Origin of the sequence: Streptomyces sp. NPDC021562 (genome assembly GCF_040640875.1) — a bacterium.
GTDB lineage: Bacteria > Actinomycetota > Actinomycetes > Streptomycetales > Streptomycetaceae > Streptomyces.
The window spans coordinates 57,672-172,466 of the sequence record NZ_JBFACN010000008.1 but is presented as its reverse complement, the minus strand read 5'-3'; the positions used below and the strand labels follow the sequence as shown (position 1 = coordinate 172,466).

Genomic DNA, 114,795 nt, shown 5'->3' with positions numbered 1-114,795 from the left:
AGGTGCCGCAGACATTCTTCGATGCTCTGGCGGTACGCGCCTGGTGCGGTCACGCGCTCGGGGCGCTCGGCCGGGCGCGCGAGGAGATCGACGCGATCAACGTCTACCCGGTGGCCGACGGCGACACCGGCACCAACCTGTACCTGACGGTCGAGTCGGCCACCGGCGCGGTGGAGGCCGTCTTCGCCGGCTACGAGCTGGGCGAGGAGGTCCCGACCCTGGCGGACGCCGCCCACGCGATGGCCCACGGGGCCCTCATAGGCGCGCGCGGCAACTCCGGCACGATCCTGGCGCAGCTGCTGCGCGGCATGGCCCAGGTGCTCACCGAGGGTGACGCGACTCACATCGACGGCGAGGGGCTCCGGCTCGCCCTGCGGCACGCCGCCGACTCCGCCCGGCAGGCCGTCGCCCATCCCGTGGAGGGCACGGTGCTGTCGGTCGCGGCCGCCGCCGCGGCCGCCGCCGACGGGGCCGGGGGCGACTGCGGGACGGTCGCGCGGGCCGCCTACGAGGGCGCGTGCAAGGCGCTCGCGGCGACCCCGGGACAACTGGCCGTCCTGGAGCGTGCCGGGGTGGTGGACGCCGGCGGGCGGGGCCTGGTCGCGGTCCTGGGGGCGCTGGTGGAGGCGTTCACGGGGGAGACCCCGGCACCTTTCGACGGGCGGGCGCCCGGGACGGGTCAGGTCCACGCGCGCGTCGACCCCGTCTCCGACGTGAGGGCCGGCACCTGCGCCGAGGCCGCCGCCGGACCCGCCTTCGAGGTCGTCTACCTGCTGGAGGCCGAGGAGGCCGCCGTGGACCGGCTGCGGACCCGGCTCGACGCCCTCGGCGACTCCCTGGTGGTGGTCGGCGGCGACGGCCTGTGGCACGTCCATGTGCACGTCGACGACGCCGGTGCCGCCGTGGAGGCGGGCGTCGAGGCGGGACGGCCGCACCGGATCAGGATCACCCACTTCGCCGCCGGGGACGCGCACGCCGGCGGGGAGCGGACGCCGCGCGAGCGGGTGCAGCGGGCCGTGGTCGCCGTCGTACCGGGGGAGGGGCTGGCCGCGCTGTACGGCGAGGCCGGTGCCACCGTCGTCCTCGCGCGGCCCGGGGAGCCGCCCGCCAGCGGGGAGCTGGTGGACGCCGTTCGGCGGGCCCACGCGCGTGAGGTCGTGCTGCTGCCCAACGACAGCGACCTGCGGCACACCGCCGCCGCGGCGGCCGAGCAGGCCCGCGCGGAGGGCATCCGGGTCGCCCTCATCCCGACCCGCTCGGCGGTCCAGGGCCTCGCCGCGCTCGCGGTGCACCAGCCGGACCGCCGCTTCGACGAGGACGTCGTCCAGATGACCTCGGCCGCCGGCGCCACCAGGTACGCCGAGGTCGTGGTCGCCGAGCGCCAGTCCTGGACGATGGCCGGCATCTGCCAGGCCGGGGACGTGCTGGGGCTCGTCGACGGCGACGTGGCGGTGATCGGCTCGGACGTCACGGCCACCGCCGAGACCGTCCTGGACCGCATGCTCCAGGCCGGCGGCGAACTGGTCACCCTCGTCCTCGGCGACCAGGCGCCCGAGGGCGTCGCCGACCGCCTGCGGGCGCGCGTGCGCGAGGCGTACCTCGCGGTCGACACGGTGGTCTACGACGGCGGCCGGCAGGGGGCCCCGCTCCTCATCGGCGTCGAGTGAGCCCCGGCCCCCCTCACTGCTCCGTGGGCTCCAGCAGCTGCCGGGCCTCCGCCTGCCGGGCCCGGACCGTCTCGTCGGCCGGGTCGGCGCCCTCGTAGGCGGCCAGCACCGCACGCGCGCGTGCCGCCGCGTCCGCCGGCCGGCCAAGGTCCGCCTCCAGCCAGCCCGCGGCGAGTTCCGCACCGGTACGGCTGTGCAGCGCGTCCGCGCCGAGCCCGCCGAACACCGATATGGCCGCCGCCATCTCCGCGAGCGCCGCCTCGAACGCCTCCTGGATCGCCGCGTCCTCGGCGTCCTCGGGCGCGGAACGGGCCAGCAGGTCGCCGAACTGCCGGTGTGTCTGGCCCAGTTCACCCGCCAGCCGGTCCGCCGCGGCAGGGTCGTCGGCGGATTCCAGCGCCTGCCGGCACTCCCGCACCGCGTCCGCCATCAGCTGCCGCGCGCCCGCCGGGCCCGCCTCCGTGCGCAACGCCAGCCAGGCGCGGGCGCGCAGCGAGCGGACCAGGAAGTGCACGTTGCCCATCGCCCGCCACAGCTCGCCCGCACGCCGGTAGGCCTGGTCGGCCTCGGCCGGCAGGCCCGCGTGGCCGAGCGACTCGGCGGCCAGGTGGGCGAGCGTGGCGTGGTCGTGCTGCTCGGGCCAGTGCCGGGCGATCTCGGCCGCCTGGAGCCGCCGTTCGGCGGCCTCGCGGTGCTCGCCCAGCTCGCTCAGGCAGTCCCCGAGCCACCACTGCGTCTGGACCACCGCGCCGTCCCCGTGCGTCTCGGCCCGCAGGTCCGCCAGTGCCGACTCCAGCACCTCGGCGGCCTCCGCGAACCGCCCCTGCCGCAGCAGGAAGCCGCCCAGCTGGTGCCGGGCCCAGGCACCCAGCGTGCCGCTCTCCCCGGCCTCGTCGGCCCAGTGCGCGGCCTGCAGGGCGTGGTCGGCGGCCTCCTCCGCCGCACCCCGCCCGCCGACCACCTCGGCGAGCTGGAGGTGCAGCTGCGCCCGCCCGACCGGCTCCACGTAGGGCCCGCCGTGCTCCAGGGCCGAGCGCAGCGCCCGCTCCGCCTCGGCCGGGTCGCCCTGCTCATGGGCGAGCGCGGCCACCCGCACCTCGTACTCGACCGCGAACCACGGCAGCCCGGCGCCCGCGAACTGCGCCGACGCCTGCCGGAACAGCTCGGCCGCCCGCTCCCCGTCCCCGGCGTGCTCGGCGAGTTCGGCGAGCATCGCCCGCCCCTCGGCCGCCCGGGACACCAGCCGTACGTCGGCGCCGCCGCGTCCGCCGACCAGCGCCAGCAGCTCCCGTACCGCCCGCTCGGCCGCCGCGGAGCCCGTCGACCGCTCGTGCACCTGCCGCATCAGGATCCGCGCCCGGCTCATCAGCACCGACGCCGTCTGCCGTACCCCCGTCGCGTCCTGCGCGTACAGCGCGAGGATCCGGTCGTACGGCTCGTCGATCCCGGCCAGCGCCTCGTCCAGCTCCCCGGACAGGGCCCGTACGTACGCGGCACGCGCGCGTGCCGCGATCGCCTCGCCCTCGTCGCCCGCCTCCGCGTACAGCTCGGCCGCCCGCTCGAACAGGGCGACGCCCTCCGGGCCGCGCCCCATCGCCGTGTGGTCGGTGATCTCGGCGCGGACGTACGTGTCCACCTCGGTCTCCTCGGCGGCCCGCGCGACCGCCGCCCACGCCTCCAGGGCGTGCGGCTGGAGCGTGTCCGACAGCCGGCGTGCCTCGGCCAGCAGCGCCGGCAGCCCCGGCGGGGTCACCGGGGCCGCCGGGGCCACCGGGACGGCCGGTGCCACCGCCCCGGCGGGCGCCGTGCGGACCGCCCGCACCCCCAGCGGCAGCCGGTCCGCCAACGGCCGCTGCGCCATCCGCTCACGCAACCGGTCGCCCACGGAGGAGGTGCCGTTGCGGGCGTCGAACCGCGCGGCCAGCTCCAGCGCCTCCCCGCGCGCGTGCGCGGCGAGTTCCCCGGCGGTCCAGGCGCGCCCGGCGGGCCCCGGCACCCGCTGCCCCTCGAGGCCCAGCTCGGTCAGCCGGTCCATCAGCAGCGCCACCACCGCCAGGAAGTCCATCCGGCTGCGCGGCTGACCGGTGTCCGTGAAGTAGGCGGGACGTTCCGCCAGCAGCTCCAGACCGCGCGCCTCGTTGCCGGTCAGCGCGCAGAACTCCACATGGTCGGCGTAGGCGCCCCGCATGCTCTCCATGGGGCGCACCAGCCGGAACCCGCGCAGGTGGTGGGCGCGGGCCTCGTCGAACCTGCCCAGCCGCAGCAGCGGGAGCAGCGAGGAGGCGAGCACGGTGTGCGGCTCGTGGGCGCAGCTGTACTCGCCCTCCAGGACCGGGCGCCACAGCTCCATGGCCTCCTCGTCCCGGCCGCTGCGCAGCTGCCAGGCGCCCTGCCCGTGCAGCTCGCAGGCATGGCAGTCGGCCATCCGGTCCCGGTCCGCCGCCAGCCAGGCGGCGTACGCCCGCTCGGCGCGCGGGAGGTCACCGATGTGTCCGGCGACGCTGAACTCCGCACTGCGCACCGCCCGTTCCGAGTGCCCGGCGATCCGGTAGCGGTGCTCCATCTCGCCCAGCCACTTCTCGATCGAGGCGAGCGGGACGTGCGGCTGGTCGAGCATGCCGGCCGTCATCCACTTGAAGACCCAGTGCAGCGAATGCGTCTCGTACTCGTCGAAGTCCCCGGGCCGCTCGTCCCACATCCGCAGCAGCCGCGCGAACGGGACGAACATCTTGTCCTTCTCGGAGCTGTAGTTGTAGACCTTCAGCTGGTGCCCGAGCGCCTCGATCACGGCGAGCGGGATGTTCAGCCTCTCCGCCTCCGCCAGCAGCTGCTCCGCGCGCGCGTTGCGGGCGGGCCCCTCCGGCTCCTCGGAGTTCTCCGCCATCGCCCGGCGCAGCGAGTCGAAGTCGGTGATCCCGGCGATGTCGCCCATCAGCGGTCGCCCTCCCCGTGAGTGGCCCATTCCAGGAGGCCGATGAACGAGCGGTTGATCAACGCCGAGTCGGCCGGCCGCAGCGGACGCTGGGCCATCAGCAGCGCCTGGCCGTAGAGCGACTCGGTCGCGGTGCCGATCAGCTCCGGGTCCTTCAGCGAACTGATCCGCCGGATCAGCGGGTTGAGGTGGTTCAGCACCAGACGGGCGCGGGGCGCGCTGCCGCGCAGCGAACCCAGGATGCCCGCCCACAGGTCGTCGGCCTGCTCCTCGGCGTCGGCGCGGGCCTGCTCGTGGCGGGCGGCGCGGTCGTCGAGGTGCAGGGCGGGCACCGACAGCGGGTGGAAGGCGCGCAGCACGATGTCGCACTGCATCGGGTCGAGCTTGGCCCGCGCCACCGCCAGGAACCCGGCGAGCGCCAGTTCCTCCGCCGGTTCCACCGCGTCCAGGTGCGCCGTCACGGTGTCCGCGTCCAGCTCGGCGACCACGGTCCCGGGACGCACCGAGGGAAGCGCCTCCACCAGCTCGCTGTCGTACGTGTAACCGCCGTTGACCACCCCCACGCCCTGCGCGGAGGCGATCGGCGCGACCTGCCGGTACTCCTCGACCGTCCGCGTGAAGTGCACCACCGGGTGCCGCTGCGCGAACTCCTCCAGGGACAGCTGCCCGTCGGTGGTCTCGAAGGGCAGCCACGGCAGCATCGTGCGCAGCATCTCCGGGTCGTGCCGGGCCAGCGACTTCACACCCAGGTGGTGGACGGACAGGAAGGCGGACAGCCGCCCCGGATCGCCGGCCGCGAGACCGGTCAGCCAGGACCGGATCCGCTCGCCGAGCGCCTCCCGCACGGCGGCCAGCGTCTCGTCCTCGTACAGCGACTCGCGCGAGGCGGTGGGCCGCAGACTGTCCGTGTCCAGGACGCAGCGCACGAAGAACGCCCAGTCCGGCAGCAGCTGTTCGGCCCGCTCGGTGAGCAGCATGCCCTTCAGGTGCACCCGGTGCGTGGCCCGCTGGGCGGGGCTCACCGCCGACGGCAGCACGTAGGCCACGCCCCGGATCCCGGCCAGCGGCACGTCCAGCGCGATCGAGTCCAGCGGAGTGAACCCGAACAGCTCGTGGCAGTGCCGGGCCAGCGCCACCCGGCGGGTCGCGGGGGAGGGGTACGGCCGGTCCCAGGGCGCGGGCAGGTCGGTGACCGCCTCCTCGCCCACCCGGACGTCGTAGGGCAGCAGCGAGCCGAAGTCCCGCGCCAGCTGGAGCACCCGCCGCTCGGCCAGCCACTCCGCCGCGCCCGCCCGCGCCACCAGGTGCACGGTGGTGCCGGGCTCCGGCCGTGCCTCGGGCGGCAGCGTCCGCACGGTGTACGACCCGTCCTCGCGCGCCGTCCACTCCACGGGCGGCGCGTCCGGTGTACGGGCACTGCGGCTGACCACCCGGATCCGCTCGGCGACCACGAAACAGGCGAGCAGGCCGATGCCGAACTGGCCCAGGAAGTCGGAGCGGGCCTCCTGCAGCCCGTCGCTCCGCTTGGAGCTGCGCCCGATGGTCGCCAGCAGGCTGTGCACGTCCGACTCGGTGAGCCCGACGCCGCTGTCCTCCACCCGAAGGGCACTGCCGTCGGCGTACAGCCGCACCCGTGCCGGGGCGTCGGGCTGCTCGGCCCGTCTGGCGGTGATCGCGTCCACCGCGTTCTGCAGCAGCTCGCGCAGGTAGACCTTGGGGCTGGAGTACAGGTGATGGGAGAGCAGGTCCACCAGACCACGCAGGTCGACCTGGAACGTATGAGGTGACTGTGATGCCTGGGATGACTGTGAGGTCTGGGAATCCATCGTCGCTGCGCCGGAGGGGGGAAGACGCGGTCGGCGCGGGGTCGGGCGGTCCCTGATGGGGCGGTGACCGCGGAAGGATGGCCGGAGCGCGCCATCCTATGTCTCGAAACGACCGGCTGACCAGGAGTTTCCCGAACCGTATCCGGCGTTGTCAGTGGCGTGGTGTGCAATGGATCTCGTGCCCGCACTGGAAGAACCCCTGAAACAACCGCTGAAGTCAGTGCTCGGCCCCGCCACCGCGAAGGTGATGGCCGAGCACCTCGGCCTGCACACCGTCGGCGACCTGCTGCACCACTACCCCCGCAGATACGAGGAGCGCGGCCAGCTCACCCACCTCGCCGACCTGCCCATGGACGAGCACGTGACGGTGGTCGCCATGGTCGCCGACGCCCGGCTGCACTCGTTCGCCTCCGCCAAGGCGCCCCGCGGCAAGGGCCAGCGCCTGGAGGTCACGATCACCGACGGCAGCGGCCGGCTCCAACTGGTCTTCTTCGGCAACGGCGTGCACAAACCCCACAAGGAACTCCTGCCGGGCACCCGCGCGATGTTCGCCGGCAAGGTCTCGGTCTTCAACCGTCGGCTCCAACTGGCCCACCCGGCCTACGAGCTGCTGCGCGGCGACGACCCGGACGAGTCCGTGGAGACCTGGGCGGGCGCCCTGATCCCGCTCTACCCCGCCACCGCCAAACTGGAGTCCTGGAAGATCGGCAAGGCGGTCCAGACGGTCCTGCCCAGCGCCCAGGAGGCCCTGGACCCGCTGCCGCCGTCCCTTCGCGAGGGCCGCGGTCTGGTCCCCCTTCCCGAGGCCCTGCTCAAGATCCACCGTCCGGGCACCAAGGCGGACGTCGCCCAGGCCCGCGACCGCCTCAAATGGGACGAGGCCTTCGTCCTCCAGGTGGCCCTGGCCCGCCGCCGCCACACCGACGCCCAGCTCCCGGCGGTGGCCCGCAGGCCGTCCCCCGACGGCCTCCTCACGGCCTTCGACGACCGCCTCCCCTTCACGCTCACGGACGGCCAGCGGAAGGTCTCCCGGGAGATCTTCGACGACCTGGCCACGGAGCACCCGATGCACCGGCTGCTGCAGGGCGAGGTGGGCTCGGGCAAGACCCTGGTGGCGCTCCGCGCGATGCTCGCGGTCGTCGACGCGGGCGGCCAGGCCGCCATGCTCGCGCCCACCGAGGTCCTGGCCCAGCAGCACCACCGCTCGGTCACCGAGATGATGGGCGAGCTGGCCGAGGGCGGCATGCTGGGCGGCGCGGACCACGCCACCAAGGTCGTCCTCCTCACCGGCTCGATGGGCACGGCGGCCCGCCGGCAGGCGATGCTGGACCTCGTCACGGGCGAGGCGGGCATCGTGATCGGCACGCACGCGCTGATCGAGGACAAGGTCCAGTTCCACGACCTCGGCCTGGTCGTGGTCGACGAACAGCACCGCTTCGGCGTCGAGCAGCGCGACGCCCTGCGCGGCAAGGGCAAGCAGCCGCCCCACCTGCTCGTCATGACCGCGACCCCCATTCCCCGCACGGTCGCGATGACGGTCTTCGGCGACCTGGAGACCTCGGTCCTCGACCAACTCCCGGCCGGCCGCTCCCCGATCGCCTCCCACGTGGTCCCCGCCGCCGACAAGCCCCACTTCCTGGCCCGCGCCTGGGAACGGGTCAGGGAGGAGGTCGGCAACGGCCACCAGGCGTACGTCGTCTGCCCCCGCATCGGCGACGACATCGACGAGGCCGCCCCCGGGAAGGCGAAGAAGTCCGCCGAGGACGAGGCGGAGAAACGCCCGCCGCTGGCCGTCCTGGAGGTGGCCGACCAGCTGGCCAAGGGCCCGCTGCACGGCCTGAGGGTGGAGGTCCTGCACGGCCGCATGCACCCCGACGACAAGGACGCCGTGATGCGCCGCTTCGCGGCGGGCGAGACCGACGTCCTGGTCGCCACCACGGTCATCGAGGTCGGCGTGAACGTCCCCAACGCCACCGCCATGGTGATCATGGACGCCGACCGCTTCGGCGTCTCCCAGCTCCACCAGCTGCGCGGCCGCGTCGGCCGCGGCTCCGCCCCCGGCCTCTGCCTCCTGGTCACGGAGATGCCCGAGGCGAGCCCGGCCCGCCAGCGCCTCACGGCGGTCGCCGCCACCCTGGACGGCTTCGAGCTGTCGCGGATCGACCTGGAACAGCGCAGGGAGGGCGACGTCCTGGGCCAGGCCCAGTCGGGCGCCCGCTCCAGCCTCCGCGTCCTGGCGGTCATCGAGGACGAGGAGATCATCGCGCAGGCACGGGAGGAGGCGACGGCCCTGGTGGCCCGAGACCCGGAGCTGACCGGCCTGCCCGGTCTACGAACGGCCTTGGACGCCCTCTTGGACGAGGAGAGAGAGCAGTACCTGGAAAAGGGCTGATGGACAACGCCCCTGAAAGGGGCGCGGGGAACTGCGCGACCAGCCCCCACGCACCCGCAGCCGCTGTCGCACACCAGGCACCCACCCCCATGGGCCTGCCAGACTGATCCGTAAAGCCGCCCTCGAAGAAGGACCCCCCATGACCCGCGTGATCGCCGGCCAGGCAGGCGGACGGCGCCTCTCCGTGCCGCCCGGCACCGGCACCCGCCCCACCTCCGACCGCGCACGCGAGGGCCTCTTCTCCACCTGGCAGTCCCTGCTCGGCGGTCCCCTGGACGGGGAACGCGTCCTCGACCTCTACGCGGGTTCGGGCGCCGTAGGACTGGAGGCGCTCTCCCGGGGCGCCGGCCACGCCCTCCTCGTGGAGGCCGACGCGAGAGCCGCCCGGGTGGTACGAGAAAACGTAAAGAATCTGGGCCTGCCCGGCGCCGAGGTCAGGGCGGGCAAAGCGGAGCAGATCATCCAGCACCCGGCTCCCGCGCAGCCGTACGACATCGTCTTCCTCGACCCCCCGTACGCCGTCACCGACGACGATCTTCGGGAGATTCTCCTCACACTCCACTCGGAGGGCTGGCTCGCGCCCGACGCCCTCGTCACCGTGGAGCGCAGCACCAGAGGCGGCACATTCGGCTGGCCGGACGGCTTCGAGGCCCTGAGGTCCCGTCGCTACGGCGAGGGAACGTTTTGGTACGGTCGCGCCGCCTCTACGTGCGAAGACGCACGATGACCGGACCGGAGAGCGAGGGATCACTAGTGCGCCGCGCCGTCTGTCCCGGGTCGTTCGACCCGATCACCAACGGACACCTCGACATCATTGCCCGTGCGTCCCGCCTCTACGACGAGGTCTACGTCGCGGTGATGATCAACAAGTCCAAGAAGGGCCTGTTCGGGGTCGACGAGCGGATCGACCTGATCCGCACGGTCACCGCCGACTACGGGAACGTCCGGGTCGAGGCCTTCCACGGCCTCCTCGTCGACTTCTGCAAGCAGCGCGAGATCCCCGCCATCGTCAAGGGCCTGCGCGCGGTCAGCGACTTCGACTACGAACTCCAGATGGCCCAGATGAACAACGGCCTGTCGGGCGTCGAGACCCTCTTCGTGCCCACCAACCCCACCTACAGCTTCCTGTCCTCCTCGCTGGTCAAGGAGGTCGCCCAGTGGGGCGGCGACGTCTCGCACCTGGTCCCGCCGGCCGTTCTCGAAGCCCTCAACAAGCGTCTCGACAGGGACTGATGGGGCTACAGTCGTCCCGTCCGTCTCCAACCCAGCTGTAGAGAGTGGCGAGCACAGGTGGACGTGCAGAAGAAGCTCGACGAGATCGTGGCCTCGGTCTCGGGTGCCCGGTCCATGCCCATGTCGGCGTCGTGCGTGGTCAACCGCGCCGAACTGCTCGCGATGCTGGAAGAGCTGCGCCAGGCGCTGCCCGGCTCCCTCGCGCAGGCCCAGGAGCTGATCGGCGACCGTGACCAGATGGTCGAGCAGGCCCGGATCGAGGCCGAGCGGATCATCGAGACCGCGCACGCCGAGCGCGGTTCGCTGATCGCCGACACCGAGGTGGCCCGCCGCTCCCAGGCCGAGGCCGACCGGATCCTCGCCGAGGCCCGCCAGGAGGCCGAGGAGGTCCGCGCCGAGGCCGACGACTACGTCGACTCCAAGCTCGCCAACTTCGAGGTCGTCCTGACCAAGACCCTCGGCTCGGTCGGCCGCGGCCGGGAGAAGCTGCTCGGCACCGGACCCGGCCTCGACGAGCAGGGCTACGAGGACGAGGACGCCCCCGAGCGCAGTCACGACCCCGAGACCCTGCGCCGGGACGCCGACGCCTACGTCGACAGCAAGCTGGGCGCCTTCGAGGCGGTCCTCGCCAAGACGCTGGAGGCGGTCGGCAAGGGCCGCGCCAAGCTGCACGGCCGGATCGCCACCGACGCCCTGGGCGCCCTGGCCGACGACAACACGACCTTCCAGCACTCCAGCGACGCGGACTACCTCGCCGACCTGGCGGCCCTCGCCGACCAGGACGCGCAGACGGCGAAGGCGGCCCAGGCCGAGCAGTCCGGCGCCGCCCCGCAGCAGCCGTCGTACGACCAGCAGCCGGTGGCGCAGGACCCGTACGGCTACCCGCAGCAGCAGCCCGCCTACGCCCAGCAGGACGCGTACGGCTACCAGCAGGACCCCTACGGCTACCAGCAGGCCGACCCCTACGCCGCCGCCTACCAGGGCTACGACACCGGCCAGCAGCCCGTCTACGATCCCCAGCAGCAGCAGCAGCAGCAGCAGCAGCCGGCCGACCAGCACCAGGCGCACCAGGCGTACGCCCTCGACGAGACCAGCCTCTTCGACACCGGCATGATCACGCCGGACCAGCTGCGGGCCTACGAGCAGGGGCGGGGCCTGTAGGAGACGGCCGGATTGGGCCGACAGCGAAAGGTCCAGTATCCTGGCTCTTCGGTCGCGTCTACGTCCGCGATCAACGCTGCCCGGAGTCTTCTCCGGACGGCCTCCCCGGAACTCGAAGATCGAAAGCAGGAATGGCTCCTCACGCGCGCCTCGACCACCGCAACCCGTTCGTGTTCGACACACACGAGCTGGGTCGGCGTCCCGGTGCGCTGCAGCGCCTGACCCGCACGGTCGACGCTCCCGAGGACTTCGGGATCAAGGGGGTCATCGGAGTGCCGCAGGGCGCCCCGGTGGAACTCGAACTCCGGCTCGAGTCGGTCATGGAAGGTGTGCTCGTCACAGGCACCGCCCGTGCACAGGCCGAGGGGGAGTGCGTAAGGTGTCTGGAGCCGGTCGAGCAGGAGCTCGAAGCGGACTTCCAGGAACTGTTCTCGTACCCTGACGCCGACGACCGGGGCCGTGTGATCGCGGAACCGGGCGACGACGCCGAGGACGACGAGGACAGGTTCTTCATCGAGGACGGCCTGTTCGACCTCGAACCCGTGCTGCGTGATGCGGTGGTGCTCGCACTGCCGATGCAGCCGGTGTGCCAGGACGACTGCCTGGGCCTGTGCTCCGAGTGCGGAGCCCGGCTCACGGACGACCCGGACCACCACCATGACGCCGTCGACATCCGTTGGGCGGCTTTGCAGGGACTCGCCGGTTCCATGAAGGACGGCGAGAAGGACGAGATGAGCGGCGCTGACGCGGAAGCGGGCGTCGACGAGAAGCAGGAGAAGTAGCCGTGGCTGTTCCGAAGCGGAAGATGTCGCGCAGCAACACGCGCCACCGCCGGTCGCAGTGGAAGGCTGCGGTCCCCACCCTGGTTGCGTGCGAGCGCTGCCACGAGCCCAAGCAGCAGCACATCGCGTGCCCGTCGTGCGGCACCTACAACAAGCGCCAGGTCCTCGAAGTCTGAGCGGCCAGGTGAGAGGCACTGTGTCCAGTCCCAAGAAGGGCGAAGAGCCCAAGGCGGACCCGTCCGCCAAGAAGAAAGCGGACAGCACGGCCTCGTCCCACACGCTTCTGGAAGGGCGGCTCGGCTACAAGCTCGAGTCCGCCCTTCTGGTGCGTGCACTGACCCACCGTTCCTACGCGTACGAGAACGGCGGCCTGCCGACGAACGAGCGGCTGGAGTTCCTCGGTGACTCCGTCCTCGGTCTCGTCGTCACGGACACGCTGTACAACACCCACCCCGACCTGCCCGAGGGCCAGCTGGCCAAGCTCCGGGCCGCGGTGGTGAACTCGCGTGCGCTCGCGGAGGTGGGCCGCGGTCTCGACCTGGGCTCCTTCATCCGGCTCGGCCGCGGTGAAGAGGGCACGGGCGGCCGGGACAAGGCGTCCATCCTCGCCGACACCCTGGAAGCGGTGATCGGCGCGGTCTATCTCGACCAGGGCCTCGACTCGGCGTCCGAGCTGGTGCACCGGCTCTTCGACCCGCTGATCGAGAAGTCCTCGAACCTCGGAGCCGGCCTGGACTGGAAGACCAGTCTCCAGGAGCTCACCGCGACGGAGGGCCTCGGCGTGCCCGAGTACCTGGTCACGGAGACCGGCCCCGACCACGAGAAGACCTTCACTGCTGCCGCCCGCGTCGGAGGCGTCTCGTACGGCACCGGCACCGGCCGCAGCAAGAAGGAGGCGGAGCAGCAGGCCGCCGAGTCCGCCTGGCGCGCGATCCGCGCCGCGGCGGACGAGCGCGCCAAGGCCGCGGCGGCCGAGCAGGCCGCCAGGGCCGAGGCCGAGGAGGACGACGGTCCGTCGTCCGCCGCCTCCGCCTGACGAACAGCACAGTCCGAGCGCCCGCCCCGGCACCAGAGGGGGCGGGCGCTCGGAGTCTTCCACGGTCCTGCAACGGGAGCCCCGATGCCCGAACTGCCCGAGGTCGAGGTCGTACGGCGCGGCCTGGAACGGTGGGTCGCCCACCGGGTCGTAGCCGAGGCCGAGGTCCTGCACCCGCGTGCCGTACGACGGCACCTCGCTGGTGCCGACGACTTCACGCACCGGCTGAAGGGGCACCGCGTCGGCACCCCGAGCCGGCGCGGCAAGTACCTGTGGCTGCCCCTGGAGGACACGAACCAGTCGGTCCTCGCGCACCTCGGCATGAGCGGTCAGCTGCTGGTGCAGCAGCACGAGGCACCGGACGAGAAACACCTCAGGATCCGCGTCAGATTCGCCGACGGCCTCGGTACCGAACTCCGCTTCGTCGACCAACGCACCTTCGGCGGCCTGTCGTTGCACGACAACACCCTCGACGGGCTGCCCGACGTCATCGCGCACATCGCCCGCGACCCCCTCGACCCGCTGTTCGACGACGAGGCCTTCCACCAGGCGCTGCGCCGGAAGCGGTCCACCATCAAACGGGCCCTGCTGGACCAGTCGTTGATCAGCGGAGTCGGCAACATCTACGCGGACGAGGCGCTTTGGCGCGCCCGTCTGCACTACGAACGCCCGACCGCCGGCTTCACCCGCCCCCGCACCGCCGAACTCCTCGGCCACGTCCGGGACGTGATGAACGCGGCCCTCGCGGTCGGCGGCACCAGCTTCGACAGCCTCTACGTCAACGTGAACGGTGAGTCGGGGTACTTCGACCGTTCGCTGGACGCCTACGGCAGGGAGGGGCTGCCCTGCCGGCGGTGCGGCACGCCGATGCGCAGGCGGCCCTGGATGAACCGGTCCAGCTACTTCTGCCCGACGTGTCAGCGGGCGCCGCGCGTCTCGTCGTAGCGCTCGCGGGCGGCCAGCACCTCGTCCATCCGGCTCTCCACGAAGTGCACGACGGAGAGCAGGCGTTCGGCGACCTCGCGGCCGAGCGGGGTGAGTTCGTAGTCGACGCGCGGCGGGTTGGTCGGCTGGGCCTCGCGGTGCACCAGGCCGTCGCGCTCCAGGGCCTGGAGCGTCTGGGAGAGCATCTTCTCGCTGACGCCGTCGACCCGGCGGCGCAGTTCGTTGAACCGGAACGATCCCTCGTGCAGCGCGCTGAGCGTGAGCGCACCCCAGCGGCCCATGGCGTGTTCGAGGGTGGTGCGCGAGGGGCAGGCCCGAGCGAAGACGTCGTACGGAGCGGGCGTCTCCTCGGCGCGGTCCTGGGTGATGGTCATGGACCAAGGGTACGGGAGCACAGCGCTAACCGGCAGGGTGCGCTAACCAGGGGTTAGCGCACCCTGCCGGTCAGTACCCGAAGTCCTGCGTCCACCACGGGCCGCCCGCACCGAAGTGCACGCCGACCCCGAGGGTCTTGAAGTCGCAGTTCAGGATGTTGGCCCGGTGGCCCTCGCTGTTCATCCAGGCGTCCATGACGTCCTGGGCGGTGGCCTGGCCGCGGGCTATGTTCTCGCCGCCGAGGTTGGATATGCCGGCCGCCGCCGCCCGGTCCCACGGCGTCTTGCCGTCCGGGTCGGTGTGGTCGAAGAAGTTCCGGGCGGCCATGTCCGCGCTGAAGGACTCGGCCAGGCCGGTCAGCGACGAGTTCGCGGACAGGGGGCTGCAGCCGACCTTGGTCCGCTCCTCGTTCACCAGCTTCAGCACCTCGGCCTCGGCGGCGGCCGCCTCGGAGACGGTGATCGGCGCGGCGGTCCTCACCGGCGTCTTGCTCGCCGTCCTGGACGGGGTGGCCGCCGGCTTCCTCGTGGACGGCGTGGCGCTGGGCGTCGGTGTGCCGGTCGCCGTCCTCGTCGGGGTGGGCGACGCGGCGGCGGACTTCGAGGGGGACGGCGACGCCGACGCCGAGGCCGACGAGGACGCGGGCGAGGACGTGGTCGGCGTGGTGGAGCGCTGGGTGCCCCGGCCGGTCGAGGAGCCGGTGCCGCGGCTCTCCGCGCTGCCGGAGGTGCCGCCCTGCTCGGTGGCCGTGTTGCTGGGCGCGCCGTCCGCCTGCACCCGGTCGCCGCCCGTGGTGCTGCTGGTGCCGCCGAGCTTGTAGTTCTCCAGGCCGGGCACCACACCGGTGGCGACCGCGACGGTGCCGATGGCGACGGCGGCCGAGACCCCGAGCAGACCGGTGGCCACCGGCCGCCCGCCCCGCTTCCTGCGCCGGTGCCCGCTGCCCGAGGGGGAGCCCCCGGCCGGTGCGAACTCCTCCACGGAGAAGACGGCGGTGTCCGTGACGCGGGCGTAGTCGTCGTCCGTCGCGTACAGGTAGTTCGCGCTGCGCTGGTTCGCCTGGGCGTAGTCGTCCTGGTGCAGGTAGGCCGCGGTGCCGGTGCCGAAGCGCAGCCCCGCGTACGAGTCCTGCGGGTCGCGGCCGTCCGGGTACGGGCCGTTGTTCTCCGTGATCCCCGTGGCGCGGCCCGTGGCGGCGCGGCCGGCGGCGGAGCGTCGGTGGCGTCCCATGTCCTTGCCTTCTTCCCTCGTCCTCGCGGTCGGGGTCGACCAGGGGCCGATGTGGCCAAAGACTCCTTCTGGTCAACCAGACTCACTCGATCGAGTGAGTTTCATATGAGATTCATTGGAGGGGGACGGTACCCCATGGCGCTGAGGGAGGAAGTGTCCCGAGCGACATCGGCCGGTTAGGTTGCACCCATGAGCGAGGATGTACGACTGGTCGCCTGGGTCCGTGGACGCGTGCAGGGCGTGGGATTCCGCTGGTTCACGCGCGCCAAGGCGCTGGAGATCGGCGGGCTGAGTGGTTTTGCTCTCAATTTGGGCGACGGCCGCGTGCAGGTGGTCGCCGAGGGTCCCCGGGCGGGGTGCGAAGGTCTGCTCGGCTGGCTCCGGGGCGATGACACGCCCGGGAGGGTCGACGGTGTCACCGAGATCTGGGACACACCCCGCGGCGGCTACGACGGCTTCGCCATCCGCTGACCGCTCGCACCGAAGCGCCGCAGCCGGCAGCGGGGCGCACGGTCACCGGCAGGTGCCCCGGGCAGGAATGACCTGGTGGTTGCCAAGAACCGCGCGCCGTGGGAGGCTCCGCTCAGACAACTGATCGCCACGCCCTGAGGGCCCCGCAGGAGTCGCAGCGCCGCCCGTCAGGGCCGCGTGCCCCCGGGTTCGCCCCCCAATACAGGGCGTGATCGTGTTGACCGTCAAACTTTTTGGTGAGACGCTGAAAGCCCCGCGCACCTTAGCTGTTTGGCATGGCGCAACAGTCGAGTAACACTCGTATGTGTCAAGCACCGCGGGTGCGATCCCTCACGACCCACACCGCTTCGGTCGGTCACTCAGTGTGGAGGACCATCCATCATGGCAAAGGCGCTTCTCGGTTACGTCGGCGGCTCCGACCCGCGACTCCTCGCCGAGATGCGACGGCTCCAGCAGCGTGTCCAGGACCTCGAATCCGAACTCGGCCGGATCCAGGCCGAGAACGACGCGCTGACGGCTGCCGCTTCTCACGACAGGATCATGGAGAGCATCGACGCAAACCAGGCGGAGCCTGCGCTCACCTGATCGCTGTATCGCTCCACAACAGCACACACGGCGATCGGGCAGCCCTTTCAACCGCTCTCATTGTCAAGATTTGCAAGGGACGCCCCCGGCGTCCCTTCTTTCTTGCCGCCCCAGTCTTCCAGCCCCGCGCATCCTTTCACCGTCTTTAACGTCTGGTGTGCCCTGCATGTTCATGCGTGAAACCGCGGGGTTGCGAGGCTTCGTGGAGTGGGGTAGCGGCGGCGGGTAGAGTCCAGCGGCGTGCACCTCAAGGCCCTGACCCTGCGCGGGTTCAAGTCGTTCGCCTCTGCGACCACGCTCCGGTTCGAGCCGGGGATCACGTGCGTCGTCGGTCCGAACGGCTCGGGCAAGTCCAACGTCGTCGACGCGCTCACCTGGGTGATGGGCGAGCACAGCGCCAAGTCCCTGCGCGGCGGCAAGATGGAGGACGTCATCTTCGCCGGCACCACCGGGCGCCCGCCGCTGGGCCGCGCCGAGGTGTCCCTGACCATCGACAACTCCGACGGTGCCCTGCCCATCGAGTACGCCGAGGTCACCATCACGCGGATCATGTTCCGCAACGGCGGCAGCGAATACCAGATCAACGGCGACACCTGCCGTCTCCTCGACATCCAGGAACTCCTCTCGGACTCCGGCATCGGCCGCGAGATGCACGTCATCGTCGGCCAGGGCCAGCTCGACTCCGTCCTGCACGCCGACCCGATGGGCCGCCGGGCCTTCATCGAGGAGGCGGCCGGCGTCCTCAAGCACCGCAAGCGCAAGGAGAAGGCGCTGCGGAAGTTGGACGCGATGGGCGCCAACCTCGCCCGCGTCCAGGACCTGACCGACGAGCTCCGCCGCCAGCTCAAGCCGTTGGGCCGGCAGGCGGCGGTGGCCCGACGGGCCGCCGTCATCCAGGCCGACCTCCGGGACGCCCGGCTCCGCCTGCTCGCCGACGACCTCGTCCGGCTCCGCAACGCCCTCCAGGCCGAGATCGCCGACGAGGCCGCCCTCAAGGAACGCAAGGAGACGGCCGAGCAGGAGCTGAGGAAGGCCCTCCAGCGCGAGGCACTCCTGGAGGACGAGGTGCGCCGGCTCAGCCCGCGCCTCCAGCGGGCCCAGCAGACCTGGTACGAACTCTCCCAGCTCGCCGAACGCGTCCGCGGCACGATCTCGCTGGCCGACGCGCGGGTGAAGAGCGCCACCTCCGCACCCCCCGAGGAACGGCGCGGCCGCGACCCCGAGGACCTGGAGCGCGAGGCCCACCGCGTCCGGGAACAGGAGGCCGAACTGGAGGCCGCTCTGGAAGCGGCCCAGCACGCCCTGGACGACACGGTCGCGCACCGGGCCGAGCTGGAGCGCGAGCTGGCCGTCGAGGAACGGCGGCTCAAGGACGTCGCCCGCGCCATCGCCGACCGCCGGGAGAACCTGGCCCGGCTGAACGGCCAGGCGGGTGCGGCCCGGTCCCGCGCCGCGGCGGCCCAGGCCGAGATCGACCGCCTGGCCGCCGCCCGCGACGAGGCCCAGGACCGGGCGGTCACCGCACAGGAGGAGTACGAGGCACTCAAGGCCGAGGTCGACGGCCTCGACGCCGGCGACCACGAACTGGCAGAGCGGCACGAGACCGCGAAACACCGGCTCGCCGAGGCCGAGGCGGCCCTGACGGCGGCCCGCGAGGCGGCCACCGCGGCGGAACGGTGGCGCGCCGCGACCCAGGCCCGCCACGAGGCACTGGCACTGGGCCTGCGGCGCAAGGACGGCACCGGCATACTGCTGGACGCACGGGACCGGCTCACGGGCCTCCTGGGCCCGGCGGCGGAGCTGCTCACGGTGACCCCGGGCCACGAGGTCGCCCTGGCGGCGGCCTTCGGCGCCGCCGCGGACGCCGTCGCCGTGACGACCCCGGCCGCGGCGGCCGACGCGATCCGCCTGCTGCGCAAGCAGGACGGGGGACGGGCGGCCCTGCTGCTGGCGGGAGATTCCGTGCCCCAAAGGGGCGCGGGGAACTGCGCGACCAGCCCCCAGGCACCCGCACCCGACGTACGACCTCTCCCTGAACCCCCAACCGGCGCCTTGGCCGCCACCCTCGTCCGCGGCCCCGCCGACCTCATGCCCGCCGTACGGCGGCTGCTCAGGAACATCGTCGTCGTCGACACCCTCGAAGACGCCGAGGACCTCGTCCACCGCCGCCCCGATCTCACCGCCGTCACCGCCGAGGGCGACCTCCTCGGCACCCACTTCGCGCACGGCGGCTCCGCGGGCGCCCCCAGCCTCCTCGAAGTACAGGCCTCCGTCGACGAGGCCGCGGCCGAACTGGAAGAGCTCGCCGTCCGCTGCGCCGCGCTCTCCGAGGCACAGCAGGCCGCGCACGACCGCCGCAGGGAGTGCGCCGCGCTCGTCGAGGACCTGGCCGAGCGGCGCCGCGCCGCCGACCGCGAGAAGTCGGCCGTCGCCCAGCAGCTCGGAAGGCTCGCCGGACAGGCACGCGGCGCGGCAGGCGAGGCCGAGCGGTCCACGGCCGCCGCCGCCCGCGCCCAGGAGGCCCTCGACAAGGCCCTCGAAGAGGCCGAGGTACTGGCCGAGCGGCTGGCCGTCGCCGAGGAGACGCCGGTGGCGGAAGAGCCGGACACCTCGGCGCGGGACCGGCTCGCCGCCGACGGCGCCAACGCCCGGCAGACCGAGATGGAGGCCCGTCTCCAGGTCCGTACCCACGAGGAACGGGTCAAGGGCCTGGCGGGACGCGCCGACTCCCTCGACCGTGCGGCCCGCGCGGAACGCGAGGCCCGCGCGCGTGCCGAACAGCGCCGGGCCCGGCTGCGCCACGAGGCCGCGGTCGCGGAGGCCGTCGCCACCGGCGCCCGCCAGCTGCTCGCGCACGTCGAGGTCTCGGTCGCCCGCGCGGAGCGCGAGCGGGCCGCCGCCGAGGCCGCGAAGGCGCAGCGGGAGCAGGACCTGGCCGCCGCGCGCGGCACCGGCCGCGATCTCAAGGCGGAACTCGACAAACTCACGGATTCAGTTCACCGGGGCGAGGTACTAGGAGCAGAGAAGCGGCTGCGTATCGAGCAGCTGGAGACCAGGGCGCTGGAGGAACTCGGTGTGGAACCGGCGGGGCTCGTCGCGGAGTACGGTCCGCACCAGCTCGTGCCGCCCTCGCCCCCCGCCGAGGGCGAGGTGCTGCCGGAGGACCCCGAGCACCCGCGCAACCAGCCGAAGCCCTTCCACCGGGCGGAACAGGAGCGCCGGCTCAAGGCGGCCGAACGCGCCTACCAGCAGCTCGGCAAGGTGAACCCGCTCGCGCTGGAGGAGTTCGCCGCGCTCGAGGAACGGCACAAGTTCCTCAGCGAGCAGCTGGAGGACCTGAAGAAGACCCGCGCCGACCTGCTGCAGGTCGTGAAGGAGGTCGACGAGCGGGTCGAGCAGGTCTTCACGGAGGCGTTCCGGGACACGGCCAGGGAGTTCGAGGGCGTCTTCAGCCGTCTCTTCCCGGGCGGCGAGGGACGGCTCGTGCTGACCGACCCCGACAACATGCTCACCACGGGCGTGGACGTCGAGGCCCGCCCGCCGGGCAAGAAGGTCAAGCGGCTGTCCCTGCTGTCGGGCGGTGAGCGCTCGCTGACCGCCGTGGGGATGCTGGTGTCGATCTTCAAGGCGCGCCCCAGCCCGTTCTACGTCATGGACGAGGTCGAGGCGGCCCTGGACGACACCAACCTCCAGCGGCTGATCCGCATCATGCAGGAGCTCCAGGAGTCCTCCCAGCTGATCGTGATCACGCACCAGAAGCGCACCATGGAGGTGGCCGACGCGCTGTACGGCGTCTCCATGCAGGGCGACGGTGTGTCGAAGGTCATCAGCCAGCGGCTGCGCTGACCTGCGTCGGCCGGGGCCCCTTCACTTTCCCTTCAAGAACTGAACGTATTCCCTGAATCTGCCTCCGACAACGTCACACCGACCGCCCTATTGACTTCGATACTTGAAGGCATAGTCTCTGCAACGTTACTTTTACCTTCAGGTGTGAGCGGCGTGGACCTGTGCGCCACTTGACCTGAGAGGGCTCGCCCCCACCCCGGCAGCGTTGCCGGTGGCCCGAGGAGTTTCTTGTGACCAGCACTGCGCAGGCACCCCAGTCAGGAGCCGGTACGGCTCACCCCGATCATCTCGGGCATGTCATCTTCATCGCGGCGGCGGCCGCGATGGGCGGGTTCCTCTTCGGCTACGACAGTTCCGTCATCAACGGCGCCGTCGAGGCGATCCGGAGCCGTTACGACATCGGGTCCGCGGCCCTCGCCCAGGTGATCGCCATCGCCCTGATCGGTTGTGCGATCGGTGCCGCGACCGCCGGCCGGATAGCCGACCGCATCGGCCGCATCCGGTGCATGCAGATCGCGGCCGTGCTGTTCACGATCAGCGCCGTCGGTTCGGCGCTGCCGTTCGCCCTGTGGGACCTCGCCTTCTGGCGGATCGTCGGCGGTTTCGCCATCGGCATGGCCTCCGTCATCGGCCCCGCCTACATCGCCGAGGTCGCCCCGCCCGCCTACCGCGGCCGGCTCGGCTCCTTCCAGCAGGCCGCGATCGTCGTCGGCATCGCCATCTCGCAGCTGGTCAACTGGGGTCTGCTCAACGCCGCCGGCGGCGACCAGCGCGGCAAGCTGATGGGTCTCGAGGCCTGGCAGGTCATGCTCGGCGTCATGGTGATCCCGGCCGTGCTCTACGGCCTGCTCTCCTTCGCGATCCCCGAGTCCCCGCGCTTCCTGCTCTCCGTCGGCAAGCGGGAGCGCGCCCGCGCGATCCTCGAGGAGGTCGAGGGCAAGAACGCGGACCTGGACGCCCGTGTCGCCGAGATCGAGCACGCGATGAAGAGCGAGCACAAGTCCACGTTCAAGGACCTGCTCGGCGGCTCGTTCTTCTTCAAGCCGATCGTCTGGATCGGCATCGGCCTCTCGGTCTTCCAGCAGTTCGTCGGCATCAACGTCGCGTTCTACTACTCCTCCACCCTGTGGCAGTCGGTGGGCGTCGACCCGACGGACTCGTTCTTCTACTCCTTCACGACGTCGATCATCAACATCATCGGCACCGTGATCGCGATGATCTTCGTGGACCGCATCGGCCGCAAGCCGCTGGCGCTCATCGGCTCCGTCGGCATGGTGATCGGCCTCGGCCTGGAGGCCTGGGCGTTCTCCCACCACCTGGTCGACGGCAAGCTCCCGGCCACGCAGGGCTGGATCGCCCTGATCGCCGCGCACGTCTTCGTCCTCTTCTTCGCCCTGTCCTGGGGTGTGGTGGTCTGGGTCTTCCTCGGTGAGATGTTCCCGAACCGGATCCGCGCCGCCGCGCTGGGCGTGGCCGCCTCCGCGCAGTGGATCGCCAACTGGGCCATCACCGCGAGCTTCCCGTCGCTGGCCGACTGGAACCTCTCCGCGACCTACGTGATCTACACGGTCTTCGCGGCCCTCTCCATCCCGTTCGTCCTCAAGTTCGTCAAGGAGACGAAGGGCAAGTCCCTGGAGGAGATGGGCTGACCGCCCCCCGACTCGGGGAGAAGGGCCAAGTCCCCGCTGCCCCTATCCTCGTATCCCCCGTCGCCCCCGCCCGGTCACTGCCCGGGCGGGGGCGACGGCCGTTTTCCGTGCGGTGCCCGCCGCTCCCGGCGCGGCCGTGCCCCCTACGCGGACAGGGCCGGAAGCACTGTCTCGGTGAACAGCCGCAGGCTTCGCCAGCCCTCTTCCAAGGGCATGCCGCCCGCCAGCGGATGCAGCACCAGGTTGTCCAGGCCCGCCGCCACGCACTGCTCCGGAGTGAGGATGCGGTAGACGCCCTCCGCACGGAGTTCCGCCACCGTCGTCGCCGCCGAGCGCACCGCCGAGCGGATGTCCCCGGACTGCCAGGACGCGTAGGTGCGGGCCTCGTGCAGGAAGTGCTCCCCGTACCGCGCCCACGCCCGGTCCGGGTCCTCGGCGATGTGCAGGAGCGGTGTCTCGGCCGTCGGCATCATCGTCCAGCCCTCGGCGCCGTACTCGGTGAGCTTCTCCTTGTAGTACGCCTCCAGCTCCGGCAGGTGCGCGCTCGGGAAGAAGGGCAGGCCGAGCCGGGCCGCGCGGCGGGCGGCGGCCTTGGAGGAGCCGCCGACCAGCAGCAGGGGGTGCGGGTCGGTGAAGGGGCGCGGGGTGACCCGTACCGTACGGCCCCGGTACTCGAACTCCTCGCCGGTCCAGGCCCGCAGCACCGTCTCCAGCACCTCGTCCTGGATCCGCCCCCGGCGCTTCCAGTCCACGTCGAACAGGGCGTACTCCTCGGGCCGGTAGCCGATGCCGGCCACCGTCACCAGCCGCCCGCCGCTGAGCAGGTCGAGCACCGCGATGTCCTCCGCCAGCCGCAGCGGGTCGTGCAGCGGGCCGATCACCGCCGACACGGTCACCGCGATGGAGCGCGTGGCCCCGAACACCGCGCCCGCGAACGTGAACGGTGACGGCAGCCAGTTGTCGTCGACCCCGTGGTGTTCCTCGGTCTGCACCGTGGTGACGCCGTGTTCGTCGGCGTACGCGGCCATCTCCACGGCCGTCCGGTAACGGGCGCCCAGGGACGCGGCGTCGGCCCCGGGGTCGACGAGGTTGAAGCGAACGACCGAGACGGGCATGGGAGTTCCCCTTCACCTTGGCCGGGCTGGTGGTGCGGGGACAGTAGCTGACGCTACGTCAGACAGCCAGAGGCGCGGACTGCCCGGCCGAAGCCGGCACCACCGCCGGCTTCGGCAGCAGCGCGTACAGCAGGCCCGAGACGAGGATCGTCGCGACCCACCCGAGGCCGTACCGCCCGACGGGGTTGTCCGACGCGAGCGGGCCGGTGAACCACGCGGAGGAGGTGAACAGGAGGCCGGTCGCCAGGCCCAGCGCCCAGGCCGTGACGGCGGCGGGGGAGAAGCCCGCCCGGTACCAGTAGGCGCTGCTCGGCGTGGTGTCGAGCAGCGCGGTCGCGTCGTACTCCCGGCGGCGCAGCATGTCCATGCCGAACACGCCGACCCACGCCGAGAAGGCGACGGCCAGCAGCGACAGGAAGGCGACGAACGAGCCCATGAAGGAGGTCGCCGCCAGCATCAGGACGCCGCCGAGGACCAGCGAGATCACCGCGTTCACGGAGACCGCCCAGTGCCGGGGCAGGCGGAAGCCGAGGGTCTGCGCGGTGAAACCCGCCGAGTACATCGACATGGCGTTGATCAGCAGCATCCCCACCAGGGCGATGAGGAGGTAGGGCACCGCGAGCCAGAGCGGCAGGGCCGCGCCCAGGAAGGAGACCGGGTCGGTCGCCTTGGCGAGGTCCGGCGTGGACGACGCCATCACGGCCCCCATCAGGACCATCGGGAGGACGACGATCCCGGCGCCGCCGACCGTGTTGCGTACGATCGCCGCCGAGGACGCCGTACCCGGCAGGTACCGGGTGAAGTCCGGGGCGGCCGGCGCCCAGCTCATCCCGCCCGCCGCGATCAGCCCGACCCCGGTGACCATCGCCGCGGTCGGCCCCGCGCCCCGCCCGAGCACCCCGGCCCAGTCCGTCCGCACGACCAGATGGCCGAGGACCAGCAGGGAGAAGACGCCGAACAGCCAGGTCGCCCAGCGGTTGCAGCGCCGCACCGCCTTGATGCCCATGCCCGAGATCGCGAACGTGGTCAGGACGAAGAGAAGCAGGGTGGCGACGACCAGGGCGGTGTCGCTCCTGACCCCGAAGAGGATGTCCAGGACGGTCAGCAGCGCATAGGCGCCGGTCACCGCGTTGATCGTCTCCCAGCCCCAGCGCGCCACCCAGATCAGCGCGCCGGGCAGCAGGTTGCCCCGCTGGCCGAAGACCGCCCGGGACAGCGCCATGCCCGGTGCGCCGCCACGTCTGCCCGCGACACCGATCACCCCGACCAGGCCGTACGAGACGACCGGGGCGGCGGTGCCGACCACCAGGGCCTGCCAGAAGTTCAGCCCGAACGACACCGCGAGACCCGCGCCCATGGTCAGCAGCAGCACGCTGATGTTGGCGGCGATCCAGGTGGGCAGCAGTCCGCGGGGGGTCGCGGTGCGCTCGGAGTCGGGGACCGGTTCGAGGCCGCGGGTTTCGAGGCCGTGGTGCTCCAGTGACTCTTCGAGATGTTCGAGGGCGCCATCGTGGTGGGCGGTGGTGCTCATGGTCAGCCATCGTACGTTAGTCCGACGAATACCCCCAAAAGGTGCATCCTGCTTCGGGGAATCGTCCAGGACTTCCTCGCGGGGGAACAAAGTCCGCCACGGGGGAGGGATGGATACTGGACGCGTTATGGAAACCGTCATCCTTGCTGTAGTCATCGCCGTGGTCGTGCTCGGTGCGCTCGGCGGGCTCGTCGTCGGCAGCCGGCGCAAGAAGTCGCTGCCCCCGCCGCCCCCCGCCGCCCCCGACATCACCGCGCCCCCGGCCGAGCCGCACGTCGGCGACGAGGCCGAGACGCCGCGCGACGAACCGCGCCGGACGATAGAGGAGGTCGATCTTCCCGGCGGCCCGGCTCCCGTCGTCGTCGAGGAGCCCCCGGCTCCCGAGATCGAGATCCCCGAGCCCACCGCCGGCCGCCTGGTCCGCCTCCGCGCCCGGCTCTCCCGCTCCCAGAACGCCCTCGGCAAGGGGCTGCTCACGCTGCTGTCGCGCGAGCACCTCGACGACGAGACCTGGGAGGAGATCGAGGACACCCTGCTCACCGCCGACGTCGGTGTGCAGCCCACCACGGAACTGGTCGAGCGGCTGCGCGAGCGCGTCAAGGTGCTCGGCACCCGCACCCCCGACGAGCTGCGCGGCCTGCTCCGCGAGGAGCTGCTCAAGCTGGTCGGCACCGACCTCGACCGCACGGTCAAGACCGAGCCCGCCGACCGCAAGCCCGGCATCGTGATGGTCGTCGGCGTCAACGGCACCGGCAAGACCACCACCACCGGCAAGCTCGCCCGCGTGCTCGTCGCCGACGGCCGTACCGTGGTCCTCGGTGCCGCCGACACCTTCCGGGCCGCCGCCGCCGACCAGCTCCAGACCTGGGGCGAGCGGGTCGGCGCCCACACCGTGCGCGGCCCCGAGGCCGGCGACCCCGCCTCCGTCGCCTTCGACGCGGTGAAGGAGGGCAAGGAGATGGGCGTCGACGTGGTGCTCATCGACACCGCCGGACGGCTGCACACCAAGACCGGCCTGATGGACGAGCTGGGCAAGGTCAAGCGGGTCGTCGAGAAGCACGCCCCGCTGGACGAGGTGCTGCTCGTCCTCGACGCCACCACCGGGCAGAACGGCCTGGTCCAGGCCCGGGTGTTCGCCGAGGTGGTGGACATCAGCGGCATCGTGCTCACCAAGCTGGACGGCACCGCCAAGGGCGGCATCGTGATCGCGGTCCAGCGCGAACTGGGGGTCCCGGTCAAGCTCATCGGCCTCGGCGAGGGCGCGGACGACCTGGCCCCGTTCGAGCCGGAGGCGTTCGTTGACGCCCTTATCGGCGAGTAGCAGGGGGGTAGATTCACCCCCAGGCGTGAGAAGCGCCCGTTCCCGAGGTGCAGTCGGGGGCGGGCGCTTCGGTCTCTGTACGCCCTAGGCCCGCGACCGGTGCGCCACGTAGGCCAGTGTCCCGAGCAGCAGCCGGGCGGCGGGCGGCCGCGTCGCCGAGTCCAGGGCCGGCGGCCGCAGCCAGCGCACCGGGCCCAGGCCGCCCCGGTCCGACGGCGGCGCGGTGATGTACGCGCCGGAGCCGAGGCCGCGCAGGTCGAGGGAGGCCGGGTCGTCCCAGCCCATGCGGTAGAGCAGCTCGGGAAGCTCGGCGGCGGCGCCGGGGGCGACGAAGAAGTGGGCGCGGCCCTCCGGGGTGGCGGTGACCGGCCCGAGCGGCAGGCCCATGCGCTCCAGGCGGACCAGGGCGCGGCGCCCGGCGGCCTCGGCGACCTCGACGACGTCGAACGCGCGGCCGACCGGCAGCAGCACCGCCGCGCCGGGGAACTCGCCCCAGGCCTTGGTGACCTCGTCGAGCGTGGCGCCCGCGGGTACCTCGGGCGCGAAGTCCAGCGGATGCGCTCCCGGGGCGGGGCAGTCCGCGTGCCCGCAGGAGCACGCGCCGCCGGCGGCCCGGGCGCCCGGCACCACGTCCCAGCCCCACAGTCCGGTGAACTCGGCGACGGCGGTGCAGTCCGATGCACGGCCGCGTCGGCGTGTGCCGGAGCGGATCTCGCGAATGCCGCCGATCGTGAAGCCCATGCCCCCTCCAACGGGTCCGGCGCGCCGGTGGTTACGACACGGAACGGGATGAGAACGGAACGTGACGCTACGGTTCCGCCTCCCCCTTCGCCCGCACGGTCAAGGCAGCGCCCCGAAGCACCCCGGGTGGTGCGTCCAGGGGCACGCGCCCCCGAATGCACCGTTCCGCCAACTCCTGGCCGTCCTATGTCAAGTGAATCGCGCCAGGGGCATCGTGAGTTCATTCGAAGGGGTGGCGAATGGTGGCGTTTCCGGGATCGCCGTGGCCGGACCAGTGATCGTAGGATTACTTTGTGTGCACGAGGCCTGGGGGCACATGCTCTCCTGGGTATGCCGGAGGCAACTCGGGATCCCGTTCGAAGGGTGAGAACCGCCGACGGACGGCCGTATTTACCGGCATTCTGATAGGGCTTGGCGCATCCGGCACCAAGTGGTCTCAGGGATGGGGGCGTTCCAGTGGGCGGCAACGGCGGAAGCGGGGCGACCGCGACCAGCACGGACAAGCGCCCCAATGAGCTGCTCAACTCGTGGTTCGTGCGCAGTGGCTGGTCGAAGGGCGAGCTGGCGCGGCAAGTGAACCGCAGGGCACGTCAGTTGGGGGCCAACCACATCTCGACGGACACGTCCAGGGTGCGTCGCTGGCTCGACGGGGAGAACCCGCGCGAGCCGATCCCCAGGATCCTCTCCGAGCTGTTCTCCGAGCGGTTCGGCTGTGTCGTCCCGGTCGAGGACCTCGGTCTGCGGGCCGCCCGCCAGTCACCCTCCGCGACCGGCGTCGACCTGCCCTGGACGGGCCCTCAGACGGTGGCCCTGCTCAGCGAGTTCTCGCGCAGCGACCTGATGCTGGCGCGGCGCGGCTTCCTCGGAACCTCGCTGGTCCTGTCGGCGGGGCCGTCCCTCATCGAGCCCATGCAGCGCTGGCTGGTCCCCGCCCCGGGCGGCCCGCAGCAGACGGCCGCAGCACCGGCGGTCGAGTCCCGCCGCCCCGGCCGCCTCTCCCAACCCGAGCTGGAGCTGCTGGAGTCCACCACGGTGATGTTCCGGCAGTGGGACGCCCAGTGCGGCGGCGGACTGCGCCGCAAGGCGGTCGTCGGCCAGCTGCACGAGGTCACCGACCTGCTCCAGGAACCCCAGTCCGAGCCCACCTCCCGCAAGCTCTTCCAGGTCGCCGCCGAACTCGCCGAGCTGGCCGGCTGGATGTCGTACGACGTCGGGCTCCAGCCCACCGCGCAGAAGTACTTCGTGCTCGCCCTGCACGCGGCCAAGGAGGCCGGCGACAAGCCGCTCGGCTCGTACGTGCTCTCCAGCATGAGCCGCCAGATGATCCACCTCGGCCGGCCCGACGACGCCCTGGAGCTGATCCACCTCGCCCAGTACGGCAGCCGGGACTGCGCCAGCCCGCGCACCCAGGCGATGCTGTATGCGATGGAGGCCCGCGCCTACGCCAACATGGGCCAGCCCGGCAAGTGCAAGCGGGCCGTCCGGATGGCCGAGGACACCTTCGCCGAGGCCGACGAGTGGGACGACCCGGACCCGGACTGGATCCGCTTCTTCTCCGAGGCCGAGCTCTACGGGGAGAACTCGCACTCCTTCCGTGACCTCGCCTACGTCGCGGGCCGCAGCCCCACCTACGCCTCCCTGGCCGAGCCCCTGATGCAGCGGGCGGTGGAGCTGTTCGCCAAGGACGCCGAGCACCAGCGGTCGTACGCACTGAACCTGATCGGCATGGCCACCGTGCACCTGCTGCGGGGCGAGCCCGAGCAGAGCACGGTGCTGGCCGCCGAGGCCCTGGGCATCGCCAAGAAGGTGCGCTCGGAGCGTGTGAACACTCGTATCCGAAAGACGGTCGACTCGGCCGTCCGCGACTACGGCGACCTGGCGGCGGTCGTCGACCTCACCGAGCAGCTCGCCGCCGACCTGCCGGAGACCGCCGAGGCGGTCTGAACCCCGGCGACCCCAAGACCCCGGCCGCGGCCGGCCCTCCCGAACTGCCCGACTCGGCTCCCCCATGCCAGGTCATTCGGAAGGCCACCGCGGCCGGCTCTGTTCCGCCCGGAGACCTCCGAGGGAAGGTTGCGTCACGATAACGATCCCGGAGTCGGACATCTCGTAGTTCATCGACGCGTAACACGCAGGGCGCCTTCGTCACCCCGGCGAAACAACGAGGGGCTTCCACGGAAACCGCGCTGCGCCAATCTCATGGCGCATAACCGGCCCACCCCCCGCTTCACCGGACCTCTCACGCTCCGACCCGCACGGGGCCGTACCGACCGACGAGGAGACGCCGATGGCATCAGCCGCCATCACGCTAGCCGCGGAGGCACCCAAGCTGTCCTCCGCGAACACGGGCTTCATGCTCATCTGTTCCGCCCTGGTGCTGCTCATGACGCCGGGCCTCGCCTTCTTCTACGGCGGCATGGTCCGCGTCAAGAGCACCCTGAACATGCTGATGATGAGCTTCGTCAGCATCGGGATCGTCACCATCCTGTGGGTGCTCTACGGCTTCTCCCTGGCCTTCGGCTCCAGCAACGGCTTCATCGGCTACGACTCCCACTGGCTGGGCATGAGCAACGTCGGGCTGACGGAGCTCTGGCCCGGATACACGATCCCGATCTTCGTCTTCATGGTCTTCCAGATGATGTTCGCGGTCATCACCCCGGCCCTGATAAGCGGCGCCATCGCGGACCGCGTGAAGTTCTCGGCCTGGGCGCTCTTCGTCGCCCTGTGGCTCACGATCGTCTACGTCCCGGTCGCCCACTGGGTGTGGGGCGCCGACGGCTGGGCCTTCAAGCTCGGCGTGATCGACTTCGCCGGTGGTACCGCGGTCCACATCAACGCCGGCGCCGGCGCCCTCGGCGTCATCCTGGTCATCGGCAAGCGCGTCGGCTTCAAGAAGGACCCGATGCGCCCGCACAGCCTCCCGCTGGTCATGCTCGGCGCGGGTCTCCTGTGGTTCGGCTGGTTCGGCTTCAACGCCGGCTCCTGGCTCGGCAACGACGACGGCGTCGGGGCGCTGATGTTCGTCAACACGCAGGTCGCCACCGCCGCCGCCATGCTGGCCTGGCTCGCCTACGAGAAGATCCGGCACGGCGCGTTCACCACGCTCGGTGCCGCCTCCGGCGCGGTCGCCGGCCTGGTCGCGATCACCCCGTCCGGTGGCGCCGTCTCCCCGCTCGGCGCGATCGCCGTCGGTGTCATCGCCGGTGTCGCCTGCGCCGCCGCGGTCAGCCTGAAGTTCAAGTTCGGCTTCGACGACTCCCTCGACGTGGTCGGCGTCCACATGGTCGGCGGCATCATCGGCTCCCTGCTCATCGGCTTCTTCGCCACCGGCAAGGGCCAGTCCACCGCGACCGGCGTCTTCTACGGCGACCACTCCTTCACCCAGCTGTGGAAGCAGTGCGCCGGTGTCGGCGCGGTCCTCGCCTACTCCCTGGTCGCCTCGGCGGTCCTCGCCTTCCTCCTCGACAAGACCATCGGCATGCGGGTCACCGAGGACGAGGAGATCTCCGGCATCGACCAGGCCGAGCACGCCGAGACTGCATACGACTTCAGCGGCGCGGGCGGCGGTGTCGTCGGCTCCGTGACCGCGGCCCTGGCCGGCACCAGCAAGAAGGTGGACGCATGAAGCTCATCACCGCCGTCGTGAAGCCCCACCGGCTCGACGAGATCAAGGAGGCCCTGCAGGCCTTCGGCGTCCACGGCCTCACGGTCACCGAGGCCAGCGGATACGGTCGGCAGCGCGGCCACACCGAGGTCTACCGTGGTGCCGAGTACACGGTCGACCTGGTACCCAAGATCCGCATCGAGGTACTGGCCGAGGACGACGACGCCGAGCAGCTGATCGACGTCATCGTCAAGGCCGCCCGTACCGGCAAGATCGGCGACGGCAAGGTCTGGTCGCTGCCGGTCGAGACCGCCGTACGGGTCCGCACGGGCGAGCGCGGCCCGGACGCGCTGTAGAACAGAACCACCATCTGCATACAGGCAGGAGTCGCCGGGTGACGGGTACGGATGTGCGCAACGACGCAGAGGACACGGGACCCAGCGGCTACGCGGCGGCCCGGCTGCGCCTCCTCACCGAGGGGGCGCGGTCCGGGCCGCCGCGCCGTACCGCCCTCGCCGAACTGACCGACGCATGGCTGACCGGGCTGTTCGCGGCGGCCACCGAGGGGATCAGGGGCGGCGTCTCCCTCGTCGCCGTCGGCGGCTACGGCCGCGGCGAGCTCTCCCCGCGCAGCGACCTGGACCTCCTGCTGCTGCACGACGGCGGCGACCCCGGCGCGGTGGCCGCGGTCGCCGACCGGCTCTGGTACCCCGTCTGGGACCTCGGCCTCGCCCTCGACCACTCCGTCCGCACGCCGGCCGAGGCCCGCAAGACCGCCGGTGAGGACCTCAAGGTCCAGCTCGGTCTCCTCGACGCCCGGCACATCGCCGGCGACCTCGGCCTCACCTCGGGACTGCGCACCGCGATCCTCGCCGACTGGCGCAACCAGGCACCCAAACGCCTCCTGGAACTCCAGGAGCTGTGCGCGGAGCGCGCCGAACGCCAGGGCGAACTCCAGTACCTGCTGGAACCGGACCTGAAGGAGGCCCGCGGCGGCCTGCGCGACGCCACCGCGCTGCGCGCCGTCGCCGCCTCCTGGGTGGCCGACGCCCCCCGCGCGGGCCTCGCCGACGCCCGCCGACGCCTCCTCGACGTCCGCGACGCCCTGCACCTGGCGACAGGGCGCGCGACCGACCGGCTCGCCCTCCAGGAACAGGACCAGGTCGCCGCCGAGCTGGGCCTCCTCGACGCCGACACCCTGCTGCGCCAGGTCTACGAGTCCGCCCGCGTCATCTCGTACGCCAGCGACGTCACCTGGCGTGAGGTGGGGCGCGTGCTGCGCTCACGCGCCGTCCGGCCGCGGCTGCGCGCCATGCTCGGCGGCGGCAAACCCGTCCCCGAGCGTTCCCCGCTCGCCGAAGGGGTGGTGGAACAGGACGGCGAGGTGGTGCTCGCCCGCGCCGCACGCCCCGAACGCGACCCGGTGCTCCCGCTGCGTGCCGCGGCCGCCGCGGCCCAGGCCGGCCTCCCGCTCTCCCTGCACGCCGTCCGCCGCATGGCGGAGACCGTCCGCCCCCTGCCCGCCCCCTGGCCCGCCGAGGCCCGCGAACTGCTGGTCACGCTCCTGGGCTCCGGCCGGCCGACGGTCGACGTCTGGGAGGCCCTGGAGGCCGAGGGCCTGATCACCGGCCTGCTCCCCGACTGGGAGCGGGTGCGCTGCCGCCCGCAGCGCAACGCCGTGCACATCTGGACCGTCGACCGGCACCTCATCGAGACCGCCGTGCGCGCCTCCGAGTTCACCCGCCGCGTCCACCGCCCCGACCTGCTCCTGGTCGCCGCCCTGCTGCACGACATCGGCAAGGGCTGGCCCGGCGACCACTCCGTGGCGGGCGAGATCATCGCCAAGGACGTGGCGGCCAGGATCGGCTTCGACCGCGCGGACGTGGCCGTGCTGGCCACCCTCGTACGCCACCACCTGCTGCTCGTCGAGACCGCCACCCGCCGCGACCTGGAGGACCCGGCCACCCTCCGGCTCGTCGCCCAGGCCGTCGGCAGCCAGGGCACCCTGGAACTGCTGCACGCGCTCACCGAGGCGGACGCCCTGGCCACCGGCCCGGCCGCCTGGTCCTCCTGGCGCGGCTCCCTCGTCGCCGACCTGGTCAAGCGGGTCTCCGCGGTCCTCGCCGGGGACACCGCCGACGAACCCGAGCCGGCCGCGCCCACGGCCGAGCAGGAGCGGCTCGCCATCGAGGCGTTCCGCACCGGCGGCCCGGTGCTGGCCCTGCGCGCCCAGACCGAGCCGGCGGCCACCGACGACGAGCCGGCCGGCGACCCGGAACCGCTCGGCGTGGAGCTGCTCATCGCCGTACCCGACCAGCCCGGCGTCCTGCCCGCCGTCTCCGGGGTGCTGGCCGTGCACCGCCTCACGGTCCGCACGGCCGAACTGCGCACCCTGCGGCTCCCGGCCGACGTCGACGACGGCGACGGCACGGTGCTGCTCCTCGACTGGCGGGTGGCGGCCGAGTACGGATCGCTGCCGCAGGCCGCCCGGCTGCGGGCCGACCTGGTACGGGCGCTGGACGGCTCGCTCGACATCGCGGGACGCCTCGCCGAGCGGGACGCGGCCTACCCGAGGCGCCGCGGCCGGTCGGCGCCGCCGCCGCGCGTGACGGTGGCCTCGGCGGCCTCCCGGCACGCGACGGTCTTCGAGGTGCGCGCCCAGGACGCGCCCGGGCTGCTGTTCCGGATCGGGCACGCGCTGGAGAAGTCGGGTGTGCGGGTGCGCAGCGCCCACGTGTCCACGCTGGGCTCGAACGCCGTGGACGCCTTCTACGTGACCTCGGCCGCCGGGACCCCGCTGCCGGGCGAGGAGGCGGCCTCGGTGGCCCGGGCGCTGGAGGAGACCCTGCGGGCCTGACCCCGCGGGTCCGGCCGGCCGGTCGCGCACGGCGGGGAAGACTTCCTTGCGCGGCCGGATACCCTGGAGGGCAGCCCAGACTGTCGCCTACGCCGAGGACCGACGCAGCCGTGTTCGATACCCTTTCTGATCGCCTCTCAGCCACTTTCAAGTCCCTCAGGGGCAAGGGGCGGCTCAGCGAGGCGGACATCGACGCCGTGGCGCGGGAGATCCGCATCGCGCTGCTCGAAGCGGACGTGGCCCTGCCGGTCGTGCGGGCGTTCATCAAGAACGTCAAGGAGCGTGCCCTCGGCGCCGAGGTCTCGCGTTCGATGAACCCGGCCCAGCAGGTCCTGCTGATCGTGAAGGACGAGCTCGTCACGATCCTCGGTGGCGAGACGCGGCGGCTGCGGTTCGCCAAGACGCCGCCGAGCGTGATCATGCTGGCCGGTCTGCAGGGTGCCGGTAAGACCACCCTCGCGGGCAAGCTCGGCCGCTGGCTGAAGGAGCAGGGCCACTCGCCGGTCCTGGTCGCGGCCGACCTCCAGCGCCCCAACGCCGTCAACCAGCTGAGCGTCGTCGCCGAGCGCGCCGGTGTCGCCGTCTACGCCCCGGAGCCCGGCAACGGCGTCGGCGACCCGGTCAAGGTCGCCAAGGACTCCATCGAGTTCGCCAAGCAGAAGGTCCACGACATCGTGATCGTGGACACCGCCGGCCGTCTCGGTGTCGACCAGGACATGATGCAGCAGGCCGCGGACATCCGGGACGCGGTCTCGCCGGACGAGATCCTCTTCGTCGTCGACGCCATGATCGGTCAGGACGCCGTCACCACCGCCGAGGCCTTCCGCGACGGCGTCGGCTTCGACGGCGTGGTCCTGTCCAAGCTGGACGGTGACGCCCGCGGTGGTGCCGCCCTGTCGATCCGCCAGGTCACCGGCAAGCCGATCATGTTCGCGTCGAGCGGCGAGAAGCTCGAGGACTTCGACGCGTTCCACCCTGACCGGATGGCCTCCCGCATCCTCGACCAGGGTGACCTGCTCACCCTGCTCGAGCAGGCCGGGAAGGTGTTCGACCAGGAAGAGGCCGAGAAGATGGCCTCCAAGCTGGCGTCCAAGAAGGGCCAGGACTTCACCCTGGACGACTTCCTGGCCCAGATGGAGCAGGTCAGGAAGATGGGCAGCATCAGCAAGCTGCTCGGCATGCTGCCCGGCATGGGCCAGATCAAGGACCAGATCAACAACCTGGACGAGCGGGACGTCGACCGCACCGCCGCCATCATCAAGTCGATGACCCCCGGCGAGCGCCAGGACCCGACCATCATCAACGGCTCCCGGCGCGCCCGGATCGCCCGTGGTTCGGGCGTCGAGGTCAGCGCGGTGAAGAACCTCGTCGAGCGGTTCTTCGAGGCCCGCAAGATGATGTCCCGCATGGCCCAGGGCGGCGGGATCCCCGGTATGCCGGGCATCCCGGGCATGGGCGGCGGCCCCGGCCGACAGCGCAAGCAGCAGAAGCAGGCCAAGGGCAAGCAGCGCTCCGGCAACCCGATGAAGCGCAAGCAGCAGGAGCTGGAGGCGGCCCAGCGGCGCGAGGCCGCCGCCCAGGGCGGTAACGCCTTCGGGATGCCGCAGCAGGGCGCGGACGACTTCGAGCTGCCGGACGAGTTCAAGAAGTTCATGGGCTGAGTCCACCGTGCGGGCGCCGACGGCCGCCGTGCCCTTCCGGCGCCCGTTCACGGGGGCGGAGGCGGTCCGAGCGGAGCGTCAGCGCACCCGCGCGATCAGGTACCGGAAGACATTCGGCATCCACACCGTGCCGTCCGCGCGAAGGTACGGCTGGAGCGCCTCGACCAGTTCCTTGCCGACCCGCTCCTCGTCGGCGGCCGCGATCCCCGCGTCGAACAGTCCGGTCGACAGCAACCCCCGCACCGCGTTGTCCGCGTCGGCGTAGCCGAACGGGCAGGACACCCGCCCGGAACCGTCGATCCGCAGACCGGCCCGCCCGGCGACCTCCTCCAGGTCGTCCCGGCGGGCCGGACGCCAACAGCCCGTACTGCGCAAAGGATCGGCCAACTTGGCGGCCACCCGCAGTACGGACGCGGTCGCGCAGCGTTCCGGCGGACCCCAGCCGGCCAGCACCACGGCCGCCCCGTGGGCCGCCGCCGGGACCGCCTCGGCGAGCAGGTCACCGAGCCGCTCGGCGTCACCGGCCAGGCAGCCGATCGGCTCGAAGGCGGTGATCAGGTTGTACGCGGGTGCCTGCGCGTCGGCCGCGTCCCGGGGCGAGCCCTGGACGATCCGGGCGCCGCGGCCACGCGCGCGTGCCCCCGTGGCGGGGTCGGGCAGCAGCCGTTCACGGGCGAGGGCGAGCCGTTCGGGAGAGGAGTCGACCCCGGTCACCGCGGCTCCTCTGGCCGCCGCCATCAGCAGGGCGAGACCGGAACCGCAGCGCAGGCCGAGCAGCCGCGTGGCCGGGCCCACTTCGAGTCGCTCGTGGACGGTCTCGTAGAGCGGCACCAGCATCCGCTCCTGGATCTCGGACCAGTCACGCGCGCGTGCGCCCAGGTTCACGCGGGGGGTGGAGCCCGCGTGAGAAGGAGGCTGGTGCCGCACGAGCGTAGGTGTCATAGGTAAGCGCCCCAATCCGCCGAGAGATACGCACTGACCGATTCCGTGGCCCCCGTGCCGTGCGCTCGCACTTCCCACCTATGCCACATAACTCCGGGCTCGCGGTGGCGTCCAGAGGTCGCGGGACCCCGCTTGTGCATGGACTATGACTGTGGCGAGATTTCACGTCCCGGCAACGTGGGGCTCTACCATCGGACCCACGAGACGGTGGTTCTGGCCATGGTCGGGCCCCGAGTAACGTCCGCTTCGCCGGGCACGCTGACAGAAGTGGCGTCCTTCGCCACGAGAGCGGCCGAAACGCGTCTTGCGCAGCCACCGACCATCGCCGCCCCGGCGCTCGGCCCGTGGGTACGCGCCGGGGCGTACGTCGGACTACGCACCGGCTTGGGGGGAGCTGTGAGGCTTCTCCGCAGATCAGCGCACCCGTACTCGTCTCCACGCATCAGCGGCAACTGACGGGTACGTGCAAATTATTTGGGATGCCCCGGAATAGGAACACAGCGGCACCCCCGCTCGTTGTCATTACGTGAGCACGACACAGACACCACCTGTCCTCGCCGCAGAGCTGGCGCAGGCGTGGGCCGACATTCAGCGGTACCACCCCGAGCTGCCGGACCTTGCCGCGCCAGAGTCCCTGATCGGGGAGTCGTCGTCCGCGTGCGGTCACGAACTCTCCTTCGAACGGCTGCTCCATGAGGCAGTCCACGGCATCGCCGCCTCCCGCGGAGTCCGCGACACCTCACGGGCCGGCCGCTACCACAACCGCCGATTCCTGGCGATCGCCGAGGAACTGGGCCTGGACCACCCCGACGAGCCGCATCCCAGCAGCGGCTTCTCGCTGGTCTCGCTCAACCCCGAGGCGAAGCGCCGCTACCGCCCGACCATCGAGAGACTGCAACGCGCCCTCAAGGCGCACACGGTGGCCACCTCCGCCGACACCACCCGCACCTTCCGCGGCCCGGCCGCCCGCCACGGGTCCTCCGGCGGCGGCGTCCGGGTCAAGGCGGTGTGCGACTGCGGCCGCAACGTGCGGGTGGTCCCGTCGGTCCTGGCCCAGGCGCCCATCGTGTGCGGCGGCTGCGGCAAGCCGTTCCGCATCCCGGAGGTCGTCGGCGCGGCGTAGGACGCGGCTGCTCGTGGCAGCCGCGGCCGTCGCCGCACCGTGATGCCGGTCAGCGCACCCGACGTACCACCACCTCCACGCCGGGTGCGTTCTCGGCGTGCCCTCGTACGGCCGCCGGACGGAGCGGCCCGCGGGGTGTGGCACAATGGCTAGCTGTACTCGACAGTCGCACAGGACCCCTCTCTCCTCCGGCTGACGCGTCCATCGGGCACTCGGGTACCGCAACCCCACGCGGCAGTCTCGCCGTGCCCAACCACGTCAAAACCAGGAGAATCCACTCCCGTGGCAGTCAAGATCAAGCTGAAGCGTCTGGGCAAGATCCGTTCGCCTCACTACCGCATCGTCGTCGCCGACTCCCGCACCCGCCGTGACGGCCGTGCGATCGAGGAGATCGGCAAGTACCACCCGACCTACAACCCGTCGGTCATCGAGGTGGACGCCGACCGCGTGGCGTACTGGCTCGGCGTCGGCGCCCAGCCGACCGAGCCCGTGCTCGCCATCCTGAAGAAGACCGGCGACTGGCAGAAGTTCAAGGGCGAGCCCGCCCCGGCGCCGCTGCTCGTCGCCGAGCCGAAGTCGACCCGTCCGTCGTTCGAGGCGCTCGGCGGTGACGACGAGGGCAAGGGTGAGGCGATCACCCAGAAGAAGAAGGCTGAGAAGAAGGACGAGGCGGCTGCCGAGTCCGAGTCGACCGAGGCCTGAGCACCATGCTCGAAGAGGCGCTTGAGCACCTCGTGAAGGGCATCGTCGACAACCCTGACGATGTGCAGGTCGCCTCGCGCAACCTGCGTCGCGGGCGCGTGCTGGAGGTCCGGGTGCACCCCGACGACCTCGGCAAGGTGATCGGCCGCAACGGCCGTACCGCGCGTGCCCTGCGCACCGTCGTGGGCGCCATCGGCGGCCGCGGTGTCCGCGTCGACCTCGTCGACGTGGACCACGTCCGCTGACGCTTTATCGCAACCGGCTCGGGCCGGGGAGGGCCGCCGGCCGTCCCCGGCCCGCAGTCGTATGAGCGCAGTCGTATGAGCAGGGAATGACAGGAGACCAGGCACAGTGCAGCTCGTAGTCGCACGGATCGGCCGCGCCCACGGCATCAAGGGCGAGGTCACCGTGGAGGTACGCACCGACGAACCCGAGCTCAGGCTCGCCCCCGGCGCCGTGCTCGCCACCGATCCCGCCGGCGTGGGACCGCTCACCATCGAGACGGGCCGCGTGCACAGCGGCCGTCTGCTGCTGCGCTTCGAGGGCGTCAAGGACCGCACCGGCGCCGAGGCCCTGCGCAACACCCTGCTGATCGCCGAGATCGACCCGGAGGAACTGCCCGAGGGCGAGGACGAGTACTACGACCACCAGCTCATGGACCTGGACGTGGTCACCGAGGACGGCACCGAGGTCGGCCGGATCACCGAGATCTCGCACCTGCCCTCCCAGGACCTGTTCATCGTGGAGCGTCCTGACGGCACCGAGGTGATGATCCCCTTCGTGCAGGAGATCGTCGTCGAGATCGACCTGGAGGAGCAGAAGGCGGTCATCGCGCCGCCGCCCGGTCTGATCGACGACCGGGCCGAGATCGCGTCCTCGCGGGAAGAGGCGTAAGAGATGCGCCTCGACGTCGTCACGATCTTCCCCGAGTACCTGGAACCGCTGAACGTCTCGCTGGTCGGCAAGGCACGCGCGCGGGGCCGGCTCGACGTCCACGTGCACGATCTGCGGGCCTGGACGTACGACCGCCACAACACCGTCGACGACACCCCGTACGGCGGCGGGCCCGGCATGGTCATGAAGACCGAGCCCTGGGGCGACGCCCTCGACACCGCGCTCGCCGACGGCTACGAGACCGGCTCGCACACCCCCGCGCTGATCGTGCCCACCCCGAGCGGCCGCCCCTTCACCCAGGAACTCGCCGTCGAACTCTCCGAACGGCCCTGGCTGATCTTCACGCCGGCCCGCTACGAGGGCATCGACCGGCGCGTCATGGACGAGTACGCGACCCGGATACCGGTGTACGAGGTGTCCATCGGCGACTACGTGCTCGCCGGCGGCGAGGCGGCGGTCCTGGTGATCACCGAGGCGGTGGCCCGGCTGCTGCCCGGCGTCCTCGGCAACGCCGAGTCGCACCGGGACGACTCCTTCGCCCCCGGCGCGATGGCCAACCTCCTGGAGGGACCCGTCTACACCAAGCCGCCCGTCTGGCGTGGCCGGGAGATCCCCGAGGTGCTGCTCAGCGGCCACCACGGCAGGATCGCCCGCTGGCGCCGCGACGAGGCGCTGCGGCGGACGGCCGCCCACCGGCCCGACCTGATCGAGCGTTGCGAACCCGAGGCCTTCGACAAGAAGGACCGCGAGATGCTCTCCATCCTGGGCTGGGCCCCGGACCCGCAGGGCGCCCCCCACGGCCGATTTTGGCGCAGGCCACAGGCCGTGGAAGAATAGACCGCTGTTGTGCGTCCGTCCGGCGTGCGCCCCTGCCGCAGGGGGACACGACGCCCGCCCCGACCCGCACGGCAGTCCTCATGGAACACCTAGTTGCCGTTGATGACCTGTGGCATCAGCGAAGAAAGCAGACGAAATGTCTCACCTGCTCGACACCGTCGACTCCGCGTCGCTGCGCAGCGACGTCCCGGCCTTCCGCCCGGGTGACACCGTCAACGTCCACGTCCGCGTCATCGAGGGCAACCGCTCCCGTGTGCAGCAGTTCAAGGGCGTTGTGATCCGCCGCCAGGGCAGCGGTGTCCGCGAGACCTTCACGGTCCGCAAGGTCTCTTTCTCCGTCGGCGTCGAGCGCACCTTCCCGGTGCACACCCCGATCGTCGAGAAGATCGAGCTCGTCACCCGTGGTGACGTGCGTCGCGCCAAGCTCTACTACCTGCGCGAGCTGCGCGGCAAGGCCGCGAAGATCAAGGAGAAGCGCGAGAACTGATCTCGCGCGAACGGGGTTCTTATCGCGGCCGGATACCATCTGGCCTCGATGGACACCGAAGCACAGCCGACGGAACGCGACCGTTCCTCCCGCCCCGCACCAGGGGCCGCGGAGGGCCGGTCGCGTTTCGCGTTGCTGATCCGGCTCGCCGACTGGCTGCCGGGCGGCTGGATCACCCTGATCCTCTTCACCTGCCTGGCGTTTTTGCTCGCCCTCAACACGTTCGTGGCTCAACCGTTCCAGATTCCCAGCGGATCCATGGAACAGGGATTGAGGATCGGGGACCGGGTTCTCGTAGATAAGTTGGCGTACCGTTTCGGTGCCGAGCCGCGCCGCGGCGATGTCGTCGTGTTCGACGGAGCCGGGTACTTCGGGGACGCCGACTACATCAAACGCGTCGTCGGTGTGGGAGGAGACCATGTCGTCTGCTGCGACAAGAAGGGGAGGATCGAGGTGAACGGCCGGCCGGTCGACGAGACCGCGTTCCTCTACCCGGGGGACGCCCCCTCCACCGTGGCCTTCGACGTCGTCGTCCCCGGCGGCCGGCTCTTCGTCCTCGGTGACCACCGCAGTGACTCCAGCGACTCCCGCGACCACCTGGGCTCGCCCGGTGGCGGCATGGTCCCCGTCGGCAAGGTCGTCGGCCGCGCCGACTGGATCATCTGGCCGTACGCCCACTGGACCAGGCTCACCCGTTCCGACGCCTACGCGCGCGTGCCGGGCCCGCAGTCGGAGGAGCCGCAGCGGTCGGCGGGGGCGGGTGCCCATGGGTAACCGGGGCAAACCGCGCGGCGTACCGGTCGACGCCACCGCCGCCCTGCTGCCCACCGGGGCCCGGCGCACCTCCAGCCCGGGCGGCGGCCGCTCCCGCGCGGAGCGGCGCAAGCTGCAGCGCAAGGTCAAGCGCAAGCGCCGGCGCGGAGCCGTGCGGGAGATACCGCTGCTGGTCGGCGTGGCCGTCCTGATAGCGCTGGTGCTGAAGACGTTCCTCGTGCAGGCCTTCGTGATCCCGTCGGGCTCGATGGAACAGACGATCCGGATCGGCGACCGCGTCCTGGTCGACAAGTTCACCCCGTGGTTCGGGTGGCAGCCGCACCGCGGGGACGTCGTCGTCTTCCACGACCCGGGCGGCTGGCTGGCCGACGAGCAGACCACCAAGGCGAACGACCCGGTCGTCGTCAAACAGCTCAAGGAGGGGCTCACCTTCATCGGTCTGCTGCCCTCGGCCAACGAGAAGGACCTCATCAAACGGGTCATCGGTGTCGGCGGCGACCACGTCAAGTGCTGTGACAAGCAGGGCCGGGTGACGGTCAACGGCGTTCCCCTCACCGAGGGCAGCTACCTGTATCCGGGCAACGCCCCCTCCATGCAGGAGTTCGACATCACCGTCCCGCAGGGCCGGCTCTGGGTGATGGGCGATCACCGCGGCAACTCGGCCGATTCCCGGGCCCATCAGGACACCGCCTACGGCGGCACGGTCCCCGTCGGCAACGTGGTCGGCCGGGCGAAATGGATCGGCTGGCCGCTCGGACACTGGGCCTCGCTCGAGGAACCTAAAACCTTCGCAAGCGTTTCCCACTCCGTGTCGGGGTCGACCGCGGCTCCCCGGGTGTCGCATAGGGTTGCCTCCGACGATCCGAACGGATACGTCCAACTCCCGAGCCCTGCGGAACTCCCGCTCGTTATGGGAGTGGTGGGCCTGCGCCGTGGACGGCGCGGGCGGCGGCACGGAGTAAGGAGTTGGCGTGGGGGATGTGGCGGTAGGCGCACGGTCGGGACACGACGGCGAGGACCACGGCGGGCGCCCCGAGGAGAACGTCCCCAGCGCAGACGGTGGTTCCACCTCCGGGAGTGAGAGCGGACCGGCCGGGGGCCCGACCCCGGCCGACGGCCCGCACTCCGGCGGCGCCGGGGCCGGCCACGGCGGTGACGGGAGCGACTCGGCGGCGGGCGCGCCGAAGAAGCCCCGCTCCTTCTGGAAGGAGCTGCCGATCCTGATCGGTATCGCGCTGGTCCTGGCGCTGCTGATCAAGACGTTCCTGGTGCAGGCGTTCTCGATCCCCTCGGACTCGATGCAGAACACCCTCCAGCAGGGTGACCGCGTCCTCGTCGACAAGCTCACGCCGTGGTTCGGTTCCGAGCCGAAGCGCGGCGAGGTCGTCGTCTTCCACGACCCGGACGACTGGCTGGCGGGCGAGCCCACCGCCCAGCCGAACGCGATCCAGACCTTCCTCAGCTGGATCGGCCTGATGCCGTCCGCCCAGGAGAAGGACCTGATCAAGCGCGTCATCGGGGTCGGCGGCGACACCGTCTCCTGCAAGGGCAGCGGCCCGCTCAAGGTCAACGGCCACGCGCTGAACGAGCCCTATGTGTACCCGGGCAACACCCCGTGCAGCGTCGACGACCAGGGCGGCCAGTTCACGGTGAAGGTGCCCAAGGGCTACATCTGGGTGATGGGCGACCACCGGCAGAACTCCCGCGACTCCCGCTACAACCAGTCCGACAAGCACCACGGCATGGTCCCGGTGGGCGAGGTCGTCGGCCGGGCCATCGTCAAGGCCTGGCCGATCAACCGCTGGGGCACGCTGCCCGTCCCGGACACCTTCGACCAGTCCGGCATCAACACGCAGGCCTCCGCCGCGGCCTCCCTCTCGGTGGCCCCGCAGGGCGTGGCCGTCGCCGCCGTCCTGCCGATCGCGGTGTGGCGCCGCCGGCGGGGCGACCTGCCCGGGTCGAAGTTCGACCGGCGCGCGGCCGCCGGCACGCGCTGAACACGGCGCGCGGGCCTCGGCTGACCAGCCCATGTGAAGCCCTTGGGGAGCTTGTGACCAGGGCTGTCGAAGAAGGGCTGCCCCTGCCCGGTACCGCCGGGTAGGGTGCGGCCTCATGAGCGGCGAGAGCACGATACGCACGGCCCCGCGCAGCGGCGGAGGCACCAGCACCGGCACGGCGCGCACCCGCGGCGGGCTCGGGAACCGGTTGTCCGGGATCGCCGTGGCGCTGGGCATCGTGCTGTTCCTCGGCGGATTCGGCTGGGCGGCGGTGGTCTACCGTCCGTACACCGTGCCCACCGGTTCGATGACGCCGACGATCGACGCCGGCGACCGTGTCGTCGGCCGGCGCATCGACGGCAGCGAGGTGCGCCGGGGCGACGTCGTCGTCTTCCACGACACCAGCTGGGTCGCCAACGCGGACGTCGTCAAGCGCGTGGTCGCGGTCGGCGGGGACACGGTCGCCTGCTGCACCGACGGCAAGCTGACCGTCAACGGCAAGCGGATCGACGAACCGTATCTGCCGGCGGGCAGCCTGGCCGAGCTCCAGGGCTTCCCGACCGTCACCGTCCCCAAGGGCCGGCTCTTCCTCCTCGGCGACGAGCGGCAGGGCTCCCTCGACTCCACCGCCCACCTCACCGACGCGGCGCAGGGCACGGTCGCGCGCAGCGCGGTGAAGGCCCGGGTGGACGCCGTGATCTGGCCGATGAAGGGCATGCTCAAGCGCCCGACCGGCTTCGAGACCCTGGGCAGCCTCTCCCGGCCGGGTCCGCTGCGCACCATCGAGTTCATGATCGTGGCCGGTGCCGTGCTGGTCCTCGGCGGCGGCGCGTACGGCCCGGTCGCGAACCTGCTGGGCCGGTCCCGCACCCGCGGCCGTACGGAGCCCGCCGGTGCCCGCTGAGGCGCCGTACGAGGGCGGGCTGCGCAAGGTGGCCCGGGTCGTCCTGCTCGATCCCGACGACCGCATCCTGCTGCTGCACGGTCACGAACCGGACGACCCGGCCGACGACTGGTGGTTCACGCCGGGCGGCGGCCTGGAGGGCGACGAGACCCGTGAGCAGGCCGCGCTGCGGGAACTCGGCGAGGAGACCGGCATCACGGACGTCGAACTCGGGCCGGTGCTGTGGCGGCGGACCTGCTCCTTCCCGTTCGCCGGCCGCCGCTGGGACCAGGACGAGTGGTACTACCTGGCCCGTACGACGCAGACGGCCACCGAGGCCAGGGGCCTGACCGAGCTGGAGCGGCGCAGTGTCGCCGGAGCGCGCTGGTGGACGTGCCGGGAACTGACCCGGGCACATGAGACGGTGTATCCGACCAGACTCGCCGAGCTCTTCCGTAGGCTGCTCGACGAAGGTCCCCCCGTCAGGCCCGTCACCCTGGACACGGAAATCGTCTAGGCGCGTGCGGTACTGGCGCACAATGGTGGGATCGCACGGCTGAAGGGGAACATGCCATGAGCGCCGAGGACCTCGAGAAGTACGAGACCGAGATGGAGCTGAAGCTCTACCGGGAGTACCGCGACGTCGTCGGTCTGTTCAAATACGTGATCGAGACCGAGCGGCGTTTCTACCTCACCAACGACTACGAGATGCAGGTGCACTCGGTCCAGGGCGAGGTCTTCTTCGAGGTGTCCATGGCGGATGCGTGGGTCTGGGACATGTACAGGCCGGCCCGGTTCGTGAAGCAGGTCCGCGTCCTCACGTTCAAGGACGTGAACATCGAGGAGCTGAACAAGAGCGATCTGGAGCTGCCGGGCGGCTGAGCCCCTCCGGGCGGCCGCTCGTGTGGGTGACGCAGTTGTCCACAACCGCCGAGTAGCTCACCAAGATCAACAGCCGGGCCGGGTGTGCGTGACGGTTGGCGCCGGAGGTGGTGCCGACATGAACACCAATCGGGCCCGCGGCGCACTCGGCAGGTACGGCGAGGCGCTGGCCGCGCGGCGGCTGACGGAGACCGGGCTGACCGTCCTGGAGCGCAACTGGCGCTGCGGCAGGACGGGCGAGATCGACATCGTGGCGCGGGACGGGGACGTCCTGGTCGTCTGCGAGGTCAAGACCCGGCGGGCGGGTCCCTTCGGGCAGCCCCTGGCCGGGGTTACCCCCGGCAAGGCGCAGCGGCTGCGCGGCCTCGCCGAACACTGGATCCACGCCCACGGCGGGGCGCCGCCGGGCGGCGTCCGCATCGACGTGGTCGGCGTGCTCCTGCCGCGGCGCGGGGCACCCGTCGTCGAGCACGTGCGAGGGGTGGCCTGAGATGGGCTTCGCACGGACGTGCTCGGTGGCGCTGGTGGGCGTCGAGGGCGTGGTGGTGGAGGTCCAGGCGGACCTGGAGCCCGGGGTGGCGGCCTTCACGCTGGTGGGGCTGCCGGACAAGAGCCTGACGGAGAGCAAGGACCGGGTACGGGCGGCGGTGGTCAACTCGGGGACCCAGTGGCCTTCGAAGAAACTGACGGTGGGACTGAGTCCGGCGTCGGTGCCGAAGGCCGGCTCGGGCTTCGACCTCGCCGTGGCGTGCGCTGTACTCGGCGCCGCCGAGCGGGTCGACCCGCGGGTACTCGCCGACATCGTGATGATCGGGGAGCTCGGGCTGGACGGACGGGTACGTCCGGTACGGGGCATCCTGCCCGCGGTACTGGCCGCAGCCGACGCCGGATACGAGCAGGTGGTCGTGCCGGAATGCGCGGCCGCCGAAGCCTCACTGGTACCGAACGTCTCCGTGCTGGGCGTGCGGAGCCTGCGGCAACTGATCGCGATCCTCGCGGACGAGCCGGTCCCCGACGAGGAGCCGGACGACCCGGGACGACCAGATCCGCTGCTCGCCGGGCTCCGGGTGCCCGGCTCGGGCGCGGCCACGGGGATGCACCGTGCCGGATCCGCGCACCAGGACCACGGCCACGACATGGCGGACGTCGTCGGCCAGCTGTCGGCGCGGACAGCCGTCGAGGTGGCGGCGGCAGGTGGCCACCACCTCTTCCTCGAGGGACCGCCGGGCGCCGGCAAGACCATGCTCGCGGAGCGGCTGCCGACCGTGCTGCCCAGGCTGACCCGGGGGGAGTCGCTCGAAGTCACGGCGGTGCACTCGGTGGCGGGACTTCTGCCGCCGGGCAAGCCCCTGATCGACGTCGCCCCCTACTGCGCTCCACACCACTCGGCCACCATGCAGGCTCTGGTGGGCGGCGGCCCCGGCATCGCCCGTCCCGGGGCGGTCTCGCTCTCCCATCGAGGCGTTTTCTTCCTCGACGAGACGCCGGAGTTCAACACCCAGGCGCTCGACGCGCTGCGACAACCGCTGGAGGCCGGCCACGTCGTGATCGCGCGCAGCGCGGGCGTCGTGCGGTTCCCGGCGAGGTTCCTCATGGTCCTCGCGGCCAACCCGTGCCCTTGCGGGCGGTTCTCGCTGACCGACGACTTCTGCGAGTGCCCGCCCTCGGCGATCCGCCGCTACCAGGCCAGGCTCTCCGGTCCGCTCCTCGACCGGGTGGACCTGCGCGTGCAAGTGGACCGGGTCACCCGCGCCCAGCTCACCGACCTGGGCGTCCGCGGCGAATCCACGGCGGTGGTCGCCGACCGGGTACGGGCGGCCAGGGAGCGGGCGGCGCTGCGATTCGCCGGTACACCCTGGGCGACCAACAGCGAGGTGCCGGGCCGTGAGCTGCGCAGCCGCTGGCATGCGGCGCGGGGCGCGATGGACGAGGCCGAGCGCAACCTGGAGCGAGGCGTCCTGACCGCCCGCGGCATCGACCGCGTCCTGCGGGTCGCCTGGACGGTCGCGGACCTCCTGGGCCACGACAGGCCCGGTGCCGCGGACGTCGCCCTGGCGCTACAGCTGCGCACCGGGGTCCCGCGAGGCGTGCCGATGGCCCTCGGGGCGCTGACGTGACCGGCGAGGACCGCGGCGGCGAACTGCTCGACCGGGTCTTTCTGACCCGGGTTCTCGAACCCGGTGACGAGGTGGGTGGGCGGTGGCTTCGGGAGTACGGGGCGTCGGAGGTGGTCCGCCGCCTGCGCGCCGGTGGTGCGCTGCCGCTGCCCGGGGTGAGCGGAACCCGCTGGACCGGTCTCCTGGCCCGGGCCGCCCAGGCCGACCCGGAACGCGACCTCGCGACCGCCCGGAACGCCGGGACACGCTTCGTCGCCCCCGGCGACGTCGAATGGCCCGCTCAGCTCGACGACCTCGGTGACGCCCGCCCCCTCGGGCTCTGGGTGCGGGGGCGGCCCAGTCTGCGGATGTGGGCGCTGCAGGCCGTCGCCGTCGTCGGCGCCCGGGCCTGCACCGAATACGGCGCCCACATGGCGGCCGACCTCGCCGCGGGCCTCGCCGAGCGCGGCTGGGTGGTGGTGTCCGGCGGTGCCTACGGGGTCGACGGCGCCGCCCACCGCGGAGCCCTCGGCGCCGGCGGGGCCACCGTGGCCGTACTGGCCTGCGGGGTGGACCGGCCCTATCCCCGCGGACACGCCGGGCTGATCGACAGGATCGCCGAACAGGGACTGGTGGTGGGGGAGTTGCCGCCCGGCGAGCACCCGACCGCCAGCAGATTCGTGCTCCGCAACCGGGTCATCGCCGCGCTCACCAGGGGAACCGTCGTCGTGGAGGCCGCCCACCGCAGCGGCTCGCTGGTCACCGCGCGGGCGGCGCAACGGCTCGGCCGGTTCACCATGGGCGTGCCCGGACCGGCCACCAGCGGCCTCTCCGCCGGGGTGCACGACCTGCTGAGAGGCGAGTCCACGCTGGTCACGGATGCCGCCGAGGTCGTCGAACTCGTCGGTGACATCGGCCGGCTGGCGCCGGTCGGACGCGGCCCCGTGCTCCCGCGCGACCTGCTGGAGCCCGGCGCCCGGCAGGTCCTGGCCGCGCTGCCCGGCAACCGGCCGGCATCACCCGAAGAGGTGGCACGCGGCGCGCAGACGTCCGAGGACGAGGCCGTCGCCAGGCTGTACGAACTCCGAGCACTTGGTTACGTCGAACGACACGGCGACGGCTGGAAGTTGACACGCCAGGCGCTGATCTCGGTCAGGGACGGTCGGACTCGGCGCTGACCGAGCGTGTTCGGCCGTCCGGGGGAACGCCCGACGCCCTTGGGAATTCCCGGAGTTGACGCCGTCGCGCGATCACGCAGAGCGACGCCCCGCAGGCGGTCCGACGCGCCGTACAGGGGGTTCGCGCAGGGGTGGAGCCTCGCTGTTCGCGCACCGCGACTCCTCAGTCACGCTACGCTCACGAAAGGCCCCGCACGGACCACGCCGTACGGCGACCGACACAGACCCTGCCCACCCCTCCCACCGGCTCCCCCCCGTCCCGACCCACTCCATCCTCGGCGCATCACGGCAATTCCTGGCACTTAACAGCAGAACGGCACAAGGCGACGAATGCCCCAGCACACCTCCGGGTCCGACCGGGCGGCCATCCCCCCAGCCGCCCGCGACGGTGGCAGCGTGCGGCCGCCCGCTCCCTCGACGCTCGACGAGCTGTGGCGGTCGTACAAGGCGACAGGGGACGACCGGCTGCGGGAGCAGCTGATCCTGCACTACTCGCCGCTGGTCAAGTACGTGGCCGGGCGGGTGAGCGTCGGGCTGCCGCCCAACGTGGAGCAGGCCGACTTCGTCTCCTCCGGGGTGTTCGGGCTGATCGACGCGATCGAGAAGTTCGACGTCGACCGGGAGATCAAGTTCGAGACCTACGCCATCACCCGGATCCGCGGCGCCATGATCGACGAACTGCGGGCGCTGGACTGGATCCCCCGCTCCGTCCGGCAGAAGGCCCGCAACGTCGAGCGGGCCTACGCCACGCTGGAGGCGCGGCTGCGCAGAACGCCCTCGGAGAGCGAGGTGGCCGCGGAGCTGGGCATCGAGGTCGACGAGCTCCATGCCGTCTTCAGCCAGCTGTCGCTGGCCAACGTGGTGGCCCTGGAGGAGCTCCTGCACGTCGGCGGTGAGAGCGGCGACGGCCTGAGCGTCATGGACACGCTGGAGGACACCGCCGCGGACAACCCCGTGGAGGTGGCCGAGGACCGGGAGCTGCGGCGCTTCCTGGCCCGGGCGATCAACACGCTGCCCGAGCGGGAGAAGACCGTGGTCACCCTCTACTACTACGAGGGACTCACCCTCGCCGAGATCGGGAACGTGCTCGGGGTCACCGAGAGCCGGGTCAGCCAGATCCACACCAAGTCGGTGCTGCAGCTGCGCGCGAAGCTGGCCGCTTTCGGCCGCTGACCGGGGGTTTCCGGTCGTCGCCGGGCCGGGGTGCCGGCGTCCCCGTCGCGCTGCCTCCCGTCCGGGCCGGTGCGTCCGTACAGTGGACGGCGTGCCAAGGATTCGAGCGGCCTCCGTGGCCGAGCACCGGTCGATGCAGCGAGCCGCCCTGCTGGACGCAGCGCGGTCCCTCCTGTCCGAGGGCGGTACGGAGGCGCTGACGTTCCCGGCGCTGGCCGAGCGGACGGGGCTCGCGCGGTCGTCGGTGTACGAGTACTTCCGCTCCCGGGCCGCCGTGGTCGAGGAGCTGTGCGCGGCCGACTTCCCCGTGTGGGCGGCGGAGGTCGAGGCCGCGATGGAGCGGGCGGCCTCCGCCGAGGGCAAGGTCGAGGCGTATGTGCGACAGCAGCTGGCCCTGGTCGGGGACCGGCGGCACCGGGCGGTGGTCGCGATCTCGGCGAGCGAGCTCGATGCCGGGGCCCGAGAGAAGATCCGGGCCGCGCACGGGGGACTGGTCGCGATGATCGTCGCCGCGCTGGGGGAGCTGGGGCACGAGCAGCCCCGGCTGGCCGCGATGCTGGTGCAGGGGATCGTGGACGCGGCGGTGCGCCGTATCGAGCTGGGCGCGGCGGAGGATCCCGTGGTGATCACCGACGCGGCGGTGGCCATGGCGCTGCGGGGTGTGCGGGGCTGATCAGCACCCCCGCGGGGGCGCGCGGAACTGCGTGATCAGCCCCCCCCGCCCGCGGTCGCGCGACCGTCCCCGTCACCCCTCCGGCAGCGGGACCCCCAGCACCGGCAGCAGTCTCGACGGCCCCCGGTTCAGCAACCACGGCGGCACCAGCAGCAACGGGTCCAGGTACACCTCCCCCCTGAGCAGCCCCCAGTGCACGCACACCGCCGCCCCGCAGTGCGCTCCCGTCCCCTCGACCGCCCCCACCACCTGCCCCGCCGCCACCTCCTCCCCCTTTCGCACCGTCGCCGTCACCGGCTCATAGGTCGTGCGCAGCCCGGTGCCCGCCAGCTCCACCGACACCACGCCCCGGCCCGCGACCCGCCCCGCGTAGGAGACCCGGCCCGCCGCCACGGCCCGCACCGGTTCCCCCGCGGCCGTGCCCAGATCGACCCCCCGGTGCCCGGGCCCGTACACCGACGCCGGGGGCTCCCAGCCGCGCAGGACCGGCGGTCGTACCCCCACCGGCCACACCCGGGCGACGGCCGGAACCGGTGCCGGGGCGGGTGCCCCGCCGTCCGCCCGGGCACCTGCCACCGTCACCGCCAGGACCAGCGGCAACACCGTCGCCGCCCACACCCGCCGCATCGTTCGTCGCATGCCGACACCGTCCCGCAGCGCGCCGATCTTGGCCGGTACCTGTGGACCGTGCCCAGGTTGTGGACAGCGGCGTCACCCGGTGCCCCGCCGGTCCCGTACACTTCTTCTGGCGATCCGGGCCACCGGGTCGACTTCGCACGCCCCGACATCCGGCCGGTACGGCAGGTGTCAGCGCTACTCGGTCCTTCGTGGCACAGCGCGCACGGGCGTCAGGCGCGGGAGCCGTCCGGCATCCGCGGCACAACCGAGAAATTCAAGGAGATACGGCCATGGCCGTCGTCACGATGCGGGAGCTGCTGGAGAGCGGCGTCCACTTCGGTCACCAGACCCGTCGCTGGAACCCGAAGATGAAGCGCTTCATCTTCACCGAGCGCAACGGCATCTACATCATCGACCTGCTCCAGTCGCTGTCGTACATCGACCGCGCCTACGAGTTCGTCAAGGAGACCGTCGCCCACGGCGGCACGGTCATGTTCGTCGGCACGAAGAAGCAGGCGCAGGAGGCCATCGCCGAGCAGGCCACCCGCGTCGGCATGCCCTACGTCAACCAGCGCTGGCTGGGCGGCATGCTCACCAACTTCTCGACCGTCTACAAGCGTCTGCAGCGCCTCAAGGAGCTCGAGCAGATCGACTTCGAGGACGTCGCCGCTTCCGGTCTGACCAAGAAGGAGCTTCTCGTGCTCTCGCGCGAGAAGGCCAAGCTGGAGAAGACCCTCGGTGGTATCCGCGAGATGCAGAAGGTGCCCAGCGCCGTCTGGATCGTGGACACCAAGAAGGAGCACATCGCCGTCGGCGAGGCCCGGAAGCTCAACATCCCGGTCGTCGCGATCCTCGACACCAACTGCGACCCCGACGAGGTCGACTACAAGATCCCGGGCAACGACGACGCGATCCGCTCCGTCACCCTGCTCACCCGCGTGATCGCCGACGCGGTCGCCGAGGGCCTCATCTCCCGCTCCCGTGTCGCCACCGGTGACAAGGGCGAGAAGGCCGCGGGCGAGCCGCTGGCCGAGTGGGAGCGCGACCTGCTCGAGGGCGAGAAGAAGGCCGACGAGGCGGAGAAGCCCGCCGAGGCTCCCGCCGCGGAGGCCGCTGAGGCGCCTGCCGCCGAGGCTCCGGCCGCCGAGGCCGCCGAGGCTCCGGCCGCGGACGCCGAGCAGGCCTGACCCGTCAGCGTCGACGGCGGGGGCGGCGACATCCCGAACGCCCCCGCCGTTCACCCACAGGTTCGCGGTCTACATCCACGTGTGGACCGTGGATCGGGCAGATCTCCCGACTTCGAGAAAGACTTAACGACTCATGGCGAACTACACCGCCGCTGACGTCAAGAAGCTCCGCGAGCTCACCGGCGCCGGCATGATGGACTGCAAGAAGGCGCTGGACGAGGCCGAGGGCAGCGTCGACAAGGCCGTCGAGGCGCTCCGCATCAAGGGCCAGAAGGGCGTCGCCAAGCGCGAGGGCCGCTCCGCCGAGAACGGCGCCGTGGTCTCGATCATCGCCGACGACAACTCCTCCGGCGTCCTCGTCGAGCTGAAGTGCGAGACGGACTTCGTCGCCAAGGGCGAGAAGTTCCAGGCCGTCGCCAACGCCATCGCCGAGCACGTCGCCAAGACCTCCCCGGCCGACCTGGAGGCCCTGCTCGCCTCCGAGATCGAGGCCGGCAAGACCGTCCAGGCGTTCGTCGACGAGGCCAACGCCAACCTCGGTGAGAAGATCGTCCTGGACCGCTTCGCGCAGTTCTCCGACGGCTTCGTGCTCGCCTACATGCACCGCACGATGCCCGACCTGCCCCCGCAGATCGGTGTCCTCGTCGAGCTGGACAAGCCGAACGCCGAGGTCGCCAAGGGCGTCGCCCAGCACATCGCCGCCTTCGCGCCGAAGTACCTCTCCCAGGAGGACGTCCCGGCCGAGGTCGTCGAGTCCGAGCGCCGGATCGCCGAGGAGACCACCCGCGCCGAGGGCAAGCCCGAGGCCGCGATCGCGAAGATCGTCGAGGGTCGTCTGAACGGCTTCTTCAAGGACGCCACGCTGCTCGGCCAGCCGTACGCGCTCGACAACAAGAAGTCCGTCCAGAAGGTCCTGGACGAGGCCGGTGTCACCCTGAAGCGCTTCACCCGCATCAAGGTCGGCATCTGAGTCCGTACCCCGATCGACGCGCGACCCACGGGGAAATCCCGATAGGGTCGGTCGAGAGCAGTCGTCCGGGTACCCGGCCACAGCCAGGGTCGTGACGGACGGCAGCAGATCTGACGAGGAGGCCATTGCCGCGCATGGGCAGCGAAAAGCGACCCCACCGGCAATGGCCTTCTTCGTATGTGCACCACGTGAAAGAGGCGGGATCTCCATGACCACCAAGGCCCAGAAGAGCGACGACGGCAAAGTACGCGGCCGGTTTCTGCTGAAGCTGTCCGGTGAGGCCTTCTCCGGTGGCGGGGGCCTGGGCGTCGACCCCGACGTGGTGCACAAGATCGCCCGTGAGATCGCGGCCGTCGTACGGGACGGCGCCGAGATCGCGGTCGTCATCGGCGGCGGCAACTTCTTCCGCGGCGCCGAGCTCCAGCAGCGCGGCATGGACCGGGCCCGCTCCGACTACATGGGCATGCTCGGCACCGTGATGAACTGCCTGGCCCTCCAGGACTTCCTGGAGAAGGAGGGCATCGACTCGCGCGTGCAGACCGCGATCACCATGGGGCAGGTCGCCGAGCCGTACATCCCGCTGCGGGCCGTGCGCCACCTGGAGAAGGGCCGCGTGGTCATCTTCGGCGCCGGTATGGGAATGCCGTACTTCTCCACCGACACCACCGCCGCCCAGCGCGCCCTGGAGATCGACGCCGAGGCGCTGCTCATGGGCAAGAACGGCGTGGACGGGGTCTACGACTCCGACCCCAAGACCAACCCCGACGCCGTCAAGTTCGACTCCCTCGGCTACGGCGAGGTCATCACCCGCGAGCTCAAGGTCGCCGACGCCACCGCGATCACGCTCTGCCGGGACAACAAGCTGCCGATCCTGGTCTTCGAGCTGCTCGCCGAGGGCAATATCGCGCGGGCCGTCAAGGGTGAGAAGATCGGCACGTTGGTGGGTGACCAGGGCAGCCGGGCCTGACCGGCGACGCCTGAGGACCCTGACCGGGGGATGGACATTGTCCGGCCGGTCGGGAACCGTGCAGCTAAGAAGACGCGACGCAGCCGGCCGCCGCCCGCAACGGAACCGCAGCCGGGCCTTACTCAAGACACGCAGGAGCAAGTGGTGATCGAAGAGACCCTCCTCGAGGCCGAGGAGAAGATGGAGAAGGCCGTCGTGGTCGCCAAGGAGGACTTCGCCGCGATCCGCACCGGCCGTGCGCACCCGGCGATGTTCAACAAGATCGTGGCCGACTACTACGGCGCGCCGACGCCGATCAACCAGCTGGCCTCGTTCTCCGTGCCGGAACCGCGCATGGCGGTCGTGACCCCGTTCGACAAGACGGCCCTGCGCAACATCGAGCAGGCGATCCGCGACTCGGACCTGGGCGTCAACCCGAGCAACGACGGCAACATCATCCGAGTGGTGTTCCCCGAGCTCACCGAGGAGCGCCGCCGCGACTACATCAAGGTCGCCAAGGGCAAGGCGGAGGACTCCCGGGTGTCGATCCGTTCCGTGCGCCGCAAGGCCAAGGACGCCATCGACAAGCTGATCAAGGACGGCGAGGTCGGCGAGGACGAGGGCCGCCGCGCCGAGAAGGAGCTCGACGACACCACCGCGAAGTACGTCGCACAGGTGGACGAGCTCCTCAAGCACAAGGAAGCGGAACTTCTCGAAGTCTGATGAACGACTCATCCTGGGGAGCCCCGCCGCCCGCCGGGCCGCAGGCCGGGCAGGCCGGGGCACCGGCCGGGTACTGGCGGCCGACCGATCAGGGCCCCGGCCCCGCCGACGGCTCCGGCCAGGGCCCCGCCCACGGCTCCGGCGGCGGTCACGCCCACGGCGCCGGCCAGGGCCACGGGTTCGGTCCCGCCTCCGGTGCCGGCCAGGGCCACGGGCGCATGCCCGCCGAGGCTCCCGCCCAGGGCTACGGCCCCGTCGACGGCTCGGGTCAGGGGCACGCCCACGGCTCCGGCCAAGGGCACGCCCAGGGCTACGGCGCCGGTCCCGTCGACGGCTCCGCCCAGTACGGGAGGGGCCACGCCCACGGCTACGACCAGGGGTATGCCCAGGGAGCCGCCCCGGCGGGTCCCGCGTACGATGCGCATGACGCGCAGCAGACTCGCCCCATGCCCATCGTGCCCGACGACGTACCCCCGTACGGCGGTGACCAGGACGACGACCGGGGGGCCGCTCGGCTGAGCGGCCCCTTGTTCCGCAACGACACCTCGTCGGCGCAGCCCCTGCCTCACGCGGCCGCGCCGCAGAATCCGGAGCCCATGCCCGAGGTCCCGCAGCCGGCGTCCGCGCCGCAGAAGAAGAGCGCGGGACGCGACCTGGGTGCGGCCATAGGCGTCGGCGTCGGACTGGGCGTCGTGATCGTGGCGTCCCTCTTCGTCGTCAAGGCCGTCTTCGTGGGCGTGGTGGCGGTCGCGGTCGTGGTGGGACTGTGGGAGCTGACCAGCCGGCTCCAGGAGCGCAAGGGCATCAAGGCGCCCCTGGTCCCGTTGGCGCTCGGCGGCGCCGCCATGGTGGTCGCCGGCTATGCGCGCGGTGCCGAGGGCGCCTGGGTGGCCCTCGCGCTCACCGGGCTCGCGGTCCTGGTCTGGCGGATGACGGAACCGCCGGACGGCTATCTCAAGGACGTCACGGCGGGCCTCTTCGCGGCGTTCTACGTCCCGTTCCTGGCCACGTTCGTCGCGATGATGCTCACCGCCGGGGACGGCCCGCAGCGGGTGCTGACCTTCCTCCTCCTCACGGTCGTCAGCGACACCGGCGCGTACGCGGTCGGCTGGCGGTTCGGCACCCACAAGCTCGCCCCGCGCATCAGCCCCGGCAAGACCCGCGAGGGCCTGGTCGGGGCGGTGTTGTTCGCCATGGTCGCGGGCGCGCTGTGCATGCAGTTCCTCATCGACGACGGCACCTGGTGGCAGGGTCTGCTGCTGGGGCTCGCGGTCGCGGCCAGCGCCACGCTCGGCGACCTCGGCGAGTCCATGATCAAGCGGGACCTGGGCATCAAGGACATGGGCACGCTGCTGCCGGGCCACGGCGGCATCATGGACCGCCTGGACTCGCTGCTGCCGACGGCTCCGGTGGTGTGGCTGCTGATGGTGCTGTTCGTCGGCAGCGGCTGAGGCACGCGCCCGGCACCGCCACGGGCATCGTCACGGGCCGCGGACCGGTACCGGCTGTCGTACCCCTCTCGTGAGTGGGCCCCGCCCTGCGCAGGACGGGGCCCACCGGCACGTCCGCCCCGGATGCCGCACCAGAAATCGCACCCCCGCGCCGGTCATCGGCAGACTCCCGGTGAGGACGCCGTGTCCTCCGACGTCCAGGGAGTGTGCCCATGCCCCTCGACCCGTCCCCGGCCGCCGGCCCGTCCCCCGTCCCGGACCCGCCACCGGTGCGGTTCTGGCCCGTCGACGACCTGCCCGCGCTCGCACCCGACCCGTTCCTCGACGAGCTGCTGAGCGAGGAGCCGGTCACCCGGATCAGGCTCCCGCACGGCGAGGGCCACGCCTGGCTGGTCACCCGGTACGAGGACGTCCGCTTCGTCACCTCCGACCCGCGGTTCTCCCGGGAGCGGGTCGTCGGCCGCGACGTCACCAGCATGCGCCCGGAACCGGTGGCCTCGCAGACGGCGGGCCTGCAGTACATCGACCCGCCCCGGCACAACCGGCTGCGCCGGGTCGTCGCCCGGGCTTTCACCGGGCGCGCCATGCAGCGGCTGCGGCCGACGGCGGAGCGCCGGGCCGGTGAACTGCTCGACACGATGGCGGCCGCGGGGCCGCCCGCCGACCTCATGGAGCATCTCCACGGTCCCTTCCCGATCGCCGTGGTCCGTGACTTCCTCGGCGTCGACGAGAAGGACTGGCACCGCTGGGCGGCGACCGGCGAGGCCCTGCTGTCCGCCGGCGCCGACTCCGAACAGCGTGCCGGAGAGGCCGCACGGGCCACCCGGGCCCGGATCGCCGAGCTGCTGCGAAGCCGCCGGGAGGAACCCCGGGAGGACCTCGCCGGGGTGCTGGCGCAGGCCACCGACGCGGGCGAGATCACCGCGGACGAGGCGATCTCCCTGGCCACCGCCGTCCAGGTCAGCGGCGGACACGCGGTCCGCAACAACAGCGGCTCGATGATGTACGCGCTGCTCACCCACCCCGAACACCTGGACCGGCTGCGCCGGGAGCCGGAGCTGCTGCCCAGGGCCGTCGACGAACTGTTCCGCTACGTCCCGCACCGCAACGGCGTCGGCATCCCGCGTGTCGCCGTCGAGGACGTCGAGGTCGGCGGCCGGCTGATCCGGGCCGGCGAGGTCGTCTACAACGCCTACGTCTCCGCCAACCGCGACCCCGCGGTCTTCACCGATCCCGACCGCCTGGACTTCGACCGCGCGGACGGCCCCCACCTGGCCTTCGGGCACGGTCCCCACCACTGCATGGCCGCGATCATGGCCCGGATGGAGGCCGAGGTGATGATCGGCTCGGTCCTCACCCGCTTCCCCGGCATCCGGCTGGCCGTACCCCCGGAGCAGGTCGGGTTCCAGACCCAGGGCCTGATCCGCGGCCCCCGCACCCTGCCGGTGACCTGGTGACCTGGTGACCTGGTGACCTGGCCGACGGCCGGTCAGCCGAGCGCGCGCGGGACGGCACCCTCGCGTGAGGCGGCCCGCAGGCGCAGGCCGGCGGTCGCGAGCCCCACGAAGGTGGTGACCCGGTAGGCGGCTTCCGGGCCGGGCGGCTCGCTCAGCCGGTGGCGGCGGGCGGTCCCCGCGGTCAGGAGCGTCAGCGTCGCCATGGCCAGGGCGGCCCCCTCGCAACCGTGCGGCCCGGTACCGAAGGAGAGGAAGGCACCGGGTTTCGCCGACGAGCCGGGTTCGTCCGAGCCCTCGTCGTCGAGCCAGCGCTCCGGCCGGAACCGGTCCGGATCGGGGTGTTCCCGCGCGTCGCGGTGGGCGGTGTAGGGGCAGACGAGAACGGTCGACCCGGCGTCGATGCCGTAGCCGGCGAGCTCGGTCCGGTGCCCGGCCTGCCGGGTCAGCAGCCAGCTCGGCGGGTGCAGCCGGAGCACCTCGTGCACCAGGGCCCGGGTGTACCGCAGGCTTTCGAGGTGCTCCCCGGTGGTCGCCGCCGGGTCCGCGGGCAGCAGGGCGGCCTCAGCGGCCACGCGGTCCGCCGCCTCCGGGTACCGCGCCAGGTGGAGCAGGATCCAGCCGGCCGCCCGGGAAGGTGCCTCGAAGGTGGCGACGGTGATGCCCGGGAGGGTGTCGAGGACGGCCTGCTCCGGCAGCGGGCCGTGGCGGGGGGAGGGCTGGAGCATCTGCCCGAGCATGTCGTCACCCGGTGGGCCCGACGAGAGGCGCCGGCGGACGACGGGTCGCAACGCCTCGGTGAAGGCGACCTGCTGCCGGGTGCGGAACCGCCGTGCCGGTGTCGGGATCCAGGGCGGCCAGACCCAGCGCGAGGGGAGTGCGAGCAGTTCCCGGGCCAGGAACAGCTGTGCGGCGAAGGGCAGCAGGGCCGGCGCGTCCTCGGAGAACAGGTAGCGCACGCCGACCTCCGCCAGCACGTGCCGTACGAGGGGCAGGACCTCGACGTCCCGGTCCGTGGGCCACCGCTCGGCCAGTTGAGCGGTCCCGGCCGCGATCTCACCGGTCCGGGCCACGACCGCCTGCGGCCGCAGCCCGCGCATCCGGGCGGCGTGGGCCCGGGCCCGTTCCTCGGGCGTCGGCGCTCGGCTCGCCGGCCGCAACGGCGGGAAGAGGGGCGACGACGCCTTGGGGAAATCCCGTGCGCGGCGCAGGACCTCCTCGCACGCACCGGCCGTGGCGGCCACGTAGACCCCCGGCTCCAGCTGCCAGACGTCCCCGCACTCCGCCGCGCCGCGGCGGGCCGTGGCGAGCCGGTCATGGCTCCAGGCCGCGAAGCTGCCTCCGGGCAGCCGCGGCGGCTCCTTCGGTGAGCCCATGAGAACGTTGGCCGGCGGGAGCCGCTCGGGGTCCCCGCCGGCGGTGCGGTCAGGCCGAGTCGTCGCCGGCGTACGCGTCCCACTCGTGTTCGCCGTACGCACCGTAGTGGCGGGTGAAGAACAGCTTGCCGAGCAGCTTGGCGATCATGATGGACTCCTCACTCCTGTCGGCAGACCGAATGCCACAAGCCCCATATTGCCACATATGCGACTTATATGATATGAGGCCCGAGGTCGCCATGACGTGCCCCGGGCCACCCATGTGGATCTGCGGTCGTCTCTGGGCCGTCAGACTCGCGCAGCCGCACCTACGCCGTCGGGAACCTCAGCGCCGCCGGGAAAACTTCCAGTTGTTCTGGCACAGCTTGAACAGGACGAATGCTCCGCAGAGCACCCAGACGACCAAGAAGGCCCATAACAACCACGGAGGCCCGTCCGGACGCTCTGCCAGTTGAACCGCTGCCGCATAAGAAGAGGTCATTCCTCGCGCGTGCCCGGCTGTGCCAGCAGGAACACGCGGTCGACTGCCTTCCGCGTACGCTCCTGACTCGACGGCATCTAGCAGCAGCGAGGCGTAGAAGTTCCGCAGGGCGTGCATGCCGTGCTCACAAGCTGACTCGTACTTGCCGTCCTCCCCGGCTGCCGCGATCAACCCAGCTGACACAAGAGAGGCTTCCATTCCTGGAAGTTGACGTTGCTGGGCCAGTAGACGGGCCGACACCTTCGGAGCGACCACGACCTTGCCTCGGATCAGCTTCACTTGCCGCAGCACTCGGATGAGACCGCCGTCAAAATCGAGTGCATCCTCAGCCAGTCCCACGATCTCGCCCGGACGGAGACCGCATCCAGCACCGACGTCCACAATCAACGATCACGCACTCTTTCCCTTTCGCTACGCGGACAGGCCCAGGCCACTGGACCGGGCCCGTTTGCCCGCCAACGCGTCGCCCACGCGGCAACGGCTGTTCCGGGCGCACGGGCCGCAGCCTCCGGAGACCCTCTTCGACGTCGGTGAGGACCTGATGACCGAGGAGTACCTGGGGCTGCGCGAAGCGTTCGAGGAGCTGGGAGCTTCCACCAGGCTCGTCTGTGTGTTCTTCACGGCTGACGCCGAGAACGGCATCCATGCCATTCACTGGGGCGACGCCCATCTCGAACCCGACCGCACCTTTACATGGCCGTACAGGGAACGGCTCCCGGTTGCTCCAGCGGAGATGGGATGACGGGCCGTGGCACCGCCACCTGGGCGCCTACGGCGACGGCTGATCGACTCCTGGGCCGTCCCTGGGCCGTCCGAGGTCGACCAACGCTGACAGTCGGTGCCTACGGGTGACCACCCCCACCCCGCTCTGGCCTGGGCTACCAGAGTCGATCTGCGACACTGGTACCACCATGCCCAAGCCCGGAGAACTCACTTTCGTCGCCCCGCGCGGAGCCAAGAAGCCGCCGCGGCATCTCGCCGATCTCTCGCCCGCCGAGCGCAAGGACGCGGTGGCCGAGGCCGGGGAGAAGCCGTTCCGTGCCAAGCAGCTCTCGCAGCACTACTTCGCGCGGTACACGCACGACCCCGAGCAGTGGACGGACATCCCGGCCGGCTCCCGGGACAAGCTGCGGGAGGCCCTGTTCCCGGAGCTGATGACCGTCGTACGGCATCTGTCCACGGACGAGGGCACCACCCGCAAGACGCTGTGGCGGCTGTTCGACGGCACGCTCGTCGAGTCGGTGCTGATGCGCTACCCGGACCGGGTGACCATGTGCATCAGCTCGCAGGCGGGGTGCGGGATGAACTGCCCGTTCTGCGCGACCGGGCAGGCGGGCCTGGACCGGAACCTGTCCACCGCGGAGATCGTCCACCAGATCGTCGACGGTATGCGGGCGCTGCGGGACGGGGACGTCCCCGGGGGACCGGCGCGGCTCTCCAACATCGTCTTCATGGGGATGGGCGAACCGCTCGCCAACTACAAGCGGGTGGTCGGCGCCATCCGGGCGCTGACCGACCCGGCGCCCGACGGGCTCGGCCTCTCGCAGCGCGGGATCACCGTGTCCACCGTCGGACTCGTCCCGGCCATCCACCGGTTCGCCGACGAGGGCTTCAAGTGCCGGCTCGCGATCTCCCTGCACGCCCCCGACGACGAACTGCGCGACACCCTCGTCCCGGTCAACACCCGGTGGAAGGTCCGCGAGGTCCTCGACGCCGGATTCGAGTACGCCGAGAAGAGCGGCCGCCGGCTGTCCATCGAGTACGCGCTCATCCGGGACATCAACGACCAGGCATGGCGCGGTGACCGGCTCGGCCGGCTGCTCAAGGGCAAGCCCGTGCACGTCAACCTCATCCCGCTGAACCCCACCCCGGGCTCCAAGTGGACCGCCTCGCGGCCCGAGGACGAGAAGGCGTTCGTCGAGGCGATCGCCGCGCACGGGGTGCCCGTCACCATCCGGGACACCCGTGGTCAGGAGATCGACGGGGCCTGTGGCCAGCTCGCGGCCACCGAGCGGTAATCTGAGGGCCGCAGGTACATCTTCATATTCCGACAGGGGAGCGCCACAGCGCTGAGAGTGCGGCAATCGGGCCGCAGACCCTCTGAACCTCGCCCAGGTCATTCTGGGTAGGAAGTTCGGTCATCACTCAAGCTGTTGCGCCCTGCCCGCGAGCCCCGTGCTCACGGGCAGGGCCGCGTCTCTTCCTGGTCCACCCCAGGAGGAAAACACCAGTGCACACCAGAACCCTCGTGGCCGCGGCCGCCGCGCTCGGTCTCGTCACGCTGTCCGCGTGCTCGTCCTCGGGCACCGGAGCCGACTCCAGGACCGTCACCCTGGTCAGCCACGACTCGTGGGCCGTCTCCAAGAACGTGCTCAAGGACTTCGAGAAGCAGTCCGGCTACCAGGTGAAGGTCCTCAAGGACGGCGACGCCGGACAGGCCGTCAACAAGGCGATCCTGACCAAGGACAACCCCCAGGGCGACGTCTTCTTCGGCGTCGACAACACCCTGCTGTCCAGGGCTCTCGACAACGGGTTGTTCCAGCCGTACGAGGCCAAGGGCCTGGACCAGGTCGGCACGGCGTACCAGCTCGACGCCGGCAAGCACCGGGTGACGCCCATCGACTACGGCGACATCTGCGTGAACTACGACAAGGCGTACTTCAGCGAGCACAAGCTGACGCCGCCCACGTCGTACGCCGATCTCGTCAAGCCGCAGTACAAGAACCTCCTGGTCACGGAGAACGCCGCCACCTCCTCGCCTGGCCTCGGGTTCCTGCTGGGCTCCGCCGCCCGGTACGGGGACGGCGGCTGGCCGGACTACTGGAAGAAGCTCAAGGCCAACGGCGTGAAGGTCGTCGACGGCTGGGAGCAGGCCTACAACGAGGAGTTCTCCGGCTCGGCCGGCGGCAAGAAGGCCAAGGGCGACCGGCCGCTCGTCGTGTCGTACGCCTCCTCGCCGCCCGCCGAGGTGATCTACGCCGACCCGAAGCCCAGCACCGCCCCCACCGGTGTAGCCACCGGAACCTGCTTCCGGCAGATCGAGTTCGCCGGACTGCTGAGCAACGCCGGGAACACCAAGGGCGGCAAGGCGCTCATCGACTTCCTGGTCTCCAAGGAGTTCCAGCAGGACATGCCGCTCAACATGTTCGTGTACCCGGTGGTCAAGGGGGCCGCGGTGCCCCACGAGTTCACCGAGTACGGTCCAGCCGCCCCGGACCCCGAGACCATGGCGCCCGACAAGATCGCCGCCAACCGTGACCAGTGGGTCAAGACGTGGACGTCACTCGTACTGAAGTGACCGCCGGCCGGCGGGCGGCCGCGGCGCGGCTCGGGCTGCTGCTCGTGCCCGTCGCGTTCTTCGCGGTCTTCTTCGCCTGGCCGGTCGCGGCGATCGTCGCCCGGGGCCTGAAGACCGACGGCGGCTGGCGGTTCGGCCGGATCGCCGAGGTCGTCGGGCAGTCCGACATCCGGCACGTGCTGTGGTTCACCACCTGGCAGGCGCTCGCCTCGACCGCGCTCACCCTGCTGGTGGCGCTGCCCGCGGCCTATGTCTTCGCCCGCCTCGACTTCCCCGGCAAGCAGGTGCTGCGGGCCGTCGTGACGGTCCCCTTCGTCCTGCCGACGGTCGTGGTGGGGACCGCCTTCCTCGCGCTCGTCGGGCGGGGCGGTCTGCTGGAGGAGTGGTGGGGCGTACGGCTCGACACCACCGTCTGGGCCATCCTGCTGGCGCACGTCTTCTTCAACTACGCGGTGGTCGTACGGACCGTGGGCGGCCTGTGGTCCCAACTCGACCCCCGCCAGGAGGAGGCGGCACGGATGCTCGGCGTCTCGCCGGCGGCCGCCTGGCGCAAGGTCACCCTGCCCGCGCTCGCGCCCGCCGTGGCGGCCGCCGCGCTGATGGTCTTCCTGTTCACCTTCACCTCCTTCGGCGTGGTGCAGATCCTCGGCGGGCCCACCTTCGCCACCCTCGAAGTGGAGATCTACCGGCAGACCTCCGAGATCTTCGACCTCGCCACGGCCGCCGTCCTCACGATCGTCCAGTTCGCCGCGGTCGGCGCGATCCTCGCCGTGCACGCGTGGACGGTACGGCGCCGGGAGAGCGCGCTGCGGCTGGTGGACCCGTCGGTGACGGCACGCCGGCCGCGCGGGGCCGGCCAGTGGGCGCTGCTCGCCGGGGTCCTCGGAACCATCGCCGTACTCCTCCTCCTGCCGCTGGCCGTCCTGGTACGGCGGTCGCTCGACGGCGGTCTCGGCTACTACCGGGCGCTGGGCGACGCCGACGGCGGCACCTTCCTGGTCGCGCCGATCGAGTCGGTCGTGAACTCGCTGGAGTACGCGGCCGCCGCCACCGCCGTCGCGGTGCTGATCGGCGCACTGGCCGCCGCCGCGCTGGCCCGGCGGGACGCGGGACGGCTGGCACGGGGGTTCGACGCGCTGCTGATGCTGCCGCTCGGAGTGTCCGCGGTGACCGTCGGCTTCGGGTTCCTGATCGCGCTGGACAAGCCGCCGCTGGACCTGCGGCAGTCCTGGATCCTGGTCCCGCTCGCGCAGGCGCTGGTCGGCGTCCCCTTCGTGGTGCGGACCATGCTCCCGGTGCTGCGGGCCGTGGACGAGCGGCTCCGGGAGGCGGCGGCCGTGCTCGGCGCCTCGCCGTGGCGGGTGTGGCGGGAGGTCGACCTGCCGCTGGTGCGGCGGGCGCTGCTGGTCGCGACCGGGTTCGCCTTCGCGGTGTCGCTGGGCGAGTTCGGGGCGACCGTGTTCATCGCCCGGCCCGACAACCCGACGTTGCCGGTCGCGGTGGCCCGGCTGCTGTCCCGGCCCGGTGATCTCAACTACGGCCAGGCGATGGCTCTTTCGACGATTCTGATGGTGGTGTGCGCGGTGGCCTTGCTGGTCCTCGAACGGCTGCGGACCGACCGGACGGCGGAGTTCTGATGCCGCTTCTCGAACTGGACGCGGCGACCGTGCGGTTCGGTGCGCGCGCCGTGCTCGACACGGTGGACCTGGCGGTCGCCGAGCACGAGGTGGTGTGTGTCCTCGGGCCCAGCGGAAGCGGCAAGTCGACCCTGCTGCGGGCGGTGGCGGGGCTGCAACCGCTCGGTGCGGGGCGGGTGTTGCTCGACGGCCAGGACCAGGCACGGGTACCGGCGCACCGGCGGGGGGTCGGGCTGATGTTCCAGGACCACCAGCTGTTCCCGCAGCGGGACGTGGGCGAGAACGTGGCCTTCGGGCTCCGGATGCGGGGGGCCGGGACGGAACAGCGGGCCGCGCGGGTGGCCGAGCTGCTGGAGCTGGTGGGGCTGCCGGGCGCCGCGCGGCGGGCGGTGGCCGGGCTGTCCGGCGGCGAGCAGCAGCGGGTGGCGCTCGCCCGGGCGCTGGCACCCCGGCCGCGACTGCTGATGCTCGACGAACCGCTGGGGCAGCTCGACCGCTCCCTGCGGGACCGGCTGGTGGTGGAACTCCGCGAGTTGTTCGGGCGGCTGGGCACAACGGTGCTCGCCGTGACGCACGACCAGGGCGAGGCCTTCGCGCTGGCCGACCGGGTGGTGGTGATGCGGGACGGGCGGATCGCCCAGTCAGGCACGCCACTGGAGGTGTGGCAGCGGCCGGCCGACGAGTTCGTGGCCCGCTTCCTCGGCTTCGGCAACGTGGTCCGGGCGACAGTCGAGGGCGCCGCCGCGGTGACCCCGTGGGGCAAGCTGCCGGTGCCGGAGGGCTCGGGGCAGGGGGCACGGTCGCTGCTGGTGCGGCCGGCGGGCGTCCGGCTCGTCGCCGCCGCGGCGGGACTGCCCTGCACGGTGACCGCCCGGACCTTCCAGGGCACCCACGTCACCGTCCACCTCCAGCCCGAGGACGGCGGCCCCCGCCTGGAGGCGGCCTGCGCGCTCAGGGCGGCACCGGCGACCGGAGAGACGGTGGGCGTCGCGTTCGACGCGACGGAGACCGTCGTACTGGACTGAGCGCCCTCCGGCACGACCCTCGGCAGCGACCGAGGCCCGTCCCCGGGGGAACGGGGACGGGCCTCGGTGCGGTACGGGTGTCGGGCGCGGTCAGTCCCCGCTGTGCGCGCCGCGACGGCGCATGCCGAACCAGACGGCTCCGCCGCCGACCACGACCAGCGCGCCGGCGACACCGGCGATCAGGCCGGTGTTGGAGTTGGCACCGGTCTCGGCGAGGTTCGACTCACCGACCGCCGGGGACGGGGCGTTGTCCGACGAACCGGCCGGAGCGGTGCTGCCGCTCTCGGTGGCCGACGGGGTGGGGGAATCCGACTCGGCGGGGGTGGACGCGGACGCCGACGGGGACGGGGTGGCCGACTCCGACTGCGACGCCGACGGCGACGGGCTGGCGCTCTCCTCGGACGCGCACGCCGTCGACGGGGTCGTCAGGTTCGGCGTGATGTCCGTGTCGATCTGGGTCCTGCCGCTGTCGACCTTGACGCGGACGCGGTACGTCGCGTTGGGGGCCCAGTCCTCGGAGAAGGTGATCTTCTCGCCGGCCTTGGAGCCCTTGACGGTCTGCTTGCCGACCTGCTTGGCGTCGGCGCCGTTGTTCTCCAGGAAGACGGTGATGGTGGCGGCCGTGCCGGTGGCGTCAGTGTCCGTGACGACGATGGCGCCCTTGGCGCCGTCGCAGGTGGCTTCGGCGGAGAAGTCCTTGATGTTGCAGGCGAAGGCGGTGCTGGAGACGCCCAGGGCCAGTGCGGCCGACGCGGAGGCGACACCCAGGATGCGCACGGAACGACGTGCACTGCGGCGGGATATGGACACGTTTGTCCTTACTGAGTGCATAACTGCGGGGGGTAAAAGGGAGTTGACGCGACGGCGAGATGAGGCATCAGCATCCCCAAGAGGCTCACAGGTCTATAAGTGCTCCATAAGCAGTGTCAATGCATATGCGGTCCACGGGTGTTGACTTTGCACAGTCGTTAACTGCCGAGACGTTTCAGCGCCTCTGCGGCCTGCTCGATCCGGTCAACGAGGCCGATACGGGACGCCATCGACCGCTCCCGCGCCAGCGAGGTCAGCAACTGCCAGGCAGGCAGCCGCTCGCTCCAGTGCGCCTCGTCCACGAGCACCATCGGGGTCGGCTCACCCCGCGACTCGTAGTAGTTGGGCGTCGCGTTGTCGAAGATCTCCTGTACGGTCCCGGCCGCGCCCGGCAGGAACACCACACCGGCGTTTGAGCGGGCCAGCAGGCCGTCCTCGCGGGTGGCGTTGGCGAAGTACTTGGCGATGTGCGCGGCGAAGGCGTTCGGCGGCTCGTGCCCGTAGAACCAGGTCGGGATGCCCACCGAGGAGCCGCCGTCCGGCCAGCGCTCGCGGACCTCGAAGGCGGCCCGCGCCCAGTCGGTGACCGAGGGCCGGAACGACGGGACCTTGGCGAGGAGTTCCAGGGCCTCGTCGAGCATCCCGTCCTCGAAGGGGGCCGCGTAGGCGCCCAGGTTCGCCGCCTCCATCGCGCCCGGCCCACCGCCGGTCGCCACGGTCAGGCCGGCGCGCGCGAGTTCCCGGCCGAGCCGTGCGGCACCGGCGTACTCCGCCGTGCCGCGCGCCATCGCGTGCCCGCCCATCACCCCCACCACCCGGGCCTCGGCCAGGAGTTCGTCGAGCGCGTCGGAGACCGCGTCGTCGTGGATCGAGCGGAGCATCGAGGCGAATATGTCGCCGTCCGCCTTCGTCTCCTGGAACCAGGCGTACGACCGTGCGTCCGGGGTCCCTTCGTAACCCTCGGCGAGCGAGTCGAACAACTCTCCCGGGGTGTAGACGAAGGCCCGGTACGGATCGAAGGGGAGGTCCGGGACCGGCGGGAACACCAGGGCGCCGGACGCGCCGACCCGGGCCGCGGCCTCGGCCGACATCGGGCAGCCGAGGAAGACGGCGCCGGTGGTGTCGGTGGCGAGCAGGACGTCCGTACGGTCCGTCAGATCGACGGCCTGGACGCGGTACCGGGCGAGGGTGCCGCGCGCGGCCACGACCTCGTCGAACTCGGCGAGCGACTCGATCTCGAGGTCGTGGGCGGCACGGTTCGGCTGGGCGGATGTCGGTTGCACCCGCCCATGCTGGCACAGCTGTTCGCCAAGGCTGCTGTGCCGGTGGACGTCAGCCCTGCACCGCCGCCGGGTCCATCCACACGACCTCCCAGCTGTGGCCGTCCAGGTCCTCGAAGGAACGGCCGTACATGAAGCCCTGGTCCTGGACGTCGTCGTTCGCCGTGCCGCCGGCCGCGACCGCCTTCCCCACCAGCTCGTCGACCTTCTCGCGGCTCTCGGCGCTCAGGCAGATCAGCACCTCGCTGGTCTTCGTCGAGTCGGCGATCTCCTTCTTGGTGAAGTCCGCGTAGCGCTGCTTGCTCAGGAGCATCGCGAAGATCGTGTCGCTGATCACGACACAGGCGCAGTCGTCGCCGCTGAACTGCGGATTGATCGTGTAGCCGAGCTCCGTGAAGAACTTCCGCGCCGCCGCCACGTCGTCGGTGGCCAGGTTCACGAAGATCATCTGCTGGTACATGGGGTCCCTCTTCCTCCGGTGTCGTGCCGTTCGAGGGGTGGACCGGGGAGCACGGCGAAAGTCATCGGTCCCGTCGGACTTCTGTGCGGTGAGTTCCGCGCGACCGCTCAGCGGACCAGCGGGCGGGCGGCGAGGTCCGCGATCAGCAGGGTGAAGGGACCGAAGAGGGCCAGCAGGGCGCCGGTGCGCAGGGCCGCCGCGCCGCGCAGCAGCGTCGCCGGTGCGCCGAGGCGCAGCAGCGCCTCGGTGGTGCCGGCGCGGGCCTGGCGGGCCTCCACGGCGGTGGTGAGGAGCGTGGCCACCGCGCAGCCGGCGACCACGAGGCCGCCGAGGGTGGTGAGCGGGCCGCCGGGGTGCTTGCCGCCGCCGTGCAGGAAGGTCGCCGCGAAGGCCGCCGACGTCACCGCGCAGACGACGCCCAGGGGGCGGCCGATACGGGTGGCCTCCGCCATCAGGACGCGGCCGGCCAGCAGCCGCAGGGCGCCGGGGCGGACGGCCTGCAGGAGGCGGCCGCAGAGGTGGGCGAGGGCCGGGGCGGCGAGGACCAGGCCGAGGGCGGTGAGCGACCAGCCGACCAGGACGCCGACCGGGCCGGTGGCGAGGCCGCCGGGGAGGGCGGTGTGGGGGGAGGTCTCGGTGACGCCGGCGTAGGACTCCATGGCGAGCCCGGCGGCCAGGACCGCGACGGCCCAGGGCAGGCCGGTGGGGGCGGGGTCGGCCGTGGCCGGGACGGGCGGGATCTCGCTCACCGGGGTCGGCGGGGCGCCGTCCGCGGGGTGCCGGGGCGGCGTGGTGTCGGGTGCGGGCTGCCGGGGCTGCGCGGTGTCGGGTGCGGGGTGTCCGGTGAGGCGGGTGTTCGTGGTGGGGCGGGGACCCGTGGTGGCGTCGGTGCCCGCGGTGCGGCGGGCGCCGAGGAGTGCGTACACCGGGTTGCGGCCCGGTGTGCCGGGCAGGTCGCGGGGGCGCAGGACCAGCGCCACCGCCGTGGACGCGAGCACCGGGGGCACGGTCAGCAGGGTCAGGGCGGCCGGCAGCGGCAGGGGCCGGTCCGCTGCCAGGAAGTCCTTCGCCGCACCGTCGAAGGGCATGCCGGTGAGGTCCCCGCGCAGGTGCAGGAAGACGGCCAGGGCCAGCAGCGAGCCCAGGGTGCAGGCGAGGACCGTGTTGAGGGCGGCGACGGCCATCAGGCGGGCCGGACCGAGGCCGAGGGCGGACAGGCCGGGGCGGGGACGGGTGCCGGGGTCGGTGCGGGCCACCGCCACCGCGAGGTGCACCGTGGCGGCGAGCGGGATCGCGCACCAGGCGAGCCGCAGGAGTGCCGCCGGCGAGTGGTCGGGGTGGGCCATCGCGTAGCCGAGGGCGGACAGCAGGAGGAAGCCCGTGCCCGCCGCCGCCGCGGCCACCAGGAGGCGGCGCAGCTGGACGGCCGGGTGGGCGACGCGGGTCAGGCGGAGAGCGAGCACTCGGCCCGGCCTTCCGCTTCGGGGGCGGGCAGGTGGACCGTGTTCACCCGGCGGCCGTCCAGGAGCGAGACCCTGCGGTCGGCGAGGGCGGCCGTCTCCGCGTCGTGGGTGGCGAGGACGACCGTGATGCCGTGCGAGCGGGCCGCGGTGGTGAGGGTGCGCAGCACATGGGCGCGGTCGGCGCGGTGCAGCGGGGCCGTCGGCTCGTCCGCGAAGAGGATGGTGGGGGAGGGGGCGAGGGCGCGGGCGATGGCGACCCGCTGCCGTTCGGCCTGCTGGAGTTCCGCCGGGCGCCTGCGGGCCCGGTCGCCGACGTCGAGGCGGTCCAGCCACTCCAGCGCGGCCACCTTGGCCCGGCGGCGGCTGGTGCCCCGCAGCATCAGGGGCAGGGCGGTGTTCTCCCAGACGTTCAGCTCGGGGACCAGTGCCGGGACGGGGTCGATCCAGCCGAAGCGGTCGCGGCGCAGCCGTTCGCGGACGACCGGGCCCATCCGGTGCACGGCCGTGCTGTTGAACCAGACCTCACCGCCCTGCACCGGCGTCAGGCCGGCGAGGCACCTCAGCAGCGTCGTCTTGCCGCTGCCGCGCGGACCGCTGACGGCGAGGATCTCGCCCTCCCGTACCGCGAGCGAGACCCCGGTGACACCGGGCGAGCCGTCCTGGTGGCGGAAGTGCAGGGCGCGTGCCCACAGCACGTCGTTGTCCGGCGGGGCCTCCATGGGCGTACACCTCGGTTCTGATCCGTTTTGCCGTGCCTTCCCACGTCGGGGGGAACGAAGGCTGGGCCGATCGGTCACGTGCACGCTAGGCAGGCCCGCGGGCGGAGCCCGGGCAGCACACGGCCCCGGGCGTCCGTTCTCACTCGAACGGACGGCACCGGGGCCGGTGTCGGTCAGCCGGTCAGGGCGCGGGACTCAGAGCTTCGTCCAGGCCTCCGTCAGCGTGGCGCGCAGGATCTGCTCGATCTCGTCGAAGGTCTCCTGGTTGGAGATCAGCGGCGGGGCGAGCTGGACGACCGGGTCGCCGCGGTCGTCGGCACGGCAGTACAGGCCGTTCTCGAACAGGGCCTTGGAGAGGAAGCCGTACAGGACGCGCTCGGTCTCCTCCGCGTCGAAGGACTCCTTGGTCGCCTTGTCCTTGACCAGCTCGATGCCGTAGAAGAAGCCGTTGCCGCGGACGTCGCCGACGATCGGCAGGTCGTGCAGCTTCTGGAGGGTCGACAGGAACGCGCCCTCGTTGTCGAGGACGTGCTGGTTGAGGCCCTCGCGCTCGAACAGGTCGAGGTTGGCGAGGCCGACGGCCGCGGAGACCGGGTGACCGCCGAAGGTGTAGCCGTGCAGGAAGGTGTTGTCGCCCTTGTAGAAGGGCTCGGCGAGCTTGTCGGAGATGATGCAGGCGCCGATCGGGGAGTAGCCCGAGGTCATGCCCTTGGCGCAGGTGATCATGTCCGGCACGTAGCCGAACTTGTCGCACGCGAACATCGTGCCGAGGCGGCCGAAGGCGCAGATGACCTCGTCGGAGACGAGCAGGACGTCGTGCCGGTCGCAGATCTCGCGGACGCGCTGGAAGTAGCCGGGCGGGGGCGGGAAGCAGCCGCCCGCGTTCTGCACCGGCTCCAGGAAGACCGCTGCGACGGTGTCGGGGCCCTCGAAGAGGATCTGCTGCTCGATCTGGTCGGCGGCCCAGCGGCCGAAGGCCTCCGGGTCGTCGCCGAAGAGCGGGGCGCGGTAGATGTTCGTGTTCGGGACCTTGTGGGCACCGGGGACCAGCGGCTCGAACGGCGCCTTCAGGCCCGGCAGGCCGGTGATGGACAGGGCGCCCTGCGGGGTGCCGTGGTAGGCGACCGCGCGGGAGATGACCTTGTACTTGGTCGGCTTGCCCTTGAGCTTGAAGTACTGCTTGGCCAGCTTCCAGGCGGTCTCCACGGCCTCGCCGCCGCCGGTGGTGAAGAAGACCTTGTTCAGGTCGCCGGGCGCGTAGTCGGCCAGGCGCTCGGCCAGCTCGACGGCCTTCGGGTGGGCGTACGACCACACCGGGAAGAAGGCCAGCTCCTGGGCCTGCTTGAAGGCGGTCTCGGCGAGTTCCGTGCGGCCGTGACCGGCCTGGACCACGAACAGGCCCGCGAGACCGTCCAGGTAGCGCTTGCCCCGGTCGTCGTAGATGTAGGTGCCCTCGCCCCGGACGATGGTCGGGACGGGGGAGTTCTCGTACGAGGACATGCGGGTGAAGTGCATCCACAGGTGGTCGTACGCGGTGCGGCTGAGGTCCTTCTGGGTCACGGTTATCGGGTTCCCCACATGTAGGTCTGCTTCTTCAGCTTCAGGTAGACGAAGCTCTCGGTGGAGCGCACCCCTGGCAGTGCCCGGATGCGTTTGTTGATGACGTCCAGCAGGTGGTCGTCGTCCTCGCAGACGATCTCGGCGAGGATGTCGAACGAGCCCGCGGTCATCACCACGTACTCGACTTCCGACATGGCCGTCAGCGCGTCCGCGATCGACTCGACATCGCCCTCGACGTTGATGCCGACCATCGCCTGCCGGCGGAAGCCCACGGTGAGCGGGTCCGTGACGGCGACGATCTGCATGACGCCCTGGTCCAGCAGCTTCTGGACACGCTGGCGCACGGCCGCCTCCGACAGGCCGACGGCCTTGCCGATCGCGGCGTACGGCCGGCGGCCGTCCTCCTGGAGCTGCTGGATGATGGCGAGGGAGACGGCGTCCAGCTGGGGGCTGTTGCCGTTCCTGGACTCGCGGGACGAGTCCCTCTGGTCTGCGCTTCGACTGGCCACGACCTCACTGTGCACGACGTCTCGACGGTTCCGCAAGGTCGTATCGATGAAATTCGTTGTTTCAGGAAGCTTGCGTTGCGGATTTCGCAGACTCGGCGCGGCCGGGGGTGTTGAAAACGTGGGATCTCGGATTACTGTGGGTGTCTCAGTGATTGGACACCGAACTTGGAGGGCCGGCAGTGAGCACCGAGCTGCGTCGCCTGCGCAACTACATCGACGGTGAGTTCCGGGACGCCGCCGACGGACGGACCACCGAGGTGGTCAACCCCGCGACCGGGGAGGCGTACGCGACCGCGCCGCTGTCCGGGGCGGCCGACGTCGACGCGGCGATGGCGGCCGCGGCCGCGGCCTTCCCGGCCTGGCGGGACACCACCCCGGCCGAGCGGCAGAAGGCCCTGCTGAAGATCGCCGACGCGTTCGAGGAGCGGGCCGAGGAACTCATCGCGGCCGAGGTGGAGAACACCGGCAAGCCGGTCGGACTGACCCGGGACGAGGAGATCCCGCCGATGGTCGACCAGATCCGCTTCTTCGCGGGCGCGGCCCGGATGCTGGAGGGCCGTTCGGCCGGCGAGTACATGGACGGCCACACCTCGATCGTCCGCCGTGAGCCGGTCGGCGTCTGCGCGCAGGTCGCGCCGTGGAACTACCCGATGATGATGGCCGTGTGGAAGTTCGCCCCGGCGATCGCGGCGGGCAACACGGTCGTGCTGAAGCCGTCGGACACCACCCCCGCGTCGACCGTCCTGATCGCCGAGATCCTCGGCGGGATCCTCCCCAAGGGCGTCTTCAACGTCATCACCGGCGACCGCGAGACCGGCCGTCTGATGGTCGAGCACCCGACCCCGGCGATGGCCTCCATCACCGGCTCCGTGCGCGCCGGCATGCAGGTCGCCGAGTCCGCGGCCAAGGACGTCAAGCGGGTCCACCTGGAGCTGGGCGGCAAGGCGCCGGTCGTCGTCTTCGAGGACACGGACATCGCCAAGGCCGTCGAGGGCATCTCCGTGGCCGGCTTCTTCAACGCGGGCCAGGACTGTACGGCCGCCACCCGCGTGCTCGTCCACGAGTCCATCCACGACGAGTTCGTGGCCGCGCTCGCGAAGGCCGCGGCCGAGACGAAGACCGGCCGGCCGGACGACGAGGACGTGCTGTACGGGCCGCTGAACAACCCGAACCAGCTGAAGCAGGTCTCCGGCTTCATCGAGCGGCTCCCCGCCCACGCCAAGGTCGAGGCCGGCGGACAGCGGGTGGGCGACAAGGGGTACTTCTACGCGCCGACCGTCGTGTCCGGGCTCAGGCAGGACGACGAGATCATCCAGAACGAGGTCTTCGGGCCGGTCATCACCGTCCAGTCCTTCGCGGACGAGGACCAGGCCGTGCAGTGGGCCAACGACGTCGAGTACGCGCTGGCGTCGTCCGTGTGGACCAAGGACCACGGGCGGGCCATGCGGATGTCCAAGCGGCTGGACTTCGGCTGCGTGTGGATCAACACGCACATCCCGCTGGTCGCGGAGATGCCGCACGGCGGGTTCAAGAAGTCCGGTTACGGCAAGGACCTGTCGGGCTACGGCTTCGAGGACTACACGCGGATCAAGCACGTGATGACGTCGCTGGACGCGTAGGCCGCAGGCGGGTGCAGGTGCGTGGGCGCTCGAACCAGCGTCGATTGCCCGGCGACCGGTGGGCGCGACATCCTTCAGGTGTGCCCCACACCTCTCCCCGGACGCCCGCCCTCACCCGCCGCTCCCTGCTCCGCGCGCTCGGCGGCACCGCCGCGCTGGGCGCGCTGGCGGGCTGCGGGGTGCCCGCCGCCTACGTCAAGGCCGACGACCGCGCCGTGGCCGACCTCTCCGGCAGGGACCACAGGCTGGTCTTCGCGAACTGGCCGCTGTACATCGACGTGGCCGACGACAACCCGAACGAGCGGCCCACCCTGGACGCCTTCGAGAAGCGCACCGGGATCTCCGTCGACTACACCGAGGAGATCAACGACAACGACGAGTTCTTCGGCAAGATCAGCCCCGCGCTGATGAACCACCAGCCCACCGGCCGGGACCTCATCGTCATGAGCGACTGGATGTGCGCGCGGTTCGTGCGCCTGGGCTGGGTGCAGCAGATGGACCGCGCCCGCCAGCCGGACGTCGCGAGGTACCTGGACCCGCTGCTCCGCTCGCCCGCCTTCGACCCGGGGCGCCGGTTCACGGTGCCGTGGCAGTCGGGCATCACCGGCATCGCCTACGACCGCAGGAGGCTGGGCCGCGAGATCCGGCACGTCAAGGACCTGTGGGCGAGCGACCTCAGGGGCCGGGTGACGCTGCTCTCCGGCCTCGACGAGGCGTTCGCGCTGCTGATGCAGGGCAACGGCGTGGACATCACCCGCTGGACGGCCGACGACTTCTACGCCGTCTGCGACGAGGTGCAGAAACAGGTCGACCGCGGCCAGATCCGCCGCTTCACCGGGAACGACTACACGAAGGACCTGGTCAGCGGGGACGTCCTGGCCTGCCAGGCCTACTCGGGCGACGTCGTCCAGCTCCAGGCCGACAACCCCGACATCCGCTTCGTCGTCCCCGAGGAGGGCGCGGAGCTGTGGTCCGACTCCCTGATGATCCCGGACCGCGCCGCCCACAAGGCCAACGCGGAACGCCTCGTCGACTACTACTACGAGCCGGCGGTCGCCGCCGAGCTGGCCGCCTGGGTCACCTACGTCTGTCCCGTCCCGGCGGCCCAGCAGGTCCTCGCCGACTCCAAGGACAAGGACACGGCGGCACTCGCCGAGAACCCCCTGATCTTCCCGAACGCCGAGATGCGCAGGCGCCTCGCCGTCGCCCGGGACATCACGTCGACGGAACGGGTGGAGTTCGCCAGGCGCTGGAACAGGATCGTGGGCCTGTAGGCCGCCGGACGTCCGGCCGGGACCCTTCCGTCAGCTGAAGACCACCGTGCGGTTGCCGTGGATCAGGACCCGGCCCTGGCAGTGCCAGTTGACGGCGCGGGCCAGGGCCAGGCGTTCGGCGTCGCGGCCCACGGTGACCAGGCGGTCCGCGCCGCAGCGGTGGTCGACCCGGATGATCTCCTGCTCGATGATGGGCCCCTCGTCCAGGTCGGCCGTGACGTAGTGGGCGGTCGCGCCGACGAGCTTCACCCCCCGGCGGTGGGCCTGGTGGTACGGCTTGGCCCCGGCGAAGCTCGGCAGGAACGAGTGGTGGATGTTGATGGCCCGGCCCTCCAGCCGCTTGCACAGGTCGTCGGAGAGCACCTGCATGTAGCGGGCGAGGACGACCAGGTCGACGCGGTGCTCCTCGACCAGGGCGAGCAGCCGGGCCTCCGCCTGCGGCTTGGTGCCGGCCGTGACGGGGACGTGCTCGAACGGCACGCCGTCGGCCGACGCCAGCGGCACCAGGTCGGGGTGGTTGGAGACCACCAGGACGATCTCGGCGTCCAGGGCCTTGCTGCGCCACCGGTAGAGCAGGTCGGCCAGGCAGTGGTCGAACCTGGAGACCATCACGAGCACGCGCGGCTTGACCGCGGAGTCCCTGAGCTGCCATTCCATCCCGAACTCGGCGGCCACCGGGGTGAAGGTGTCCCGCAGCCGCTCCAGGGTCGTCTCGGCGTCGGGGGCGGTGAAACCGGTGCGCAGGAACACGATGCCGTGGTCGGGGTCGTCGAACTGCTGGTGCTCGGTGATGTCGCAGCCGTGTCCGAGCAGGAACGACGTCACGCCGTGCAGGATGCCCGGCCGTTCGGGGCAGCTGAGGGTGAGGACGAACTCGGTCTTCATGAGGCGCTTCCCCGGTATTCCGTGCAGGCGTCGAGCAGCCATGCGGCCAGGTAGGTGGCGAACGAGGAGCGGACCAGCAGCCGGACGTCGCGGGCCGCGTCGTCGCGCACCACGAGGGTGACCGGGGCCTGGGCCAGCAGGGTCGTCGGGCAGGAGCCGGCCGGGGTGACCCGGGGGTCCAGGTCGACGGCGCAGCCCTGGGCCAGGACCGCGCGGACGAGGGGGCCGGACAGGTCCAGCGTGGTGCGCTGCGCCGAGACGTCGGTGACGGTGGCGAACCCCGCGCCGACGGCCGAACGCAGCCGTGCCACCAGGTCGTCCCGGCGGCCGTCCGGAGCCAGCAGCAGCCATTCGTCCGGGCCCGTCCACACCACGTCGACGTCGCCCGACAGTTCGGCGCGCACTGGTCCGGGCAGCGGGACGCCCAGGCAGGACTCGACGGCCCTGGCCGCCGCGCCGCCGGGCTCCGCCCGGAGGGTGAGCTGGGTCAGGAAGGGCACTTCCCGCACCCGGATACCGGCCGGCAGCCGCGCCAGGCGGTCCTGCCACTCGGACAGCGGGCTGAAGCGAGCGGGCGTCTCAACCGTCACGGCGAGCTCCCTCCTTGTCGAAGAGCACGGGGTCGGTCACGGTCACCGGGACGGTCCGGCCGTCCAGCGGCACGTAGAGGGTCTCGCCGATGCGCCGGGTGCCCGAGCGCACCAGGGCCAGGGCGAAGGTCCGCCGCAGGGCGTCGCTCCGGTAGCTGGACGTGACGTGGCCCAGCATGGGCACGGGGGGCGCCGGGATGTCGCTGGTGGCGATGATCTGGGCGCCTTCGGGGAGCAGCACGTGCTCGTCGGCCGGGAGCAGGCCCACCAGCTGCTTGCGGTCCTCGCGCCGGTTCTCCGCGCGGGCGAAGGACCGCTTGCCGACGAAGTCCGGCTTCTTCTTCGACACGACCCAGGACATCCCCAGGTCCTGGGGGGTGACGGTGCCGTCGGTGTCCTGACCGATGATCGGATAGGCCTTCTCGGCGCGCAGCACGTGCATCGTCTCGGTGCCGTACGGGGTGATGCCGAACGCGTCCCCGGCCGCGAGGAGCGCCTGCCACACGGTGATGCCGTACCAGGCGGGCACGTTGACCTCGTAGGCGAGTTCACCGGAGAAGCTGATCCGGCACACCCGCGCCGCCACCCCGGCGACGGTGGCGTCCTGCCAGGACATGAAGGGGAAGGCGTCGTTGCCCACGTCCAGGCCCGGCGCCACCAGGGCCAGCACGTCCCGGGAGCGGGGGCCGACCAGCGGGATCGTCACCCAGTGCTCGGTGACGGAGGTGAGGTGGACGCGCAGGCCGGGCCATTCCGTCTGGAGCCACTCCTCCATCCACTCCAGGACCCTGGCCGCGTTGCCGGTGGTCGTGGTCAGCAGGAACTCCTGCTCGGCCACCCGGATCACGGTGCCGTCGTCGAGGGCCATGCCGTCCACGCCGCACATCACGCCGTAGCGGACCCGGCCCACCTTGAGCGTGCTCATCAGGTTCGTGTAGAGCCGGTCCAGCAGCACGCCGGCGTCCGGTCCCTGGACGTTGATCTTGCCGAGCGTGGAGCCGTCCATCATCGCGACGCCGGTACGGGCGGCCCGGCACTCGCGCAGCACGGCCTCCTCCATGGTCTCCCCGGCCCGCGGGTAGTACCAGGGGCGCTTCCACTGGCCGACGTTCTCGAACCGGGCGCCGTGCTCGACGTGCCAGGGGTGGAGCGCGGTCACCCGCACCGGGTCGAAGAGCCCGCCGCGGTTGCGGCCCGCGAGGGCGGCGAAGGAGACCGGCACGGCGGGCGGCCGAAAGCGGGTGGTGCCGAGGTCGGCGACCTCCAGGCCCAGCGCCTCGGCGACGACGCCCGAGGTCAGCACGCCCGAGGTACGGCCCTGGTCGTGGGCGGTGCCGATGGTGGTGTACCGCTTGACGTGCTCCACGGACCGCAGGCCCGCCCCGGTCGCCCGCAGCACGTCACCGACGGTCGCGTCCCGCTGGAGGTCGACGAACTGCGGGGCGCCCTCCTGGCCGTCCTGGGGACTCGGCACCCGCCACAGCACCCGGGCCGGTGCTCCGTCCGGCAGCGGCTCGGTGGCCGGCGGGGCGACCTGCGGAGCGGTCCCGCCGATCGCCGACAGGGCCCGGCGGGCCGCGGCCACGCCGTCCGCGAGACAGCCGGCGAGGGTGAAGGTGCCGCCGGCCGCCCCCGCCGTACGGACGTCGGCGGGCGCGTCGGCGGGGACGAAGGCGCCGATCCCGGCGTCGTACCGCAGGGTGCCGCGGGCCTGGCTGAACAGGGCCACCGCCGGGTTCCAGCCGCCGGAGACCAGCAGCAGGTCGCAGTCGACGCCGTGCCGCTGGCCGAGGCGTCCGTCCCGGTAGGAGGCGGCGTGGGCGCGGGTGACGCGCTCGATGCCGCTGGTGCCGGTGACGACGTGGCCCGCGCGCACGCCGATGCCGCGTTCGGCGCAGGCGCCACGCCAGTGCTCGGGCACCTCCTCGCGCACGTCGACCACGGCGGCGATCCGCACGCCCGCGTCGGCCAGTTCGAGCGCGGCCGGGTAGGCGCTGTCGTTCGTGGTGAGGACGACCGCCCGCGAACCGGGCAGCACGCCGAAGCGGTTCAGGTAGGTGCGGGCCGAACCGGCCAGCATGATCCCCGGGCGGTCGTTGTTGTCGAAGGCGATCGGACGCTCGTGGGCACCGGTGGCGTACACGACCTGCCGGGAGCGGATCCGCCAGATCCGCTGCCGGGAGACGTGGGCGGGGGCCGCGGCGCCCAGGTGGTCGGTGCGCTTCTCCAGGGCGAGCACGAGCCCGTCGTCGTAGTGGCCGAAGGCGGTGGTGCGGGGCAGGACGCGGACGTCCGCGTACGCGGCGAGCTCCGCCAGGACGGCGCTGACCCATCGGGTGGCCGGGGCGCCGTCGACGAGTTCCCGGGTGCCGAGCAACGAGCCGCCGGCCTCCGGGAGTTCGTCGACGAGGACGACCCGGGCCCCGGCCCGGGCGGCGGTCAGCGTGGCGGCCAGGCCCGCCGGGCCCGCGCCGACGACCAGGACGTCGCAGTGGGCGTGCACGGTGTCGTAGCGGGCGGTGTCCGGCTCGGTGCTCAGCCTGCCCCGGCCGGACAGGCCCCGGGCGACCAGACCCTCGTACAGCTCGACCGTCGTGGCGGTGAGCATGGGCTCGGGGAAGGGGAACTCGATCTGGACGAGGGCGTTGGGTTCCTCGGCGCCGGCGGCCAGGAACCCGCGCGGGCGGCCGTACTTGATGCTGTCGGCCACGTGGTGCACGCCGTTGGCCAGCAGGGCCGAGGCGAGGGTGTCGCCGGGGTGACCGGTGTAGGCGGTGCCGTCGAAGGTGAAGGCGAGGGTGGTGTCGCGGTCGACGCGGCCGTGGCCCGGAGCGCGGAAGGGCGTGTTCATCGGGTGGCCTCCTGACCCTTCGAGGTGCTCGTGGGGGAGGGGCGGTCGGCGCCGGCCTCGTAGACGGCGAGGAACTCGTGGGTGACGGTGTCGCGCAGGGCGTTGAACCAGCGCCGGCAGCCGGCCGAGTGCACCCAGCGCTCGGCGAACGGGCCCTTGGGGTTGTCACGGAAGAAGACGTACTGGGCCCACTGCTCGTCGTCGATCGCGTAGGGGTCCTCGGGGTAGGCGACGTGCGCCTGACCGCCGTAGTGGAACTCGATCTCCTCGCGGTCACCGCACCAGGGGCAGGTGATGAGCTGCATGTCGGTACTCCTCGGCTAGTGGGCGACGGCGGCCGCGCCGTGCTCGTCGACCAGGGCGCCGGTGGTGAAGCGGTCGAGGGTGAAGGGCGCGTTGTACGGGTGCGGTTCGCCGGTGGCGACGGTGTGCGCGAAGCACCAGCCGACGCCCGGGGTGGCCTTGAAACCGCCGGTGCCCCAGCCGCAGTTCAGGTAGAGGTCCGTGACGGGCGTCAGGCCGACGATGGGGGAGGCGTCCGGGGTGGTGTCGACGATGCCGGCCCAGGTGCGCAGCATGTGGGCGCGGGCGAAGACGGGGAACAGCTCCAGGGCGGCGGCCATCTGGCGCTCCAGGATGTGGAAGGCGCCGCGCTGCCCGTACCCGTTGTAGCTGTCGATGCCCGCGCCCATGACCAGCTCGCCCTTGTGCGCCTGGGAGACGTACACGTGCACGGCGTTGGACATCACCACGGTCGGGTGGACGGGTTCGAGGAGCTCCGAGACCAGTGCCTGGAGGGGGTGGCTCTGCAGCGGCAGCCGCAGCCCCGCCATGGCCGCCAGCACGGACGAGTGCCCGGCCGCCGCCAGCGCGACCTTCCCGGCCGCGATGGGACCGCGCGTGGTCCGCACCCCGCGCACCCGGCCGTCCACGATGTCGAGTCCGGTGACCTCGCAGTCCTGGATCAGGTCGATGCCGTACGCGTCGGCCCTGCGGGCGAAGCCCCAGGCCACGTAGTCGTGCTTGGCGATGCCCGCACGCGGCTGGTAGGTGGCGCCGAGCACCGGGTACCGCACGTCGGGCGAGACGTTGACGATGGGGCAGACCTTGGCGACCTCGTCCGGTTCCAGCCACTCCGCGTCGATTCCGTTGAGCTGGTTGGCGTACACGCGCCGCTTGCTGTCGCGGATGTCCTGGAGGGTGTGCGCCAGGTTGAGCACGCCGCGCTGGCTGAAGAGGATCGGGTAGTCGAGGTCCTCCTCCAGGGTCTCCCAGAGCTTCAGGGAGTGCTCGTAGATGCCGGAGCTCTCGTCCCAGAGGTAGTTCGAGCGGATGATCGTGGTGTTGCGGGCCATGTTGCCGCCCGCGAGCCAGCCCTTCTCCAGTACGGCGACGTTGGTGATGCCGTGGTTCTTCGCCAGGTAGTAGGCGGTCGCCAGCCCGTGCCCGCCGCCGCCGACGACGACGACGTCGTACGACCGCTTGGGGTCGGGGTTGCGCCACAGGAACTCGGGGTGGTCGGGGAGGACGTCGCCGGGGGTGGCGGGGGCGTCGTCGCCGGTCCCGCCGGGGGCGTTGTCGCGCGGGTGCGTCACTGGACGGCCTCCTCGGCCACGGGCCGCGGGGCGGCGGGGTAGAGCGGGAAGCGCTCGGTCAGGACCTGGACGCTGTCGGCGGCCTCGGTGAACTCCCGCGTGCCGAAGCCGCGGGCGGCCGGCTCGGCGTCGATCGCCGCGGCGATCTCGGGGTCGAATGCGTCGAGCGGGGCGGTGAGCACCGCGGTACGGGCCGCTTGCTGGTCGGGGGCGTGGGCAGTCATGAGAGCTCCCTGAAGACCTGAAGTCCTGGAGACCGACTGGAAGGCGACTGATATATCAACCTGCTGTTGCGCTACGCTAAGAGGACGGATCGGCTCGCGTCAAGGGAGGGCTGCGCGTGACTGGGAGCGCCGGGCAGAGCGCGGGGGAGGAGGCCGGGACGCTGGCCGACCAGGCCTATCGCGCCATCTCGGACCGGCTCGTGACCCTCCAGATCCGGCCGGGTGAGCCCATCAACGACGAGCGGATCGCCGCCGGACTCGGCTTCGGGCGCACCCCGGTGCGCGAGGCCCTCAAGCGGCTCGAACACGAGCGGCTGATCGTCGCCTACCCCCGGCGCGGCACCTTCGCCACCGAGGTGCACATCGCCGACCTCGGGCACATCTCGGAGGTCCGCAGACGGCTGGAGCCCCTCGCCGCCGGCCTGGCGGCCCGGCGCGCCGGCGAGGCCGACCGGGCCGCCCTGGAACGGCTGCTGGCCCGGCTGGCCGACGCGTCCGACGCCGGCACCGACCTGATCCGGCTCGACATGACCCTGCACCGCGCCATCTACGCCGCGACCCACAACCCCTACCTGGAGGACACGCTGGTCAGGTACGACAACCTGGCCACCCGCATCTGGTGCCTCTTCCTCGACCGGCTGCCGGGCCTGGCGGGGCACGTGCAGGAACACGGCCCCCTGCTGCGCGCCGTCATCGACGGAGACGCGGAGAAGGCGGCGGCGCTGGCCGAGGGGCATGTGGAGGGCTTCGAGAAGGCAATCCGCAGCCTGATCTGAACGACCGGCTCCCGCCGAGGCGCGCCGCCGCTACGGCGCCCAGGGCGGCTCGGCTCAGCCGGGGGACGGGGCCATTGTCACCTCGGACGGCGGGTCGAGCGGGGGTGACCACGTGGATCGCCGAGGGGAGAGCCCGGCCGTCGTCCGGCGGCAGGGGGGCCGACGCCCGGGTGGCGCGAACGCCCCCTGTGCAACCGCGCGTTCCACGGGGTTGGCAGCGCACGGTGTGGATGCGGCCCCCCTGGCGGCACGGGTCCCGAGGGTCGGGAACACGCACGGCGGGACGCGCGCCGCGCGGTCCGGGCGGGGGGCGGGGGTGCTCAGGCGGCGGTGGTGCGGAGGACCGTGCGCAGGTGTTCGGCGCTCGCCCACACGTCGTCGACCGGGCCCTTCCCCTTGGGCTCCTCGGTGAGGATGGTGTCCTGCTCCAGCACGTACCAGCCGTCGTAGCCGCGGGCGGCGAGGTGGCCGACGATGGCCTCGACGTCGACGTCACCGGCGCCCAGCGGCCGGTACATGCCCGCGCGGACCGCGTCGGTGTAGGTGAGGCGGCCGGACTGGACCTTGGCGGCGAGGGCGGCGTCCACGTCCTTCATGTGCGTGTGGGCGATCCGCTCGGGTGCCTGCCGGGTCAGCTCGGCGGGGTCGGTGCCGCCGATGAGCAGGTGACCGGTGTCCAGGCAGAGCGAGATCGTCGAGTCCTCCAGGACCCGGCGGACCTCGTCGCCGTTCTCGATCATCGTGCCGACGTGCGGGTGCAGGACGGCCCGTACACCGCGCTCCGCCGCCAGCGCGGTCAGCCGGTCGAGGTTGGACAGCAGCAGCCGCCAGCCCTCGGCGTCGAGTGCGGGGCGGGAGTCGTAGCCGTCCTGGCCGGTGATGGCCGACAGGACGAGGACCTCGGCGTCGGAGGCGGCGTAGCCCTCCAGGAGCTGTTCCGCCTCGGGCAGCGGGTCGTGCCCGGGCACGTGCAGCAGCAGCGGGGTGAAGCCGCCCACCGCGTGCAGGTCGTGGTCGGCGAGGACCTTGGCCATCGCGTCGGGAGCGGCGGGCAGGAAGCCGTCCGGCCCGAACTCGGTGGCCGCGAGACCGACCTCACGCATCTCCTTCAGTACCCGCTCGGGGGTCAACTGGTGGCCCCAGCCCGGTACTTCGCACACGCCCCAGGAGATGGGCGCGCCGGCGATCCGGTTCAGGGAAGGGGTGCTCATGCCGTGGCCTTTCGGTGGTTCCGGTCGGGGTGGTCCAACGGCGAGGCCGTTCACGTGCGCGTAACGCTAGGTCCGCGAGGACGGTCGCCGGAACCCCCGAATCCATCAATTGGCCCTCATCGGAACCATCATTTTTCCTTCACGGCGGCCGTCGCGCGCAGCGCGTGGTCCACGAAGCGGCGGGCGGCCGGCGGCAGGGTGCGGGAGCTCAGGCAGGCGATGCCGATGTCGCGGGCGGCGCGTACGTCGGTGAGGCTGAGGTAGCGGATGGGAAGGTCCGGATTGGTCTCCGGGGCCGCCGCGGCGTCCGGCGCGGCCGGGATGAGGGAGACCCCGAGCCCGGCCGCGACCAGCCCGCGCAGCGTCTCCACCTCCTCGCCCTCGAAACCGACGAGCGGGGCGAACCCGGCCTGCCGGCACAGGGACTCGGTGACACTGCGCAGGCCGTACCCGGGCTTGAGCACGATGAACTGCTCCGCCGCCACCTCGGCCAGCCGGACGCGCCGGCGCTGCGCGAGCCGGTGCCGGGCCGGGACCGCCAGCCACAGCGGCTCGACCAGCAGCCGGCGCCAGGTGATGAGCGGATGCCCGGGATCCTTGCCGGTGATGATCAGATCGGCGGTGGCGTCCAGCAGGTGCTGGGTGAGCCCGTTCTCGTCGGCCTGGTGCAGTTCGAACCGGACGGCGGCGAACCGCTGCCGGAATTCGGTGACCAGCCTGGGCACCAGCCAGGTGCCCAGGGTGTGCAGAAAGGCCAGGGAGACCACGCCGGTGTCCGGGTCGACGACCTCGGCCACGGCCCGCCGGCCCCGGTCGTAGCCGTCCAGCACGGTGTCGACGTACTCCTTGAACACCCGCCCCGCCGGGGTGAGCCGCAGCACCCGGCCGACGCGCTGGAAGAGCTCCGCGCCGACCTCGCCCTCCAGCCTGCGCAGCGCCCGGGAGAGGGCGGGCTGGGTGAGGTGGGCGTCGGCCGCGGCCTCGGTGACCGTCACCCCCTCGGCCACGGCCCGGAAGGAGCGCAGTACCTCAAGATCCATCGTCTCCTCCTCCCGCCTTCTCCCGCCGCACGGGAAGCGTCCCGTGCCGGTCTTCTCAGACGGCCTCGACCGGCGGGTACACCGGCTGCCACATGGCCGCCCTGACCCGGTCCTCGATCGTGTCGTCCACCGTCGCCCGGGCCACCCCGTCGGCGTCCGCCGCGCGGGCCACCGCCACCGCGACGGCCACCGACGTCTCGCGCAGCTGGTCGGTGAGGGGCAGGATCGCGGCTCCGGGACCGTCGGCCCGGGTCTGGCCGGCGACGGCGTGCGCGGCGGCGACCAGCATCGCGTCGGTGACCCGGGTGGCCCGGGCGACGATCGAGCCCAGCCCGAGACCGGGGAAGACCAGCGCGTTGTTGGCCTGCCCGATCCGGTACACCACCCCGTCCTGCTCGACCGGCCGGAACGGGCTGCCGGTGGCGATCAGCGCCCGCCCGTCCGTCCAGGCCAGCAGGTCGGCGGGGACCGCCTCGGCCAGGTCCGTCGGGTTGGACATCGGCAGGATGATCGGGCGCTCGGCGTGCGCGGCCATCGTGCGGACGATGTCCTCCGAGAAGGCGCCGCCCTGCCCCGAGGTGCCGATCAGCACCGTCGGCCGCACCCGTTCGACGACCTCGGCCAGCGCGATGCCGCCCACCTTCTCGTCCCGGTGCCAGTCGGCGACCTCGGCGGCCGGACGGGCGTAGCGGGTCTGGAAGTCGCGCAGGTCGTCCTGGTCATCGGTGAGCAGGCCGTACCGGTCGACGGCGAAGATGCGGGCGGCGGCCTCCTCGGCGGTCAGCCCGTCGGCGACCATGGCGTCCCGCAGCTGGTCCGCGATGCCGATCCCGGCGGTGCCCGCGCCGAAGACCACCGCCCGGTGTTCACGCAGCGGAGTGCCGCTGGCCTTCACGCCGGAGAGCACGGCGGCGAGGTTGACGGCGCCGGTGCCCTGCACGTCGTCGTTGAAGGTGAACTCCTGCGGGCGGTAACGGTCCAGGATGCGGCGGGCGTTGGCGGGACCGAAGTCCTCCCAGTGCAGGAGGGCGTCGGGGAAGAGGCGGCGGGCGGTGGTGACGTAGGCGTCGATGAAGGCGTCGTAGGTCTCCCGGTCCACGCGCGGGTGCCGGTTGCCCAGGTAGAGCGGGTCCTCCAGGAGTTCCTCGCGGTTGGTGCCGACGTCCAGCATGACCGCCAGGGTGCGGTTCGGGTCGATGCCGGCGGCGGCCGTGTACACGGCGAGCTTGCCCACCGAGATGTCGATGCCGCCCACTCCCCAGTCGCCGATGCCGAGGATCGCCTCGCCGTCCGTGGCGACGATCAGGTCGACGTCGTGCGGGCCGAGGCCGGAGGCGGTGAGCGCGCCCTCGATCTCCTCCGGCGCGTGCACCGACAGGTACACCCCGGCCGGGCGCCGGTACTCGTAGCTGTAGCGCTGGATCGCCTTGCCGACGGTCGGGGTGTAGACGATCGGCAGCATCTCTTCGAGGTGATCGCCCAGCAGCCGGTAGAAGAGCACCTGGTTGCGGTCGTGCAGGGCGGTGAGATTGACGTTCTTGGCCAGGTCCGTCGGCTGTGCGGCGTACTGCTGGTAGGCCCGCTCGGCCTGCTGCTCCAGGGTCAGCACCGCCGGCGGCACCAGCCCCACCAGGCCCAGCTTCCGCCGCTCCTCGGGGGTGAAGGCGGTGCCCCGGTTGAGGCGGGGCTGGGAGAGGACCTCGCGCCCGCGGGCGGTGGTCTCGATGCGCCCTTCGTCGGCGTTCCACTGGGTGGTCATGCTCGGCTCCTTGTCGCTTCCGGCGAATCCCTGCCTTCCGCAAGAGTCGACCCGCGGGAACGCATACGTCCAATGCCTGGAACGGCGGTGACCCATGAGCCGACGGCATGCATAGCACCCCACCTGCGCCTTCGCCCGCATGCACGCCGTGGCCCTCAGGCCGCCGGACGGATCAGTCCCGACTCGTAGGCGAAGGTCACCGCCTGGACCCGGGCGCGCGCGCCGATCTTCCCGAGGACGTTGCTGACGTGGGTCTTCACGGTGGTCGGGGCGATGGACAGCCACTGGGCGATCTCGGCGTTGGTCCAGCCGGAGGCCACGGCGATCAGGACGTCGCGTTCGCGCTGGGTGAGGGTGCCGATCCCCGAGGTGCGGGGCAGCGGGCGGACGGTGTGCTGCTGGCGGACGGCGTCGATGAGCGCGCGGGTCAGCCCGGGCGTGATCACGGCGTCCCCGGTGGCCACCACCCTGATGGCCGCGGTCAGTTCGGCCGGGTCGGCGTCGTTGAGCAGGAAGCCGGCGGCCCCCGCCCGCAGCGCCGCCCAGGCGTCGGCCTCCCGGTCGGCCGCGGTCAGCACCAGCACCCGGGTGGCGGACGGCTCCTCGCCGGGGAGCCCCGGAGTGCGGGCCCGGGGGGCCGGCCCGGCCGGGTGGGCCGGGCCGGTGATGCGCCGGATGGTGTCGATGGCGTCCGCCCGGGACAGCGTGCTGTCCATGACGACGACGTCGGGACGGAGCGCGGCGCCGGCACGGATCGCCTCGTCCCCGTCCGCCGCCTCCCCGACGACCGTCAGTCCCGGTTCGGCGGTCAGCAGCATGCGCAGGGCGAGGCGCTGGAGTGACTGGTCGTTGACGACGAGTACGGAGACGGTCTTCTCCCTGCGGGGTTCCACGCGAGGTTCCATGCGAGGTCCGTTCCCTGAACGAAACAGTTTCGTTCACATGCTACGCCCGGCACCGCCCTGCGGGGAGAGTGGGCCTGCTCTCACTCGGCTCGGGCAGAGCGCAGGGCGTCGAGCAGGTCCACTCTGTTCGTCGTGATCGAGTCCACGTTCATGTCCAGCAGGCGGCGCAGGGAGCGGCGGGTGTCCGGGGTCCAGCAGGAGACCAGGTGGCCCGTGTGGTGGACGTGCTCGGTCAGGGCGTGGTCGAGCAGGGTGAAGCGGTAGTTGAGGTAGCGGGGGCGGATCGCGGCGAGCAGCACGGGGCGGGTCGGGGCCAGCGTCGTGCGGGTCAGGGCGATCTCCGCCGCCGTGTCCGCCGCGCGCACCGCCAGCATCGCCGCCGCGTCCCCCGTGTAGAAGACGCGGTCCGTCGCACCGCACTCCCGTGCCACGGCCACGATCCTGGCCACCGCCCGCTCGCTCGGGCCGCCGGGCAGGTCGATCATCACCCGGCCGTCCTCCGTGGCCGCCAGCGCCTCGGCGAGGGTCGGGACGCCGCCCGCCGTGAGGCCGCGCACCTCGTCCGCCGACAGGGCGGTCAGCGGGCGGTCGTGTTTCCACAGCCGCTTGAGCGTGGCGTCGTGCAGGAGGACGGGGACGCCGTCACGGGTGAGGCGTACGTCGATCTCCACCGCGTCCGCGCCCCGGCGGAGCGCGGAACGCAGCGAGTCGAGCGTGTTCTCACGGAAACGATAGGGGTCGCCGCGATGGGCCACGGCGGTCACGGTCTGCATGGGCCCATGGTCTCAGGGGCCGGCGGGGGACCGTCTGCTCGTCGGAGGGCTGTCGGCTCGTCAGGGGGCGAGCCACGCCTTGGTGTAAGCGTCGATCTCGGCCGAGATCCTCGCCTTGCCCGGCTGGTCCAGGAAGGACGCCTCGACCGCGTTCTTGGCGAGGTCGGCGATGCCGTTCTCGTCGAGGCCGAGGAGACGGGCGGCGACGACGTACTCGTTGTTCAGGTCGGTGCCGAACATCGGCGGGTCGTCGGAATTGACCGTGACCAGGACACCGGCGTCCACGAAGGCCCTGATCGGGTGCTCTTCGAGGGTGCGGACCGCGCGCGTGGCGATGTTGGAGGTCGGGCACACCTCCAGCGCGATCCGGTGCTCCGCGAGGTGCGCGAGGAGCTTCGGGTCCTGCGCGGAACTGGTGCCGTGGCCGATGCGCTCGGCGTGCAGCTCGACCAGGGCGTCCCAGACCGTTCCGGGACCGGTGGTCTCACCGGCGTGCGGGACGGAGTGCAGACCGGCCGCGACCGCCTGGTCGAAGTACGGCTTGAACTGCGGCCGGGGCACCCCGATCTCGGGACCGCCGAGACCGAACGAGACCAGTCCCTCCGGGCGGAGCCGGTCGTCGGTCGCGAGCCGTACCGTCTCCTCGGCGGCCTCCAGACCCGCCTCGCCGGGGATGTCGAAGCACCAGCGCAGCACGGTTCCGAACTCGGCCTCGGCCGCCTTCCGCGCGTCCTCGATCGCGTCCATGAAGGCCCGCGCGTCGATGCCGCGCCGGGTGGACGAGAACGGGGTGATCGTCAGCTCCGCGTAGCGCACCTGCTGGCGGGCCAGTTCGCGGCCCACCTCGTAGGTGAGCAGGCGGACGTCCTCGGGCGTGCGGATCAGATCGACGACCGACAGGTAGACGTCGATGAAGTGGGCGAAGTCCGTGAACGTGAAGTAGTCGACCAGCGCCTCGGGGTCCGTGGGCACCTTGGAGTCGGGGTGCCGGGCGGCCAGTTCCGACACGATGCGAGGGGAGGCGGAGCCGACGTGGTGGACGTGCAGTTCGGCCTTGGGCAACCCGGCCACGAAGGCGTGCAGGTCGCGCGGGGCGGCGGGTTCGGCGTGGCGGTCGGTCAAGGGTTCCTCCCCGGAACGGCGCGAGGGCCGCCTGCGGCGGCGGTACGCCGTGAGCTGGCCCCTTGCGCGGTGATCGGCTGATCGGTGGTCCGGGGTCATCGTAGGCCGGACCGGTGTTCGACATGACCGGGCCTTAGCATGACGGGCGGCACGCGCGTGGGAGAGGGGACACCGACAGATGGCTGACGAGGCGCCTGAGGCTCCGAGGGTACGGCTGGACAAGGGCGCGGAAGCGGGGGAGGGGGCCGGGCGCGCGGCGGACGCCGCGGTGACCGGCGACGGCTCGCGGGGACGGGCCGCGGCCGCGCCCACGGGCGGCCCCGGTGGGACGGTGCTGTCCGTCGGCCCCGACACTCCGGGTACACCGGCACCGTCGGTCCCCGACCAGCGGACGGTCGTCGCACCAGCGGACACCCAGGCTCCCCCTGCCCCCACACTCCAGAAGGGGACCAACCCCTTCACGCCACCGACCGCCCCGCCCCCGGCGGCGCCCACCGCCCCCTTCGCACCGCCGTCGGCCACCCCCGCGACGTCCGCCGCGACCCCCTTCGCCGCACCGGCCGCCCCGCCCCCCAACCCCTTCGCGCCGCCGTCGGCCACCCCTCAGGTGCCGCCCCCCACCCCCTTCGCGCCCCCGCCTGCCGTCCCTCCGCAGTCGCAGGCCAACCCCTTCGCGCCGCCCGGGGCCCACGTCGCGCCGCATCCCTATGCACCACCGGCCCCTCCGCTCAGCTCGGCCGTGCCTCCGCCGCCCATAGCCCCTGACGGGCCCGGGCAGGTGCCGTACGGCTACCCCGGCGCCCCGGCTCCCGGTCCGATGCCCGCGGGCCCGGGCTACGGGTATCCCGGGCCGTCGCTGCCGTCGTATCCGGGTGGGCCCGGAGGGTACGGCGGCTGGCCCGGGATGCAGGCCGCGCCCAACAACGGGATGGGCACCGCCGGCATGGTCACCGGGATCATCAGCGCCATCGGGTTCTGTCTGACGCCGGTCGCCCTGGTCACCGGGATCCTGGCGATCGTCCTCGGCGTCCTCGGGCGGGCGCGGGTCAGGCGCGGGGAGGCCACGAACCCGGGGCAGGCGCTGGCCGGGATCATCTGCGGGTCGGCGGGGCTGGTGCTGGCCGCCGCGTTCATCGCACTGATCGTCTTCGCCGAGACGCAGAACTAGGCGGCACCGGTCCCGTCCGCCGACAGTTGCTCTCTCGCCCGCATCAGCGCGAACCCCAGCAGATTCGCCCCCCGCCACCGCTCCGGGTCGTCCGCCCCCGCATCCGTCGCCGCCAGCCCGATCCCCCACACCCGGTCCACCGGGCTCGCCTCCACCAGGACGCGGTCGCCCGTGCCCAGCAGGAAGTCCCGCAGCCTGGCGTCGGCGGCGAACTTGTGCACGCTGCCCTCGGTCACGATCCCCAGCCGCTCCCGCTGCCAGATCGCCTCGTCGAAGCCCCGGACCAGCCGGCCTTCTTCGCCTCGGCGGGATGCGCGGCCGCCAGCACCCGGCGCTCCGCCTCCGCGTCCGCGAAGAGCCTCGCCTTGGCCGCCATCATGCAGTGCTCGGCGGTCGCGTAGCCGACACCGTCGACCACGAAGGGTGACGGCCACCACTGACTCAGGCAGCTCGCCGAGACCTGGCCGTCCGGCCGCGGCCGGTGCCCCCAGAAGTGCAGGTACGTGATCCTGGCCCCCGCCCGGACCGCCCTGATCAGGGCTTCCACAGAATCGATCTTCACCATGCACGCCAGTCTGGCAGGCACCACTGACACTCCGTCCTCCCTTTTCCGTTCCCACTCGACACCTGGTCGACAGATTCCGTCGCGTAACCAAAAGGCAACAACGGAATCACTTGTTGGACTCCCCTTGCTCTGTCAGGATCGGCAGTCAAATCCAGCTGGAGCTACGCCACCCGCCTCTCGGGACGGGCGCACGGCGGAGGAGAAGCGACATGGACAACCCGGGCACCGCCACCCCGGAGACCTTCCCCGCGCAGGAGCGGCTCGCCGGCGGCGCGCAGTACATCGCCGGACGGTTCGCCAAGGGCACGTCGGGCCGTACGCACGCCGTCGTCGACCCGGCCACCGGCGCCGACGTGTACACCTACGAGCTGGCGGGCACGGCGGACGTGGACGCGGCCGTGGCCGCCGCACGGGACGCCTTTCCCGGCTGGGCCGGGGCGACCCCCGGCGAGCGGTCCGACGCGCTGCACCGGTTCGCCGCCGTCCTCGCCGACCGCGCCGAGGAGTTCGCCCGCGCCGAGTCGCTCCAGTGCGGCAAGCCGCTGAAGCTGACGCGCGAGTTCGACGTCCCGGGGACCATCGACAACACCGCCTTCTTCGCGGGCGCCGCCCGGCACCTCCAGGGGCAGGCGGCGGCGGAGTACTCGGGCGACCACACGTCGTACGTCCGCCGGGAGCCCATCGGGGTCGTCGGGTCGGTCGCGCCCTGGAACTACCCGCTGCAGATGGCCGCCTGGAAGATCCTCCCGGCGATCGCCGCGGGCAACACCGTCGTGCTCAAGCCGGCCGAGCTGACCCCGCTCACCTCGCTCCTCTTCGCCGAGGCCGCCACCCTGGCCGGGATCCCCGACGGGGTGATCAACATCGTCACCGGGACGGGGAAGGAGGCCGGTGAGCACCTCGTCGGCCATCCCGACGTCGCCATGACCTCCTTCACCGGCTCGACCGGCGTCGGGAAGCGGGTCGCCGAGATCGCCACGGCGACCGTCAAGCGCCTCCACCTGGAGCTGGGCGGCAAGGCACCCTTCGTGGTCTTCGACGACGCCGACCTGGAGGCCGCGGTTCACGGGGCGGTCGCGGGTTCGCTGATCAACACCGGGCAGGACTGCACGGCGGCCACGCGCGCGTACGTGCAGCGGCCGCTCTACGACGCCTTCGTGGAGCGGACGGCCGCGCTCATGGAGACCGTCCGGCTCGGTGACCCGTTCGCTCCCGGTACCGACCTCGGGCCGCTGATCTCGCACGCGCAGCGGGACCGGGTCGCCGCCTTCGTGGAACGGGCGCGCGGCTACGCGCGCGTGGTGACGGGCGGCGAGCCGCCCCAGGACGAGCTCAAGAGCGGCGCGTACTACCGGCCCACCCTGATCGCCGACGCGCCGCAGGACAGCGAGATCGTCCAGGCCGAGATCTTCGGCCCTGTGCTGGTCGTCCTGCCGTTCGACACTGATGATGAGGGCATCCGGCTGGCCAACGACACCCCGTACGGACTGGCCGCCTCGGCGTGGACCGGCAGCGTCTACCGCGCGGGCCGCGCGACCCGTGAGATCAAGGCGGGGTGCGTATGGGTCAACGACCACATCCCGATCATCAGCGAGATGCCGCACGGCGGCTACAAGGCGTCCGGCTTCGGCAAGGACATGTCGGCGTACTCGTTCGAGGAGTACACCCAGGTCAAGCACGTAATGTTCGACAATACGGCGGTGGCTCGGAAGGACTGGCACCGCACGATCTTCGGGGACCGATAGTCATACCTCCGGCCGCTCGGTGAACGGCCGTCTTCCCGAAAGGGCATCTAGCGCATGAGGCAGTACGAGCCCGACCGCCCCACCCCGGTCGAGATGGCCGCGATCCGGCGCAGCCTACGCACCGGCCGGGCCGCCCTGGCCCGCCGTTCGTTCCTGGGCGGCGCGCTCGCGGTGGGCGGCGTCGGGGCGCTGAGCGCCTGCGGCATCCCCGCGGCCGGCAAGACCCAGGGCGGAGTCTCCGCCGACGACCACTCGGCCAAGGAGAAGGTGGTCAACTTCTCCAACTGGCCCGAGTACATCGACGTGGACGACAGCGGGAAGACCCACCCCACGCTGGACGAGTTCCGCAAGCGGACCGGCATCACCGTCAAGTACACCGAGGACATCAACGACAACGACGAGTTCTTCGGCAAGGTCCAGCCGCAGCTCGCCGCCGGCCAGGACACCGGCCGGGACCTGATCGTCCTCACCGACTGGCTGGCCGCCCGGATGATCCGGCTCGGCTACGTCCAGCAGCTGGACGCGTCCAACCTGCCGCATGCCTTCGCCAACCTGTCCGACCAGTTCCGCAGCCCCGACTGGGACCCCGGCCGCGCCTACTCGTACCCCTGGCAGGGCATCTCCACCGTCGTCGCCTTCAACAAGAAGGCGCTGAACGGCGTCGAGGTGAAGTCGGTCTCCGACCTGCTCGACAACCCCGCGCTCAAGGGCCGGGTCGGCCTGCTCACGGAGATGCGGGACACCGTCGGCATGACCATGCTCGACATGGGCATCGACCCGGGGAAGTTCGGCGACGACGACTACGACAAGGTGATCGCCCGCCTGCAGAAGGCCGTCGACAAGGGGCAGATCCGCCGCTTCACCGGCAACGACTACACCTCGGACCTCAGCAAGGGCGACCTGGCCGCCTGCGTGGCCTGGGGAGGTGACATCGTGCAGCTCCAGGCCGACAACCCGGACGTCGGCTACGTCATCCCGGACAGCGGCTACATGACGTCGACCGACAACATGATGATCCCCAACAAGGCGCGTCACAAGACGAACGCCGAACGGCTGATCGACTTCTACTACGAGCCCCAGCCGGCCGCGGAACTCTCCGCCTACGTCAACTACGTCAGCCCGGTCGCGGGCGTGCGGCCGTACCTCGCCAAGATCGACAAGGGGGCGGCGAGCAACCCGCTGATCGTTCCCGACAAGGCCATGCAGGCCAGGTCCCATGCCTTCCGGGCCCTCAGCTCGAAGGAAGAGACGGCCTACCAGCAGAAGTTCGCGAAGCTCACAGGGGCGTGACGACACCATGACGAAAGACAGCAGCGGCGACGTCCGCCTCACCGGCATCGGCAAGACCTACGACAACGGCTTCACCGCCGTACAGCCGATGGACCTGACCGTGCCGCAGGGCTCCTTCTTCGCCCTCCTCGGCGCCTCGGGCTGCGGCAAGACCACCACCCTGCGCATGATCGCGGGCCTGGAGGAGCCGACCAGCGGCACCGTGCACCTCGGCGACCAGGACGTCACCCACCTGCCGCCCTACAAGCGGCCGGTGAACACGGTCTTCCAGTCCTACGCCCTCTTCCCGCACCTGGACATCTTCGAGAACGTCGCCTTCGGCCTGCGCAGGCGCGGCATCAAGAGCGTGAAGAAGCAGGTCGAGGACATGCTGGAGCTGGTCCAGCTAGGCGAGCAGGCCCGCAAGAAACCGCACCAGCTCTCCGGCGGCCAGCAGCAGCGCGTCGCGGTGGCCCGCGCCCTCATCAACCACCCGAAGGTGCTCCTCCTCGACGAGCCGCTCGGCGCCCTCGACCTCAAGCTGCGCCGTCAGATGCAGCTGGAGCTCAAGCGCATCCAGACCGAGGTGGGCATCACCTTCATCCACGTCACGCACGACCAGGAGGAGGCCATGACCATGGCCGACACGGTCGCCGTGATGAACGCGGGACGTGTCGAGCAGCTCGGCTCGCCGGCCGACCTCTACGAGAACCCGAACACCACGTTCGTCGCGAACTTCCTCGGCACGTCGAACCTCATCGAGGCCGAGGTCGACACGAAGAACGGCGACGACATCGTGCTCAAGGCCGGCGACGGCAAGCTGGTGCTGCCCGAGGCGCGATGTTCGGCGCCCACCACGACCGGCGGCAAGGTGCTGGTCGGCATCCGGCCCGAGAAGATCTCCCTCACCCACGCCGACGACGCGGGCACCATTCCCGAGGGCCGCAACAGGATCACCGGCAAGGTCGCCGACGCCAGTTTCATCGGTGTCTCCACGCAGTACGTCATCGACAGCGCGGTCTGCCCCGAGTTCGCGGTGTACGTGCAGAACGTCGAGCGCGACGGGCGGCTCGTCCCCGGCGCCGACGTGGTCCTGCACTGGAGCCCCGCCCACACCTTCGGTCTCGACGCCGCCCAGGACATCGACGCCGGCACCGAGGAGGAGGCCGCCTGATGGCCACGCTCTCCGAGGCGCCGCCGCCGCTGGCGCCCGCCGCACCCGAGGCGAAGCCGCCGCGCAGGCGGGGCAGGTGGACCCCCTACTGGCTGCTGCTGCCGGGCATCCTCTGGCTGGTCGTCTTCTTCGCGCTGCCGATGATCTACCAGGCGTCCACGTCGGTCCAGACGGGCTCCCTGGAAGAGGGCTACAAGGTCACCTGGCACGTCGCGACCTACTGGGACGCGCTGAGCGAGTACTGGCCGCAGTTCCTGCGGTCCGTCTTCTACGCCGCCGCGGCCACCGTCCTGTGCCTGCTGCTCGGCTACCCGCTGGCGTACCTGATCGCCTTCCGTGCCGGCCGCTGGCGGAACCTGATCATGATCCTGGTGATCGCGCCGTTCTTCACCAGCTTCCTGATCCGCACCCTGGCCTGGAAGACGATCCTCGCCGACAACGGCCCGGTCGTGCACGTACTGAACTCGCTGCACGTCCTGAGCGTCACCGACTTCCTCGGCTGGACGGCAGGCGACCGGGTACTGGCCACCCCGCTCGCGGTGGTCTGCGGTCTGACGTACAACTTCCTGCCGTTCATGATCCTGCCGCTCTACACCTCGCTGGAACGCATCGACGGACGGCTGCACGAGGCCGCCGGCGACCTGTACGCCAAGCCGTGGACGACGTTCCGGAAGGTCACCTTCCCGCTGTCGATGCCGGGCGTGGTCTCCGGCACCCTGCTCACCTTCATCCCGGCGGCCGGTGACTACGTCAACGCCGAACTCCTCGGCTCGACCGACACCCGCATGATCGGAAACGTGATCCAGACGCAGTTCCTGCGCATCCTGGACTACCCGACGGCGGCAGCCCTGTCGTTCATCCTCATGGCGGCGATCCTCGCCATGGTCACGATCTACATTCGCCGGTCCGGGACGGAGGATCTGGTCTAAATGCCCTTCGTCAACTGGCTCAAGAAAAACCTCGTCGTCATCGCGGGACTGCTGACCCTCGGTTATCTGCTCCTTCCGAACATCATCGTCACGGTGTTCTCCTTCAACAAACCGAAGGGGCGCTTCAACTACGAGTGGCAGCAGTTCTCGCTGGACGCCTGGAAGCAGCCGTGCGGGGTCGCCGACATGTGCGGCTCGCTCGCCATCAGCCTCCAGATCGCCGTCTGGGCGACCATCGGCGCCACCGTGCTCGGCACGATGATCGCCTTCGCGCTGGTCCGCTACCGCTTCCGCGCCCGCGGCGCCGTGAACTCGCTGATCTTCCTGCCGATGGCGATGCCCGAGGTCGTGATGGCGGCCTCGCTGCTCACGCTGTTCCTCAACATGGGCGCCCAGCTGGGCTTCTACACCATCCTGATCGCCCACATCATGTTCTGCCTCAGCTTCGTCGTCACCGCGGTCAAGGCGCGCGTGATGTCGATGGACCCGCGCCTGGAGGAGGCCGCCCGGGACCTCTACGCCGGACCGGCGCAGACGTTCCTCAGGGTCACCCTCCCCATCGCGGCCCCCGGAATCGCCGCGGGCGCGCTGCTGTCCTTCGCGCTCTCCTTCGACGATTTCATCATCACCAATTTCAACGCGGGCTCCACCGTCACCTTCCCCATGTTCGTCTGGGGTTCGGCCCAGCGCGGCACGCCCGTCCAGATCAACGTCATCGGTACGGCCATGTTCCTGGTCGCCGTACTGTTCGTCCTGGCTTCGATGCTCATCAACAACCGCCGCAACCGGCAAAAGGCATAACCCTTTTATCGCTCTGTAGGGAGTTGGAATCATGGCCCCGAGCGCCATGAGCCGTCAGGCAGATTGGACCACGTCACTCTCCGAAGCACAGCCGGTCGCGTACTGGCTCGAAGACCCCGGCAAGCCCCACCCCGAGCCCGCGCTCACCGGCGCCGACACCTGCGACCTGCTGGTCGTCGGCGGCGGGTACGGCGGACTGTGGACCGCGCTCAACGCCAAGGAGCGCGACCCCGGGCGCGATGTGGTCCTGCTGGAAGGCCACGAGGTGGGCTGGGCCGCCTCGGGCCGCAACGGCGGCTTCTGCGCCGCCTCCCTCACCCACGGGCTGCCCAACGGGCTCGCCCGCTGGCCCGGCGAGATCCACCGGCTGCAGGAGCTGGGCATGCGCAACCTCGACGAGATCGAGGCCGCCGTGGCCCGGCACGGCATCGACTGCGAGTTCGAGCGCACCGGCGAGATCGACGTCGCCACCGAGACCTACCAGGCCTGGGCACTGCGCGACTGGCACGAGGAACTGGAACGGCGCGGCCTCGCGGACGGCGTCGAGTTCCTCGACGCCGACGCCGTGCGCGCCCAGGTCGCCTCACCCACCTTCGAGGCCGGCCTGTGGGACCGGCGGGGCGTGGCCATGCTCAATCCGGCCAAGCTCGCCTGGGGCCTCAAGCGGGCCTGCCTCGCCCTCGGTGTCCGGGTGTACGAGCACACGCCCGCCCTCGAACTGAAGCAGTACGGCGCCGGCATGGCCGTCCGCACCCCGTACGGCGTGGTCCGTGCCCGGCAGGTCGCGCTCTGCACGAACGTCTTCCCGAACCTGCTCAAGCGGGTCCGCTCCTACACCGTCCCGGTCTACGACTACGCCCTGATGACCGAGCCGCTCACCGCCGGGCAGCTGGACGCGATCGGCTGGCGGAACCGGCAGGGCCTCGGCGACTCCGCCAACCAGTTCCACTACTTCCGGCTCTCCGCCGACAACCGCATCCTGTGGGGCGGCTACGACGCCATCCACCACTACGGCGGCCGGGTGCGCCGCGAGTACGACGACCGCCCGGAGACCTACGCCAAGCTGGCCGGCCACTTCTTCACCTGCTTCCCGCAGCTGGAGGGCGTCCGCTTCAGCCACGCCTGGGGCGGCGCGATCGACACCTGCTCCCGCTTCTCGGCGTTCTTCGGCACCGCGCACCAGGGGAAGGTGGCGTACGCCGCCGGGTACACCGGCCTCGGTGTGGGCGCGACCCGGTTCGGCGCCGACGTGATGCTGGACCTGCTGTCCGGGGAGGACACCGAGCGCACCCGCCTGGAGATGGTCCGCAGGAAACCGCTGCCGTTCCCGCCCGAGCCGTTCGCCTGGACCGGCATCGCCCTCACCAAGTGGTCGCTGGCCCGCGCGGACGCGCACGGGGGGCGCCGGAACCTGTGGCTGAAGGCCATGGACCGGCTGGGGCTCGGATTCGACAGCTGACGGCCCGGCAGGTGACGGCCCGCCACGTGGCCGGGGTCACTCGATCGGGTCGGTGAAACCCGCGTAATGCTCCCGGAGGACCTCCCTCTCCCCTCGTGGACGCGACGACCGCGTCCACGAGTCGGATCGGGAGGTCCTCTTGATGACTGGGGCGAAAACGGCGGTCGAATGGCTGGCATCCGTCGCACCGGACCCCGAGTCCTGCCGCTGGGAGTGGGAGCGCAACCCCCTGGGGGTGGCGCTGCTGCCCGCCGGCAGGGCCTGGGACGTGCTGATCCTGCCGGGCGAACTCGGCTGCCGCACCCTCGACGTGCTCACCCGCGTCCTCGGCCGGCCGGGGCCCGTCCTGGTCGACTTCGGGGACAACCGGGTGGGCTTCTTCGTACCGCCCGGGACGGCCGCGCGCTGGCTCGGCACGGGGATCCGCACGGCGGGGGCCGGCACCTGGATCGTGGTGCCCCACCCCGGGCGGTCGGCCCGCGGGGTGCGGTGGCTGGTGACGCCGGACGGGTCGGGGACGCTGACGGATCCGGCGCTGCTGGAGCTGGCGATGCACGAGGCCGCCGCCGGCTTGGCCGACGGTGACTAGGCGCCGTTCGTACGCGGATTGTCGGTCGGCGTGCGGGCGGTCGTGAAGGGCCGTAGCTCTTGACAGGAGAATTGGTCTGGACCAAGTTGAGTGCGCACCCCACCTCCAAATCCCCCCTCCCTGGAGGCACTTGTGGTTCGCGCGAGACATGTCCTCACCATGCTCACGGCCGCGTTGCTGGCCGTACCCGGTATCACCGCTCTCTCGTCGGCCGCCCGTGCGGCCGACGCGGACCTCGCCGTCAACGGCGGGTTCGAGTCGGGCCTCTCCGGCTGGACCTGCACGGCGGGCAGCGGCATGACGGTCAACTCTCCCGTGCACAGCGGGAGTTCCGCGCTTCAGGCGACCCCGCTCGGCAGTGACGACGCCCAGTGCGCGGAGACCGTGACCGTCAGGCCGAACGCGCAGTACACCCTCTCCGGCTACGTCCGCGGCTCCTACGTCTACCTCGGCGCGAGCGGCACCGGCACCACCGACGTCTCCACCTGGACCCAGTCCGCCCCCGACTGGCAGAAGCTCACGACCACCTTCACCACGGGCGCCTCGACCACCAAGGTCACGATCTACACCCACGGCTGGTACGGCACCGGCGCCTACTACGCCGACGACCTGTCGCTGGTCGGACCGGGCGCCTCCGCGGACCAGCCGCCGGCCGCCCCCACCGGCCTCACCGCGGGCACGGTCACCTCCTCCAGCGTGGCCCTGTCCTGGACCGCGGCCACCGGCGCGACGAGTTACGCGGTCTACCGGGACGGCGTGAAGGTCCAGACGCCGGCCGGCACGTCGGCGACCGTGACCGGCCTGTCCCCGTCCACCGCCTACAGCTTCCAGGTCACCGCCGTGAACGCCGCCGGAGAGTCGGCGAAGTCGGCCGCGGTGACCGCCACCACGACCACCGGCTCCTCCGGCGGCTCCACCGGCCTGCCCGCCCACGCCCTGGTCGGCTACCTCCACGCCTCCTTCGCCAACGGCTCCGGCTACACCCGCCTGGCCGACGTGCCCGACAGCTGGGACGTCATCGACCTGGCCTTCGGCGAGCCGACCTCCGCCACCTCCGGGGACATCCGCTTCAACCGCTGCCCGGTGACCCAGTGCCCGAACGTCGAGTCCGACGCCGACTTCAAGGCGGCCGTCAAGGCCAAGCAGGCGGCGGGCAAGAAGGTGCTGATATCGATCGGCGGAGCCAACGGCCAGGTGCAGCTGACCACCACGGCGGCCCGCGACACCTTCGTCTCCTCGGTCTCGGACATCATCGACACCTACGGTCTGGACGGCCTGGACATCGACTTCGAGGGCCACTCGCTGTCCCTGGACGCGAACGACACCGACTTCCGGAACCCGACGACCCCGGTGATCGTCAACCTCATCTCCGCGCTGCGGACGCTGAAGGCGAAGTACGGGGCGCGGTTCGTGCTGTCGATGGCGCCCGAGACCTTCTTCGTGCAGATGGGCTACCAGTACTACGGCACCGGCAAGTGGGGTGGCCAGGACCCCCGCTGCGGGGCCTACCTCCCGGTCGTCTACGCCCTGCGCGACGACCTGACCCTGCTGCACGTCCAGGACTACAACTCGGGTCCGATCATGGGGCTCGACAACCAGTACCACTCGATGGGCGGCGCCGACTTCCACATCGCGATGACGGACATGCTGCTCACCGGGTTCCCGGTGGCGGGCGACGCGGGCAAGGTGTTCCCGCCGCTGCGCCCCGACCAGATCGCGATCGGCATGCCGGCGTCGACCAACGCGGGCAACGGCTACGTGGCGCCGTCCGAGGTCACCAAGGCCCTGGACTGCCTGACGAAGAAGACGAACTGCGGGTCCTACACCCCGCACGGCACCTGGCCCGCGCTGCGCGGCCTGATGACCTGGTCGGTCAACTGGGACCGGTACTCGAACTGGGAGTTCCAGAAGAACTTCGACGCCTACTTCGGCTGAGCAGCAGGGCCAGCGCGGTCAGCATGACCGAGGCCAGGCACCAGCTGGCCAGCACGTCCAGCGGCCAGTGCCAGCCGCGGCGGACCAGGCCGTAGGAGACGCCGAGGACCAGGGCCGCGCAGATCCCGACGGCCAGCCGGCGGGCCCGCGCGGAGGCCAGCCAGGGGAGGAGGATCAGGGTCGCGGAGCCGTACGCGATCGCGGCCGTCGCCGTGTGGCCGGAGGGGAAGTAGCCGACCGCCGGGGGCACCACGGGGGTCCCCGGGCGGGCGGTCCAGTCCTTGAGCGGGACGACGATCGCGGGGACCAGGGCCATCAGGACGGCCGCCGCCGTGGGCGGCAGCCACCAGCGGTCCGTGCCGGCGGTACGGCCGCGCAGGCCGACGTAGGCGATGGCGACCACCAGGACCGGGACCGCGACCTGCACGTTGCCGAGGTCGGAGAGGCCGGAGGAGAAGCGGTCCGGGTGGACCAGGGCGCCGCTCAGACGGCTGTCCAGGCGCAGCAGGGGGCCGTGCGCCACGACCTGCCAGGTGATCAGCGCGAAGAGGACGGCCGGAAGGCCCATGAGTCCCGCGAGGAGAAGGAGAAGAAAGGAGGTCGGCCGCCCCGGAACAGGGGGGGTGGTTCCGAGGCGGCCGTCCGGACCGGAACGCCGCACGCCCCGGGGGGTTTGGGGCGGGCGACCGTCCGATCGGTGAGGAGATCCGGCGCCGGAGGCTCCGGTTGTGTGCGCGAGGGCACGACCAGGTCGAAGCTGGGGAGGCCCCGTCCTGAAGTCGCCCACAGTCCCCTGTGGGCGGGGTGTATCTCTCATCTGCTCAGAACCTACGGCAGGGGGTGGCACGACGACAGGCGGAATCGCGTCCCGCCATCCACCTCGCACACCTTCTTCACACGGCCTGACGGGAGCCGCCCAAGCCTCCCACATCCCACCGGACGGGACGGCCGGGGCGGCGCCGACGCACCGGAACGGGCCCCCTGGCCCGGCCCGGCTGGGCCAGAGGGGCTCAGATCCGCGCGAAGGCCTGCTCGATGATGTCGAGGCCCTCGTTGAGGAGGTCCTCGCCGATCACCAGCGGGGGCAGGAAGCGCAGCACGTTGCCGTAGGTGCCGCAGGTCAGGACCAGCAGGCCCTCCTGGTGGCAGGCCTTGGCGAGCGCGGCGGTCGCCTCCGGGTTCGGCTCCTTGGTGGCGCGGTCCTTGACCAGCTCGATGGCGATCATCGCGCCCCGGCCGCGCACGTCACCGATGACGTCGAACTTCTCGGCCATGGCGGTCAGGCGGGGCTTCATGATCGCCTCGATGTTCTTCGCCCTGGTGTTGAGGTCGAGCTCCTTCATGGTCTCGATGGCGCCGAGCGCACCGGCGCAGGCCACCGGGTTGCCGCCGTACGTGCCGCCGAGGCCGCCGGCGTGGGCGGCGTCCATGATCTCGGCGCGGCCGGTGACCGCGGCCAGCGGCAGACCGCCCGCGATGCCCTTGGCGGTCGTGATCAGGTCGGGGACGATCCCCTCGTCCTCGCAGGCGAACCACTGACCGGTCCGGCAGAAGCCGGACTGGATCTCGTCGGCGACGAAGACGATCCCGTTGTCCTTGGCGAACTGGCTGATCGCGGGCAGGAAGCCCTTCGCCGGCTCGATGAAGCCGCCCTCGCCGAGCACCGGCTCGATGATGATCGCGGCGACGTTGTCGGCGCCGATCTGCTTGCTGATCTGGTCGATGGCCTGCTTGGCGGCCTCCGGACCGGCGTTCTGCGGGCCGGTGGGCCAGCGGTAGGCGTACGCGACCGGCACCCGGTACACCTCCGGCGCGAACGGTCCGAAGCCGTTCTTGTACGGCATGTTCTTCGAGGTCAGCGCCATGGTGAGGTTCGTACGGCCGTGGTAGCCGTGGTCGAAGACGACCACGGCCTGGCGCTTGGTGTAGGCACGCGCGATCTTGACGGCGTTCTCGACGGCCTCGGCGCCGCTGTTGAACAGCGCGGACTTCTTGGCGTGGTCGCCGGGGGTCAGCTCGGCGAGCGCCTCGGCGACCTCGACGTAGCCCTCGTACGGGGTGACCATGAAACAGGTGTGCGTGAAGTCGGCCAGCTGGGCGCTCGCCCGGCGTACGACGGCCTCCGCCGAGGCGCCCACGCTGGTCACCGCGATACCGGAACCGAAGTCGATCAGGCGGTTGCCGTCGACGTCCTCGATGATGCCGCCGCCCGCGCGGGTGGTGAACACCGGCAGCACGGAGCCGACGCCCTGCGCGACCGCGGCGAGACGACGGGTCTGCAGCTCCTGCGACTTGGGGCCGGGGATGGCGGTGACGACGCGGCGCTCCTGCGGAAGTGCGGTCATGGGGGGCTCCCTGGTGAATCGTGCGAACCGGCGAGGCCCGGGCTGCGGACCGAGTGGTCTTCCGGGTGACTCCGGCGGTGCGTTTTCGGACGCTTTCCTTCTTTCTTCGCAGGCTAGAGCCGGGTGCGGGAGGTGGGCATGCTCCATGTGGGCGTTGTCGGGGCGTGACGTTGTCCGTCATGGACATAGGGCAGCGGGAGGGACCGTGGCCGACCGCGCGGCTCCTCGGCCGCGTAAGCGGTGAACTCCCTTGGGGTGAGCGTTAGATTGGCCGCTGACGGTGGACGGAACGGCTGGTCAGGGAGCGAGAGCGATGGACAGCGACGGGACGCGGGACGCCCGGGGCACGCATGCGAATCCTGTGCCGCGTCCGGCGGGGCCGCAGGACACGGGCGCCGCGCCGACCGAGGCGTCCGCGGTACCGACCGGGGCGTCCGCCGCGCCGGGCGGCACCTTCGCGGTGCCGCCGCGGCCGACGGCACCGCCGACCGTGCCCCCGCTGCCGGACGGCGCGGCCTTCCTCGGCTGGCTGCGCACCCCCCGGCCGGAGGCGGCCCCGGGGGTGTGGCGGTTCGGGTACCGGGCGCGGCCCACCGAGGAGCCCGAGGCGATCCCGGCCCGGCAGCTGCTGAGCGGCGCGCTGATCGCGTTCCTGGTCGGCTGGCTGCTCTGGTCGCTGCTGTGGAACGGCTACCTGGGCGGCTGGTGGGTGGTCCCGCTGGAGCTGTTCACCCCGGACTCCTGGCGGCACAGCGACGACGCCGTGGGCAACGCGGTCCTCTGGTACGGCTACTACGCGCTGATCGCCCTCGCGATCGCGCTCGTCGTCGGCCGTCTCGGCCGCTGGGGCGAGGTCTGGCGCCGCTACGGCCCGCCCGCCTGGAACCCGGCCACGCCGGCCGCCGAGCGGCCGCCCGCCCCCGAGCAGGACCCCGCCGAATTCGTGTACCTCCGCCAGGCCGGCGCGCACGAGGCCGCCGACCGGCTGGCCGGGGAGGCGCGTGGCGGGCTGATGCGGGACGTGGACCACGCCCGCATCGCCCGTGCCTGGCAGGGGGTGCAGAGCGGCCGGCACGGCATGGCCGCCTTCTGCGCCGCCGTCGTCAAGGACGGCGCCGCCGCCTGCCTGCACCCCTCCGGCGAACGCGACCTGCCCGCCCGGCACGCCCGGCACGACCTGGTGACCGGCCAGGTCCGGCTCGGCACGACGGCCGACGACCCCCGCAACCCGTACCACTACCGGGGCACCGGCCTCGCCCTCGGCCCCGACCTGCTCGGCACCTCCCTGCTCGCCGTCGGCCCGGCCGGCTCCGGCAAGACCGGCTCCCTGGTCCGCCCGCTCGCCGAGTCGCTGTGCCTGCACGCGCTCGCCGGGCGCGCCTCCGTGGTCGTCGTCGGCGCGGCCGGCGCCGGGCTCGGACCCGCCGACGCCTACGACGTCGTCGTCCGCATCGCCCACCCCGAGTCCGTCTACGACCTCGACCTGTACGGCGGCACCACCGACCCCGACGAAGCCGCCGCCATACTCGCCGAGGCCCTCGTCGGCGACCTCGCCGACCCGCACCCCGGCAGCGACAGCCGCCGCTCCACCACCGTCCTCGCCCAGCTGCTCGGCCCCTTCAGGGCGGTGCACGGCCGCTTCCCCTCGGTGCCCGAGCTCCGCCAGCTCCTCGACGGCGCCGCCGGCCCGCTGGCCGCGCTCCGCAAGGGGCTCAGCGTCACGGGACACGAGTCGCTGCTGCGCGAACTCGACGCCCGGGAACGGCAGATGGGTCACCCCGGCGACGTGGGCGCGGTCCTCGCCGACCGCATCGCCCTGCTCGACCGCCCGGCGTTCGCCGGCTTCTTCGACACCTCGGGACAGACCCGCCCCTTCTCCCTCAAGGCCCTCGACCACCCGGTCCGGGTCCGCATCGACCTGCCCGAGCGCGGCCACGCCGACGCCTCCCGCATCCTGGCCCGCCTGGTGCTCGCCCAGTTCACGGCGAGCGTGACCGTACGGGACGACCGCTCGCTCTTCGCCTGCCTGCTCCTGGACGACGCGACGGGCGTCGTCACCCCCGAGGCGGTGCGCGGCATCCAGCGGCTGCGCTCGGCCAACGCGGGCGTCGCGCTGACCCTCCGTACGCTCGACGACGTACCCCGCCCGCTGCGCGGTCCGCTGCTCGGCGCCGCCGGCTGCCGGATGGCCTTCGCCGGCCTCACCCCCTGGGACGGGCAGGACTTCGCCGAGGTGTGGGGCAAGGAGTGGACCGAGACCCGGGACGTCACCGACCGGCAGATCATCGCGGAGACCCCGGCCGGCAAGGCGCTGCACGTCGTACGCCGGGTGATCACGGGCAAGGCGCCCACCGCGCGGGCGGTCACCGTACGGCAGGTGGAGCGGGAGCGCTGGTCCGCCTCCGAACTGGCGCACGGGGTGCCCGCCGGTCACGCCGTCCTCTCCCTGACGACGGTCAAGGGCGAACACGCGCCGCCCCTGCTGGTGGACCTGAGGAGCGGCGGCCGGGCCTGAACGAGGGCGCACGGGCGACCGTACAGTGAGGCAGAATCGACAGTGGCCCTTCGTACGGGACGGCCAAACTGCCCGCTGCCCTGTCGCGACTGTCACGACCGTCCCGACTGTCACGACCGAAGAGAAGACCTGACGGCCCGATGCCACCGACGCTCGCCTCGCTCGTCCACCACTCCGCGCTCAAACTGACCGTGCGCGCGGGCGAGGGCCGCCTCGACGTGCCCGTGCGCTGGGCCCATGTCAGCGAACTCGCCGACCCGGTGCCGTACATGGAGGGCGGCGAACTGCTCCTGATCACCGCGCTGAAACTGGACGCGGAGGATCCCCAGGCCATGCGGCGGTATGTGAAACGCCTGGTCGGAGCGGGTGTGGTGGGTCTCGGCTTCGCCGTCGGGGTCAACTATGAGGAGATCCCCGAAGCGCTGGTCGACGCGGCGGAGAAGGAGGGCCTGCCCCTCCTGGAGGTGCCGCGCCGCACCCCCTTCCTCGCCATCAGCAAGGCGGTCTCGGCGGCGATCGCGGCCGACCAGTACCGCGCGGTGACCGCGGGCTTCGCCGCCCAGCGGGAACTGACCAGGCAGGCACTGAACGCGGGACCCGAGGGGCTGCTCTCCGCGCTCGCCGCCCAGGTGGACGGCTGGGCGGCGCTGTACGACGCGTCCGGCGCGGTGGTGGCGACCGCACCCGAGTGGGCGGGCCGCCGGGCGGCACGGCTCACCGCGGAGGTGGAACGCCTCCGCGAGCGCCCGGCACCGGCCTCCTCGGTGGTGGGCGGCCCCGACCACGAGGACCGGGTCGAGCTGCACTCCCTCGGGACGGGCCGCCGCCCGCGCGCCGCCCTTGCGGTCGGTACGGCGGCGGCCCTCGGCACGGCCGAGCGCTACGCCGTCCACTCCGCCATCGCCCTGCTCACCCTCACGACGGAACGCTCCCGTTCGCTGCACGCGGCCGAGCAGCGGGTCGGGGAGGCGGTGCTGCGGATGCTGCTCGCCGGGCAGCCGGACCATGCGCGGGCCGTCGCCGGAGACCTGTACGGGAGGCTGCTCGACGCACCCTTCCGGATGGTCGTCGCGGACGCGGGCGGCGAGCTGCGGACCGGCCTCACCGAGGTCGTGGAGTCGGCCGCGGCGCGCTCCGGGGAGGCGGTCCTGGTGGTGCCCGAGGGGGCGGAGCGGCTGGTGGTGCTGGCCGCCGACGGGGGCGCGGCGGTGACGGCGTGCACGGAGTACGCGGCGGCCCGGGAGGCCGCCCGGACGGCCGCCGGCGAGCAGGGCGGCGGGGACGACGAGGAGCTGGTGGTGGGCCTGTCCGCGCCGGCCGGCCCGGCCGGTGCCGCGGCCGCCTACCGGCAGGCCGAACAGGCGCTGTCGGTGGCCCGGCGCAGGGGCCGGGTCCTGGTCGAGCACGAGCAGCTGGCGTCGGGCTCGGTGCTTCCGCTGCTGGCCGACGACGCGGTGCGGGCGTTCGCGGACGGCCTGCTGAGGGCGCTGCGCGAGCACGACGCGACCGGCCGCGGTGACCTGGTCGCCTCGCTGCGGGCCTGGCTCTCCCGGCACGGCCAGTGGGACGCGGCGGCCGCGGACCTGGGCGTCCACCGCCACACCCTGCGCTACCGGATGCGCAGGGTGGAGGAGATCCTCGGCCGCTCCCTGGACGACCCGGACGTACGGATGGAACTGTGGCTGGCCCTGAAGGCGACGTCAGGGGACTGACCCGGCGGCGGCGCCCCTGACAAAGCGTCGCACCCGCGCCCGGCACCACTACACCCCGGACAAACGCGCCGCCGCCCCCGGCGACCTACCGTGGACCCGAACGCACACACCCCCAACGCGGAAGGGCCGGGGCCCGCACATGACTTCCACCACCGCCTTCTGGCTCGCCGGCCGCCAGGTCACCGGCGAGGACACCTTCGACGTCACCAGCCCGTGGGACGGTCGTCTCGTGGGCAGGGTCGGCGTCCCCACCGACGCCCAGGTCGAGGAGGCCGTCGCCGCCGCGTACGCGGTACGCGACGAGTTCGCCGCCACTCCGGCCCACGTACGCGCCGCCGCCCTCGACCACGTCAGCCGCCGCCTCGCCGAGCGCACCGAGGAGATAGCCCAGCTGATCTCCGCCGAGAACGGCAAGCCGATCAAGTGGGCCCGCGGCGAGGTCGGCCGTGCCGTCTCCGTGTTCCGGTTCGCCGCCGAAGAGGCCCGCCGCTTCAACGGCGGCGAGGCCCAGCGCCTCGACACCGACCTCGGCGGCCAGGGCCGGCTCGCGCTGACCCGCCGCTTCCCGAAGGGCGTCGTCCTCGGCATCGCGCCCTTCAACTTCCCGCTCAACCTGTGCGCCCACAAGATCGCCCCGGCCATCGCGGCCGGCGCGCCGATCATCCTCAAGCCGGCCCCGGCCACCCCCCTCTCCGGCCTGATCATCGGCGACCTGCTCGCCGAGACCACGGGTCTGCCGGCCGGCTCCTGGTCGATCCTCCCGGTCGCCAACGACAAGATGGCCGCCCTCGTCCAGGACGAGCGCCTCCCGGTCATCTCGTTCACCGGTTCCGAGAAGGTCGGCTACTCGATCATGGACTCGGTCCCGCGCAAGCACTGCACCCTGGAGCTGGGCGGCAACGGCGCGGCCGTCGTCCTCGGCGACTACGCGAGCGACGCCGACCTCGACTGGGCCGCCGGCCGCATCGCGACCTTCTCCAACTACCAGGGCGGCCAGTCCTGCATCTCGGTGCAGCGGGTCATCGCCGACGCGTCCGTGTACGACCGTCTGCTGCCGCGCATCGTCGCCGCCGTCGAGGCCCAGGTCACCGGTGACCCCGCCGACCCCAAGACCGATGTCGGCCCGCTGGTCAGCGAGGCCGCCGCGGAGCGCGTCGAGGCGTGGGTGAAGGAGGCCGTCGAGGACGGCGCCACCCTGCTCACCGGCGGCGACCGGGACGGCGCCACCTACGCGCCGACCGTCCTCACCGACGTCCCGGCCGACACCACCGTCTCCTGCGAGGAGGTCTTCGGGCCCGTCCTCACCGTGCAGAAGGTGCACGGCGAGGCCGAGGCCTTCGCTGCCGTCAACGACTCCAAGTACGGCCTCCAGGCGGGCGTCTTCACCCATGACGTACAGACCGCCTTCCGGGCCCACCGCGCCCTGGAGGTCGGCGGTGTGATCATCGGCGACGTCCCCTCCTACCGCGCCGACCAGATGCCGTACGGCGGCGTCAAGCAGTCCGGCGTCGGCCGCGAGGGCGTCAGGTTCGCGATGGACGACTACACCTACGAGCGGGTCCTGGTCCTCACCGGCCTCGCCCTCTGACCCCCCCCCGGAACACCCACCACGGCCGGAGCCCGCTGTGCGGGGGCTCCGGCCGTGCCGTCGGTGTCGGGCGGCAGCCGGCCCGGCGGCTCACCTGCCTGATCGACCGCCGATCTCCCCGGCCAGCGCCGCGTAGATGTACTCGCTGCCCCAGCGATCCCCGTCGAGGTCGTTCTCGACCAGGTGCGCCTCCCGACGCATCCCGAGGCGCTCACAGACCCGCACGGACCCCGTGTTCTCCACGTCCAGCCGCGCGTAGAGCCGGTGCACGCCCAGCGTGTCGAAGGCGAACCGGGCCAGCGCCGAGGCCGCCTCGGTCGCGTAGCCGTGCCCCTGGTGACGTGGGTCGAGGGTCCAGCCGATCTCCGCCTGGGCGGCGCGGGCATGGGCCAGGGTGAGCGTCACCTCGCCGAGGACGCCGGGCTCGTCGTGTCGGCACACGGCAAGCGCCAGCTTGTCCCCGTCGGCGCACCAGACCGAGTGCGCCGCGCGCTCGGCCGCAACCTGCTCGCTGCGCTCCCGCGTGTGCGCCGGCCGGTACAAGTAGCGCGCCACGCTCGGCAGGCTCTGGTAGGCGTACAGGTCGTCGGCGTCGCCGGGAGTGAACAGACGCAGCGACAACCGGGGCGTGGTCATCGGCAGCAGCGAGGCGATGTCCATGCGGGCCTCCGGGGCGCGGGTATCGATCAAGACGCCGCCTGATCTTCGCACCGTGACCGACGGGCAGCCACGCCTTTTCCACAGCGGCGCCTGGCAGCACCACTGGTCTCCGCAGACGAGTGGCCCGGGGCCGGGACCGCCCTCAGGCGGTGAAGCCGACGTGCGCGAGTCGCAGCGGGCCGTGCAGTTCGATGTGCAGGTCGTGGACGCCCTCGGCGGCGAGGTCCGCGGTGAGTGTGGTGTAGGTGTACACGTCCGCGGTGGGCTCGCCGAGGGTGAGTACGGCCGTCCGCGCGCCGCCGTCCAGGGCCAGCTCCAGCGTGCCCGCGCCCGAGACCAGCGCCCGGACCGTCGTCACCCCGGTGCCGAAGTCGCACTCCCGGTAGAGGAGTTCCCCGGGTGCGTCGCCCTCGGGGGCGACCGCGTCGCCCGCCGTCTTCGACCGGTCCACCAGCGCGGTGCCCGACTGCTCGTCGAAGTCGGCCGCGTCCAGGCCGCGTTCGGCGACGGGGCGCGGTGCCGCCCGCTCGCCGTCCAGGACCAGGGTCGTACGCAGCCGGACGTCCTCGCTGGACGCGCCCACCAGCACCTCGTACGGACCCTGCTCCAGGCGGCGGGCACCGCTCCGCACGTCCCAGAAGGCGAGGGCGGTGAGCGGGACCTCGAAGACCAGGCCGGCGCGCTCGCCCGGGGCCAGGGTGATCCTGCGGTGGTCGAGGAGTTCGCGGCGCGGTCGGGGCACGGAGGGTTCGACGGCGCGGGCGTACAGCTGGGGCACCTCGTCCGCCGTCATGTCGCCCGTGTTGGTGACGGTGCACGAGACGCGGAGCGCCCCGTCGCGCACCTCGGCCGTCAGGTCCGCGTAGGCGAAGGACGCGTAGGACAGGCCGTGGCCGAACGGGAAGAGCGGGGTGCCCTCGAAGTAGAGGTACGTCTGGCGCGAGCCCAGGACGTCGTAGTCGAGGAGGCCGGGCAGGTCGGTGTCGGAGGCGTACCAGGTCTGCGGGAGGCGGCCGGCGGGGGAGACGTCACCGGCCAGTACGCGGGCGAGGGCGGTGCCGGCCGCCTGGCCGCCGTGGGCCGTCCAGAGCACGGCCGGCAGGCCGGCCGGGTCCACGGCGTAGGGGTAGGCCGACGTCAGCGCCAGGACGGTGGCCGGGTTCGCGGCGCGGGCCGCGCGCAGCAGGTGTTCCTGCTGCGGGGGCAGCGCCAGGGTCGTACGGTCCTCGGTCTCCCGGCCGTTGATGTGCGGGTCGTTGCCCGCGACCACCAGGACCGCGTCGGCCGCGGCGGCCACCCTGGCGACGGTGTCCGCGCCGCGCTCCACGACGATCACGTCGAAAACCGCCGCGTCCTCGGCGGCAACCCTGACCCCGTCCGCGGCGACACAGACGTGGCGACCCGTGCCGAGATGCCTCAGGAGGTGACCGTCTTCGTGCGGTTCCAGGCGGAACGTCTCCTGCACGACCCAGCCGCCGGGCTGGTCCGCGGCGGCGCGCACGAAACCGTCGTCGGCGACCGAGAGGTAGCGGCCGTCCGGGGCGCGCAGCGTCAGCACCCCCTCGCCCCAGTCGAGGAGGGCGAACTCGGTTCCGGTGGCGCCGGTGCCGAGCGGCGGGAGGTCCGTCCGGCCCGCCAGCAGCGCCGGGTCCAGGGCGCCCGCCGCGCCGCGCACCTCGTCGGCGGCCTCGGGAGCGGGCGGGACGTGCAGGAACGTGCCGTCGGCGAGCCTCAGCCGGACCCGGTCCACGCCCTCCGCGAACTCCACGCGCCCCGCGCCGAACCGTTCGTACAGGCCCTCCAGCGCGGTGGCGCGGTGCAGCAGGGTGCCGCTGTACCAGTCCAGCTTGCACTCGTCGGCGAGCAGGCCGACCACGGCGAGCCGGGTGTCGGGCGCGAGCGGCAGCAGGTCACCGTCGTTCTTGAGGAGTACGACCGCCTGCTCCGCCGCCTCCCGGGCGAGGTCCCGGTGCGCCGCGGTGTCGAACTCCGGGGACTCGGCGGCGGGCAGGTGCGGGTCGTGGTCCGGGTCGAACTCGCCGAGCCGGAAGCGGACCGAGAGTTGGCGGCGCACCGCCGTGTCGATGTCGGCCTCCGTCAACAGGCCTTCGGACAGCGCCCCGTTGACGCGTGCGATGATCTCCGAGGCGTCCGTGCCGTGGTCGGTGAAGCTGTCGACGCCGGCGAGCAGGGCGGCCGCCGTGGCCTCCTCGTGGGTGTCGAAGTAGTGCTCGTGGTCGACCAGGTTGGAGGGCGCGCCGGCGTCCGAGCAGACCAGCAGCTCCTCGTCGGTCCAGGTGCGCAGGTGCTCGCGCAGGTACGGGGAGACGTGGTTGGGACGGCCGTTGACCAGGTTGTACGCGGGCATCACCCCGGCCACCGCGCCCGCCCGGACGGTCTCCTCGAAGGCGCGCAGGTCGTACTCGTGCAGCACGCGCGGGCGCACCGAGGAGGACGAAGTGGCCCGGTCCGTCTCGTTGTTGTGGGCCAGCCAGTGCTTCAGGACGGGAGCGGTGCGCCAGTACACCGGGTGGTCGCCGCGCAGCCCGCGGGTGTAGGCGGTGGCGATGGCGGAGGTCAGCTTCGGGTCCTCCGAGTAGCCCTCCTCGTTGCGGCCCCACAGCGGGTGGCGCAGCAGGTTCACCGTCGGCGCCCAGACGTTGAGGCCCACGCGGTCGTCGCGTGCCCGCATCGCCCGGACCTCCTTGGACACCGCCTCGCCGACCCGGCGGACGAGCTCGGTGTTCCAGGTCGCGCCGAGCCCCACCGCCTGCGGGAAGACCGTGGCCGGGCCCATCCAGGCCACCCCGTGCAGGGCCTCCTGGCCGGTGCGGAAGGCGGCGATGCCGAGGCGCTCGACGGCAGGCGTGAACTGGTGCAGGAAGGAGACCTTCTCGTCCAGGGTGAGGCGTGCCAGCAGGTCGTCGATGCGCTTCGCGAACGGCAGGTGCGGATCGCGGAAAGGCGGCGTGGGCGGCGTTGGTGCGGTCACGTGGCGTTCCCCTTGCGCTGGAGCGGCGAGGCGCTTTCGAAGCGCTTCGATGCTCATTCGACGCAGGGGTGGGTGTCAAGGGATGCACACTGCGATTTCAAGCAGCGCATGCCAAGAGGTCACTCCCGGCGGTACGGAGGAATCTTGGAAGCGACCCTTGTGCACCCCCCGGTGTTCACTTAACCTCGCAGCAACATCGAAGCGCTTCGACTGGCGAGTCCGCCCAGCGATCCCCTGACCGGGGCTGGGGAGCGGTCGGAGCACCGCTTCTGCTCAGCCAGTTCCACTCGAGACACCGCAGCCGACGGCCACCGCCGGGTGTCCTGGTGCGCCACGAAGGGTTGACGCAATGACGCCGAACGCCGCTTCCGCCCCCTCCGGGCCGAGCCGGAGAAGTTTCCTCGCCTCCACGGCCGTCGCCACCGCAGCGGTGGCGGGCGGGATGCCGTTGCTCGCGGCGTGCGGGGCGTCGGACAGCGGGTCGGGAGGGGGCTCCTCCTCGGGCAGGGACGCGAAGAAGCTGCTGCCGTCCTACGTCGCCAACAACGTGGTGACCCCGGACATCCCTGCGAAGAACGGCTCCGCGATCGGTTTCACCGCCAAACTCGACCTGGCGACCCTGAAGACCTCCGTCCCGAAGAAGCTCGGCAAGGGCGGCAAGGTCACCGTCATGTCCCCGTTCTGGGGCTCCCCGCCGAAGCAGGACAACGCCTACTACCGGGCGATGAACGACCTGATCGGCGTCGACGTCCAGTGGCAGAACCAGGACGGCAACACCTACGACCAGAAGCTGGGCGCGGTCCTCGCCTCCAGCGACGTACCGGACGTCGTGGTGGTCCCGGGCTGGAACATGGGCGGCAAGATCCCCACCGCCATCATCAGCAAGTTCGCCGATCTCGGCCCGTACCTGTCGGGCGACAAGGTCAAGGACTACCCGAACCTGGCCGCCATCCCGACCGACGCCTGGCGGCGCTGCATCTTCGGCGGAAAACTGCGCGGCCTGCCGCAGCCCTCGCCGTACGTCACCGGCATCGTGCCCCTCTACCGCAAGGACATCTTCGACAAGAAGGGGTACGCCGTCCCGCGTTCGGCGGACGAGTTCCTCTCCCTCGCCAAGGAGATCACCAGCGCCAAGGCCAAGCGCTGGGCGTGCCTGGACATGAAGTGGACCGCCTTCCAGTCCTTCGGCGTGCTCTCCGGCAGCGAGAAACCGCTCGGCTGGAACCTCGTCGACGGCAAGCTGGTCAACCGCATCGAGACCCAGGAATACCTCGAAGCGCTGGAATGGGCCCGCAAGCTCTTCGCCGCCGGGGTCGTGCACCCCGACGCGATGCTGGGCAAGAACGCCCCCGACCCGGGCCCGAAGTTCGCGGCCGGCGAGTTCCTGATCTACCCCAACAACATCAGCCAGTGGTGGGGCCGCACCGCGGAACAGGCCACCCAGAACCCCGAGTTCAAGATCTGGGGCATGGACATCTTCGGTCACGACGGCGGCCACCCGCAGCTGTGGGCCGAACAGCCCGCCGGCATCTTCGCCTTCGTCAACAAGAACGCCTCGGAGTCCGTGATCCGCGACGTGCTGGCCGTCGCCAACGTCACCGCCGCGCCGTACGGCACCAAGGAGTACATGCTCACCAACTACGGCCCCGAGGGCACCGACTACACCGTCAAGAACGGCGTACCCACCAAGACCACCCAGGGCAACAACGAGGTCCTCAACGCCTACGTCATGGTCGCCAGCCCCGCCGCCACCATCGCCCACCCCGACTTCCCCGAGGTCGCCAAGGCCCAGGTCGAATGGCAGCAGCGGATGGGCGCCTTCACCAAGAAGTCCAGCTTCTACGGCCAGATGATCACCGAGCCGTCCCGCTACACCAACCTCGGCAACGACTTCGAGCAGCTGGAAGACGACATCACGCGCGGCCGCAAGAAGATCAGCGACATGCAGCAGGCCGTCTCCGACTGGCGGAGCAAGGGCGGCGACAAGCTGCGCGACTGGTACCAGAAGCTGCTCGACGACAACGGCTCCTCGGCGAGCTGACCGGACACCGAGGCAAGGAGAACGGCCGTGTCCCACAGCACGGTGCCTCGCAGCAGAGCCGAGGCACACGACAGGGCGGGGAGGACCCCGGTGGCGTCCGACGGCACCACCGCAGCCGGCGAGAAGGAGAAGGCCGGGAAACCGAGCCTGCGCCTCAGATTCAGACGCGACCGGACGCTGATCCTGATGACGCTGCCGGCGGTCCTGCTCCTCCTGGTCTTCAACTACCTGCCCATCCTCGGCAACATCGTCGCCTTCCAGGACTACGACCCGTACGTCAGCGACAACGGCATCGTCTCCATGCTGCACAGCGCCTGGGTGGGCGTGGAGAACTTCCAGCAGATCTTCGCGGACTCGGCGTTCTGGAACGCGGTGAAGAACACCCTGGTGCTGTTCTTCCTGCAACTCGTGCTGTTCTTCCCGGTCCCGATCGCCCTCGCGCTGCTCATCAACAGCGTGGTCCGGCCCCGGCTCCGGGCGCTCTCCCAGGCGATCCTCTACCTCCCGCACTTCTTCTCCTGGGTGCTGGTCATCTCCGTCTTCCAGCAGATCTTCGGCGGCGCGGGCGTGCTCTCGCAGCTGCTGCGGCGACACGGATACGACGGCCTCACCCTCATGACCGACCCGTCGACCTTCAAGTTCCTCGTCACGGCGGAGAGCATCTGGAAGGACGCCGGCTGGGGGATCATCGTCTTCCTCGCCGCGCTGGCCTCGGTCAGCCCCGACCTGTACGAGGCCGCCGCGATGGACGGCGCGGGCCGCTGGCGCCGCATCTGGCACGTCACGCTCCCCGCGCTGCGCCCGGTGATCGCGCTGCTGCTGGTGCTGCGCGTCGGTGACGCGCTGACCGTCGGCTTCGAACAGATCCTGCTGCAGCGGGACGCGGTCGGACCGGGAGCCGCGGAGGTCCTCGACACCTTCGTCTGGTGGAACGGCGTCCGCAACCAGGACTTCGGCTACGCGGCCGCCGCCGGCCTCATCAAGGGCGTGGTCAGCCTCGGCCTCGTCCTCGTCGCGAACAAGGTGGCCCATCTCATGGGCGAGCAGGGGGTGTACAAGAAGTGACCGCCGTCATCGACAAGCCGCCCGTACGGGAACCCTCCCGGTGGGCCGCGC

Annotated in this window: 99 protein-coding genes, 1 pseudogene and 1 riboswitch (2 of these 101 running past the window's edge); of the genes and pseudogenes, 65 read left to right on the top strand and 35 right to left on the bottom strand. The window is 71.8% G+C overall.

All coding sequences use genetic code 11. The annotated features are described in order from the left end of the window. Positions 1–1,667, top strand: partial view of a DAK2 domain-containing protein gene (locus AB0G52_RS14835; RefSeq protein ID WP_361336681.1) — the 3' portion only. 7 nt of this gene lie to the left of the window's left edge; 1,667 of the gene's 1,674 nt are visible here — the last part of the coding sequence; its start codon lies off the left edge, out of view; its stop codon occupies positions 1,665–1,667. A gap of 13 nt (positions 1,668–1,680) precedes the next feature. Here the strand turns inward: AB0G52_RS14835 and AB0G52_RS14830 are convergent, their stop codons facing one another. Both AB0G52_RS14830 and AB0G52_RS14825 read right to left on the bottom strand, forming a co-directional pair. Further along, entirely contained in the window at positions 1,681–4,590 is a 2,910-nt protein-coding gene (locus AB0G52_RS14830) for a tetratricopeptide repeat protein (RefSeq protein ID WP_361336816.1), read from the bottom strand. Between the two features lie 8 nt (positions 4,591–4,598). Next, positions 4,599–6,425, bottom strand: coding sequence for an HSP90 family protein (locus AB0G52_RS14825; protein ID WP_132889792.1), 1,827 nt, complete (start codon positions 6,423–6,425; stop codon positions 4,599–4,601). Positions 6,426–6,594: 169 nt separating this feature from the next. On the opposite strand from AB0G52_RS14825, the gene recG reads away from it, so the two are divergent. The 8 genes from recG to mutM all read left to right on the top strand — a co-directional run bounded on the left by recG (position 6,595) and on the right by mutM (position 13,974). Beyond that, entirely contained in the window at positions 6,595–8,817 is a 2,223-nt protein-coding gene (recG, locus tag AB0G52_RS14820; protein WP_361336679.1) for an ATP-dependent DNA helicase RecG, read from the top strand. Positions 8,818–8,956: 139 nt separating this feature from the next. Next, a complete protein-coding gene (gene rsmD, locus AB0G52_RS14815) occupies positions 8,957–9,544 on the top strand; it encodes a 16S rRNA (guanine(966)-N(2))-methyltransferase RsmD (protein WP_132889794.1) in 588 nt (195 codons plus the stop codon). 26 nt (positions 9,545–9,570) lie between these two features. Further along, on the top strand, positions 9,571–10,050 hold the full coding sequence (gene coaD, locus AB0G52_RS14810; protein WP_358975320.1) for a pantetheine-phosphate adenylyltransferase: 480 nt from the start codon (positions 9,571–9,573) through the stop codon (positions 10,048–10,050). Positions 10,051–10,107: 57 nt separating this feature from the next. After that, a complete protein-coding gene (locus tag AB0G52_RS14805) occupies positions 10,108–11,211 on the top strand; it encodes a cell division initiation protein (protein WP_132889796.1) in 1,104 nt (367 codons plus the stop codon). Between the two features lie 131 nt (positions 11,212–11,342). Then, a complete protein-coding gene (locus tag AB0G52_RS14800) occupies positions 11,343–11,993 on the top strand; it encodes a YceD family protein (RefSeq protein ID WP_132889797.1) in 651 nt (216 codons plus the stop codon). 2 nt (positions 11,994–11,995) lie between these two features. Further along, positions 11,996–12,169, top strand: a complete 174-nt coding sequence (gene rpmF / locus AB0G52_RS14795) for a 50S ribosomal protein L32 (protein ID WP_003951102.1) — start codon at positions 11,996–11,998, stop codon at positions 12,167–12,169. 8 nt (positions 12,170–12,177) lie between these two features. After that, positions 12,178–13,029, top strand: coding sequence for a ribonuclease III (gene rnc / locus AB0G52_RS14790; protein WP_165939402.1), 852 nt, complete (start codon positions 12,178–12,180; stop codon positions 13,027–13,029). Between the two features lie 84 nt (positions 13,030–13,113). Then, positions 13,114–13,974, top strand: coding sequence for a bifunctional DNA-formamidopyrimidine glycosylase/DNA-(apurinic or apyrimidinic site) lyase (gene mutM, locus AB0G52_RS14785; RefSeq protein ID WP_132889799.1), 861 nt, complete (start codon positions 13,114–13,116; stop codon positions 13,972–13,974). Here the strand turns inward: mutM and AB0G52_RS14780 are convergent. Together AB0G52_RS14780 and AB0G52_RS14775 are read right to left on the bottom strand one after the other, a co-directional pair. Next, positions 13,947–14,348: a helix-turn-helix domain-containing protein gene (locus AB0G52_RS14780; protein WP_361336676.1), complete on the bottom strand. Its 402-nt coding sequence runs from the start codon at positions 14,346–14,348 to the stop codon at positions 13,947–13,949. The two genes, mutM and AB0G52_RS14780, sit on opposite strands and share 28 nt — an antisense overlap. A 70-nt stretch (positions 14,349–14,418) precedes the next feature. Then, positions 14,419–15,579 (bottom strand): CAP domain-containing protein, encoded by a 1,161-nt coding sequence (locus tag AB0G52_RS14775; protein ID WP_361336674.1) that lies wholly within the window; start codon positions 15,577–15,579, stop codon positions 14,419–14,421. 189 nt (positions 15,580–15,768) lie between these two features. Here AB0G52_RS14775 and AB0G52_RS14770 point away from each other — a divergent pair, with 189 nt between their 5' ends. The 4 genes from AB0G52_RS14770 to AB0G52_RS14755 all read left to right on the top strand — a co-directional run bounded on the left by AB0G52_RS14770 (position 15,769) and on the right by AB0G52_RS14755 (position 22,130). Next, positions 15,769–16,050: an acylphosphatase gene (locus AB0G52_RS14770; RefSeq protein WP_132889802.1), complete on the top strand. Its 282-nt coding sequence runs from the start codon at positions 15,769–15,771 to the stop codon at positions 16,048–16,050. A gap of 381 nt (positions 16,051–16,431) precedes the next feature. Further along, on the top strand, positions 16,432–16,635 hold the full coding sequence (locus AB0G52_RS14765) for a hypothetical protein (protein ID WP_046733987.1): 204 nt from the start codon (positions 16,432–16,434) through the stop codon (positions 16,633–16,635). A gap of 240 nt (positions 16,636–16,875) precedes the next feature. Beyond that, positions 16,876–20,481 carry a chromosome segregation protein SMC gene (gene smc, locus AB0G52_RS14760; protein ID WP_361336672.1) on the top strand — a complete coding sequence of 1,202 codons (3,606 nt, stop codon included), beginning with the start codon at positions 16,876–16,878 and terminating at the stop codon, positions 20,479–20,481. 230 nt (positions 20,482–20,711) lie between these two features. Then, positions 20,712–22,130: a sugar porter family MFS transporter gene (locus AB0G52_RS14755; protein WP_361336670.1), complete on the top strand. Its 1,419-nt coding sequence runs from the start codon at positions 20,712–20,714 to the stop codon at positions 22,128–22,130. A gap of 143 nt (positions 22,131–22,273) precedes the next feature. Here the strand turns inward: AB0G52_RS14755 and AB0G52_RS14750 are convergent, their stop codons facing one another. Together AB0G52_RS14750 and AB0G52_RS14745 are read right to left on the bottom strand one after the other, a co-directional pair. Next, positions 22,274–23,245 carry an LLM class flavin-dependent oxidoreductase gene (locus AB0G52_RS14750; RefSeq protein ID WP_361336668.1) on the bottom strand — a complete coding sequence of 324 codons (972 nt, stop codon included), beginning with the start codon at positions 23,243–23,245 and terminating at the stop codon, positions 22,274–22,276. 58 nt (positions 23,246–23,303) lie between these two features. Next, a complete protein-coding gene (locus tag AB0G52_RS14745; protein WP_132889807.1) occupies positions 23,304–24,776 on the bottom strand; it encodes a cytosine permease in 1,473 nt (490 codons plus the stop codon). A 127-nt stretch (positions 24,777–24,903) separates the two neighbouring features. Between AB0G52_RS14745 and ftsY the strand changes: the two genes are divergently transcribed. Further along, complete coding sequence (ftsY, locus tag AB0G52_RS14740) at positions 24,904–26,097, top strand: signal recognition particle-docking protein FtsY (protein ID WP_132889808.1); 1,194 nt, start codon at positions 24,904–24,906, stop codon at positions 26,095–26,097. An 84-nt stretch (positions 26,098–26,181) separates the two neighbouring features. Here ftsY and AB0G52_RS14735 read toward each other — a convergent pair whose 3' ends face one another. Next, positions 26,182–26,838: a bifunctional DNA primase/polymerase gene (locus AB0G52_RS14735; protein WP_361336665.1), complete on the bottom strand. Its 657-nt coding sequence runs from the start codon at positions 26,836–26,838 to the stop codon at positions 26,182–26,184. A gap of 456 nt (positions 26,839–27,294) precedes the next feature. Here AB0G52_RS14735 and AB0G52_RS14730 point away from each other — a divergent pair, with 456 nt between their 5' ends. The 5 genes from AB0G52_RS14730 (at position 27,295) to ffh (ending at position 34,960) form a co-directional block, all read left to right on the top strand. Further along, positions 27,295–28,782: a hypothetical protein gene (locus AB0G52_RS14730; protein ID WP_132889810.1), complete on the top strand. Its 1,488-nt coding sequence runs from the start codon at positions 27,295–27,297 to the stop codon at positions 28,780–28,782. Between the two features lie 343 nt (positions 28,783–29,125). Continuing rightward, on the top strand, positions 29,126–30,463 hold the full coding sequence (locus tag AB0G52_RS14725; protein WP_132889811.1) for an ammonium transporter: 1,338 nt from the start codon (positions 29,126–29,128) through the stop codon (positions 30,461–30,463). After that, positions 30,460–30,798 carry a P-II family nitrogen regulator gene (locus tag AB0G52_RS14720; RefSeq protein WP_003997576.1) on the top strand — a complete coding sequence of 113 codons (339 nt, stop codon included), beginning with the start codon at positions 30,460–30,462 and terminating at the stop codon, positions 30,796–30,798. Before AB0G52_RS14725 ends, AB0G52_RS14720 begins: the two co-directional genes overlap by 4 nt. 38 nt (positions 30,799–30,836) lie before the next feature. After that, positions 30,837–33,299 (top strand): [protein-PII] uridylyltransferase, encoded by a 2,463-nt coding sequence (locus tag AB0G52_RS14715; RefSeq protein ID WP_132889812.1) that lies wholly within the window; start codon positions 30,837–30,839, stop codon positions 33,297–33,299. A gap of 110 nt (positions 33,300–33,409) precedes the next feature. Then, a complete protein-coding gene (gene ffh / locus AB0G52_RS14710; RefSeq protein ID WP_361336663.1) occupies positions 33,410–34,960 on the top strand; it encodes a signal recognition particle protein in 1,551 nt (516 codons plus the stop codon). Between the two features lie 78 nt (positions 34,961–35,038). Here the strand turns inward: ffh and AB0G52_RS14705 are convergent, their stop codons facing one another. Further along, positions 35,039–35,902: a class I SAM-dependent methyltransferase gene (locus AB0G52_RS14705; RefSeq protein WP_361336661.1), complete on the bottom strand. Its 864-nt coding sequence runs from the start codon at positions 35,900–35,902 to the stop codon at positions 35,039–35,041. Between the two features lie 526 nt (positions 35,903–36,428). On the opposite strand from AB0G52_RS14705, the gene AB0G52_RS14700 reads away from it, so the two are divergent. The 17 genes from AB0G52_RS14700 to AB0G52_RS14620 all read left to right on the top strand — a co-directional run bounded on the left by AB0G52_RS14700 (position 36,429) and on the right by AB0G52_RS14620 (position 49,601). Beyond that, the gene (locus AB0G52_RS14700; RefSeq protein ID WP_046727829.1) at positions 36,429–37,025 is read left to right on the top strand and encodes a hypothetical protein; all 597 of its coding nucleotides are present in this window, start codon (positions 36,429–36,431) and stop codon (positions 37,023–37,025) included. 282 nt (positions 37,026–37,307) lie between these two features. Then, the gene (rpsP, locus tag AB0G52_RS14695; protein WP_132889815.1) at positions 37,308–37,727 is read left to right on the top strand and encodes a 30S ribosomal protein S16; all 420 of its coding nucleotides are present in this window, start codon (positions 37,308–37,310) and stop codon (positions 37,725–37,727) included. Between the two features lie 5 nt (positions 37,728–37,732). Then, positions 37,733–37,972, top strand: a complete 240-nt coding sequence (locus AB0G52_RS14690; RefSeq protein ID WP_003973401.1) for an RNA-binding protein — start codon at positions 37,733–37,735, stop codon at positions 37,970–37,972. Positions 37,973–38,078: 106 nt separating this feature from the next. Then, positions 38,079–38,621 carry a ribosome maturation factor RimM gene (rimM, locus tag AB0G52_RS14685; protein ID WP_132889816.1) on the top strand — a complete coding sequence of 181 codons (543 nt, stop codon included), beginning with the start codon at positions 38,079–38,081 and terminating at the stop codon, positions 38,619–38,621. 3 nt (positions 38,622–38,624) lie between these two features. After that, entirely contained in the window at positions 38,625–39,458 is an 834-nt protein-coding gene (trmD, locus tag AB0G52_RS14680) for a tRNA (guanosine(37)-N1)-methyltransferase TrmD (RefSeq protein ID WP_132889817.1), read from the top strand. Positions 39,459–39,594: 136 nt separating this feature from the next. After that, the gene (rplS, locus tag AB0G52_RS14675) at positions 39,595–39,945 is read left to right on the top strand and encodes a 50S ribosomal protein L19 (protein ID WP_046727833.1); all 351 of its coding nucleotides are present in this window, start codon (positions 39,595–39,597) and stop codon (positions 39,943–39,945) included. A gap of 48 nt (positions 39,946–39,993) precedes the next feature. Next, the gene (gene lepB / locus AB0G52_RS14670; protein ID WP_132889818.1) at positions 39,994–40,719 is read left to right on the top strand and encodes a signal peptidase I; all 726 of its coding nucleotides are present in this window, start codon (positions 39,994–39,996) and stop codon (positions 40,717–40,719) included. Beyond that, the gene (gene lepB, locus AB0G52_RS14665; RefSeq protein ID WP_132889819.1) at positions 40,712–41,800 is read left to right on the top strand and encodes a signal peptidase I; all 1,089 of its coding nucleotides are present in this window, start codon (positions 40,712–40,714) and stop codon (positions 41,798–41,800) included. The genes lepB (AB0G52_RS14670) and lepB (AB0G52_RS14665) overlap by 8 nt, the downstream gene beginning before the upstream one ends. Beyond that, positions 41,691–42,716 carry a signal peptidase I gene (gene lepB / locus AB0G52_RS14660; protein WP_132889820.1) on the top strand — a complete coding sequence of 342 codons (1,026 nt, stop codon included), beginning with the start codon at positions 41,691–41,693 and terminating at the stop codon, positions 42,714–42,716. The genes lepB (AB0G52_RS14665) and lepB (AB0G52_RS14660) overlap by 110 nt, the downstream gene beginning before the upstream one ends. A gap of 115 nt (positions 42,717–42,831) precedes the next feature. After that, positions 42,832–43,620 (top strand): signal peptidase I, encoded by a 789-nt coding sequence (gene lepB / locus AB0G52_RS14655; RefSeq protein ID WP_132889821.1) that lies wholly within the window; start codon positions 42,832–42,834, stop codon positions 43,618–43,620. Next, positions 43,610–44,116: an NUDIX hydrolase gene (locus tag AB0G52_RS14650; protein ID WP_132889822.1), complete on the top strand. Its 507-nt coding sequence runs from the start codon at positions 43,610–43,612 to the stop codon at positions 44,114–44,116. The genes lepB (AB0G52_RS14655) and AB0G52_RS14650 overlap by 11 nt, the downstream gene beginning before the upstream one ends. Before the next feature lie 56 nt (positions 44,117–44,172). After that, positions 44,173–44,481 carry a DUF2469 domain-containing protein gene (locus tag AB0G52_RS14645; RefSeq protein ID WP_003965949.1) on the top strand — a complete coding sequence of 103 codons (309 nt, stop codon included), beginning with the start codon at positions 44,173–44,175 and terminating at the stop codon, positions 44,479–44,481. Positions 44,482–44,599: 118 nt separating this feature from the next. Beyond that, on the top strand, positions 44,600–44,971 hold the full coding sequence (locus tag AB0G52_RS14640) for a YraN family protein (RefSeq protein WP_361336656.1): 372 nt from the start codon (positions 44,600–44,602) through the stop codon (positions 44,969–44,971). A 1-nt stretch (position 44,972) separates the two neighbouring features. Then, a complete protein-coding gene (locus AB0G52_RS14635) occupies positions 44,973–46,598 on the top strand; it encodes a YifB family Mg chelatase-like AAA ATPase (RefSeq protein ID WP_361336654.1) in 1,626 nt (541 codons plus the stop codon). After that, entirely contained in the window at positions 46,595–47,755 is a 1,161-nt protein-coding gene (dprA, locus tag AB0G52_RS14630; protein WP_361336652.1) for a DNA-processing protein DprA, read from the top strand. Before AB0G52_RS14635 ends, dprA begins: the two co-directional genes overlap by 4 nt. Positions 47,756–48,085: 330 nt before the next feature. Next, positions 48,086–48,928 carry an RNA polymerase sigma factor WhiG gene (gene whiG, locus AB0G52_RS14625; RefSeq protein ID WP_132889826.1) on the top strand — a complete coding sequence of 281 codons (843 nt, stop codon included), beginning with the start codon at positions 48,086–48,088 and terminating at the stop codon, positions 48,926–48,928. Positions 48,929–49,043: 115 nt separating this feature from the next. After that, positions 49,044–49,601, top strand: coding sequence for a TetR/AcrR family transcriptional regulator (locus tag AB0G52_RS14620; RefSeq protein WP_132889920.1), 558 nt, complete (start codon positions 49,044–49,046; stop codon positions 49,599–49,601). Between the two features lie 72 nt (positions 49,602–49,673). Here AB0G52_RS14620 and AB0G52_RS14615 read toward each other — a convergent pair whose 3' ends face one another. After that, positions 49,674–50,240 (bottom strand): M23 family metallopeptidase, encoded by a 567-nt coding sequence (locus AB0G52_RS14615; RefSeq protein ID WP_132889827.1) that lies wholly within the window; start codon positions 50,238–50,240, stop codon positions 49,674–49,676. A 269-nt stretch (positions 50,241–50,509) separates the two neighbouring features. On the opposite strand from AB0G52_RS14615, the gene rpsB reads away from it, so the two are divergent. The 6 genes from rpsB to AB0G52_RS14585 all read left to right on the top strand — a co-directional run bounded on the left by rpsB (position 50,510) and on the right by AB0G52_RS14585 (position 56,953). Further along, on the top strand, positions 50,510–51,406 hold the full coding sequence (rpsB, locus tag AB0G52_RS14610; protein WP_361336649.1) for a 30S ribosomal protein S2: 897 nt from the start codon (positions 50,510–50,512) through the stop codon (positions 51,404–51,406). A 133-nt stretch (positions 51,407–51,539) separates the two neighbouring features. Continuing rightward, the gene (gene tsf, locus AB0G52_RS14605) at positions 51,540–52,376 is read left to right on the top strand and encodes a translation elongation factor Ts (RefSeq protein WP_132889829.1); all 837 of its coding nucleotides are present in this window, start codon (positions 51,540–51,542) and stop codon (positions 52,374–52,376) included. Positions 52,377–52,584: 208 nt separating this feature from the next. Continuing rightward, complete coding sequence (gene pyrH, locus AB0G52_RS14600; protein WP_132889830.1) at positions 52,585–53,343, top strand: UMP kinase; 759 nt, start codon at positions 52,585–52,587, stop codon at positions 53,341–53,343. Between the two features lie 144 nt (positions 53,344–53,487). Next, positions 53,488–54,045 carry a ribosome recycling factor gene (gene frr / locus AB0G52_RS14595; RefSeq protein WP_132889831.1) on the top strand — a complete coding sequence of 186 codons (558 nt, stop codon included), beginning with the start codon at positions 53,488–53,490 and terminating at the stop codon, positions 54,043–54,045. Between the two features lie 446 nt (positions 54,046–54,491). Further along, entirely contained in the window at positions 54,492–55,496 is a 1,005-nt protein-coding gene (locus AB0G52_RS14590) for a phosphatidate cytidylyltransferase (protein WP_132889921.1), read from the top strand. A 212-nt stretch (positions 55,497–55,708) separates the two neighbouring features. After that, positions 55,709–56,953, top strand: a complete 1,245-nt coding sequence (locus tag AB0G52_RS14585) for a cytochrome P450 (RefSeq protein ID WP_361336646.1) — start codon at positions 55,709–55,711, stop codon at positions 56,951–56,953. 32 nt (positions 56,954–56,985) lie between these two features. On the opposite strand, the gene AB0G52_RS14580 is transcribed toward AB0G52_RS14585, so the two are convergent. Both AB0G52_RS14580 and AB0G52_RS14575 read right to left on the bottom strand, forming a co-directional pair. Then, entirely contained in the window at positions 56,986–58,326 is a 1,341-nt protein-coding gene (locus tag AB0G52_RS14580; protein ID WP_361336644.1) for a cytochrome P450, read from the bottom strand. A 325-nt stretch (positions 58,327–58,651) separates the two neighbouring features. Continuing rightward, positions 58,652–59,194 (bottom strand): hypothetical protein, encoded by a 543-nt coding sequence (locus AB0G52_RS14575; RefSeq protein WP_361336642.1) that lies wholly within the window; start codon positions 59,192–59,194, stop codon positions 58,652–58,654. Between the two features lie 61 nt (positions 59,195–59,255). Here AB0G52_RS14575 and AB0G52_RS14570 point away from each other — a divergent pair, with 61 nt between their 5' ends. From AB0G52_RS14570 to AB0G52_RS14550, 5 genes are all read left to right on the top strand, one after another. Continuing rightward, entirely contained in the window at positions 59,256–59,549 is a 294-nt protein-coding gene (locus tag AB0G52_RS14570; protein ID WP_361336640.1) for a hypothetical protein, read from the top strand. 169 nt (positions 59,550–59,718) lie between these two features. Beyond that, positions 59,719–60,825 (top strand): 23S rRNA (adenine(2503)-C(2))-methyltransferase RlmN, encoded by a 1,107-nt coding sequence (gene rlmN, locus AB0G52_RS14565; RefSeq protein ID WP_361336638.1) that lies wholly within the window; start codon positions 59,719–59,721, stop codon positions 60,823–60,825. A 24-nt stretch (positions 60,826–60,849) separates the two neighbouring features. After that, positions 60,850–60,957: riboswitch (TPP riboswitch) on the top strand. Positions 60,958–61,037: 80 nt separating this feature from the next. Then, positions 61,038–62,105, top strand: coding sequence for a thiamine ABC transporter substrate-binding protein (locus AB0G52_RS14560; RefSeq protein WP_132889835.1), 1,068 nt, complete (start codon positions 61,038–61,040; stop codon positions 62,103–62,105). Between the two features lie 38 nt (positions 62,106–62,143). Beyond that, positions 62,144–63,742, top strand: coding sequence for an iron ABC transporter permease (locus AB0G52_RS14555; protein ID WP_361336813.1), 1,599 nt, complete (start codon positions 62,144–62,146; stop codon positions 63,740–63,742). Then, complete coding sequence (locus AB0G52_RS14550) at positions 63,742–64,767, top strand: ABC transporter ATP-binding protein (protein ID WP_361336636.1); 1,026 nt, start codon at positions 63,742–63,744, stop codon at positions 64,765–64,767. Before AB0G52_RS14555 ends, AB0G52_RS14550 begins: the two co-directional genes overlap by 1 nt. A gap of 90 nt (positions 64,768–64,857) precedes the next feature. Here the strand turns inward: AB0G52_RS14550 and AB0G52_RS14545 are convergent, their stop codons facing one another. The 7 genes from AB0G52_RS14545 to AB0G52_RS14515 form a co-directional block, all read right to left on the bottom strand. Then, entirely contained in the window at positions 64,858–65,577 is a 720-nt protein-coding gene (locus AB0G52_RS14545; protein ID WP_132889837.1) for an LAETG motif-containing sortase-dependent surface protein, read from the bottom strand. A gap of 158 nt (positions 65,578–65,735) precedes the next feature. Then, positions 65,736–66,860 carry a Rossmann fold nucleotide-binding protein gene (locus AB0G52_RS14540; protein WP_361336634.1) on the bottom strand — a complete coding sequence of 375 codons (1,125 nt, stop codon included), beginning with the start codon at positions 66,858–66,860 and terminating at the stop codon, positions 65,736–65,738. Between the two features lie 49 nt (positions 66,861–66,909). Further along, a complete protein-coding gene (locus AB0G52_RS14535) occupies positions 66,910–67,317 on the bottom strand; it encodes a VOC family protein (protein ID WP_132889839.1) in 408 nt (135 codons plus the stop codon). A gap of 107 nt (positions 67,318–67,424) precedes the next feature. Further along, positions 67,425–68,780 (bottom strand): hypothetical protein, encoded by a 1,356-nt coding sequence (locus AB0G52_RS14530; protein ID WP_361336632.1) that lies wholly within the window; start codon positions 68,778–68,780, stop codon positions 67,425–67,427. Beyond that, positions 68,762–69,499 carry an ATP-binding cassette domain-containing protein gene (locus AB0G52_RS14525; RefSeq protein WP_361336630.1) on the bottom strand — a complete coding sequence of 246 codons (738 nt, stop codon included), beginning with the start codon at positions 69,497–69,499 and terminating at the stop codon, positions 68,762–68,764. Before AB0G52_RS14525 ends, AB0G52_RS14530 begins: the two co-directional genes overlap by 19 nt. 195 nt (positions 69,500–69,694) lie before the next feature. Further along, positions 69,695–71,077, bottom strand: a complete 1,383-nt coding sequence (locus tag AB0G52_RS14520; protein ID WP_361336628.1) for an aspartate aminotransferase family protein — start codon at positions 71,075–71,077, stop codon at positions 69,695–69,697. Continuing rightward, a complete protein-coding gene (locus tag AB0G52_RS14515) occupies positions 71,062–71,583 on the bottom strand; it encodes an Lrp/AsnC family transcriptional regulator (RefSeq protein WP_030612872.1) in 522 nt (173 codons plus the stop codon). Before AB0G52_RS14515 ends, AB0G52_RS14520 begins: the two co-directional genes overlap by 16 nt. A 164-nt stretch (positions 71,584–71,747) precedes the next feature. On the opposite strand from AB0G52_RS14515, the gene AB0G52_RS14510 reads away from it, so the two are divergent. Continuing rightward, positions 71,748–73,187: a gamma-aminobutyraldehyde dehydrogenase gene (locus tag AB0G52_RS14510; RefSeq protein WP_132889843.1), complete on the top strand. Its 1,440-nt coding sequence runs from the start codon at positions 71,748–71,750 to the stop codon at positions 73,185–73,187. A gap of 80 nt (positions 73,188–73,267) precedes the next feature. Continuing rightward, complete coding sequence (locus tag AB0G52_RS14505; protein WP_361336625.1) at positions 73,268–74,461, top strand: extracellular solute-binding protein; 1,194 nt, start codon at positions 73,268–73,270, stop codon at positions 74,459–74,461. Between the two features lie 30 nt (positions 74,462–74,491). Here the strand turns inward: AB0G52_RS14505 and purU are convergent, their stop codons facing one another. The 6 genes from purU to AB0G52_RS14475 form a co-directional block, all read right to left on the bottom strand. After that, positions 74,492–75,346 carry a formyltetrahydrofolate deformylase gene (gene purU, locus AB0G52_RS14500; RefSeq protein WP_361336623.1) on the bottom strand — a complete coding sequence of 285 codons (855 nt, stop codon included), beginning with the start codon at positions 75,344–75,346 and terminating at the stop codon, positions 74,492–74,494. After that, positions 75,343–75,936, bottom strand: coding sequence for a sarcosine oxidase subunit gamma family protein (locus AB0G52_RS14495; RefSeq protein ID WP_361336621.1), 594 nt, complete (start codon positions 75,934–75,936; stop codon positions 75,343–75,345). Before AB0G52_RS14495 ends, purU begins: the two co-directional genes overlap by 4 nt. Then, the gene (locus tag AB0G52_RS14490) at positions 75,926–78,787 is read right to left on the bottom strand and encodes a 2Fe-2S iron-sulfur cluster-binding protein (RefSeq protein ID WP_361336619.1); all 2,862 of its coding nucleotides are present in this window, start codon (positions 78,785–78,787) and stop codon (positions 75,926–75,928) included. Before AB0G52_RS14490 ends, AB0G52_RS14495 begins: the two co-directional genes overlap by 11 nt. Next, positions 78,784–79,092, bottom strand: coding sequence for a sarcosine oxidase subunit delta (locus AB0G52_RS14485; protein ID WP_132889848.1), 309 nt, complete (start codon positions 79,090–79,092; stop codon positions 78,784–78,786). Before AB0G52_RS14485 ends, AB0G52_RS14490 begins: the two co-directional genes overlap by 4 nt. Positions 79,093–79,107: 15 nt before the next feature. After that, positions 79,108–80,292 (bottom strand): sarcosine oxidase subunit beta family protein, encoded by a 1,185-nt coding sequence (locus AB0G52_RS14480; RefSeq protein WP_361336811.1) that lies wholly within the window; start codon positions 80,290–80,292, stop codon positions 79,108–79,110. Positions 80,293–80,378: 86 nt separating this feature from the next. Beyond that, positions 80,379–80,606 carry a hypothetical protein gene (locus AB0G52_RS14475; RefSeq protein WP_132889850.1) on the bottom strand — a complete coding sequence of 76 codons (228 nt, stop codon included), beginning with the start codon at positions 80,604–80,606 and terminating at the stop codon, positions 80,379–80,381. A gap of 116 nt (positions 80,607–80,722) precedes the next feature. Between AB0G52_RS14475 and AB0G52_RS14470 the strand changes: the two genes are divergently transcribed. Continuing rightward, positions 80,723–81,382 carry a GntR family transcriptional regulator gene (locus AB0G52_RS14470; protein WP_132889851.1) on the top strand — a complete coding sequence of 220 codons (660 nt, stop codon included), beginning with the start codon at positions 80,723–80,725 and terminating at the stop codon, positions 81,380–81,382. A 320-nt stretch (positions 81,383–81,702) separates the two neighbouring features. Here the strand turns inward: AB0G52_RS14470 and AB0G52_RS14465 are convergent, their stop codons facing one another. The 6 genes from AB0G52_RS14465 to AB0G52_RS14440 all read right to left on the bottom strand — a co-directional run bounded on the left by AB0G52_RS14465 (position 81,703) and on the right by AB0G52_RS14440 (position 88,192). Next, a complete protein-coding gene (locus AB0G52_RS14465) occupies positions 81,703–82,593 on the bottom strand; it encodes a sugar phosphate isomerase/epimerase (RefSeq protein WP_361336616.1) in 891 nt (296 codons plus the stop codon). Positions 82,594–82,721: 128 nt separating this feature from the next. Beyond that, complete coding sequence (locus tag AB0G52_RS14460; protein WP_132889853.1) at positions 82,722–83,633, bottom strand: LysR family transcriptional regulator; 912 nt, start codon at positions 83,631–83,633, stop codon at positions 82,722–82,724. Positions 83,634–83,688: 55 nt separating this feature from the next. Further along, positions 83,689–85,392 (bottom strand): NAD-dependent malic enzyme, encoded by a 1,704-nt coding sequence (locus tag AB0G52_RS14455; protein ID WP_361336614.1) that lies wholly within the window; start codon positions 85,390–85,392, stop codon positions 83,689–83,691. Positions 85,393–85,547: 155 nt separating this feature from the next. Beyond that, positions 85,548–86,297: a response regulator transcription factor gene (locus tag AB0G52_RS14450; protein ID WP_361336612.1), complete on the bottom strand. Its 750-nt coding sequence runs from the start codon at positions 86,295–86,297 to the stop codon at positions 85,548–85,550. Between the two features lie 80 nt (positions 86,298–86,377). Continuing rightward, positions 86,378–87,070 (bottom strand): glycerophosphodiester phosphodiesterase, encoded by a 693-nt coding sequence (locus AB0G52_RS14445; protein WP_361336610.1) that lies wholly within the window; start codon positions 87,068–87,070, stop codon positions 86,378–86,380. Between the two features lie 60 nt (positions 87,071–87,130). Then, on the bottom strand, positions 87,131–88,192 hold the full coding sequence (locus AB0G52_RS14440; RefSeq protein ID WP_361336608.1) for an adenosine deaminase: 1,062 nt from the start codon (positions 88,190–88,192) through the stop codon (positions 87,131–87,133). 178 nt (positions 88,193–88,370) lie between these two features. On the opposite strand from AB0G52_RS14440, the gene AB0G52_RS14435 reads away from it, so the two are divergent. Further along, a complete protein-coding gene (locus AB0G52_RS14435; protein ID WP_361336606.1) occupies positions 88,371–89,360 on the top strand; it encodes a DUF4190 domain-containing protein in 990 nt (329 codons plus the stop codon). On the opposite strand, the pseudogene AB0G52_RS14430 reads toward AB0G52_RS14435, so the two are convergent. Next, positions 89,357–89,925, bottom strand: a pseudogene (locus AB0G52_RS14430) (NADAR family protein). The gene AB0G52_RS14435 and the pseudogene AB0G52_RS14430 sit on opposite strands and share 4 nt — an antisense overlap. A 209-nt stretch (positions 89,926–90,134) precedes the next feature. On the opposite strand from AB0G52_RS14430, the gene AB0G52_RS14425 reads away from it, so the two are divergent. From AB0G52_RS14425 to AB0G52_RS14390, 8 genes are all read left to right on the top strand, one after another. Then, positions 90,135–91,670, top strand: a complete 1,536-nt coding sequence (locus tag AB0G52_RS14425; RefSeq protein WP_132889859.1) for a gamma-aminobutyraldehyde dehydrogenase — start codon at positions 90,135–90,137, stop codon at positions 91,668–91,670. A 54-nt stretch (positions 91,671–91,724) separates the two neighbouring features. Further along, positions 91,725–92,960 carry a spermidine/putrescine ABC transporter substrate-binding protein gene (locus AB0G52_RS14420; protein WP_132889860.1) on the top strand — a complete coding sequence of 412 codons (1,236 nt, stop codon included), beginning with the start codon at positions 91,725–91,727 and terminating at the stop codon, positions 92,958–92,960. A gap of 7 nt (positions 92,961–92,967) precedes the next feature. Next, on the top strand, positions 92,968–94,113 hold the full coding sequence (locus tag AB0G52_RS14415) for an ABC transporter ATP-binding protein (protein WP_132889861.1): 1,146 nt from the start codon (positions 92,968–92,970) through the stop codon (positions 94,111–94,113). Next, positions 94,113–95,042 carry an ABC transporter permease gene (locus AB0G52_RS14410; protein ID WP_132889862.1) on the top strand — a complete coding sequence of 310 codons (930 nt, stop codon included), beginning with the start codon at positions 94,113–94,115 and terminating at the stop codon, positions 95,040–95,042. Before AB0G52_RS14415 ends, AB0G52_RS14410 begins: the two co-directional genes overlap by 1 nt. After that, complete coding sequence (locus tag AB0G52_RS14405; RefSeq protein ID WP_132889863.1) at positions 95,043–95,843, top strand: ABC transporter permease; 801 nt, start codon at positions 95,043–95,045, stop codon at positions 95,841–95,843. Positions 95,844–95,874: 31 nt separating this feature from the next. Continuing rightward, on the top strand, positions 95,875–97,302 hold the full coding sequence (locus tag AB0G52_RS14400; protein ID WP_132889864.1) for an FAD-dependent oxidoreductase: 1,428 nt from the start codon (positions 95,875–95,877) through the stop codon (positions 97,300–97,302). Positions 97,303–97,444: 142 nt separating this feature from the next. Continuing rightward, complete coding sequence (locus tag AB0G52_RS14395; protein WP_132889865.1) at positions 97,445–97,891, top strand: hypothetical protein; 447 nt, start codon at positions 97,445–97,447, stop codon at positions 97,889–97,891. Between the two features lie 159 nt (positions 97,892–98,050). Beyond that, a complete protein-coding gene (locus tag AB0G52_RS14390; protein WP_361336809.1) occupies positions 98,051–99,826 on the top strand; it encodes a glycoside hydrolase family 18 protein in 1,776 nt (591 codons plus the stop codon). Here AB0G52_RS14390 and AB0G52_RS14385 read toward each other — a convergent pair. Together AB0G52_RS14385 and gabT are read right to left on the bottom strand one after the other, a co-directional pair. Then, positions 99,765–100,643 (bottom strand): phosphatase PAP2 family protein, encoded by an 879-nt coding sequence (locus tag AB0G52_RS14385; RefSeq protein ID WP_361336602.1) that lies wholly within the window; start codon positions 100,641–100,643, stop codon positions 99,765–99,767. The two genes, AB0G52_RS14390 and AB0G52_RS14385, sit on opposite strands and share 62 nt — an antisense overlap. Before the next feature lie 193 nt (positions 100,644–100,836). Then, a complete protein-coding gene (gene gabT, locus AB0G52_RS14380; RefSeq protein ID WP_132889867.1) occupies positions 100,837–102,171 on the bottom strand; it encodes a 4-aminobutyrate--2-oxoglutarate transaminase in 1,335 nt (444 codons plus the stop codon). A 313-nt stretch (positions 102,172–102,484) separates the two neighbouring features. Between gabT and AB0G52_RS14375 the strand changes: the two genes are divergently transcribed. The 3 genes from AB0G52_RS14375 to AB0G52_RS14365 all read left to right on the top strand — a co-directional run bounded on the left by AB0G52_RS14375 (position 102,485) and on the right by AB0G52_RS14365 (position 107,986). Beyond that, complete coding sequence (locus AB0G52_RS14375; RefSeq protein WP_361336600.1) at positions 102,485–104,686, top strand: ATP-binding protein; 2,202 nt, start codon at positions 102,485–102,487, stop codon at positions 104,684–104,686. Between the two features lie 140 nt (positions 104,687–104,826). After that, positions 104,827–106,398, top strand: a complete 1,572-nt coding sequence (locus tag AB0G52_RS14370) for a PucR family transcriptional regulator (protein WP_361336598.1) — start codon at positions 104,827–104,829, stop codon at positions 106,396–106,398. 139 nt (positions 106,399–106,537) lie between these two features. Next, positions 106,538–107,986: an aldehyde dehydrogenase family protein gene (locus AB0G52_RS14365; RefSeq protein ID WP_132889870.1), complete on the top strand. Its 1,449-nt coding sequence runs from the start codon at positions 106,538–106,540 to the stop codon at positions 107,984–107,986. 90 nt (positions 107,987–108,076) lie between these two features. Here AB0G52_RS14365 and AB0G52_RS14360 read toward each other — a convergent pair whose 3' ends face one another. Further along, on the bottom strand, positions 108,077–108,646 hold the full coding sequence (locus AB0G52_RS14360) for a GNAT family N-acetyltransferase (protein ID WP_361336807.1): 570 nt from the start codon (positions 108,644–108,646) through the stop codon (positions 108,077–108,079). Positions 108,647–108,788: 142 nt separating this feature from the next. Continuing rightward, the gene (locus tag AB0G52_RS14355) at positions 108,789–111,638 is read right to left on the bottom strand and encodes a glycoside hydrolase family 3 C-terminal domain-containing protein (protein WP_361336596.1); all 2,850 of its coding nucleotides are present in this window, start codon (positions 111,636–111,638) and stop codon (positions 108,789–108,791) included. 349 nt (positions 111,639–111,987) lie between these two features. Between AB0G52_RS14355 and AB0G52_RS14350 the strand changes: the two genes are divergently transcribed. The 3 genes in view from AB0G52_RS14350 to AB0G52_RS14340 are tightly spaced (at most 27 nt apart) and all read left to right on the top strand, a layout consistent with a single transcriptional unit that may run on beyond the window. Continuing rightward, positions 111,988–113,679 (top strand): extracellular solute-binding protein, encoded by a 1,692-nt coding sequence (locus AB0G52_RS14350; RefSeq protein ID WP_132889872.1) that lies wholly within the window; start codon positions 111,988–111,990, stop codon positions 113,677–113,679. A 27-nt stretch (positions 113,680–113,706) separates the two neighbouring features. Continuing rightward, on the top strand, positions 113,707–114,744 hold the full coding sequence (locus tag AB0G52_RS14345; RefSeq protein WP_132889873.1) for an ABC transporter permease subunit: 1,038 nt from the start codon (positions 113,707–113,709) through the stop codon (positions 114,742–114,744). Then, on the top strand, positions 114,741–114,795 hold the beginning of the coding sequence (locus AB0G52_RS14340) for a carbohydrate ABC transporter permease (protein ID WP_132889874.1). 884 nt of this gene lie beyond the right edge of the window; 55 of the gene's 939 nt are visible here — the first part of the coding sequence; it begins with the start codon at positions 114,741–114,743; the stop codon falls past the right edge of the window. The genes AB0G52_RS14345 and AB0G52_RS14340 overlap by 4 nt, the downstream gene beginning before the upstream one ends.

Excerpts from the sequence above, each read along its gene's own strand:
- AB0G52_RS14445 (WP_361336610.1), bottom strand. The coding sequence starts at position 87,070 with ATGCAGACCGTGACCGCCGTGGCCCATCGCGGCGACCCCTATCGTTTC.
- AB0G52_RS14375 (WP_361336600.1), top strand. The coding sequence starts at position 102,485 with ATGGACAGCGACGGGACGCGGGACGCCCGGGGCACGCATGCGAATCCT.
- AB0G52_RS14750 (WP_361336668.1), bottom strand. The coding sequence starts at position 23,245 with ATGCCCGTCTCGGTCGTTCGCTTCAACCTCGTCGACCCCGGGGCCGAC.
- AB0G52_RS14370 (WP_361336598.1), top strand. The coding sequence starts at position 104,827 with ATGCCACCGACGCTCGCCTCGCTCGTCCACCACTCCGCGCTCAAACTG.
- rpsB (WP_361336649.1), top strand. The coding sequence starts at position 50,510 with ATGGCCGTCGTCACGATGCGGGAGCTGCTGGAGAGCGGCGTCCACTTC.
- AB0G52_RS14365 (WP_132889870.1), top strand. The coding sequence starts at position 106,538 with ATGACTTCCACCACCGCCTTCTGGCTCGCCGGCCGCCAGGTCACCGGC.
- AB0G52_RS14420 (WP_132889860.1), top strand. The coding sequence starts at position 91,725 with ATGAGGCAGTACGAGCCCGACCGCCCCACCCCGGTCGAGATGGCCGCG.
- gabT (WP_132889867.1), bottom strand. The coding sequence starts at position 102,171 with ATGACCGCACTTCCGCAGGAGCGCCGCGTCGTCACCGCCATCCCCGGC.
- ftsY (WP_132889808.1), top strand. The coding sequence starts at position 24,904 with ATGGAAACCGTCATCCTTGCTGTAGTCATCGCCGTGGTCGTGCTCGGT.
- AB0G52_RS14775 (WP_361336674.1), bottom strand. The coding sequence starts at position 15,579 with ATGGGACGCCACCGACGCTCCGCCGCCGGCCGCGCCGCCACGGGCCGC.
- AB0G52_RS14425 (WP_132889859.1), top strand. The coding sequence starts at position 90,135 with ATGGACAACCCGGGCACCGCCACCCCGGAGACCTTCCCCGCGCAGGAG.
- AB0G52_RS14745 (WP_132889807.1), bottom strand. The coding sequence starts at position 24,776 with ATGAGCACCACCGCCCACCACGATGGCGCCCTCGAACATCTCGAAGAG.
- AB0G52_RS14460 (WP_132889853.1), bottom strand. The coding sequence starts at position 83,633 with ATGGATCTTGAGGTACTGCGCTCCTTCCGGGCCGTGGCCGAGGGGGTG.
- AB0G52_RS14405 (WP_132889863.1), top strand. The coding sequence starts at position 95,043 with ATGCCCTTCGTCAACTGGCTCAAGAAAAACCTCGTCGTCATCGCGGGA.
- AB0G52_RS14635 (WP_361336654.1), top strand. The coding sequence starts at position 44,973 with ATGGGCTTCGCACGGACGTGCTCGGTGGCGCTGGTGGGCGTCGAGGGC.
- mutM (WP_132889799.1), top strand. The coding sequence starts at position 13,114 with ATGCCCGAACTGCCCGAGGTCGAGGTCGTACGGCGCGGCCTGGAACGG.
- AB0G52_RS14640 (WP_361336656.1), top strand. The coding sequence starts at position 44,600 with ATGAACACCAATCGGGCCCGCGGCGCACTCGGCAGGTACGGCGAGGCG.
- AB0G52_RS14360 (WP_361336807.1), bottom strand. The coding sequence starts at position 108,646 with ATGGACATCGCCTCGCTGCTGCCGATGACCACGCCCCGGTTGTCGCTG.
- AB0G52_RS14490 (WP_361336619.1), bottom strand. The coding sequence starts at position 78,787 with ATGAACACGCCCTTCCGCGCTCCGGGCCACGGCCGCGTCGACCGCGAC.
- recG (WP_361336679.1), top strand. The coding sequence starts at position 6,595 with ATGGATCTCGTGCCCGCACTGGAAGAACCCCTGAAACAACCGCTGAAG.
- pyrH (WP_132889830.1), top strand. The coding sequence starts at position 52,585 with ATGACCACCAAGGCCCAGAAGAGCGACGACGGCAAAGTACGCGGCCGG.
- AB0G52_RS14465 (WP_361336616.1), bottom strand. The coding sequence starts at position 82,593 with ATGAGCACCCCTTCCCTGAACCGGATCGCCGGCGCGCCCATCTCCTGG.
- AB0G52_RS14390 (WP_361336809.1), top strand. The coding sequence starts at position 98,051 with ATGCTCACGGCCGCGTTGCTGGCCGTACCCGGTATCACCGCTCTCTCG.
- whiG (WP_132889826.1), top strand. The coding sequence starts at position 48,086 with ATGCCCCAGCACACCTCCGGGTCCGACCGGGCGGCCATCCCCCCAGCC.
- tsf (WP_132889829.1), top strand. The coding sequence starts at position 51,540 with ATGGCGAACTACACCGCCGCTGACGTCAAGAAGCTCCGCGAGCTCACC.
- trmD (WP_132889817.1), top strand. The coding sequence starts at position 38,625 with ATGCGCCTCGACGTCGTCACGATCTTCCCCGAGTACCTGGAACCGCTG.
- AB0G52_RS14395 (WP_132889865.1), top strand. The coding sequence starts at position 97,445 with ATGACTGGGGCGAAAACGGCGGTCGAATGGCTGGCATCCGTCGCACCG.
- AB0G52_RS14580 (WP_361336644.1), bottom strand. The coding sequence starts at position 58,326 with ATGGGCTCACCGAAGGAGCCGCCGCGGCTGCCCGGAGGCAGCTTCGCG.
- rplS (WP_046727833.1), top strand. The coding sequence starts at position 39,595 with ATGTCTCACCTGCTCGACACCGTCGACTCCGCGTCGCTGCGCAGCGAC.
- AB0G52_RS14770 (WP_132889802.1), top strand. The coding sequence starts at position 15,769 with ATGAGCGAGGATGTACGACTGGTCGCCTGGGTCCGTGGACGCGTGCAG.
- lepB (WP_132889819.1), top strand. The coding sequence starts at position 40,712 with ATGGGTAACCGGGGCAAACCGCGCGGCGTACCGGTCGACGCCACCGCC.
- rsmD (WP_132889794.1), top strand. The coding sequence starts at position 8,957 with ATGACCCGCGTGATCGCCGGCCAGGCAGGCGGACGGCGCCTCTCCGTG.
- AB0G52_RS14350 (WP_132889872.1), top strand. The coding sequence starts at position 111,988 with ATGACGCCGAACGCCGCTTCCGCCCCCTCCGGGCCGAGCCGGAGAAGT.
- AB0G52_RS14585 (WP_361336646.1), top strand. The coding sequence starts at position 55,709 with ATGCCCCTCGACCCGTCCCCGGCCGCCGGCCCGTCCCCCGTCCCGGAC.
- AB0G52_RS14455 (WP_361336614.1), bottom strand. The coding sequence starts at position 85,392 with ATGACCACCCAGTGGAACGCCGACGAAGGGCGCATCGAGACCACCGCC.
- AB0G52_RS14800 (WP_132889797.1), top strand. The coding sequence starts at position 11,343 with ATGGCTCCTCACGCGCGCCTCGACCACCGCAACCCGTTCGTGTTCGAC.
- AB0G52_RS14475 (WP_132889850.1), bottom strand. The coding sequence starts at position 80,606 with ATGACTGCCCACGCCCCCGACCAGCAAGCGGCCCGTACCGCGGTGCTC.
- AB0G52_RS14435 (WP_361336606.1), top strand. The coding sequence starts at position 88,371 with ATGGCTGACGAGGCGCCTGAGGCTCCGAGGGTACGGCTGGACAAGGGC.
- AB0G52_RS14780 (WP_361336676.1), bottom strand. The coding sequence starts at position 14,348 with ATGACCATCACCCAGGACCGCGCCGAGGAGACGCCCGCTCCGTACGAC.
- AB0G52_RS14645 (WP_003965949.1), top strand. The coding sequence starts at position 44,173 with ATGAGCGCCGAGGACCTCGAGAAGTACGAGACCGAGATGGAGCTGAAG.
- AB0G52_RS14615 (WP_132889827.1), bottom strand. The coding sequence starts at position 50,240 with ATGCGACGAACGATGCGGCGGGTGTGGGCGGCGACGGTGTTGCCGCTG.
- AB0G52_RS14550 (WP_361336636.1), top strand. The coding sequence starts at position 63,742 with ATGCCGCTTCTCGAACTGGACGCGGCGACCGTGCGGTTCGGTGCGCGC.
- AB0G52_RS14450 (WP_361336612.1), bottom strand. The coding sequence starts at position 86,297 with ATGGAACCTCGCGTGGAACCCCGCAGGGAGAAGACCGTCTCCGTACTC.
- AB0G52_RS14725 (WP_132889811.1), top strand. The coding sequence starts at position 29,126 with ATGGCATCAGCCGCCATCACGCTAGCCGCGGAGGCACCCAAGCTGTCC.
- AB0G52_RS14720 (WP_003997576.1), top strand. The coding sequence starts at position 30,460 with ATGAAGCTCATCACCGCCGTCGTGAAGCCCCACCGGCTCGACGAGATC.
- AB0G52_RS14410 (WP_132889862.1), top strand. The coding sequence starts at position 94,113 with ATGGCCACGCTCTCCGAGGCGCCGCCGCCGCTGGCGCCCGCCGCACCC.
- AB0G52_RS14825 (WP_132889792.1), bottom strand. The coding sequence starts at position 6,425 with ATGGATTCCCAGACCTCACAGTCATCCCAGGCATCACAGTCACCTCAT.
- rlmN (WP_361336638.1), top strand. The coding sequence starts at position 59,719 with ATGCCCAAGCCCGGAGAACTCACTTTCGTCGCCCCGCGCGGAGCCAAG.
- AB0G52_RS14525 (WP_361336630.1), bottom strand. The coding sequence starts at position 69,499 with ATGGAGGCCCCGCCGGACAACGACGTGCTGTGGGCACGCGCCCTGCAC.
- AB0G52_RS14535 (WP_132889839.1), bottom strand. The coding sequence starts at position 67,317 with ATGTACCAGCAGATGATCTTCGTGAACCTGGCCACCGACGACGTGGCG.
- AB0G52_RS14415 (WP_132889861.1), top strand. The coding sequence starts at position 92,968 with ATGACGAAAGACAGCAGCGGCGACGTCCGCCTCACCGGCATCGGCAAG.
- lepB (WP_132889818.1), top strand. The coding sequence starts at position 39,994 with ATGGACACCGAAGCACAGCCGACGGAACGCGACCGTTCCTCCCGCCCC.
- AB0G52_RS14485 (WP_132889848.1), bottom strand. The coding sequence starts at position 79,092 with ATGCAGCTCATCACCTGCCCCTGGTGCGGTGACCGCGAGGAGATCGAG.
- AB0G52_RS14400 (WP_132889864.1), top strand. The coding sequence starts at position 95,875 with ATGGCCCCGAGCGCCATGAGCCGTCAGGCAGATTGGACCACGTCACTC.
- AB0G52_RS14590 (WP_132889921.1), top strand. The coding sequence starts at position 54,492 with ATGCCCATCGTGCCCGACGACGTACCCCCGTACGGCGGTGACCAGGAC.
- AB0G52_RS14690 (WP_003973401.1), top strand. The coding sequence starts at position 37,733 with ATGCTCGAAGAGGCGCTTGAGCACCTCGTGAAGGGCATCGTCGACAAC.
- lepB (WP_132889821.1), top strand. The coding sequence starts at position 42,832 with ATGAGCGGCGAGAGCACGATACGCACGGCCCCGCGCAGCGGCGGAGGC.
- purU (WP_361336623.1), bottom strand. The coding sequence starts at position 75,346 with ATGAAGACCGAGTTCGTCCTCACCCTCAGCTGCCCCGAACGGCCGGGC.
- AB0G52_RS14385 (WP_361336602.1), bottom strand. The coding sequence starts at position 100,643 with ATGAGAGATACACCCCGCCCACAGGGGACTGTGGGCGACTTCAGGACG.
- AB0G52_RS14765 (WP_046733987.1), top strand. The coding sequence starts at position 16,432 with ATGGCAAAGGCGCTTCTCGGTTACGTCGGCGGCTCCGACCCGCGACTC.
- AB0G52_RS14735 (WP_361336665.1), bottom strand. The coding sequence starts at position 26,838 with ATGGGCTTCACGATCGGCGGCATTCGCGAGATCCGCTCCGGCACACGC.
- AB0G52_RS14705 (WP_361336661.1), bottom strand. The coding sequence starts at position 35,902 with ATGACACCTACGCTCGTGCGGCACCAGCCTCCTTCTCACGCGGGCTCC.